The organism is Ruegeria sp. R8_1 (assembly GCF_017743815.1).
Classification (GTDB): Bacteria; Pseudomonadota; Alphaproteobacteria; order Rhodobacterales; family Rhodobacteraceae; genus Ruegeria; species Ruegeria lacuscaerulensis_A.
Genome location: NZ_JAGHRL010000006.1, coordinates 227,291 through 339,629, shown reverse-complemented (window position 1 = coordinate 339,629; position 112,339 = coordinate 227,291). Strand labels below are relative to the sequence as shown.

Here is a 112,339-nt window from a genome sequence, read left to right as displayed (position 1 = left end):
CAAAGCGCTGACCTTGGCGCGCAGTATCGCGCGCCCGTCTACTGTCTATCTGTTCTCCGAGCCTACAAACGGTCTTTCGGACATGCGCCGCGACGGATTTAAAAGATGGGTTTGGGAGCAAAGAGGGCGAAAAACGATACTCATTTCCAGCGCGGATCGTTCGTTCCTCAACATTGCGGACCGTTTCGTTTTTCTGAACGGCGATAGGGTCGTTGTAAACGCAACAGGGGATGCCGGGTTAAAGAAAATCCAAGCTGCTCTGAAAACTGCTGAGGGTCGATCATGACACGTATGGGACACACCAAGACCAAGCCGGGACCGATGGCCAGGGCGGTGGAAAGAAGGCGCAAGAAACCTCCTCGGTTTGCGGCATTTTTAACTTTGGTCTTTTTTTTGATGATTTGTGGCCTCGTGACGGTAGCTGGGCGAACAATGATGCCACAAATCACGCGCGCCCCGGGTACGATCATGCCAATTGGGGACTACCCGCAGATCGAAACTCTACATGGTGGAATCGTGAAAGAGGTCCACGTCCGAAACGGTCAAAGAGTTGAGGCAGGCGATGTACTGGTAGAGTTGGAGCATCCGGATTTGACGCAGGAAGGGGATCTGGCTGCAGAACAGATCGAGGCAATCCAGCGAGATCTGGCAAATGCGATGACCGTACTTGCGATGCTCAACAGGGCTGTGCCTCCAAGCGTGTCCGAGATCAAAGCGCTCGAAGCTCAGGGGCTTGTGACGGCGTCATCCAGATTGCAGCTTTTCTTTGAACGTCAGAGAATCCAACAAACATCATTGGAGCAGCAGAAGGAAACGCTGGATATTTTGCGGCAGGCGGCGGACCTTGCCAATAGGCGTGTGGTCAAGAAAGAGGAGCTTCTGGCGAAGTATGCTCAGCTTCAGGCTCAAGGTCTCAAGTCGCTTAGCGATTATCTCGAAGAGGAAGACGAAGTCGACGCGGTACGCTCAGCCGCATCTGCAGCTTCGGTGCGTCTTGCCGAGGCGCAAAGCGCGCTCATCTTGGCAAGTTCGACATTGCAAGAAGAGACACTGTCTTTGCGTGATGACGTTCTCACCCGGATTTCCGAATTAGAGCAGGAACGAGATCGTCTGCGTGTGTCCCAACAGATCGTAGCCGGTAAACTCGCCGGGCTGCGCATCGTTGCGCCGGCGCGTGGAGTTATTCAATCGGTCGCATTTCCCAACCCAGGCGAAGTGATCGAGCCCGGCGAAACCATCTTTGAGATCCTACCAACCAGACAGGCGCTGATAGTCGAGGCACGTATTCCGAATGCCGAGGTTGGGCATGTCAACGCCGACGATCCGGTATCGATCAGCGTGGACACATTCGACGTGCGCCGTTTTGGCAAAGTCGAGGGGCAATTGAACTCGATTTATCCCTTGCCATTGACGGATGAAAAAACGGGCGAAACCTATTTCCGCGCCTCTTTGGCGTTGACGCAGGCGTCGGTCGGAACTGGGTCTTTCGCTCGACCACTGCAGGCCGGGATGACCGTGGTTGCGGAAATGAAAACCGGAGAACAGACGCTGCTGGCCTATCTTCTCAAGCCGGTCCAGACGACATTGGATCGCGCATTTAAGGAAAGATAGCCGGCTGACGTCGAAATGGAGCTGTAAGGCTGTCGCGATCCATCGCTGCGGTGGGCGCGGCGCAGGGGTCTTGCGCTGCGGTCGCAAAACCCATCATGTTCGAATTTAGGGAATATGAGGCGGGAACTCCTGAATGGCTGATACCATGCTGCAAGAAACGCGGGTTTTGGTCGTCGTCGCGCCCAGTTTCAACATCGCGACAACAATGGGTTTTATCGATCCGCTGAGGGCGGCGAATTACCTCGACGGCGCGGGTCATTTCAAATGGGAATTTGCGTCCGAAGCCGGAGGATCCTGCACGTCCAGCAATGGGGCTGCAATCTGGACCCTTCCTTTGAACGAGGTCGCTGCATCCGAAGTGGACATCGTTGTCGTATCGGCCAGTTGGGCCCCGGAAAAGCATGCGACGGATCGCACCGAAAAGGCGCTTAGGAATTGGGCGCGTCGAGGCGCGAGTATGATCGCGCTGGATACTGGAGCATTCATTCTTGCCCAGGCAGGGTTGCTACGGGGGCGTAAGGCGACAGTGCATTACGAACATATCGACGCGTTCCAAGAACTTTTCCCCGACGTGGAAGTTGTCGAGAACTTGTTTGTTTTGGACGGCAACCGGATCACATGCTGTGGTGGCGGGGCTTCTGTCGATCTGGGGTTGCAAGTGTTACGGGGTCTGCATGGAAGCGCGCTTGCCAATGCGGCGGCCCGTTACGTGTTCCACGACACACTACGGGGCCCGGCCAACAGGCAGCAACCCGACGGCGCCGAGCCGCTGGGGGCAACGGTTCCAGCGAAACTGCGTCTAGCAATTCAGGTTATGGAGGCCAATTTGGAAGACCCATTGCCTGTGCCCGAAATATGCAAAGTCGTCGGTATCTCGCATCGGCAACTCGATCGCTTGTTTGCGGTTCATGTCGGCAAGACACCAGCCTTGTATTACCGGGATATCCGTCTTGATCGGGCGCGGGGCCTTGTGACGCAGACGCGCCTTCCCTTGGCCGAGATTGCCATTGCATCAGGCTTTGCCAGTCAGGTGCATTTCAGCAGGTCATACAAAGACAGGTTCGGCTTGCCACCCAGTGTGGATAGGGTGGAAGGCAGGGTGCCATTTGAATTTCGTGCTTGGCCAATGCACAGAAATCCCAAGGATCGCGATGGCTGAAAAAGAAAAAAATGTGGCGGATAAAGTTAAGAAGAAAGTGTTTTTTCCACGGATCATGAGGCTGATGACCCAATTGGCGGGCCAATTTACGGTCCGATTTCGTGGAGAGAACGATGAGCGAGCTACCCTCAAAAGCGCAATTTGATACGATTTGTGAAGGCTTTAGCCCCGATCCGCTCAACTCAAGCTCGCTCAAAGCTGACGCCTATGTTGATCCTCGTTGGTATCAGGCAGATGTTGTAGCGATTCTTGCGAAGACATGGCAATGGGTGTGTCATGTCGAAAAGCTGCGTCGACCGGGATCTTATTTGACGACTGAGATCGCAGGCCGACCGATTGCGGTGGTTCGGGATCGTCAGGGGGTATTGCGTGCGTTTTATAACGTCTGCAAACACCGGGCGCATCACTTGTTAACCGGCGAAGGCGAAACGACGCGTATCATGTGCCCATATCATGCATGGGTCTATAAACTGGACGGTCAGCTTGTTCGGGCGCCCGAGACCGAGAGCCTGACAGGTTTCGATACTGCGGATATCTGCCTGGACCAGGTTGGAGTGGAGGAGTTCGCCGGTTTTATCTTTGTGAACCTCGACCCCGGGGCGCGCCCGTTATCCGAGGTCTCTGGCGATCTGCAGACTGAAATCCGCCAATGGGCGCCCGATATCGATAATCTGACTTTTGGTCATCGACTTACCTATGACATCAAGTCGAACTGGAAGAATGTCGTCGACAATTTTCTTGAGTGTTATCATTGTCCGACTGCACACAAGGATTTCTGTGACCTGGTCGACATGGACACCTACAAGGTCACGACCTACGGGATCTATTCCAGCCATATGGCAGAGGCGGGCAAGGGCGCAAACTCGGCTTATGACGTGTCCAACGCGACCGTTCGTACGCATGCGGTCTGGTGGTTATGGCCCACGACCTGCCTGATGCGCTATCCGGGAAGATCGTCGATGATTGTCTTGAACGTTATCCCGGTAGGCCCTGATCGCACGCTGGAAACCTATGACTTCTTTTTGGAAACTCCTGAGCCTGACGATATGGAGCTTGAAGCGATCCGCTATCTTGACGAAGTACTGCAGCGCGAAGACATAGATATTGTTGAAAGTGTGCAGCGCGGCATGAATACCCCGGCTTTCACGCAGGGGCGGATCGTTCACGACCCCAGCGGATCGGGTAAATCCGAGCATGCGGTTCACCATTTTCATGGTCTTGTGTTGGACGCTTATGAAAAGGTTGCACCGTGAGGCGGCCCAATATCGTCGTTATCATGGCCGATCAGCTAGCACCGCATTTTTGCGGCGCCTACGGCCATCCGACGGTGAAGACACCTCATATTGATGCGTTGGCGGCTCAGGGGATGCGGTTTGATGCGGCGTATTGCAATTCTCCGCTGTGTGCGCCGTCGCGGTTCGCATTCATGTCGGGACAACTGATCAGCCGGATTGCAGCCTACGACAATGCCAGCGAGTTCAAAGCTTCGGTCCCCACCTTTGCGCATTACCTCAAGGCGCTGGGATATCGGACTTGTTTGTCCGGTAAAATGCACTTTGTCGGCCCTGACCAGAAACACGGGTTCGAGGATCGGGTGACGACCGATATCTATCCGGCTGATTTCGCCTGGACCCCGGATTGGGAGGCGCCGGATGAACGGATCGACAAATGGTACCACAACATGCAAACCGTCAAAGAAAGCGGCGTGGCTATCGCAACCTTCCAGACAGACTATGATGACGAGGTCGAATTCGCAGCTCGTCGATGGCTGATTGATCGGGGCAGGGATCGGGCCGCGGGGGATGCCGCGCCATTTTGCATGGTCGCAAGTTTCATCCACCCACACGATCCCTATGTGGCAAAACCCGAATGGTGGAACTTGTACTCGGACCTGGACGTTCCGATGCCGGATTACACGCTTACACCAGAGGAACAGGATCCGTACTCACGCCGTGTGATGGACGGGATCGAAGCAAGCTATGTGCCGTTGAGTGATGAGGAGGTTCGTCGTGCACGCCGCGCTTATCTGGCAAATGTCAGCTATTTCGACAGCAAAGTCGGTGCCATCGTCCAGGCGCTGGAAGATATCGGAGAACGCGGCAACACAATCGTCATTGTGACCGCAGACCACGGCGACATGCTGGGCGAGCGCGGGCTTTGGTACAAGATGAACTTCTTTGAACACTCGGCACGGGTGCCGCTGATCATGGCGGGGCCAGAGATCGCTTGCGGGGTGGCCGCGAGCGCGTGCTCGCTGGTGGATCTGTTGCCGACCTTCATTGATATTGCCGGTGGAACAGATGCCATTCTGGGCGAACCGATTGATGGCCGATCGTTGATGCCTCTGGCGCGAGGGCAGGTCGACACGGTGGATGAGGCCATCGGCGAGTACTGCGCCGAGATGACGCCCTATCCTGTATTCATGATCCGTCGGGGGGCGCTCAAGTACATTCATTGTGACCCCGATCCGCCGCAGTTGTATGATTTGGAACAGGATCCCGGTGAACGGACGAACGTCGCGAATGACCCTGCCTACATCAAACAAGCCAGGGCTTTTGCGGCCGAGGTCGCCCAACGCTGGGACAGCGAGGCGTTGCGCCAGGATGTGATCGCAACCCAGAAATCACGACGTGCCCTACACGCCGCAATGGAGGCCGGTGCCGGCGAAGCATGGGACTATACGCCCCGGCGCGACGCGACGCAGGAATATGTTCGTAATCATATGGATTGGACTGCGGCCGCCGCAAGATATCGGTACCCGCCCCGAAAGGAGAACAGTGAATGATGCTGAAAGGCAAAACCGCTTTGGTCACCGGTGGACGCGGGGGGATCGGACGCGCCATCGTTTCGCGTTTCCTGCGCGAAGGGGCCCGCGTTTACGCTGCGGATCTTTCACCCGAGGGGTCGCTGGCGGAACATAATGAAGATGGCAGCATCTTCGTAAAACTCGACGTCACGCAAGAGGCTGACGCGGTCGCGGCGATGCAGAAGGTCGGGGCAGAATCTGGCCAGTTGGACATTCTGGTCAACGCGGCAGGGATTGAGATTGAAAAGACGATCGAGGAAACGACACTGGAAGAATGGAACCTGTCGTTTGCGGTCAATGTCACCGGGACATTTTTGACATCGAAACACGCGCTGCCACTGATGCGTAAGGCAGCACAGGGAACCACGGCGTCTATCATCAACTTCGGCAGCTATGACGGCTTTGTCGCCGACCCCGGTCTGGCTGCTTATTGTGCGACCAAAGGCGCGGTTCATGCCTTGACTAGGGCCATGGCCTGCGATCACGGCCCTGAAGGCATTCGCGTGAACGCGATTTGCCCGGGCTATGTCGACACTCCGATGTTGCAGAGCTTTTTCTCGGGTGACGGTTCAGGCGGAGGTGGCAAGTCGATCGACCAGTTGCAGCAGGCGGTTCGCGACGTCCACCCGATGCGGACTTACGGCACACCTGATGATATCGCAAACCTCGTGAATTGGCTGGCCTCGGACGAGGCGCGTTACGCCAGCGGACAGCTTTGGGTCTTGGACGGGGGCTTGAGCGCTCAGGTCCAGCAGATGAAGCTATGACGGCCCCTGATCTTAGGGACAAACCGGGCATGCCGTCGACAAGCGGGGTTGCGGCAGGGATAGACGCCGTCTTGCAAAACAGGTCAGGAGAATAGTGATGCGTTTGGCTGGTAAAAGAGCGCTGGTGACAGGCGGTCGGCAGGGTATCGGGCGCGGGATCGTCGACGCGTTTGGACGCGAAGGCGCAGCTGTCACCACGTGTGGTCGCGGTTCCCGTCCGACAGATCTGGGTAAGGACGTGATCTGGTACACGCTGGACGTAACCGATGCCGCTGCGGTTGCGGAACTGGCCTTCACAACCGACGGTACGGATATTCTGGTCAATAACGCCGGTGTGCAGGTGGAAAAGACTGTAGCGGACAGTACGGACGCGGATTGGGAGGCGGTCATAGGGACAAATTGCCGGGGCGTGTTCAATCTCTGCCGCGCTTATATCCCCCGCATGCCCGAGGGCGGTTCGATTATCAATATTGGTTCTATTTCTGGCCATGTCGCTGATCCGTCTATGGCGCTGTACAATGCGTCGAAGGCATTTGTGCATGCGCTGACCCGGTCCATTGCTGTGGACCACGGCCCGCGTATTCGCTGTAACGCGATTTGCCCGGGGTGGATTGAGACAGGAATGCTCGACGCCGGTTTTGATTTGGCTGGCGATCCGGATGCCGCGCGAAAAGACGCGCTGACCCGCCACGCGATGCGCCGTTTTGGCAAACCCGAAGATATCGCATCCATGGCCCTTTGGCTGGCCTCGGACGAGGCCGGGTTCGCAACAGGGCAATTGTTCACAGTGGACGGCGGCATGACCGCTGCCTCCCCACTCAATCCGGGGCTGTTTTGATGGATGTTAAACATACGGCTTGTCTTGGCGGTGGCGTCATCGGTGCCAGTTGGGCGGCGCTTTTTCTGGCCTCTGGCCGCTCGGTTGCGATCTATGATCCCGCCCCGGATGTCGAAAGCAAGGTACGCGCCTATATCGAAGAGGCGTGGCCGACGCTGGCCGCGCTTGGCTTGACCGAAACCGGCAGGCCTGACGCGATCACCTTTTGCACGGACCCGGCAGCAGCTGTTGAAGGCGCAGATTTTATTCAGGAAAACGTCCCCGAAAGGCTAGAGGTCAAACACGCGACCTTTGCCAGTATTGAACCTTCACTGTCCGCGCATGCAACCGTTGCCAGCTCGGCGTCCGGTTTGACGTTAAGCCAGATGCAATCGGGATGGAGAGACCCCTCTCGGTTTGTTTTGGGGCATCCGTTCAATCCTCCGCACTTGATCCCCCTGGTCGAGGTGCTGGGAAATGACAGAACGACACCGGGCGTGGTCGAAGCCGCCCAGCGGTTTTACGAGAGCTTGGGCAAGACCACCATTCGCCTGAACAAAGAAGTCCCGGGTCACGTCGCCAATCGCCTGCAGGCGGCTTTGTGGCGCGAGGCGATCCATCTAGTGATATCGGGCGTCGCGTCGGTCGAGGATGTGGACAAAGCTGTTTGGGCTGGGCCGGGCCTGCGATGGGCGGCGATGGGGCCGACAATGCTGTTCAACCTTGGCGCAGGTGATGGTGGGTTGGATGCGTTTTGCGATCATTTTTCCCAGACCTTCAACGGGTGGTGGGATGATCTGGGTCAGGTCTATTTGACAGATGAAGTAAGGCACCAACTGACCGCAGGCTTGAAAGCGCAAATACAGGGAATGCCGCCAGCGGCCCTGTCGCGAGAACGCGATGCACTGATCGTGGCATTGCAAAAGTCGGTTTCGGATGTGCGTCGAAATCAGGCTTGACGGCAGGTACACCCACCGGCTTTTTGCCGACGTAAGAACAGTTTTCCCAGATATGCGCGCCGTCCGGAACATCGCCCAATCCGGCGTCGTATTGAAATATTTGAAATTCTGGTGTGTTCCGCCTAGCATTGAGGCCATGTGGCCCTCGGGTGTTTGCTTTACCCGTGCCAGGTCTTCGTAGTGTGAATGAGTTTTCTAGTTTGCGGTGACTGAAATGAGTGTATTTTCCAGCCGTCGGCGTGTCCTTGCAATGCTTCTTTCTGCGGTTGCGGTGGTGCCAGTCGCGCGGATCGGCTTGATGAAACTTAAAGATAATCCCCTTCCAAAAGTGCCAGAGCCGCGATTGACGCTGGTCGACGGATGGTTGCTGGATGAAAGTGACCCCGGCGCAGGAGAAGCGTCGTGATCCTTGATGCGCGTTCCGAAATTCCAAACCTCGACGGGACGTATGATTGCTGTGTCATAGGTTCGGGGCCGGCGGGTTTGTCGCTGGCGTTCAAAATGGCCGAGGCGGGCAAACGGGTGCTTGTACTAGAGGCCGGTGACAGGGACATCGAGTCAGAGTCGCAAGACCTTTACGAAGGTCAGGATCTGGGTGTTGAGTATCGATCGCTGTCCGCGACCCGCATGCGGGCCTTGGGTGGGTCGACGTCTGCATGGTTTGGCCGTTGCCCTATGCTTGATCCCTTTGACTTTCTGCCTCGTGAAGATGTGCCACTGAGTGGTTGGCCCATCCGCTTCGAAGACTTGCAACCTTATCAGGCGGGCGCAGAACGTATTTTGGGCACGGGTAAATTCGGCCCTCGACTTCGCAAACCAGCAGATGAAACCGGACAAATCGACATCGTCGAGCAAAGGTTCAGTTCGGATCGTGAGTTTTATGACGTGCGTGATGACGAAGCAGCCCGCTTTGGAACCAAATACTTGTCGGATCTTGAGGCTTCGGAGAACATTGATCTGGTCCTGAATGCCAACGTCGTGGGGTTCACAGTTGATGGCGACAGCGGCAACGTCACCCAAGCACATGTTCGCAACTATGCTGAAGGTGAAGGAAAGGTTCAGGCGGACACCTTCGTGCTAGCGATGGGTGGCGTTGAAAACAGCCGTATGTTGCTGCATTTGAATGCGCAGGAAAACAACCGGTTTGGCAATCAGAATGACATGGTCGGCCGCTGTTTCATGGAGCACCCGATTGTCGTGTTTGGTGCCTACTTTATCACCAAGCGCCTGTACTCTCATTCAGCGTCATGGGAGTTTGAACGCCTTTTGCGTCGCTCGGTTCCGGAACTGATGTTAAGTCCCAGTCAAGAGACGATGATGGCAAATGGCTGGTTGAATTCCAGCGTCAGGCTGGAGCGTCTGAAACAGCGTCCGATTGCCAAAGCGCTGGTGGGGGATTCTGAATTCATCAAAGGGCTGACCTACGATCAGGATTATTTCTTTACGGGTGATTGTTTCGTTACGGGCGAACAACAGCCCAATATGGCCAGCCGTATCGTTCTAACCGAACAACGTGATCGCTTTGGGCTGAATGTTGTCGGGCTTGATCTGCAATTCACTGACAAAGATATCGAAACCATGCGCGGTTCGGCTGGTGAGGCGGCTAAATTCCTGATCCGTAATGGGTTGGGACGGATGCGGATGGTGCCCGAGCTTTGGAACTTGGCGCCAGTTGAAGAGATCGGGCTGGGTTATTCAAACCATCACATGGGTGGGGCGCGGATGTCTGCGACGGCTGAAACCGGGGTTGTGGATTCTGATTGCAAAGTGCATGGGGCCACTAATCTCTATGTCGCGGGATCTGGAGTGTTTCCGACAGGAGGGCACGCAAACCCCACTTTCACCATTGTGCAGTTATCGCTGCGTCTGGCCGACCATTTGATCGCACGCAATTAGCGGGCACTGTTTTCAGCGGTGCAACGGCCATTTTCGGGTTGCTCAGATCGGTTTTGCGTTGTCTCTGTATGGCAACAAATGGGGGCGGGAAATCCAATGGCAAATCAAGCGTCTGGTCGGGCGGTCTTTTTGACTGGCAGCCTCATGCGGCATGTGACACGCATGTCCTTGACCACAAGTATTGGCTTGATGGCCATTTTCGCCGTCGATTTTGTGGATATGGTTTTCATCGCAATGCTCGGGAATGATGCCTTGGCTGCGGCGGTGGGGTATGCGGGAACGCTGTTGTTTTTCACCAATTCCGTCAACGTGGGCCTGTCCATCGCGGCCGGGGCGCTTGTCGCCCGCGAACTTGGTGGCGGGCGGGGCGATCGTGCCCGCCATTACGCCACCAGCGTCGCCATGTTGGGGGTCGTGTTCGGAATTCTGGTATCCGGGATTGTCCTGTTCAATCTCAGCTTTTTCCTCTCACTGCTGGGGGCAGAGGGCGAGGTTCTACGGCTGGCTGCACGCTATGTTTCGATAATTCTGCCAACGATGTGGGTCATGGCTTTGGCCATGGCGGGTATGGCTGTGCTGCGTGCCCATGGAGATGCGCGTCGTTCCATGATGGCGACGATTTATGGCGGAGTCGCAAATGCCGTGCTGGATCCGATTCTGATCTTTGCGGTCGGGTTGGGACTGGACGGTGCGGCCATCGCATCGGTGATCGCCCGTCTCTGTATGCTGGTCTTTGCGCTTGGGCCGGCGATCAAGGTGCACCGCGCTTTTGCGCGGCCTTCGATGCGGCAAGTCGCCCAGGATTTCCAGGCGGTGCGCGGTATCGCCGTTCCTGCGGTGCTGACCAATATCGCAACACCGGTGGGCAACGCCATTGTCATACGCGAAGTCGCTCAATTCGGAACAGATGCCGTGGCGGGCATGGCAATCATCGCGCGGCTGATGCCGGTTGCGTTTTCAGTCGTGTTTGCGTTGTCAGGGGCCATTGGTCCAATCGTCGGTCAGAATTTCGGGGCCGGGCAGTACGATCGCGTCAAGGAAACTTTTCTGGCAGGGGTGAAATTTACCGGCGTCTACGTCCTGTTGATGGCCGCAGTTTTGTTCGTGCTGCGCGCGCCCATCGCCGATCTGCTTCAAGCGCAAGAAGAGACGCGGTCTTTGATCTACTTGTTTTGTGGGCCGTTGGCGCTGGCGTCGTTTTTCAACGGCGTGATCTTTGTCTCCAATGCCAGCTTCAACAATCTGGGGCACCCCATTTATTCCACGTGGGTGAATTGGGGACGGCATACACTGGGGACGTGGCCGTTTGCAGTCGCGGGCGCATATTTTGCCGGAGCACCAGGAGTGTTGTTGGGCCAAGCCTTTGGTGGGGTCATATTCGCTGTGGTCTGTTGGGTGCTTGTGCGCCGCGTGGTGTCCGGCCTGAAAGCGCCACAGCGTGTTGATCCTTTTGCAGGGCAGAACCGCCTGCAGGCGCTGTTTGGCCGCCGGGGGTGGTAGCCCCCCCGGATCAGTTGCCAGCGTTGCGGGCCTCAAGACGCTCCAGATTGACGACCGAGGACAGCATAAGCCGGTCGTGGCTCCAGTCTTCGGTCTGCTGGACAGAAGCAGCACCCAGGCCAAGAACGGCAGCGAATGTCAGCGTTAAGACAAGGAAAACGACCGGTGCCGTGGATTGTACCGACGGGGCCTCGGTCAGGGCCAATACACGTTGGCGCAGGACTCGCTTGGCTTTTCCACCGGTCACAAGCGCGACGTTCAGAACACGCGGGCTGCCGCGGCTAATCGTTTTGGCGCAGTAGTCCAGTAGGCAGTTCGTATAGTCGCGCGCGTCGATACCCCTGCGGGAAACCACCGACTGGTCACACGCCAATTCGCGCAAGCGGTCGAATTGATATTTCAGCGCAATATACGCCGGGTTCCAGAACAGCAGGGGGCGAAGCAGTTCAAAACCCAATTCCCATTCCACATCGCCGGCGCGCACATGTTGCAGCTCATGCGCAAGGGCAAATCGCAGCTCGCGCGGGGTGTCCAGCAGGTGGCTGGGCAAAACGACATGGCGGCGGAACAGGCCGCGAACCGCAAAGGGCACGGTAATCCGGTCCGACAGACGAATGTCTACTTTGGCCGAGCGACGCCAAAGAAAGCTGTTTTGGATAGCCTGGCGGATCGCTATCCCGTCGCGAACGGCCCGCAATAGATACACAACCGCCATAACCGCCAAAAGGGACAGAGCAGCAGACGCCAAGGGATAGGCGCCCGAGAGCAATATTTCGACCCAGCGTTCACGCGTGTTCAGAAGCGCTTCGAACTGGGTTGCAGGCATTGCGATTTCTCCGCGCAAGTAGGCCGCTACGGCGATATCGCCTATTGCGACTGTCCCGTGAGACGACGTTTGCGCCGCAAGCGCGCCTATACCCACAGCCAACACTGGGCTGATCAAAACGCACAGGCACAACGCTTTGAGCGCCCTCAATTGCGCAACAAATCCATATTGCATCGGAGTTTTGGTCAGAGCCACCCGGGCGGCCATCCAAATCAAGGCCGCAAGACCCAGCACGATGTTTAATTCCAGATATATGTCGAGAACCGGTTTAACCGCTGTCATTTTGCAGTCTCCTCTCTACCAGTGCCCGAATATCCTCCAGATCGGTTTCGCTCAGGCCCGCATCGTCAACCAGACGCGCCACCAGCGAGGCAGGCGTGTCATCGAACAATGTACGCGAGAGGTTCTGCAACGACCGTGCCTGATATTTGTCTTTCTCCAGCAGCGGCGTATAGATCAGCGTCTTGCCGTCCTTGCGGCTTTCGACAAAGCCTTTCTCGTCGAGAATCCGCAGGATGGTTGCGCCAGAGGTATAGGCCAGATTGCGTTCTGGAGGCAGACGATCAAGCACGTCACGGACCGAGCCCTGACCAAGTGCCCAGAGCTCATTCATGAACTCAAGCTCTACCTCAGTCAGAAGGTTTGTTGTCTTTTTCTTTCGCATCGGTCTTTCGTGTCGCATTTTTTAGTATGCCTGACAGACAAGCATCCTTTCGCTGTTTCGCAAAGCTCAAACTTTCCAGAAGACGAAAATCCCCCAGCCGATGGACAGGAATAGCGGTGTCCAGACTGGTTGCCCAACGATCCCAAGCCAGGCGAGGAAGATATAGGCGGATCCCAGCAGGGTGATGAACAGCCGATCCCCCAGCGTAGTGGTCAGGCCCAGAACGCCGCGCCGTTCGATCCCGTCGCGGAACTTGAACCCTTCCAGCACGCCAATCAGGGCGATGGCTGAAAAGATGCCGACGAACAGCGCCAGCGTTGCGGGCGTCCAGGCCATCCAGAAATCGGGCCATAAGGGATCGGTCCAGGAAAACCCTTTTTCCTCTTGCTGGCCGACACTGCCCCAGCCCGCCTGTTGGGCCGCCGCCATCGACGGCAGGAATGGGAGGGTGAGAAGTAGTTTACGCATATCGAACCTCACACACGGCCCATCGCGAATCCACGCGCGATGTAGTTACGGACAAACCAGATGACGATGGCACCGGGGATGATAGTGAGCGTACCGGCGGCTGCCAGCAGGCCCAATTCGTACCCCGCGCTGGAGGCGGTGCGGGTCATTACAGCGGCGATGGGTTTCGCCTCGACCGCTGTGAGCGTTTTAGCCAGCAGCATTTCTACCCACGAGAACATGAAGCAGAAGAACGCCGCCACGCCGACGCCCGCCTTGATGTTGGGCAGGAAGATCGTCACGAAGAAACGCGGGAAGGAATAGCCGTCCACATAAGCGGTTTCGTCCAGTTCCTTGGGGATGCCGCGCATGAAGCCTTCCAGAATCCACACCGCCAGCGGCACGTTGAACAGCGTATGCGCCAGCGCCACGGCCAGATGGGTGTCAAACAGCCCGATCGACGAATAAAGCTGAAAGAACGGCAGAGCGAACACCGCCGCCGGAGCCATCCGGTTGGTTAGCAGCCAAAAGAACAGCTGCTTGTCGCCCAGAAACCGATAGCGCGAGAACGCATAGGCCGCAGGCAGCGCCACGCAGACCGACAGCACGGTGTTCAGCGTCACGTAGATGATCGAGTTGATATAGCCCCAATACCATGTCGGATCGGTGAAGATGGTAATGTAATTTTCCAGCGTAAAGGTTTGGGGAAAAAGGGAAAAGCCCGACAGGATCTCGTTCGTTGTCTTGAAGGACATCGCCACCAGCCAATAGATCGGCAGCATCAGGAACGCGATATAGAGGATCGGGATGATGGAGCGCTTTTTCATTCTGCGTCATCCTTTGTCATCAGAGTGTAGAAGACCCAGCTGACCAGCAGCGTGATGGCGAAATAGATCAGGCTCATCGCGGCTGCAGGGCCAAGGTCGAACTGTCCCAGAGCGATTTTCACAAGGTCAATCGACAGCAAGGTCGTTGAATTTCCGGGGCCTCCGCCTGTTAAAACAAAGGGTTCCGTGTAGATATTAAAGCTGTCCATGAAGCGCAGCAGAACGGCGATGGTCAGGACGGTTTTCATCTTGGGCAGCTGGATGTAGCGGAACACCGACCACGGGCTGGCACCGTCGATCTTGGCGGCTTGGTAATAGGCATCCGGGATCGAGACGAGACCCGCATAGCACAGCAGGACAACCAGCGAGGTCCAGTGCCAGACATCCATGATGATGACGGTGATCCAGGCCGACAGGGGCTGCTGCGTCATGTCATAGTTGATGCCCAGAACGTCATTCAGGAAATACCCCATCAGGCCGATTTTCGGCAGCGTGAAAATGTTCCACATCGACCCAACCACGTTCCATGGGATCAGCATCGGCAGGGCCATCAGCACCAGACAGACCGGCACCCAGAACCCTTTGCGCGGCATCGACAGGGCCACGATGATGCCCAAAGGCACCTCGATCAGCAGGATCAGGAAGGTAAAGAGGAACTGCCGACCGAGGGCCGCTTGGAACCGGTCCGACCGCAGAATCTGTTCGAACCAGCCCAGCCCTTCCCAGAAGAACTGGTTGTTGCCAAAGGTTTCCTGCACCGAGTAGTTGACCACCGTCATCATCGGCACCAGCGCGTTGAACGCGACCAGCGCCAGCACGGGCAACACAAAGAACCACGCTTTTTGGTTTTCCGTTCTCATCAGCTGCGCTCCTCGGTTGCGATCCAGCCATCGCGATAGACGCGGGATTGTTCTGGTTTGAATTGCAGGAAGACCTGTGAACCCGGCTCGGGCACACTGTGTTCGGTCACGGCTTTCAGGGCGGTATTTCCGACCATGGCGCTGACCACGTAGTGGCGGCCTATGTCTGAGACCTTGGTCACATGCGCAGGGATGCCCGTGTCGCCAAAGCCCACATATTCGGGGCGGATGCCCAAGTCGGTGCGGCCTCCGTCGCCGTGGGTGGGGCCTTCGAGCATGACCTCGTGGCCTTCGAACACCGCGCGGTCGCCTTTGGCTTCACAGGGCAGGACATTCATGCCGGGTGAGCCGATGAAGTGGCCAACAAACGTATGCTGAGGCCGCTCGAACAGTTCAACCGGCGTGCCGATCTGCACCACTTCGCCTTCCTGCATCACGACCACTTCGTCCGCGAAGGTCAGGGCCTCTGTCTGGTCATGGGTCACGTAGATCATCGTGGCCTGCACACGCTGGTGCAGCTCTTTCAGCTTGGACCGCAGCTTCCATTTCAGATGCGGGTCGATCACAGTCAGCGGCTCGTCAAACATCACCGCGTTCACGTCATCGCGCACCAGACCGCGCCCCATCGAGATTTTCTGTTTGTTATCGGGGCTCAGGCCGCTGGCGCGGGTGTTCAGCATATCCGTCACGTCCAGCATCTCGGCGATCTCATCGACACGACGCTTGATCGTTGTTGGGTCAACGCCCCGGTTTTTCAGCGGAAAGGCGAGGTTCTCACCCACGGTCATCGTGTCGTAGATCACCGGGAACTGGAACACCTGTGCGATGTTGCGCTGATCAGGGGGCAGGGCGGTTACGTCCTGACCGTCAAATAGAATCTGGCCTTCGGATGGCGTGAGCAAGCCCGAGATGATGTTGAGCAGCGTTGACTTGCCACAACCGGACGGTCCCAGCAGCGCATAGGCCCCGCCATCGCGCCATGTCACGTCGATTTCCTTCAGCGCATAGTCCTCGGGGCCTTTCGGCGCGGGCATATAGCTGTGTCGCAGGTTTGAAAGTTTGATCTGTGCCATGTCAGGCCACCCTTTTGCCGTCTTGGCCGAAATACCGGCAATGGGCCGGGTTCATGTAGAAACTGTGATCTTCGCCGACCTGATAGGGATGCACCCCCGCCGCCAAAGACACCCAGTCATCCGTTCCATGCCGGAAATGTGCGCTGGAATCTGATCCTGACAGCTCGGTCACGATCACGCGGCCCGTCAGTTCCACATCCGCGTCCGATGTGCGGAAGGGGGTTACGCGATGCGGGCGCACGGCGACCATATATTCGCCGTCGGTCATGCCTGAGACCGTCCAGCCGCCTCCACCCGCCAGTTGCGCCTGCGCGCCGGATACGGTGATGCGGGCCACGTTGATCGGCGGGTCCGAGAACACACGCGCGGCGGCGATGTTTTCGGGATTGCGATAGATGTCGGCGGTGGGGCCGAACTGCGTGACGCGGCCATCCTCCATCAGGGCAGTGTGGCCGCCCAACAGCAGCGCCTCTTCGGGTTCTGAGGTCGCATAGACCACGACCGCCCCGCGTCCAGCAAACAGATCAGGCAGTTGTTCGCGCAGTTCTTCGCGCAGTTTGTAGTCGAGGTTCGCCAGCGGCTCGTCCAGAAACACCGCGCGGCTTTCCTTGGCAATCGCCCGGGCCAGCGCCGTGCGCTGTTGCTGCCCACCCGACAGCTCATGCGGGCGGCGGTGCAGCATGGGGCGCAGCTGCAGCAGGTCGGCGGCCTCTTCCACGCGGCCTTCGATCTCGGATTTCGCCATACCAGCCACGCGCAGGGGCGAGGCGATATTGTCGAAAACAGTCATATGCGGGTAGTTCACAAAGAACTGGTGCACCAGGCTGATCTGTCGCTTTTGCGTGTTCAGCCGGGTCACGTCCTGCCCGTCCATCAGAACCTTACCCGACGCGATCGGGTCCAGCCCGGCCATCATCTTGATCAGAGAGGTCTTGCCCGACCCCGTGGCCCCCAGCAACACGTTGAAATGGCCGGTTTTCAGGGTCAGATTGGTTGGCTTGATATGGAGGGTGTTGCCAACCCGTTTGGTGGCGTCTTGAAGTTCGATCATGTCCGTGGGTTCCGGTCCTTCAGTGCGGCGCACTGGTCGTGGGGTGGGGGTGCCGCGCACGGCACCCCCGGTTTCAAACGCTTACTGAGACTGCCAGCGCTGAACCAGTTCGTCATAGTTGACGGTCTGACCCTGCGGCTTTTCGTTCTCAAGCTTGGCCTTGGGCGAACCCGCTTTCTCCAGCCAGAAGGCAGGGTCCTGCGGTTCGTTCAGGCGCGGGCCACAGCCGCCATAGACGTTGGCAGCCTCATCCGCGGCCTGCATGCGGGCCATGGTGATGTCCATTTCCTCGGCCAGACGGTCCATCGCCTCTTGCGGGGTGAAGGCGCCCGAGTTCACGTCACCGATCTGCTGCCACCAGATCTGGGCCAGCTTCGGATAGTCCGGAACATTGATGCCGGTCGGCGACCATGCCACACGATCGGGCGAGCGGTAGAACTCGACCAGACCACCCAGCTTGGGCGCGCGTTCGGTGAACGATTCGTGGTTGACCGAACTGTCGCGGATGAAGGTCAGACCCACGTGGGACTTCTTCACATCAACAGTCTTGGACGTCACGAACTGAGCGTACAGCCACGCGGCCTGGGCACGATCCGAGGGGGTCGACTTGAGGAACGTCCAGGAGCCCACGTCCTGATAACCAACCTTCTGACCTTCTTCCCAGTAGGGGCCGTGCGGGCTGGGCGCCATCCGCCACAGCGGCGTGCCTTCGTCATCCACGGTGTTGTTGCCTTCGGATTTCGGCTTGACCATGTCGGCGGTAAAGGCGGTGTACCAGAAAATCTGCTGGGCCACGTTGCCCTGGCTGAGCGCCGGCAGCGACTGATAGAAGTCATAGGACGCCGCCCCCGGAGGCGCATAGTTGCGCAGCCACTCATCCCATTTGCGGATCGCATAAACCGCAGCCGGGCCGTTGGCCGCACCACCGCGCGACACAGACGCGCCAACGGGGTTACAGGTGCCCGCTTCCATGCGGATGCCCCATTCGTCGACCGGAACACCGTTCGGCTCACCCACGTCACCGGCACCGGCCATCGACAGCCACGCGTCCGTCATACGCCAGCCAAGATCCGGCGCGCGCTTGCCGTAATCCATGTGGCCATAGATTGCGACACCGTCGATTTCTTTCACGTCATTGGTGAAGAACTCGGCGATGTCCTCATAGGCTGACCAGTTGACCGGAACGCCAAGGTCGTAGCCATACTTCTCTTTGAACGCGGCCTTGTTGGCCTCATCGTCGAACCAGTCCTTGCGGAACCAGTAGAGATTCGCGAACTGCTGGTCGGGCAGCTGATACAGGTTTCCGTCCGGGCCGGTGGTGAACTGAATGCCCATGAAATCATCCAGATCCAGCGTCGGCGATGTGGTCGCCGCCCAGTCACCTGCCATCTGTTCGGTCAGGTTATAGGCCAGTTGCAGGCGCGAGTGCGTGCCGATCAGGTCACTGTCGTTGACGTAACCATCGTACAGGTTCCGGCCGGTCTGCATCTGGGTCTGAACAGCTTGAACCACTTCGCCTTCGCCCAGGATCTGGTGGTTGACCTTGATGCCGGTGATTTCCTCGAATGCCTTGGTCAGCACCTCGGATTCATACGAATGCGTGGGGATGCCTTCGGACAGAACGTTGATTTCCATCCCGGCATAGGGTTGTGCAGCTTCGATGAACCACTTCATCTCGCCCATCTGTTCGTCTTTCGACAGGGTCGATGGCTGGAATTCGTCGTCGATCCAACGTGTTGCTGCGGCTTCGTCGGCCCAAGCAGAGCCGTGGCCCGCAATGACGGCCGCCGCCGCCACTGCGCAAAGTAGATGTCTCCGCATCTGTCTCCTCCCAAAGATTATGTGATCCGGTGCGGACCGGATAGCGATAAGCATCAGCGATTTTTCGCATATGTGTCAAACTAAATTTTTAGTAAATGAGATTGGTCACCTTACAGCCTTAAAAACATGCGCTTTTTGGTGATGCAGGGTCTTTGACGGACGGATTCGCGCGTCTTGTCGGGTAACTCATTCGTTGATCGGCATCTATCCTTGCCAAGTTATTGATTCTTAGTAAGCTGCTTCCACGTACAAGCCCCGAAGCGGTGCGCGCCCGGGCGACAAATTTCATTTTGATGACTGAGGATGTTTCATGTCCCAAAGTCTTTTGAAGTACACACGCGTTCTGGAAATTGTCGGTGACACCATCAAGGTTCGGGTGCCGCTGGACGGGTCGGCTGACGCCGCTGTGCGGTTCAACGATCTGGCCGTGATTGAAACGGTTGATGGCCACAAGACGCTGGCGCAGGCGATTTTCATCGACCGGGATGTGGTGACGCTGCAGGTGTTCTCGGGCACCAAGGGGATCTCGACCGAGGCGACCGCCACTTTTCTGGGTCATCCAATGCAGACGCCGTATTCGGCGAATATTCTGGGCCGTGTTTTTGACGGGGCAGGGGTGGCAATCGACGGTGGGCCGGACCTTTCGTCCGAGCCGCGGATTGAGATTGGCGGGCCGACGGTGAACCCCTCGGAACGGGCGGTGCCCAACAAGATGATTCGCACCGATGTCCCGATGATCGACGTGTTCAACACGTTGGTGGAAAGCCAGAAAATCCCGATCTTTTCGGTCTCGGGTGAGCCGTTCAATGCCTTTCTCAGCCGGATCGGCATTCAGGCGGACGCTGATATCGTTGTGTTTGGTGGGCTGGGGCTGATCTTTGACGACTATCACACGTTCCAGACCTCGTTCGAGGATGCGGGCGTGTTCTCGCGTACGGTGATGTTCGTCAATCAGGCGATGGACCCGCTGGTGGAACGGCTACTGGTGCCGGATATGGCGCTGGCGGTGGCTGAAAAATTCGCGGTTGAGGAGGGCAAACGCGTGCTGGTCCTGTTGACCGACATGACCGCCTATGCCGATGCCATGAAAGAGGTGGGGATCAGCCAGGAACGCGTGCCCTCGCAGCGGGGGTATATGGGTGATCTCTATTCCCAGCTGGCGCGGCGGTATGAGAAAGCGTGTGATTACGCCAAGGGCGGCTCGGTCACGGTGCTGACCGTGACCACGATGCCGGGCAATGACGTGACCCACCCAGTGCCGGACAACACGGGCTATATCACCGAGGGGCAGTTTTACCTGCATTCGGGGGTGATCGACCCGTTCGGCAGCCTGTCACGCCTCAAGCAGAATGTGATCGGCAAGACCACGCGTGAAGATCACGGGCAGATCATGAACACGATGATCCGGTTTTACTCCGAAAGCCGCGATGCGGCGCAAAAACAGGCGATGGCCTTTGATCTGTCGGATTACGATCACCAGTTGCTGAAGTTTGGTTCGCTGTTCAGGGTGCGGTTCATGGATATCAACGTCTCGATCCCGCTGGAGGACGCGCTGGATCTGGGGTGGAAGACGCTGGCCGAGTGTTTCCAACCTGAACAGTTGCTGATGAAGCAGGCTTTGGTCGAGAAGTATTTCCCAAAGGACACCGATGGCGCGGTTGCAGCTGAATAAATCGTCGCTGGCGCGCCAGCAGACCCAGCTGAAAAGCTATGAGCGGTTCCTGCCGTCGCTGGACCTCAAACGCCAGCAATTGATGGCGGAACGTGCCAAGGCGCGCGAAGATGTGCAGCGCCTGCAGCAGGAGGTGCATGATCTGGCGCAGCAGGTCGGGGAAAAACTGCCGATGCTTGCGCAGCAGGGGGTCGATCTGGACGGCTTGGTCCAGTTGAAGGACTACCAGTTGAAAGAGGTCAACGTGGTCGGCGTCAAGATGCCCGATCTGGACCGGATCGAAGTTGCGGTGCGGCCTTATTCGTTGCTGGCCAAACCACATTGGGTCGATGCCGCCGCCAACCTGTTGCATGACATGATCGAGGCACGGCTGCGTGTGAAGGTCGCCGAGGAACGGGTACGTATTTTCGACAAGGCCGTTGCCACGATCACGCAGCGGGTGAACCTGTTCGAAAAGGTTCTGATCCCGCGCGCCAAGGCCAATATCAAGAAAATCCGCATCTATCTGAGCGATGAACAGATGCAGGCCGTTGTGCGCTCGAAAATCTCCAAGCGCAAACATGCGCAGGAGGCGCTGACATGAGCGTTGCGCGGCTGAAGAAACTGTCCCTCGTCGGACCGGCCGCACAGAAGGGCGACACGCTGGAGGCGCTGCAAGGGCTGGGCTGTATGCATGTACTGCCACTTGCTCCTCCGCCCGCCGAGCCTGAGAAGATCAGCGAACGTGGTGCGCATGACGCTTATAAGGCGCTGCGCTTTTTGACCGATGTGGCCGACCCGCGCCGCCAGATACAGCGCGATCCGGCCTTTGATATGGACCAGTTCGTGCGCGACGTGCTGGACCTGATGCAGCGCACGCGGGAGGCAACGGACCGGCGGGATTTTCTGGCCCATCGGATTGCACAGGTGCGCCCGTGGGGCGATCTGGATTTTCCACCCAATGATGTGTTGGCGGGCAATCGGCTGTGGTTCTACCAACTGCCGGTGAAACACCGCGAGGCGCTGTCCGAGGTCAAACTGCCCTGGGCCATTTTGGAACAGGATCACCGCTATATCTACGCCGTGCTGATCGCGCCGGACGATCCGGGCGACGATATCCTGCCGGTGCCGCGCACCCATACCGGATCGCTGCCGATCCATGAACTTGAGGCGCAGCTGGAAGAGGCCGAGATCGCCATTGAGGCGCTTGAGGCGGAACGCATCGCCCAGACCCGTTACCTGACCCTGATGCGCCGCAACCTGTCGGCCGCAGAAAGCGCGGCGGAACTGGCCCACGCTACGCAGAAGGTCCGCGACGAGGGCGCGATGTTTGCCCTGCAGGGCTGGGTGCCCGAGGATCGTGTGGATGCCGTGCTGGAGATGGCGCAGGCGCGAGACGCTGCTGTTCTGATCGAGGAACCGGGCTCGGATGACGCCCCTCCGACTTTACTGGAGCAGCCCGAGAACCGCAGCGCAGCCGTCGATCTGGCTCTGTTTTACCAGATACCGGGCTACAGGGATTGGGACCCCAGCATCATCGTTGCGGCCTCGTTTGCGATCTTCTTTGCGATGATCGTGGCGGATGCGGGTTATGGCGTGGTGATCCTGCTGGGCCTGCTGGCCATTTGGAAAAAGATGGACAAGTCCCCGGCGCAGCGGTCGTGGCGGCTCTATGGTGTGATCATCGCGGGCGCGACGGTGATCTACGGAGTCATGGTCGGCAGTTATTTCGGCGCGTCCCCGGCAGAGGGGTCGATCTGGGCGCGGCTCAAGATATTGGATCTGAACAACTTCAACGCGATGATGATGATCTCGATCGTTGTCGGCGTGTTCCATCTGGTGCTGGCCAATGCACTTGCCGCACGCGCGGCGTGGGGGCGGCGCAGGGCGATTGCCAATCTGGGCTGGATCGCCGTTCTGATCGGCGGTTTTGTTCTGTGGCTGGCCTACATGAACGACGGCGCGACCTTGCCCGGAGCGGTGCTGATGGGCGCAGGCTTTCTGGCGATCCTGCTGTTCACCAGCGAGCGTCAGATCACCAAACCGACCGACTGGCTGTGGCGTCTGATCGAGGGGCTACAGGGGCTGGCGGGCGCGATGGGCGCGTTTGGCGATGTGCTGAGTTACATGCGCCTGTTTGCGCTGGGGCTGGCCTCGGCCTCGCTGGCGATCACGTTCAACGATCTGGCGGTCCAAGTGATGCAGGCGCTGAAAGGGCCGGGCATCCTGTTCGGGCTGCTGATTCTGATTGCCGGGCATCTGCTCAATTTCGCCCTCGCGATGATGAGTGGCGTCGTCCACGGGTTACGTCTGAATTACATCGAATTCTTTAAATGGGGTCTGCCGGATGAAGGCATCGTCTTTCGCCCGTTCGCCCGCAAGGAGGTTCAGGAATGAATGAGCTTGTACTGACATTGGGTTGGCTGGGAATCTACGCGCCCATGGCATTAGGGGCGGCGTCCAGCGCCATTGGCTGTGCCATTGCGGGGCAGGCCAGTATCGGCGCGATGACCGAGACCGAGGGCGGCTATGGCCGGTTCATCGGTGTCTCAGCCTTTCCGTCTACAATGGTGATCTACGGCATCGTGATCATGTTCACCCTGAACCGCGATGTGACGCCGGAAAACGCGGGCGGGCTGTTCGGCATCGGCATCCTGTCTGGGATTGCGCTGATGTATTGCGGCATCTGGCAGGGCCGGGCCTGTGCGGCGGCGATCAATGCCACCAAGGAGAAACCGGAAATCTTCGGCCTGTCGCTGGCCCCTGCTGCGATCATCGAAGGCTTTGGTGTCTTCGCCTTTGTCTTTGCGTTGGTCATTAGCGCGGGGATCAGCTGATGGCACAGGACGGGATGATCTCGCACGGGGTCGATGCGCTGATCGACAAGCTGCGCAGCGATGGCGTGGCGGCGGGGCAGGCGGAAGCCGACAAGCTGCGTTCAGAGGCCAAGGCCGAGGCGGCCAGGATCCTCGCCGATGCCAAGCGTGAAGCGGATGAGTATCAGAAAAAGGCCCGTACCGAATCCGACAATTACCGTGCCGCCGGGGAAGAGGCGCTGAACACCGCCATGCGTGATGCGGTGTTGACCATGAAGGCGGGTCTGACCGACCGGTTCCGCGAAGATGTCGAACGCCTTGTCACCAAGGAAATGGCCGACCCCGAGATGCTGAAACAGATGATCCTCGAGGTCGTTGGGCGCGCGGCGGAAGGGGCCAAGCTGGACGGTAAGGTGCAGGTGATCCTGCCCGCCAAGGTGGCCACGCAAGAGGATATCAAGCAGAACGCTGACGATATCCAGTCGGGCAAGCTGACGAAATATGTGCTGGGCCTGACTGCCGACATGCTGCGCGAACAGGTGGAACTGCACGCCGCAGACGGCACGCAGGACGGTATCCGGGTGCGCGCCGAGGATCAGGGCGTGGTGCTGGACCTGACTGACAAGGCCGTGGCCTCTTTGCTGATGGAGCATCTTCAGCCCCGGTTCCGTGCCGTGCTGGAAGGGGTGATCCGCTGACATGTCGGACCCCGACGCCTATATCGCGCTGATCAGCAGCCTGCCGGGCTCGGAAAGGTTGTTTGTTGCCAAACAGCCCCCGATCTCGCGCCTGCGGCTGGACCGGCGGCTGCGTGCGCTGGCGTCTGAGGATGCGCAGGTGCTAAAGGTGTTGGAACACGCCCTGAACTGGGGCGACTACGATATGGACGTGACGGATACACAAGCGGTCGAACGCTGCAAAGGTGCGCTAGGTGATATCCCGCAACAGACCTTGCGGAAGCTGTTTCTGGAGCGGATGGACTTGCGTACCGCCGTAGCCGCCTTGCGCTTGCGCAAACAGGGCGGAAGCCCGCTTACCGGAACCTTCGGCATGGGCCGCTGGGCCCGCCACATACCGGCCAACTGGAGTGATCCGACCTTCAAGCTTGAGACCTCGATGCCGTGGCTCAAGGAAGCGCATCAACTGCTGGAGGCAGAAGATCCTCTGGGGCTTGAGCGGTTACTGCTGCAGGTCAGCCATAAGCAGCTCAAACGCCACGCCGCCCGCCATCTGTTCGATTTCGAGGCCGTGGCGATCTACGTGCTGATCTGGAACATTTTCGACCGCTGGGCGCAAAGCAATGCGCAGGACGCGGCCACGCGATTTGAGAAACTGGCGCAACAGGCAATGGCTGACGTCGCCGATATCGACTTTGAGGGAGCCTACGCATGACCGCCCCAACCCCTGTCACCCAAACCGCCACTGCCCGCGTTGTTGCGGTGCAAGAGGGGCTGGTGCAAATTCAGGCCAACGCAGATGCCTCAGGCGCGCCGGGGCAACTGGTCAAGAACGAGGTGGTCTTTATCCTGCCCACGCGCCCCGGCCCCGGTGGCCGTCAGGAGCGTTTGAAAGCCGAAGTGCTGCGCGTGCGCGGCGACACGGCGGATGTGCAGGTCTATGAAAGCACCGACGGCGTGGCCGTGGGCGACCCGGTGGAGCAATCTGGCCAGTTGTTATCGGTCGAACTGGGGCCGGGTCTGCTGGGTCAGGTGTTTGATGGGCTGCAATCGCCCTTGCCGAAGGTCGCCGCTGAGTTTGGTACTTTCCTGCCACGCGGCGCGGACGTGGCCCCGCTGGATACGCTGGCGAAATGGTCGTTTACGCCCTCGGTCAAGGTGGGCGACACGGTGACAGCGGGCGACAGCATCGGCACTGTGCCCGAGGGGCGGTTCGAGCATAAGATCATGCTGCCGTTCAACTGGGTGGGCGACTACAAGGTCGTCTGGGTGCAGAAAGGCGCGGCCACAATCCACGACATCGTGGCCCGGCTTGAGGATGAACAGGGCGGCGAACACACCCTGACCCTTTCGCAAAAATGGCCGGTCCGCCGCGCGCTGCCGGAAAGCATCCTGAAACGCGCTTTGTCGGAACGTCTTTACCCGACCGAGCCGGTACTGACCTCGCAACGCCTGATCGACACGTTCTTCCCTATCGCGCGCGGCGGGACGGCCTGTATTCCCGGCCCGTTCGGTGCAGGTAAGACGGTCTTGCAGAACCTGATCGCGCGGAACTCCAAGGTCGATATCGTGATCGTCGTAGCCTGCGGCGAGCGCGCGGGCGAGGTGGTGGAGACCATCGCGGAATTCCCCAAAATGACCGACCCGACCTCGGGCGGCAGCCTGATGGATCGGACGATCATCATCTGCAACACTTCGTCCATGCCGGTTGCTGCGCGCGAGGCATCGATCTTCACCGGCATCACGCTGGGAGAATATTATCGCCAGATGGGCTATGACGTGCTGCTGATTGCCGACAGTACCAGTCGCTGGGCGCAGGCCATGCGCGAGACCTCTGGCAAGTTGGAGGAAATTCCGGGTGAGGAGGGCTTCCCTGCATATCTGGAAAGCTCGATCAAGGGATTATACGAGCGCGCGGGTGCGATGAAGACCAATGACGGCGCGTTGGGCAGCCTGACGCTGATTGGCACGGTCTCACCCGCTGGTGGCAATTTTGACGAACCCGTCACGCAGTCGACCTTGTCCACGGTCAAGTGTTTCCTCGGTCTGTCATCCGAACGCGCCTACAAGCGGTTCTATCCTGCAGTGGACCCGATGCTCAGCTGGTCGCGCTATACCGATCAGCTGTCCGACTGGTATGACAAACACGCCGAGCCGGGCTGGACCGGCAAGGTCCGCGATCTGCTGGCGCTTATTGAGAAGGGCGAACAGGTCGACCAGATGATGCAGGTGACAGGCGAGGAAGGCGTCACCATCGAGGACTTTGTCACGCAGCAAAAGGGGCTGTTTGTGGATATGGTCTATCTGCAACAGGATGCCTTTGATAAAGTGGACGCAACCGTCCCGCTGGAGCGGCAGAAGATGACCTTCAAGCTGGTCTACGGCGTGACCCAATCCACCGCCGAGTTCAAAGATAAGGCCGAGGTGCGGCAGGTCTTCACGCAGCTGACGGGTTTGATGAAGAACTTCCACTATGCAGCGGAAAACACGCCCGAATTCAAATCCACATGGGGTCAGATCGAAGACCTGTGCCGCGAGAAATTCGGAGTGTAAGGAAATGGTAGCCCGTAGGGGAATCGAACCCCTCTTTCCAGGTTGAAAACCTGGCGTCCTAACCGATAGACGAACGGGCCATTTAGGCAAAACAAGCACAAGTGGTAGCCCGTAGGGGAATCGAACCCCTCTTTCCAGGTTGAAAACCTGGCGTCCTAACCGATAGACGAACGGGCCACGCTGGCTTGTGGAGGGCCTTTTACGGTTTACCTACCACCCCCGCAAGCCGAAAAATGCAGGGAGGGACAAGTTTTTTGCCGGGGCCTATGACAAGCTCAGTTTGCCTCGGCGGCATCTTCCAGCCGAAGCTGCACGGATTGCCGTCCGCCCCATGTATTGACCTCGAGTCGACCGGCGAAATGGAACCGCGCGCCGCCGTGATTGGACAGCTTTTCGCCCATTGGTCCGTCGAACGCACCGAAGGCGATGGCGTCCAGACCGCCGCCCACGCCATCGGACAGGGACAGTTTCAAATGAGATTCGCCCACACGCTTGGCAAAACGCACCTGTAGATCGGGCAGGGCATAGCGTGGGGCAGGGGCGCTGGCTCCGAAGGGACCTGCTTTTTCGATCTGTTCGATCAGGTCCACTGTGGCCGCACCCGGCATCAATGTGCCGTCAAGTTTCAGATCCGCCGGGCCGCCTTCGCCCGCGCCTTGTTTGGCCAACAACTCCGACAGGCGCGCCATCGCCGGTTCCAGTTGGTCGCGCATCACTGTCAGCCCGGCGGCCATCTTGTGCCCGCCACCTTTGACCAGCAGCCCCTCGGCGGCCAAACGTTGGATCGAAGCCCCAAGATCGACACCTGTCACTGACCGGCCCGAGCCCTTGCCCTCATCCCCGTCAAAGCCGATCACAATGGCGGGGCGGTTTGCGGCTTCTTTCAGGCGCGAGGCGACGATGCCGACTACGCCGGGATGCCAGCCTTCGCCCGCCGCCCAGACCAAGGGCGCGTCCAGTCCACGTTCCTCGGCTTGTTCCATGGCGGCTGCACGCACGGCGTTTTCGATATCGCGGCGCTCGGTGTTCAGTTCGTCCAGCCGTTGCGACAGGGCCTCGGCCTCGTGCATGGAATCGGTGCTTAGCAATCGCGCACCCAGATCGGCTTGACCGATCCGCCCCCCGGCATTCACGCGCGGGCCTAGCAGGAACCCGAGGTGATAGCTGTTGGGAGCCGAATCCATCCGCGCCACGTCTGACAGGGCCACCAGACCGGGTCGCTGCCGTTGAGCCATCACCTTCAACCCCTGACGCACCAGTGCGCGGTTCGCCCCGATCAAAGGGGCGACATCTGCCACGGTCGCCAGCGCCACCAGATCCAGCAGAGAGATCAGGTCTGGCCCCTTGACCCCGGCCTCACGCAGTTGCCGCCCGGCCTCGACCAGCATCAAGAACACGACGCCCGCAGCGCAGAGATAGCCCAGATCGCCGCTTTCATCCTGCCGGTTCGGGTTCACCACGGCCACGCATTCGGGCAGGGTTTCGCCGCCCAAATGGTGATCCAGCACGATCACATCCGCATCTTTGGCCGCTGCGATCGGTTCATGGCTCAGCGTGCCGCAATCGACGCAGATGATCAGGTCGTGACGGGCGGCCAGCTCCTGCATGGCGGGCACATTGGGGCCGTAGCCCTCATCAATCCGGTCGGGCACGTACAGCGTCGCCTGCAGCCCCATCTGCCGCAACCAGACAAGCAACAAAGCGGCTGAGCTACCGCCATCCACGTCATAGTCGGCAAAAACAGCAATCCGCTGCTTGTCCCGCACTGCCGTCAGAAACCGGGTGGTTGCGGTTTCCATATCCTTCATGTCTCGCGGATCGGGCAGCAGTTCTTTCAACTTGGGCTCCAGGAAACCGGGGGCCTCCATTGCGGGAACGCCACGGCGCGCCAGCACCTGGCAGACAGCACGCGGCAGGCCGGCCTGTTGCACCAGCATTTCGGTCGCGCGTTCTACATCCGCCGAGGGGCCGACCCAACGCCGCCCGGACAAAGACTGTTCAACCCCAAGAAAGCTCATGACCCGCCCCTGATATGCCAAGGCCGGATACCTTTCGGACCCGGCCTTTGTTTCTTTATGGTTTACGCCAGACACGTAATTACGCGTTGTCGTGCGACCACATCGGCGTGCGGTAGGACATGCGCCGGACTGATCCGGTTTTCGACCGCATCAGCAGGGTGGTGGTTTCCAGCCAACCCGGCTCGCGCTTGATGCGCGGCAACAGCGACCCGCCGGTCACGCCGGTTGCGGCGAAGATCACGTCGGCTGTCACCATCTCATCGCGCGCATAGACACGGTCCAGATCGGTGATGCCCGCCTTGGCGGCACGGCCACGCTCGTCATCGTTGCGGAACAGCAGGCGGCCAAAGATCTGACCACCCATGCATTTCAATGCAGCCGCCGCCAGCACACCCTCGGGTGCGCCGCCCTGGCCCATATACATGTCGATGCCGGTCTCTTCGCTTTCGGCACAGTGCATGACGCCGGCCACGTCACCGTCGGTGATCAGACGGATCGAGGCGCCGGTCTCGCGGACTTCGGCGATCATCGCCTCGTGCCGGGGGCGTTCCAGAATGCAGACGGTAATGTCAGCGGGTGCGCAACCCTTGGCTTTGGCCAGAGCTTCAACGCGTTCGCGCGGACTCATATCCAGGTTGACGACGCCTTCGGGATAGCCCGGACCCACGGCCAGCTTGTCCATGTAAACGTCGGGCGCGTGCAGCATCGAGCCGCGCGGGCCCATGGCGATCACGGTCAGGGCGTTGGGCATGTCCTTGGCGGTCAGGGTGGTGCCCTCCAGCGGGTCCAGCGCAATGTCCACGCCGGGGCCATTACCTGTACCGACCTCTTCGCCGATATAAAGCATCGGCGCTTCGTCCCGCTCACCTTCACCGATGACCACGACGCCTGCGATATCCAACAGGTTCAACTGTTCGCGCATCGCGTTGACCGCTGCCTGATCGGCCGCCTTCTCGTCACCGCGTCCAACCAGCGAGGCAGAGGCCAGCGCAGCCTGTTCCGCAACCCGCGCCAGGCCCAGCGACAGCAGTCGGTCGTTGAAATCAATCTTGGCAGCACTCATTTTCACTATCCTCAGGTCAGTATAGGCGTTTTCTTGGGCATAGCCTGCGGCCTAGGCAGGCCGCAAGGGTCAAACCTCTTCGATGCGCAGCGCGACCGGTTCGCCCGAGACCACATCGGTGTCGCGGAACCCATCCAATGCCACGTCCAAAGTGGCCCGTGTTGTCTTGTGCGTGACGATCAGAACCGGCGCGGTGCTTTCGGAATGGCCATATTGGCGCATCCGGTCGATTGACACACCGGCATCGCCCAAAATAGCGGCCACTTTCGCCAGCGCGCCGGGTTTATCGAACAGCGCAAGACGCAGGTAATAAGGGGCGGGCAGGCCGGTGATGGCCGGTGCCGCATCCTGCAACGAGGTCGCGGGGCGGCCAAAGGTCGGGATTTGCAACCCGCGTGCCAGATCGCAGACATCGCCCATCACAGCACTTGCCGTCGGGCCTTCGCCTGCGCCGGGGCCGCGCAGAACGACTTGGTCAACTGCGTCGCCCTCGATCACCACCATATTGGTGCCGCCTTCCAACTGTCCCAGCGCCGAGCCGCTTGGCACAAGGCAAGGCTGCATCCGTTGGACCAGCCCACGCGCGGTTTTCTGTGCGACGCCGAGCAGCTTGATGCGATAGCCCATGTCGTCGGCCTGATGGATGTCATCGAGGCTGATCTGCTGAATGCCCTCAATCTCGATCCCGTCAAAGTTCGGCTTGGTGCCGAAGGCAATCGACGACAGCAGCGCCAGTTTATGCGCCGCGTCAATACCGCCTACATCCAGATTGGGATCAGCTTCGAGATACCCCAGTTCGGCACATTCTTCGAACAGGGCGTTGTAGCCCAGCTCCTGCGATTGCATCCGGGTCAGGATATAGTTGCAGGTGCCGTTCATCACGCCCATGACGCGGGTGATTTCATTGCCCGCAAGACCTTCGGTCAGGGATTTGATCACCGGGATACCGCCTGCAACGGCGGCCTCGAACCGGATCACGCGCCCGGCGGCCTCGGCCTTTTCGGCCAGCTCTTGCCCGTGGATCGCCAGCAGGGCCTTGTTTGCGGTGACGACATCCTTGCCACTTGCCAGCGCCGCCTCGACCGACGCTTTGGCGGGGCCGTTCTCACCGCCCATCAGCTCGACATAGACGTCGATATCGTCCCGCTGAGCCAGGGCGACCGGGTCGGTTTCCCACGCATAGCCCGAAAGGTTCACGCCGCGATCCTTGGACGCGTCGCGCGCTGACACGGCGATTATTTCAATGGGACGACCAGTGCGCGCTTGCAGCAAATCCGCATGTTGCCGCACGATCTTGACGACACCCACGCCGACCGTTCCCAAGCCCGCAATTCCAAGCCGCAGCGCCTGTGTCATCCCGTGGGTTCCTTTCGCTCGAATTCATCGCCTTTTTGGGCCTTGCCCATTCCCGGGTGCCTTACCGGGTTCGGCGCATGGGCGCAATGCGTTGCAGGCCGGCCTGAACCGGGAAATGCAGACGGTCAGTTAATTTCTTCGCTTTGTAGCTTGTCCGCCTTTTTCTGCAGCGCTTCTCGTCGGGCAGACAGGTCTTCTTCGACCTCAGCGGCCTCGCTTACCGGGTCGATCGGGGGGCCAAGATTCTCTTGCAGAGGGATCAGTTTTGGAAACCGTGTGGTTTTCAGGCTTTCAGGCTCGCTGCCTTCAAGTTCAGGAAAGTCGACGCAGCTGGCGCAAAGACTCAAAACAATCAGCAATGGCAGGGGTTTCATGCCGAACCCTTTCGATGGCGGTCCTGCCTGTGATGCACCTTTTGAATAGCGCATTCAAGCGGGGTTCTATCTGAACGGACGTTCAGATACATTTGCAATATGGCAAGGACACAAGGTTCACATTCCGATATCACTGGCCCCCGTATTCGCAAGGCGGCCCTGTCGTTGTTTGCGCGCCACGGCTACGCGGCGGTTTCCATGCGCCAGATCGCGGCCGAGGTCGGGGTGCAGGCTGGCGCACTTTACAACTATACGCCGGACAAGCAGAGCTTGCTGTATCGCCTGATGAACGACCACATGCAGGAGCTGCTTTCTACATACGCTAAATTGACGCCTGCGGCCTCGCCAGTCGAAGCCTTGCGGCAGTTCGTGGGCTTTCACATTCGATTTCACATGGAGCGCCCGGACGAAGTCTTCATCGCCTATATGGAACTGCGCAATTTAAGCCCCGAGAATTTTACGGAAATTGAAGCGGTGCGGCGCACATATGAAGACTCGCTAGAGGCCATTTTGAAAGCCGGACAACAGCAAGGGCTGTTTACTGTTGCCGATACCAAAATCGCCACACTTGCGGTGATCGCCATGTTGAATGGCGTGATGACTTGGTATCGCGCAGGGGGGCGTTTATCGCTGGACGCCGTCGAGCAGATCTACTGGGACATGGTTCTGAGATCAGTGACAGCTTGATCAATGCGCGGGGCGAATAAAGGTGCCGTTCCGCAATTCTCGAAACGCCTGTTCCAGTTCAGCGCGGGTGTTCATCACAATAGGGCCGTGCCACGCGACGGGTTCATCAATCGGCGCGCCCGAGATCAACAGGAACCTGACGCCACCGGGACCGGCCTGAACAGTGACCTCATCGCCCGTTCCGAACCGAACCAGAGTTCGATCCCCCGACATGTCACGAATGTTGACCTCTTGCCCTGCAACCTCTTTCTCTAGCAGTACCCCCGTCGGTTGCGAGGCGTCTGCGAAGGCGGCCTGGCCCTGAAAAACATAGGCAAAGGCACGGCGATACGTGTCAATGCGGAATGTCTTTTTCACGCCGGCCGGGATCGAGATATCCAGATATTGCGGATCCGCAGCGATGCCGTCGACTGGGCCGGTCTTGCCCCAGAACTCGCCAACGATGACTCGGACAGTTGTGCCGTCGTCATCGGTTATTTCCGGAATGTCCCTGCTTTGAACATCCTGATAACGCGGTGCTGTCATCTTTTGACTGGACGGCAGGTTGCCCCAAAGCTGGAACCCGTGCATTTGACCGGTCGCGTTTCCTTTTGGCATCTCTTGATGCAAGATGCCGGACCCGGCCGTCATCCATTGGACGTCCCCGGCACCCAACGTGCCAGTATTGCCAAGCGAATCTGCATGTTCGACCGTGCCGGACAGCACATAAGTTATCGTCTCGATGCCTCGATGAGGGTGCCAAGGGAACCCCGCCATATAGTCTTGCGGGCGTTCGTTTCGGAAATCGTCAAACAGCAGGAACGGGTCCAGCTCGGACGGATCCTGAAATCCGAATGCACGATGCAGTTTGACCCCTGCGCCTTCCATTGTCGGGACAGCGTTCCGGGTTTCCAATGTGGGTCTAAGGGACATGAGGGCCTCCTGCTTGCTTGGGACATACTTAGCCGGTGGATGACATGCGTCAATTTGCGGAAAGGCACCGCCTATGTGCAAAAAATTGCAGGTCGCGCCCCTCTGTCTTTCAGCGGGGAAAGGCGCTAAACCCGGACCACATCGAACGGGGAGAGAAGATGCAGGAAGAAGTACTGGCTCGGGTCAAGGCTTCGACACCACGACGGTGGCTGGGTGTCGGAATGTTGACGGTTGTAGGAGCGATGGTTCTGTATGTGGCCATGGCAACGCCGCCCGAGCCTGCGTGGCTTGTGTTTTTGCTGGTCGTTGGCGCTGCGGCATTCTGGCTGGCGCATCGCATGTGGAATGCCACGAGCGACAGCATCGAATTGACCGATACAGTGGTTCGAACCGGGGCAGGGCGTGTGATCGCCCGGGTTCAGGATATCGAAGCCGTAGATCGCGGAGTGTTTGCGTTCAAACCGTCAAACGGTTTCTTGATCCGCACGCGGACCAAGGATGCAAATGCCTGGGCCCCGGGGCTATGGTGGCGCCTCGGTCATCGGGTGGGCATCGGCGGCATGACAGCCGCCGCCGAAACCAAGTTTATGTCGGAAATGCTTTCGGTTAAGCTTGCGAACAGGACTGAGGACCAAGGTTCTGAGCAATCTCATTCGTAAATCGTGGGCGAGTAAACACGAAATTACGGAATGTGTGATCTTCGGAAACCCACGATCCGACCACCCAGTTCGACCCGAAAATAGGCTGATACCTATTGGAGGTCTCGACAATGATCAGCGTGTCCTGATCGGGCATCGGGGGCAGGTTATCCCGCATGTTACCGATATTGTCGTTAGTCCAGGCCTCACAATAGCCGCGGATGGCTGACCATCTCACGTAGTGCCGATCATCTTCGGCATCGTAGACAATCAGCGAAATACGCAGTTGAATATCGTTTCGGCTGTTGACCATTCGATCCAAAAGCTCATGCATGGAGTCGACGTAGGTGTCGGTCACAGTCCCGGTTTCACGCGAGATGAGGTCGCCGACCGTGTAAGCAGCCTTTAGGTTAGCCGCGCTTTGCCGGAAACCATCGAAAAAGGCAAAGGCGCCCGTGATCGTCCAAACCAGCATTGGGAAAATCAGGATTGCTTCGACAGTTAGTATACCGCTTTCATCCCGTTTGACCGAGCGAAAGAGATTTCTGAGTCTATGGATAATAGTCATAGTCTTACGAAGGCTCCTGAACGAAGGCTGTGGTCGCCGTTAGTGCGATCTGTCCGGTGTCATCTACCAGCGCCCGCCCCATGGCCGAAGTCGGAAACAGAGGATCAACCCTGGCGCACGCGCGCAGAATCATGAGCTCATTCGACAGACCGTTCTGGAAGGTACGAACAGGGCGTACTTCTTCAGTGTTGTCGGTGCAGTCTACGGTTTCGGGCAGATTGACACCGGCGAACGCGCTCTGCTGGATCATTTCCAGTCGCAAATTTCGCGAGCAGTTACGGACTAGCAGCGTGTTCTCACAGATCGAGTCCTTGATTGTATCGTGGTCCGGGTTTGTTCCGGTTCCCAGTCGAATCTCGCGAACTGTTATGTCCACCGCGCGTTCCAGCATAGATTGCTGGACCGTAACCACCGCGTATTCCATTGCGCTGAGGATGAAGAACATGAAAACCGGGAAAATGAGGACAAATTCCACAACGACGTTGCCGTCCTCAGATGCCTTGAGTTTTCCTAGATATGTTCGAAGATTTTGGATCATTGGGTCAGCCTCAGCTTCTTGATCGACGATGCGATTGACGCAAATGCGTCTTGCAACGAGATGCCTTCGGGGTCATCGAACTCGTCCACTTCGTAGACGTGGCTGTCCGAACTTGCACAGTTCTTGATGGTCGTCAGGCCCGCATTGGGGGCTTCGAACGCAATTCCATAGATGATCACACCATTATTCTTTGCAGCGCCGCAAATGCTGGTTGTGCGTGAATTCTTTGTTGTTGGTCCGACACTTATTCGAGGGTTCTGAAACCAGTTGAACACGTGATTGTTCTGCCAGAAGTAGTTGTTGGTCGCGTTCCAGTACAACGAGGCCTGATTGAACAACTGAGGGAAAGTCATGCGCGTCGCAGTTCCCGGCTCATTGTTAAAAGAGCTCTCGTTCGGAGGGTTGCCGTAAGGATAGTCGGCAGTAATGAATCCTCTGCCAAACTGCGCGCCGTTTTCGATGCTTTGTTGCATCCACACGTAGCGGTCCGGGTTGCGCCGGAATCGAACGCTATATTCGCCTGTGGACCCATCGTCGCGGACGTATTCCGGGTTGAACCAAATATCCGAAAAGCCTGAGCGGTACTGGTCTTTCAGCATGTATTGAGTGGTGTTCTGTCCGTCGGTCATGACGATAGCGACCTTTAGCACCTCTGAGTCATAGGCTTCGGGTCGATCTTTAAACTTATCCGGAACAATGTTCTCTCTGGCCAGTTCTCCGACAACGTTCTGGAATTTGGGATCCAGCATGCCGACACCCCATTTCATGCCCACGTCGATCGAAGTGTTGCCGTTGGCCGTAAGCGCATCGATGCGGTTGTGCAGAACATCGATGTCGTCGGTCACAGCGGTAATGTCACTGCCTGCGCGGACAGGACAAACAGGGAAGCGGGGGAATTGCTCTGCGTTGTTGGTGTATTGGAAGGGGTCGAACGGAGCGGTGCGGTCATAGGAAATCGTGGGATCCAATGCCGAACTACCAAACTGGGCCGAAGTAAAGTTGATACAGTGAGAAAAATCATGCTCGGACGATACATTGCTGAAGTGCTTCAGTATGTCGTCACCCGCGCTGACCTGGGTTGCATAAGGAATGATGGACATCGAAATTTGACTTTCGCCCGGCTTGTCCAGCATCAGGGTCACGAACTCTTTGGCGGCAGAGCGCAAGACCTCAATTTTCGTTCTTCCTGCTTCCGCAGACGCGCGGTTCATCGATCCGGACATGTCGAGCACGAGCGAGATTTCGACTGATCCAATCGATTCCTCCGCTGTACTTGCCGCTTGTGCAGTCAAGGTCTTGTGACCCGAAAAGCGCATGAAGTTGGTGTTCACGATCGTTTCTGCAGTTGCAGACACGGTCCGGGATCCAAATCCTTCCTGCACGTTGACCGATTTCAGTTTGTCACTGAGGCCAGCTTTGTCCAAGTATGACTCGACCACCTGTCGCGGCGGGAGCGTTTGGTCAAGGTCGGCGGCGGCAAGAACAGCGCGGTCCAAGGTAGACTGCAACGTCGCACGGTCGCGTTCAAAGTTCATGACGTCGACCCCAATACCTGTGGTCGCAAAAATCACCAGCACGCCAAGCAGTACAAAAATGGTGAACGACCCGTCTTCTTCGCGCTGGAAGACCTGGGGTGTTGGTAGTTTTTTAAAGCGTTTAGTTATGCCGCTTTTGAAACCGCGGTTAATCATATTGCCGTCCTCGCTGAACAGTCATCCACTACTGCTAAGGAAAAGTTAACGTTGAGAAATTAACGCTCAAACGTGGCGGGAATTGGGCGAAACCGCCTTGGATCAGGCCCATTTCTTGTCAAACAGGGAATAATATGATCCACGCTTAGGTTCTGTTGTCTTCTTGTCGACAATGCACGCGCGCGTGATCGCGTTCGGCGACTCAGTTTTTCGAAATTTATTTTTGCTTAAATATTGATCGTTTATCCAATGGGTGCGACAAAACGACAGAACGCAAGTCGTTCGTTGGCACGGAGGTATAGATGACGGCCACAAAAGAACCCAGCTTTCGCGAAAGTGTTGACCTGATGTTCAACAGGGCGGCGTCCCTGATGGATCTGCCTCCGGGGTTGGAGGAGAAGATAAGGGTTTGCAACGCCACTTACACGGTGCGGTTCGGTGTTCGCCTGCGCGGTGATATTCATACGTTCACCGGCTACCGGTCGGTTCATTCCGAACACATGGAGCCGGTAAAAGGTGGCATCCGCTACGCTTTGGCCGTCAATCAGGATGAAGTTGAGGCGCTGGCAGCGCTGATGACCTATAAATGTGCGCTGGTTGAAACACCTTTTGGCGGCTCGAAAGGCGGGCTATGTATCGACCCGCGAAAGTATGAGGATCATGAACTGGAGCAGATCACGCGCCGGTTTGCGTATGAACTGGCCAAGCGGGATCTGATCAACCCGTCCCAGAACGTTCCCGCCCCCGACATGGGGACCGGCGAGCGTGAGATGGCGTGGATGGCCGACCAATATGCTCGGATGAACACGACGGACATCAATGCGCGGGCCTGTGTTACCGGCAAGCCGTTGAACGCGGGTGGTATCGCCGGGCGGGTCGAGGCAACCGGTCGTGGTGTTCAATACGCTCTGCGAGAATTCTTTCGCCATCCTGAAGACACTCAGAAAGCCGGGCTTACTGGAAAGTTGGACGGCAAACGCGTGATCGTCCAGGGCTTGGGCAATGTGGGTTATCATGCCGCAAAATTCCTCAGCGAAGAGGATGGCGCGATTGTCACCGGCATCATCGAATGGGATGGCGCGCTGTATAATCCCGAAGGGATCGACGTTGAATCTGTTCGGCAGTGGATCGTCAAGCATGGCGGGGTCAAGGATTACCCGGACGCGACCCATTCCGCCGAGGGGGCGGTGGTGTTGGAAGAGGACTGCGATATCCTCATCCCGGCGGCGCTGGAAGGCGTGATCAACCTGACCAACGCGGATCGCATCAAGGCCCCGCTGATCATCGAGGCTGCGAACGGTCCTGTGACGGCGGGTGCGGATGAAATATTGCGCAAAAAGGGTACCGTGATCATTCCTGACATGTATGCCAATGCCGGCGGTGTGACGGTGTCGTATTTCGAGTGGGTCAAAAACCTGAGCCATATCCGCTTTGGCCGGATGCAGCGCCGTCAGGAAGAAGCACGGCATGAGCTGATCGTCAGCGAGTTGGAGCGTCTGGATCGGTATTTGGGCGATGCATGGTCGATGTCACCGGATTTCAAGGCCAAGTACCTGAAAGGCGCGGATGAGTTGGAACTGGTGCGTTCGGGCCTCGATGACACGATGCGGATTGCATATCAGTCCATGCGTGAGGTTTGGCATAGCCGCGATGATGTCGAAGACCTGCGCACAGCCGCTTATATCGTGGCGATAGACCGGGTCTCGAAAAGCTATCGAGCCAAAGGACTTTGAGAAAAATGCAGGGGCGGAGATTGGTCGCCCCTGCGCAACACGAAGGCGCGAGGTTCAAAACGGCAATGGCCGGTCGGCTTTGCGGCGGATAAGCTGCCGCGACAGAAACGAATCCCGGAGACCCTCATGTTGCGTATCGCCATAGCGGCCATTGTTCTGGCCACTCCTCTGGCCGCTCAAGAAACCAAGGAACAGAGCTGCAAATTCCAGTCAGACGTCGTGGCTGCCGTCCAGCAGGCACGGCTGGACCGGGTAAAGGAACGGGACGTGGCGCAGGCAGTGGCAGAGTCAGGGCCGACATGGCCCGAGAATTACAACGCGGCGATTCCTCTGATCACTCCGTGGGTCTATGAGCAAAAGATGCGCGATGTGAGGAAAAAAGACCTCGGCGCTGCTTGGCTGGAGCTGTGCCTGCAGCAGTAATCCACATCCATTGCATTTCGCTGTGGATAAGCGCAGGCCATCCCCTTGGCCTGCGTTTTCATTTCTGGCAGGTTTGTCCCCATGTCTTTGCCCCCCGGATTTCTTGACGAATTGCGCACGCGCCTCAGCCTGTCTCAGGTCGTCGGCCGCAAGGTCATGTGGGACCCGCGCAAGTCCAATCAGGGCAAGGGTGACATGTGGGCACCGTGCCCGTTTCACCATGAAAAGACCGCCTCGTTCCATGTGGATGATCAAAAGGGGTTCTATTATTGCTTCGGCTGCCACGCCAAAGGCGACGCGATCAGTTTCGTGAAAGAGACCGAGAATGTCTCGTTTATCGAAGCGGTCGAGATTCTGGCGCGCGAAGCAGGGATGCCGATGCCGCAGCGCGATCCCAAGGCGCAGGAAAAGCAGGACCGCAGGGCGCAACTGGCCGAGGTGATGGAGCAGGCAGTGCAGTTCTTCCGCCTGCAGCTCAAAACCGGGGCAGGGGGCGCGGCGCGCGATTACCTTACCGGTCGAGGATTGGACGCGCAGGCGCTGGACCGATGGGAGATCGGATTTGCCCCCGATGGCTGGCAGGCCCTGTGGGATCATCTAACTGGCAAGAATGTGGCCGAGGATCTGATCCTTGGGGCGGGGCTGGCCAAGCCGTCGAACAAAGGCAAAAAGCCCTATGACACGTTTCGAAACCGGATCATGTTCCCGATCCGCGACCCGCGCGGGCGCTGTATTGCGTTTGGCGGGCGGGCGATGGATCCCAATGACAACGCGAAATACCTGAACTCGCCCGAGACCGAGCTTTTTGATAAGGGGCGCAGTCTCTATAACCACGGCCCCGCGCGGCAAGCGGCAGGGAAGGGGCAGCCGCTGATCGTGGCCGAAGGCTATATGGATGTGATCGCTCTGGCCGAGGCCGGGTTTGGCGCTTCGGTGGCGCCGCTGGGTACCGCGATTACCGAGCACCAGCTGCAACTGCTCTGGCGTATATCCGATGAGCCGATCATCGCGTTGGACGGCGACACGGCGGGCTTGCGCGCCGCGATGCGCGCGGTTGACTTGGCCTTGCCACTGCTTGAGGCCGGGAAATCCCTGCGGTTTGCCCTGATGCCCGAGGGCAAGGATCCCGACGACCTTTTGCGCGCCGAGGGGCCGGGGGCTGTGCAAGCCGTACTGGAAGGCGCGATCCCCATGGTCAAACTGCTGTGGAAGCGCGAGACCGAAGGCAAAGTCTTCGACAGTCCCGAGCGCAAAGCGGCGCTGGACAAGGCGCTGCGCGAGAAGATCAAGCTGATCCGTGACCCTTCGATCCGCTCGCATTATGGGCAAGAGATTAAGGATCTGCGCTGGCAGTTGTTCCGCCCGCAGCGCCGACCGCAGAACCGCCAATGGCAGCCGCGCGGCAAGTGGCAACCCCAGCCGACGGCGACGCCCGGCGCACGCGCGTCGTTTCTGGCCTCGTCCGAAGGTGCGGAAATCCAACTGCGCGAAGCTGCGATTCTGGCCATTGCAGCGCTGAACCCGCAGGTGGTTGTGCAATTCGAAATTCAGTTGGAAGAGATGGAGTGCCGTGACCCTGACCACGCTGCCCTGCGCCACGCCATCCTGCGCCATGCGATCGACGACCCCGGGAACCTGAAAGACCACATTGCTGAAACTTTGGGACCCGAAGCCCTTGAAAACCTGCTAGCCCTTCGCCATGTCGCAGTGATCCCTTGTGTGTATAAACCGGGCGATGTCGAAAAGGCCGAAATGACGCTGGCCGAGGAGCTCGCAAAGATCAAAGCTCTCAGGGGGTTGGACGCAGAGATTGCCGAAGCCGAGGAGGAACTGTCTGATCTGGCCGATGAGGCGCTGACATACCGGCTGGCCCAGGCCGCCGAAGAGCGCAATCGCACAAGCCGCAGCCAGAATGAAGACAGGGCGATATTCGACGTGGCCGACAACGGCGCGCGAATCAACCGCGACGAGAAAGACAAGTTCGAGGCAATCATGTCCGGGATCAATTTTGAGCGGAAACGCCGGTAAAGTGGTGTTTTCGTAAGGCACTGGAAAAGAAAAACGGGTAAACGGGTGGTCGAATCACTTCTACGCGCTAATGATTCGGTTCAATCGAATCACCCATCCCTGCAGGAGCATTGAATGGCCGCCAAGGATACCAACGAAGACCGCAAATCCGACGAGCAGGAACAGGAAATCTCGCTGGACATGAGCCAGGCCCAGGTCAAGAAGATGATCGCCGAGGCCCGCGAGAAAGGCTACATCACCTACGACCAGCTTAATCAGGTGCTGCCGCCGGATCAGGTCAGCTCGGAACAGATCGAAGACGTGATGTCGATGCTGTCCGAGATGGGCATCAACATCATCGAAGATGAAGAAGCCGAGGAAGAAGAAAACAAAGGCTCGACCGAACTGACCACGACAGAAAGCAACCGCGAGGTTGCGCTGGCCGGGGCGGGGACCGAAAAGCTGGATCGTACCGACGACCCTGTGCGCATGTATCTGCGCGAGATGGGCAGCGTTGAACTGCTGAGCCGCGAGGGCGAGATTGCCATCGCCAAGCGGATCGAGGCCGGTCGGAACACCATGATTGCCGGTCTGTGCGAAAGCCCGCTGACCTTCCAAGCGATCACCATCTGGCATGACGAATTGCTGTCCGAAGACATTCTGCTGCGCGACGTCATTGATCTGGAGGCCACCTTTGGCAACCAGATGGACGAAGACGGCGATGTCGAGGAACCGGTAGTCGATACCTCGAACGTGCAGGCCGCGAAGCCTGAGAAAGAGGATAAAGGCCCCGAGCTGGATGCTGACGGCAACCCGCTGAACAACGATGACGACGATGACGACGACGATCAGGCCAACATGTCGCTGGCCGCGATGGAAGCCGCGCTGAAGGATCAGGTTCTGACCACGCTTGAGCGGATCTCGACCGACTTCTCGATGCTGTCAGAAATGCAGGACAGCCGGATTTCGGCCACACTGAACGAAGATGGCACCTTCAGCGAAAAAGACGAAGAAACCTATCAGAAGCTGCGCGCCGAGATTGTTGAGCTGGTGAACGGACTGCACCTGCATAACAACCGGATCGAAGCGCTGATCGACCAGCTTTACGGTATCAACCGCCGCATCATGTCGCTGGACAGCTCAATGGTGAAGCTGGCGGATCAGGCGCGGATCAACCGCCGCGAGTTCATCGACGCCTATCGTGGCCGCGAACTTGATCCGAACTGGCTGGCCGATATGGCTGAAAAGCCGGGTCGTGGCTGGCAGATGTTCATTGAACGTTCGACCGCCAAGGTTGAGGAACTGCGCAACGATATGGCTCAGGTCGGTCAGTATGTCGGTCTGGATATCTCTGAATTCCGCCGCATCGTGCAGCAGGTTCAGAAGGGTGAGAAAGAGGCGCGTCAGGCCAAGAAGGAAATGGTCGAGGCCAACCTGCGTCTGGTGATCTCGATTGCCAAGAAATACACCAATCGTGGCCTGCAATTCCTTGATCTTATTCAGGAAGGCAACATCGGCCTGATGAAGGCGGTGGACAAGTTTGAATACCGCCGCGGCTATAAGTTTTCGACTTATGCGACCTGGTGGATCCGTCAGGCGATCACGCGGTCCATCGCGGATCAGGCGCGTACGATCCGTATCCCGGTTCACATGATCGAGACGATCAACAAGCTGGTGCGGACCGGCCGCCAGATGCTGCACGAGATCGGGCGCGAGCCGACGCCGGAAGAACTGGCCGAAAAGCTGCAAATGCCGCTGGAGAAGGTGCGCAAGGTGATGAAAATCGCCAAAGAGCCGATCAGCCTTGAAACGCCAATCGGCGACGAGGAAGACAGCCAGCTGGGCGATTTCATCGAGGACAAGAATGCGGTTCTGCCGCTGGACAGCGCTATTCAGGAAAACCTCAAGGAAACGACGACACGGGTTCTGGCCTCGCTCACCCCGCGTGAGGAACGGGTTCTGCGGATGCGGTTTGGCATCGGCATGAACACTGACCACACGCTGGAAGAGGTTGGCCAGCAGTTCAGCGTGACCCGCGAACGTATTCGCCAGATTGAGGCGAAGGCGCTAAGGAAGCTGAAACACCCAAGCCGGTCGCGCAAGTTGCGGTCGTTCTTGGATCAATAGACAAATAGGCGCCTCATCTGAGGCGCTTATTTTTTGCGCGGGTCGTGAAAGTGGCCGGTCCAAAATTCAAATTGGCAGAAAGTCACAAGTGTCATCTGGCTTGGTCGCCTATTTCCGTTTTGTCCACTCATGGGACGGGCCGGGGAGAGGCGACGGTGCCGATGACCCCCGGTCTCAGGCCCCGGAAGTAAAGTCCAGCCTGCTGCGGAATGTGCTGGGTGCCTGACCTGTCCAGCGTTTGAATGCTGTCGAGAACGCTGGTTGATCAGCGTAACCAAGTGAAAATGCGATCTCTGACAAGGGCATGCCGTTTGTGATAAATGTTTGCGCCAGATCGCAACGCAGGTCATCGACTATCTCGCGATAGCTGGTTCCTTCGTCTTTAAGACGACGTGCAAAGGTGCGCGCGCTGAGGCCAAGGTTGGCGGCAGCGTCATCCGCCTGAATGATCGCTCCGGGCAGAGAGCGGGTGATCAAGCCTTCAACCCGAGCACGTAGTTTTTGCTTGGGCTGTCGGTGTTCTGCGATGACTCGGTCTCCGTATTCCAACAAATGCGCGCGCAGCTTGGGGTCATAAGTTGGGACAGGTAGATCAAGCGATGATAGTGCCAGCACGATTTCAATTCGTTCCGCCCCAAAGAGGACTGGAAAACCCGCAAGCTTTTGGTACGCGGTTCGGTTGCCTCCTGTTTCATGTTGAAAACGTATTTCCATTGGGAAGAAATCAATCTGAGTCAGGTTTCGCATCCGTGCCAGACCTGCAAATACCAAAAACTCTGTGCGTCTGTGGTATCGAGCAAAGCTGGCATCTTTCCATTCAGCCTCGATCGATGCGAAATTCCCTGCGACGCGCAAACTGAACATCAGAGCCGGGTCAATGATCCCGTGAAAACGAGACGTATTTTCTAGAACTTGTTTCAAATCTCGCGAGTATTTGCTGATGTATGCGGTAAGGCTTGAGGAAGATCGGTATTCTAACCCGGCCGCTGCGGCAAAAGTCGGGTCCTCAAGAATATCGCAGGCATATCTGGCAAAGAGGGCTTCTGTGTGGGCGCTACAAGTCCCCGCAGAAACCGTGATGTCATCGCGCTGTATGTTACATTTTTCCAAAACCCGATCTGTGACAGCAGGATTCTGTGTCTTGTGATCAAGCATGCGCGTCAAAAGCTGAATACGTGAGATATCGACGTCCATGCTGTATCTTATCGCGATATCAGTTTATTTGCACCCTTGCTGAGAGGTGTGGAACGCATCCGCCGTGACTTAAATCCGTAAAACGTTGGCAAAAAGTCACATGCGTTTTGGGCGGCAAACCCGTATTTCTGTCACGTTGCCGGGTCAGCGCCTTTTTGGGGATGGGGCCAGAGCCCAGACGATAATTCGAGCAGGCATACTGTGGCTCCCCGGCACGCCCATTCCTGCTGTTGCCTGTGTCGCATTGTGGCGTCGTGTTTGCGGTGCCACTTTGGTGGAAATTACGGCAAAGGCGATTTTAAGATGCACGACATTGCATTGGACGAATTGGTTAAGAGCCAAGATTTTATTGTGTTTGACGGCGAATGCGTGCTGTGCACCGGCTTTTTTCGTTTCATGCTGAAACGGGATAGGGCGCAAAGGTTCAAGTTTGTAACTGCGCAATCCGAGCTTGGGCGAAATCTCTATTCAGATCTTAAATTACCGACACAGGATTTTGAAACGAACCTGGTCGTGTTGAACGGTCAAGTTTATCAACGGTTGGATGCATTTGCTGCAGCTATGCAGGCTCTGCCGGGGATGTGGCCCGTCGTGTCCCTGTGCAAATATCTGCCTGGGGTGGTTAAGGACCCGATATATCACGTTTTGGCGCGCAATAGATATGCCGTGTTTGGTCGGGCTGATACCTGCTTGGTTCCGGACCAAGATCTGATGTCGCGCTTTCTTCCCAAAGGGTACTAGATGCAACCTGATCCGTTTTGGCAGGCGTTGCCGGCGCAGTCAGTTTTGCCCGACGCCTTGCGGCAACTGCACGGCAGTCAGGGAATCTATTCGGGTTTCTGTGATATTGAGCGTGGCCGCGGCCTGTTGGTGCATATGGCTTTGTGGCTTGGAAGGTTCCCCACTGGTGGCCGCAATGTTCCTGTCTCTTTATACGTAACAAAACGGGACAGGGCATGGATATGGGTCAGGAATTTCAACGGCCAGACGACCAGGTCGCGGATCGACTACAGATCAGGCTACGTACTCGAGCGGATGGGCCCATTGACCTTGTGGCTGAAACCCGTGCTTTTCGATGGGCAGTTGTCCATTCATCTTCACCGGTTACGCTTGTGGGGAATCCCGTGCCCAAAGCTCATAGTACCAAGGTCCAATACGTTTGAGTGGCAGGATGACGAAGGGCGCTTTCGGTTTGATGTGTCCGCTCGGATGCCTGTTTTGGGATTGCTGATCCGATATCACGGATGGCTAACGGCTGATCACGCAAAACAGGACGTGGGCTGAATTGATCGTGAACCCGCTTTGTCGTTGGGCAGGTTATACTATTTCCAATCTTACCTCGAAACAGGAAAGAGTATGATTATGAAACAGGTTATGACTTACGCTGCGCTTGCCGCAGTTGTTCTGACTACACCGCTTTCGGCCGCTGGCTTTGCGCGATTTGGGTTTCAGACGGTCTCGGTCAATGCCAACGTCTACGAAGTGATCCCGCGTGGGCGCAACGATGTTGATGGGTATTGGTGTGCCGCTGCCGATTATGCCCGCAGAACTTTGGGCGCAGGTTGGAAACAGCCGATCTATGTAGTGCGCGGTTATGGACCCAGTGAAGCAACTGGACGCCGGACTGCTGTGCAGTTTTCCGTCAGTCCTCCGCCTGGTGTTGATTTGAACGTCAAGTCAATCAACGTCGGCTTTGTTGCTGGTCAAAGCAGATCGGTTCAGAGTGCGAACGCGCTGTGCTATCGTCGGCAAATCTTTGACGACTAAGCGAGAATGAGCACCTGTTGCAGACCGAGTTTATTATTTCGACACGCGGACCGGGGTTATATGAATTCACCCCGGACGTAGGTAACTGGCTAAACTCGGTCGAACGCGACGGGCTGCTGACGTTGTTTGTGCGCCATACGTCCTGTTCTCTGGTGATACAAGAGAACGCAGATCCCGAGGTGCAAACTGACCTGAGTGCTTTCTTTGAGAGGCTGGTTCCGCCCTCGGATCATCCATCGATGTCCTATTTACGGCACACTTATGAAGGCCCAGATGACATGCCAGCACACATAAAGGCTGCTTTGCTGCCGGTATCATTGACGATCCCAGTGGCAAGTGGCCGTCCGGCTCTGGGTACATGGCAAGGGATCTATTTGTTTGAACATCGTTCAGCGCCCCACCATCGAAAGGTCGCTGCGCATTTCGCGTGACCCCTTTATCTTGCGGTGAAAAATTCCGACTACCCAAATCCTAGCGGCTGCCCTATAGTTGTGGATAAGTAAGCCACAGCGCTTACAATTAGAGGCGGAATTAGGGACGAGGAGACGGCGGATGCGCTGCCCGTTTTGCGGAAATATTGACACTCAGGTGAAAGATTCACGCCCCGCAGAGGATCACGTCGCGATCCGCAGGCGCCGGTTCTGTCCTGCGTGTGGCGGACGTTTCACAACCTATGAACGGGTGCAGCTGCGCGATCTGGTTGTCATCAAAACCAATGGCAAACGGGAAGACTTTGACCGCGACAAACTGGAACGGTCTATCCGTATCTCAATGCAGAAACGTCCAATCGACCCCGAACGTATTGATCAGATGATCTCGGGGATTGTGCGCCGTCTGGAAAGCATGGGTGAGACCGATATCCCGTCGAACAAAATTGGCGAGATCGTCATGGAAGCGTTGGCGCGCATTGACACGGTTGCTTATGTGCGCTTTGCAAGCGTGTACAAGAATTTCCAGGCGGCCGATGATTTCGAGGAGTTTGTCCACGAACTGCGCCCGCCGCAGCCTTCGTCTGACGAGTGAAAGACACAGATAAACGATACATGGCGTTGGCCTTATCTTTGGGGCAACGCGGTCAAGGCACGTGCTGGCCAAACCCCTCGGTGGGTTGTGTTATCGTGCGCGATGGGCGGATTATTGGTCGAGGTTGGACACAACCCGGCGGACGACCGCATGCGGAAACCGTTGCGTTGGCACAGGCTGGTGAAACGGCCAAAGGCGCGACGGCCTATGTCTCGCTGGAGCCCTGCGCACATCATGGGAAAACCCCTCCTTGCACGGATGCGTTGATCGCAGCGGGGATTGCGCGCGTGGTTTCACCGGTCGAGGACAGTGATCCGCGTGTTGCAGGGCAGGGCTTCGCCAAATTGCGCGAAGCCGGCATCGAAGTCACGACAGGTGTTTTGGCCGCGCAGGCCGAACGTGACCACGCAGGGTTTTTCTTGCGGATGGAGCAGGGGCGCCCGTTCATAACTCTTAAATTGGCGAACAGTTTCGATGGCCGGATCGCGACGGCCAGTGGTCACAGCCAGTGGATCACCGGTCCGCAGGCGCGGCGAGAAGTCCACGCGATGCGCGCGCGTCACGACGCGGTTATGGTTGGCGCAGGTACTGCGCGGGCCGATGACCCTTCACTGACCGTCCGTGATCTTGGTGTGGCGCAGCAACCTGTCCGTATCGTTGTCTCGCGCCATCTTGATATCCCATTGATGAGCCAACTCGCCCGATCCGCCAAGCAAATCCCGGTTTGGCTGTGCCACGGCCATGCCCCCGATGCCGAGCGGGCCCGGGCATGGGAGGGGCTAGGGGCCACATTGATCCCTTGCGCATTGCAAGATCACCAGATTGATGCTGCGGATATGTTGCAACAACTGGGGCAGGCGGGGCTGACACGTGTTTTCTGCGAAGGCGGCTCGGCGTTGGCGGCGTCTTTGTTGGCGCAGGATCTGGTTGACGAACTGGTCGGATTTAGCGCGGGTCTGACCATAGGTGCAGAAGGTTTACCGGGGATCGGAGCATTGGGACTGGAGACGCTGGAAGCAGCCCCCCGGTTTGAATTGATGGAAACGCGCGCTGTTGGCCCCGACGTCATGCATCGCTGGCGGCGGTCACTGCGCTAGCGTCGCCATAGATGCGCATGTGTCGCAAAGGCGCCCTGCAGCTTAGATAGCAACCGTAACATCGGCGGCCCTTTGATTCCTTCACGATCGGTCAGGCGCTGCAGCGCGACCTCGACCGGGCAGGGGTTGCCTGTGATCGGGTCCAGATACCGCGGGTAGTCGATCAACGCGGCATGGACCAAACCCAACATTGTGGGACGTGCGCCACGCCGAGCCGGGACGGTGCCGAGGTCCTGCGTCAACCCCCAACCCGCATAGAAGGGGGCGCCGACAGTGGTCACAGGCACGTTACGGATCAGCGCCTCGAACCCCAGTAAAGACGTCATTGTCCAGACTTCATTGACCTGCGGCAATAGCTGGGCCGGATCCGTATCACGTATGATGGCATCAGCGAGGCCGTCGGCATCTATCGCACCGTCACGTAAACTGGCCTCGACATCCGGGTGGGGCTTATAGATCAGGACAGCATCCGGGTTCTTGTCCCGTACCATCTGTAACAGTTCAAGGTTGGTTCGGATCGTTCCGGTCCCTAACAGGATCGAGGCGTCGTCCTCCACTTGTCCGGGTACTAGAATGCGATGACCCTTGGGCAAGTCGGGTACTTGGCCGCCGATATTGTATTTGCTGATCTGCCCCGAGGTGATTTTCTCAACCAACCTGTCTGCGCGCAGCTCCTGATCCGGGCGCAGAGTTTCCCGTTGGGCGATCAGCTGTTCAAGCCGACTAGCTCGCGTCGGGTCGTAATATATTCCCAGATCATCGGCGACCAGCGAGACGGGCGGAACCAAGGCAGCGCCCAAACCACGGGACCGCAGGAAACCATCCTCGATCCTAACAACACTCTCTTGCCCTTCGGCTCGGCTGGCCCAAACCATATGTGGTTTTTCGGAAGACGCAGGAGCGCTTTTGGTAAAGCGAATTTTGGTCTCGTGCCCGAACATCCTTTGAAGATGACCACGTTTCCACAAACGCATCCCCGAGGCCGTCCAGCCCGCGTGATCCTGACGCCATGCGCGTGTCTGCGCCTCTAACGTATCCAGAACCATTTCCAATTCGCAAAGTTGATCCCGATAGGGGTCATACCAAGTGGGATAAAGGATCATGGCGACCGCAAACAGCTGGGCTGGCGTCAGGCTGCGCTGACGGCGGGGCAGGTATTCTTCGTCCTGCGTCAGGCCCCAGCCCGCATAGAAGGGTTGACCAAAGACGCGGGGCTTGTGGCCTGCCAAGATGGCCTCGAACCCGAATTGCGAAGACAGGGTGTATACGCCCACTGCACCTTCAAGCAAGTCCCACGGGCTGATCGGGTCTTCAAACAAGGTGACACGACCTGATTGGTCCAGGTCAGAGAAATACCCACTGCGATGGCCACTAATGGTTTCGGGGTGGGTTTTGATCAACACGCGCGCGCCTGGGTGCTCTTCTTGCGCCATGACCAACATTTCGCGGAACCGGGCCGCGTTGCCTTTGCTGGCAGTAACCGATGCATCGTCCTGGGCTTGATCGACAACCAACACATACCCCGGCGCCGGCAGAGACTTAGTGATTTCAAACCCCGAATACTTGCTAAGATGCAGTTCCTTCATCCGCGCAATCGCACCGCGCGCCCGGTTCAGCAGGGCCGTATCATCCAAAGGGTGCGTCGCCAGCAAAGTCTCAAGATCGGATGGGCGCGTAGGGTCGAAGTGTAGACCGGACCGGTCCAGCAATAGGCCTAGCGGCGGTTCGCCATCCCGGCCAGGATGCAAAGATCGCAGAAAAGCATCTTCGACACGCAAGACAGGGGATTTGTGTTTTTCTGCGATATTCAAGCCGCGGTGGGCAGTTGGACTGTTGCCCCATATGGCAACGGTGTCTCCGTCTTTGGGTAGACCCAGCCGAATGTCGTAGCCCGCTAAGTTCAGAATGCGGCGAATACGGCGATTGGTTAGGAAGCCGCCATTGTAGACACGCAGGCGGGTACGCTGTTCCTCGGCCATCGCCGCAGCCGACATCACCCGCCTGTCAGTGTCGTGACGTTGGCCAACGGTGTAAGCCCGCCCGCGATCAGCGATATCGACTTGCTCCACTGCGCATAGGGCGCTTCGGTAACGTAGATCGTGTCGTCGTCGCGGATGACGAAATCACGGGCTACGAACAGGCCGTTTGGTGCAGTAAGGTTAAGCAGGTAAATCACCCGCTGTTCGCCCTGCAAGTCCGAGCGCCCCATGACCGAACGGGCAATGTCCTGTCGTTCGTTCCGCAGCACGAAGATGCCGGTAGGGTCCGAGGACAGGGACTGTAGCCCTCCGACTTGGGCTAAAGCTTCGAGTGCAGTCAAATCTTGACTGTCGAACGCAACACGTGACTGTCCGGTAGCCCCCAAGGCAACATAAGACCGACTGTCGGCCTCAACCAATATGCGGTCACCGGCGCGCAGTGCGATATCCAGCTTTGGATTGGTGAACAGGTCATTGTACCAGACCGTTCCCCGTTGATTGCCCCGAATAACGGTAACAAGCGCGATGTCAGACCCGACTGAAACGCCTCCGGCTTGGGACAACATGCCAGCCAGAGTGCGGGTCGGGCTTTCGATGGGGTATATACCTGGCGAGCCAATCTCACCGTTCAGCGTAACGGTTGAACCGTTTCCGGCTGTCCGCCGGACCTCGACCTGTGGATCTGGTGTTTGGTCCTGCAGTTTGCTGGTGATCAGTTGGCGCAGCTGTTCGGGGGTATTCCCAGAGGCCCTGACACGACCGGCATAAGGAACAAAGATAAACCCTTCACTGTCCACTTGAATTTGATCCAGCGTCGTCGCGCCGCCGATATCTGAAGAAAGCAGCCCGTCATCGACGTTCTCCCAGACCGACAGGCTCAGAGAGTCACCGGGGCGCACTGTATCGGCGGTCAGGTTTGGCGCGCTGAGGAAAGACTGCGAAAACCCGAATTGGGGAACAGCGGACGTGACCTCGGTGATACGATCATCCACTTCGACTATGAACGCATTGCCACCATTCTGAACTGAGCCAGCCAAAATTTCATTCTTGCTTGGGCCAGATTTGGGAAGCTGACACCCGGCCAAAAAGCCAAAAACGGCAACAAGGAAAAATCCCCGTGCCCATTGGAGCGGAAAGCACTGCACTGCCGAATATCCTCAGTCTTCTTTTGTTTGTCTTAAGTTAGCTTGTCATTGCGTTGACTTCCAGCATCAAGCTGTTTGTTTCCTTCAACGATCTTCAACTGTGGCGTCTGCGCCGCGTTCCTCGACAGCAGTGTCTCATAGGGGTCGCATTGGGCAAGCAACATATCCGTTACACGCCGCAGCAACTGCCGCCGACCGCGTCTGGAGTAAAACCCTCCGGGCACCTGACAGGTTTTAAGCAAGAACTGGCGATAAGCCTGATACGCGGCCGTGTCAGGAGGGGTGGGGTTGCCAAAAAACTGGGCAAATGTCTGTCCCGAGATGAACTCGGGCTTGTTGTAGACGGACCGCCCGAAACTGCGCAACGGAATTCCACGCCACAAAACTTGCTGTCCGGCGGTCGAGTTGATGGTGACGGCGGAATTCGCCTCGTTCAACAGCCGCGCAAGTTTTCCACCCGGCACATAGTGGACACGGTCGCCGACACCGTGGGCGTTGGCGATTTGACGGGTTCTGCGGTTCAGGGGTTCTCGGTGGTTTTCAAGCGGATGTTCCTTGATGACAAGCTGGTGGTGACGCGGCGCCCCATCAGCAAAGCCTTTGATGGCCTGTTCCAGAAACTCTGACATGTTGGAATAGTCGGAATGCGATTGAACAGAACTGTCATGCCCCAATTGCAGCAGCACAAGATGATATGGCATACCACTGCCGCGCGCGCGAAACGTCGCCCAGCGTCGTTGCAAGCGATGAAAGGGCATCAGCATAAGCCGTTTGAAATACAGCGTAAATTCCTTGGAAACTGGCAGCTCTCTGTGCCGTTGGAAGTTGCGATACCTCTGATTGAGGAACAACAAAAACCAATGATAAAGCGCACCATAAAAGATGTGCTGTCGCATGTCGCCCCAATGCGAGGGCGGCGGGGGATCCTGAGTGTCCGAGCGTTCGAGAGCCTGTTCCATCTGCGGGATCGTCAGCGACATCAGGCGAGAGTTCCCGTTCGATCCCATGCGTTCATAAGTGACCCACCACGGACGCAGATAACCTTCTTCGAACACATGCACGGTTATGTTTCGTTCGCTGGCAATCTTGATTGCTTGGGCATGTATGGGACGTGCGTCGCCGTATAAGACGAGGTCGGTCACACCAAGCGTCTCAGTCAGCCCGCAGAAACTGTCAGGCCATTGCTCAGGCCGGTCGGTAAAGGGAATATAGCTTGCACGGTCGAACCAGAACGCGCGGTCACCGGCATTGAAACCCACACGCCGAACCTCGGCACCTGTTTTGCGCAGCACGCGTGCGAGTGCATTGAAAAAGGGTCCGTGCGGTCCCTGTAGAAACAGGAAAACACGGCGCTCAGAGCCTTTTGTGAGTGGTGGCATTGGGGCTGCTCTTGCTCGTTGGTGCGAAATTTATGCCTTTTTGTGCTGCGTCCGGCAAGGCGGGCCTTGCCCGGAACCGCCGATACGCTTACCTCGACAAGTAGACTGGATGGAATATTAGGAACCGAAGGGTAAAGGAAATGTTCACAGGTATCGTCACCGATGTTGGCACCATTGCCGAACTTGACCAACAGGGCGACCTGCGGGCGCGGATCAAGACCGCCTATAAGACATCCGGCATTGATATAGGTGCCTCAATCGCAAGCGATGGGGTGTGCCTGACCGTCATCGCCTTGGGGGACGACTGGTATGATGTTCAGATCAGTGCCGAGACGGTATCCAAGACGAACCTGTCTAACTGGTCGGTCGGCAAACATGTCAATCTGGAACGCGCCCTTAAAGTCGGGGATGAGTTGGGCGGTCATATCGTGTCTGGACACGTGGACGGTGTCGCCGAGGTCGTTGCTATCGAGGATGAAGGCGACAGTACCCGTGTGACCTTGCGCGCGCCCAAGGACCTTGCGCGCTTTATCGCCCCCAAGGGTTCGGTTGCGCTGAACGGGACGTCTCTGACCGTCAATGATGTGGACGGCAGTGACTTTGGTATCAACTTCATCCCTCATACCAAAGAGGTGACGACATGGGGCGAAGTTGGGATTGGAGACAAAGTCAACCTCGAGATCGACACCCTGGCCCGCTACGTTGCCCGCTTGGCCGAAATGTCCTGAGTTAAACGCCGCGTTCTAACCGGTTCGGGACGTTTGCAGACTGGTCTTTGCGCGCGGGGTGGTCTATCCACCCGTGCAAACATGCTCTGCGAAAGGCTGCCCAATGAGCTTTGAAACCCCCGGACCCGTCGAGGCGCAACTGCGCGACGCGATCAGCCCGATTGAAGAGATCATCGAAGAGGCGCGCAAAGGCCGGATGTATATTCTGGTCGATCACGAAGACCGTGAGAATGAAGGCGATCTGGTCATCGCCGCCGAGTTTGCGGATGCCGAGGCGATCAACTTCATGGCCACCCATGGGCGCGGCCTGATCTGCCTGCCGATGACCGCGGAACGGGTGGATGCGCTGGGCCTGCCGATGATGGCTGTTAACAATTCCTCGCGTCATGAAACCGCGTTCACCGTTTCGATCGAGGCGCGCGAAGGTGTGTCGACCGGGATTTCCACCGCTGACCGCGCCCTGACTGTTGCGACTGCCATCAATGAACAAAACACGATGGCCGCCATCGCAACCCCCGGCCATGTCTTCCCCTTACGCGCAAAGCGGGGCGGGGTGCTGGTGCGCGCGGGCCATACCGAGGCTGCGGTTGATATCTCGCGCCTGGCCGGGCTGAACCCTTCGGGCGTGATCTGCGAGATCATGAAGCCCGACGGCACAATGGCGCGTCTGCCCGATCTGGTGGAATTCGCACAAACCCATGACATGAAAATCGGTACGATCAGCGACCTGATCACCTACCGATCCCGCAATGACAATCTGGTGGTTGAGACGTCGCGTGAAACCGTCAATTCGGAATATGGTGGCGAATGGGAGATGCGGCTGTTCACTGACCAGCTTCATGGCATCGAACATGTGGTCATGATCAAAGGCGACATCACCACGCCCGAACCCGTTCTGACCCGCACCCATGCTTTGCACGAAGCGCCGGATATCTTGGGCCTCGGGCCTAAATCTTCGCGCGAACTGCCGCGTGCGATGGAGAAGATCGCCGAAGAGGGGCGCGGCGTCGTCTGTCTGTTCCGCCAACCACGCAACTCGCTTTATGCGGTCGAGGATGAAGGCCCTCGGACCATCAAACAAACAGGACTGGGGTCTCAGATCCTGTCCAAATTGGGAATCCACGAGCTGGTGCTGCTGACCGACTCGCCCGAAACCGTATATCTGGGGCTCGACGCGTTTGGCCTGTCCATCGTCGGCACCCGTTCCATCCTCAAGGAAGACTGATCGTGGCTGAACAAGACAAACACGGCGTCCTGCCGACCCCGACATTCGACAAGCCGGTGAAACTGCTGCTGGTGGTGGCCCCGTTCTATCGCGCCATTGCTGACAATATGGTTGCCGGTGCCACGGCCGAGATCGAGGCGGCGGGCGGCACTTGTGACGTGGTCGAGGTTCCCGGCGCGCTGGAAATCCCGACCGCCATCGCCATGGCCGACCGGCAGTGCAACTATGATGGCTATGTCGCGCTGGGTTGCGTTATTCGCGGCGAGACCACGCATTATGAAACGGTGTGCAACGATTCCAGTCGCGCCATTCAGTTGATGGGCTTGCAGGGCCTGCTGATCGGCAATGGCATCCTGACAGTCGAGAATGACGAACAGGCCGAGGTTCGCGCCAATCCCGAAAAGATGAATAAAGGGGGCGGGGCAGCCGCTGCGGCCTTGCATCTGATCGCGCTCAGCCGTAAGTGGGGCTCTTCCAAAAAGGGCGTGGGCTTCAAGCCGCCGTCCGAGTCCATCCTTGTGGCGGGCGACAGCAACGGATCCACGACAGCATGACCCAGACAGACGCGCCGAAACCGGCAAACCAGAAACGCCTGATGAAATCCGCCGCCCGGCTTTACGCCGTGCAGGCGCTGTTCCAGATGGAGCAGTCGGGCCAGACGACCGAAGCAGTCGTGACCGAGTTTCTGGATCACCGGTTCGGTGCCGTCTATGAGGGCGAAGAAATGTTGGACGGCGATATCCGCCTGTTCCGCAAACTGGTCGAGGACGCCGTAAACTATCAGGCCCCGATCGACCAGATGACCGACCGTGCGTTGGTGGCCAAATGGCCCATCGCGCGCATCGACCCGACCCTGCGCGCTGCGTTCCGCGCCGCAGGCGCCGAACTGACCCAAAGCGACACGCCGCCCAAGGTCGTCATAACAGAGTTCGTCGACGTGGCCCGCGCCTTCTTTCCCGAAGGCAAAGAGCCGAAATTCGTCAACGCGGTACTGGACCACATGGCGCGCGAGGCCCAGCCCGAGGCGTTCTGACGCCTTTACTCCGAGCCGTTGCAGGCTAACCTTGTGTCCAAACAAGGAGTGCCGCTATGCCCAAGCTCATCCGTCTTTATATCACTCAGGTTATCTGGGGATTCGTAATCTCGGCCGTGTTTGTCGGCGTGCTGTTGGCGGTGAACGTAGCCAATCTGCGCGGGCTGATCTGGGGTTCGGACGTTGGGCTGGTGGCGTTGGTCATGATCTGGTTCATGAACGGGATTGTCTTTGCAGGCGTCCAGTTCGCTTACAAGATCATGAGCATGGCAGAGAAACCCGGTGGTCCGCGTCGTGGAACGCCAGTTTTCCACGGTGTTCAGGCTGCCGTGGCCGTGCAGGAAATCAAGAATAAAAGCCAAACTCAGAGGACCTTCCAAGAGACTGTCAGAAAACGGAGCTGAACCTTTCAGGGATGACGAACGTACTCTGACCGCTGAATTTCGCGTGCTTCCAGATCTGGCGCTTTTCTTCGAATCTCCATTTTTTCTTTATTTGCTTGCGCAAGTGCTCGAACGAAAAGTCATTCGTTTCTGGAGGCCCATAGTCGGCGAAGCTCTGTAGTTCCGCGCTCACCTGCTCGACCGATTGCGCCCAACCGGCTCCGGCAACACCCTGCACAATATCCGAGTTATCATTCGTAATGTGGAGATAGCGTTGTTTCTGACGTTCTAACAAAGTGTCGCGATCAAAAAAACGAAGGTGAAACAGAAACAGATCAGAGGACAAATTCAGGCGTGGGTGGTTTGAATAGTGTTGCCCAAGGCTCCAACTTATTGGCGCGCGGGTGATGCAGGGCTTGCAATAAAACGCGTTGGTCCGGCCGTACCTGCGTTGTTCCAGAATGGGGCGTTGAGCGTCCAGAGCGGGTTCGAGGTCGACGCGTTGCACAACTTCTATCGCGAACGGGGAAATTACCTGTGCGTTTGTCTGCTGCAAAATGTACTGGACAGGATCGTTGCCCACCAAAGGGTCAAGGACGATCAACTCATCGACGTCGCCGCCTATCACCACATCAAATCGGTAAGTCAGGGAGCTTGCGAACTGAGATAAAAAGTTCCAACGTTTTCGGTCCCACCCTCGGCTGGGTTGGTTTTGGGGAAATGTAATAACCTGGCAGCCTTGCAGAGTATCGGGTAAGGCACTGTCATCGCCGTCGACCAAGATGTACAGGTTTTGGCGCGGCACGAAGCGCGCGTAGTAATCGACCCACAGCTTCAGAAAGAACTCGTCGTTTCGGACCATTGTCCAGATAGCTACGTTTTGGGACATGATAGTTCGTTCAACTTAAAAACCATTTCAAAACCGCGGTTTTAAACAGGATGGGTAACCACAGGTCTATTGGAGCCGACTTGTTCGGGCTAAAAGGCAATCTGAAATGTGGCGGGACCACCAGTCAACCGTGCGGTGTGATTCCCGAGGACCTGTATGTACAGGTGGGCGCCAGGTAATCAGGCCAGGACCTGAACAGAGCCAGCCCCCTCGGAATTGCTTAAGGCCACCAGAATGCTACCAGTCACAAGAAGGGCAGAACCCGCCAAGCGCTTAGTTAGGGGGTCTGACGGGCTGGCACAAGGGGTTAAGCGTCAACAGTTTCGTGCAGCGCCTTGCGCATCTTGCCGAAATGCTCGTCCCAACCGTTGTCCAGGGCCAGGATCAGGCCGAAAGCCTCTGCGCCTTGTGGCAGGCCTTCGTGCTCCAACGACAATCGCGTTCCGCCGTCTATGGGTTCTAACGTCCATTTGACCACGCTGACAGCGTCCCCCATCGGTTTCACCGTGAAGGTATATTCAAGATACTGTGGCTTGCGCGCCTCACGCACCTCTCCCCAGATCAACAGATCGCCGCTTGTGGTCCCGAACATCTCAAGCTTTTGTCCTGCGGCCAGTGGGCGTTCGGGCTTGTGAAACCATTCGGCAAGATGTTCCGGTTCGGTCAGATAGGCCCAGACAGTGCCCGGTTCGGCGCGCAGGAAGATGGTCTTTTGCAAAACTGCTTTGGTCATGTCTCTTTCCTCTCAATGGCTTCTTTCAAGTTACGCAGGCGCTCGTCCCAGAACTGATCAAAGAAGCTCAACCAATCCAGAACAGGGGCCATTCCCTCGGGTTCAAGACGGTTGATGCGTTCTCGCCCCCGAGCTTCGACCTGGATGAGGCCTCCGTCCGACAACACGGTCAGGTGTTTCTTGACCGCCGCTCGGGTCATGTCGAAGCAATCTGTCAGTTGCGCGATTGTCATATCCTGCGATGCAAGCATCTGAACGATGTCCCGGCGCGTGGGGTCCGCAAGCGCGCGAAACGCGTTTTGGATTTGGTCAGGCATCCGTTTCCTCATATACGATACCATTTGGTTTTATATTTATTCAATACCATATGGTATCATGTCAACGGTAATCTCACCCTTGCAATTTGTTCACGAATTGTTCACATTTTCCCAATGACATTGGATTTACAACCCGGCCAGAAGCTAGCACGCGGCGTGGCGCGCCATCTCAGCGCGCACGGTTTTGTTTCTGTTGAGGAATTCGTGCCGGCGCGCGGGTTGCGTGTGGACGTTATGGGGTTGGGCCCCAAGGGTGAATTGTGGGTAGTGGAATGCAAATCCAGTCGGGCCGATTACCAATCGGATTCCAAGTGGCAGGGCTATTTGGAGTGGTGTGATCGGTTTTTCTGGGCCGTGGATACAGATTTTCCGACCGAGCTGTTGCCGCCTGAGACGGGGCTGATTATCGCCGATGCCTACGATGCTGAAATAATTCGAATGGCACCCGAGGATAAACTGGTACCAGCACGTCGCAAAAAGATGATCCAGAAATTCGCCACAGATGCGGCCCGGAGACTACACGCGTTGCGCGATCCAAGGCTTTGATACTTCAGCCTTTAACAGCCTGAGCAGCCTGAGCAGCAGCACGGATTTCTTCTGCAATCTCTTCGGCTTCGTCCGGTTCAAAGTCCATCGGAATCTCGACGCCATCCGCCTCAATGAACAGGCGTACCATACCTTGATCGGTTGGGCCGATCTGCAGATTTGCCTGAATGTCACGTTCGGTGTTGATGCTCATTTGCGCCTCCGGGGATGAGGGTCTGTGCTAGCGCGCAAAGACTTGAGAATCAAGACAGAGATGCGCTCAGATACAGTATGAACGATGTAGAAATCAGACCCTTTCGCGCGTCAGATGTGCCTTGGTTGGTCGAGCAGCACGCAATCCTATACGAGCGCGATGAAGGGTTCGACAAAAGCTTTGCCCGGTTGGTGCACCAGATACTTGACGAGTTCGTGGCCAGTCATGATCCCAAATGCGAACGCGGTTGGGTGGCCGAGCAGGCAGGTGATCGCCTTGGGAGTATTTTTTGTGTCCGGCTAGATGAGGACACAGCAAAACTGCGGCTTTTTTTCCTGGTGCCAGAGGCGAGGGGGAAGGGGCTTGGCAAACGCTTGTTGCGCACCTGTATGAACCACGCGCGTGCTGTTGGTTTCACACAGATGTCGCTATGGACCCATGAAAGCCATAGGGCGGCTTGCGCGCTTTACAAAGCTGAAGGGTGGCATTTGACGGACAGCAAACCAGTGCATTCCTTTGGGGTCGATCTTGTCGAACAAAGCTGGAAAATTCGGCTTTAATCCTCTTGCATTCCCCCGGCGCGTTCGGTAAATCGCCCCTCACGAGTGCCGCCTTAGCTCAGTTGGTTAGAGCGCTGGATTGTGGATCCAGAGGTCCCCTGTTCAAGCCAGGGAGGCGGTACCATTTCCTCAAAAAAACGCGAAAAAAGAAACGCACAGGACAGAGCCGTGCGCATGTTGTGTTGCGAAAAGGTGCGCCGGGGTCAGCGCACCAGATTCAGCCTGAGCTTCATTTTACTGCGTTTGGCAACCGGCAGATGCCGGTTCAGACGCTTGTTGACCATTCCAAATCCCCAGATCACGGCCAGAGTCAGCAAGATGAAATAAAAGGCCAGAATCGGGTAGGGGACAAACGGGTTGAACGTCTTGTCCGCGAAATATCCGGCGTAGTACAGAGCGTCCCCGCGCTGCTGCCAGACCGGGAAGGCCGAGAAGAAGACCAGCGTGGTTGCGTGGAACAGAAAAATCGCCTCGTTGGTGTAGGCGGGCCAGGCCAGCCGCAGCATGGTGGGCCAGATGATGCGGCGGAACCGCGGCCAGCCGGTCATGCCATAGGCGTCTGCGGCCTCGATATCGCCCTTGGGGATCGAGCGCAGCGCGCCATAGAAGATCTCGCCCGAATAGGCTGCCGTGTTGAAGAACAGCACGATCAGCGCGCCCAACCAAGCGGATGTCAGGGCGTCAAGGAAGGGAAAATTCTGTTTGAGCGAGAGGAAGAAGAAATAGGCAAAGAAAAACTGGATAAACAGTGGCGAGCCTCGGAACAGGAAGATGAACCATTCCGAAGGTTTGCGCAGCCATTTCTTTGTCGACGCTTTTCCCACCGCCAATGCCGTGGCCAGAAAGAACCCGGTGATCAGCGCCATGATGCCGAAATAGATATTCCAGATCATGCCCGAGCCGATCAGGGTGAAGTGTTCGCATAGGGTGAAACCATCGCGTGGCAGCAACCGCTCACCAATCCCGATCGAACGCAGGCCGTAATCCTGAATAGTCTGAAGACAACTCATGCCGTCGTCTCCTTACGCAGCAACTCTCCGCCCGAGGTGGCCTGACCGTGCGACAGTCGGCGCATCAGGCGTTCCAGGCCAATCTCGGACACACGGGTCATTCCAAGGTAGAAAACCAGCAAAGCAAGGAAGTACCACATTCGCCAGTCACCATGGGGGTATTGGGTGAATTTCGGGTTCTTGATCGCGCCCAGCTCACGTGCCCAGTACACGATATCTTCGATGCCCAGCAGAAACAGAAGCGGCGTGGCCTTTATCAACACCATCCAAAGGTTGGATAAGCCGGGCAGGGCATAAACCCACATCTGAGGAACCAGAACGCGCCAAAAGGTCTGGCGATTTGTCATGCCATAAGCCGCGGCCGTCTCTAGTTGTGCATGGGGAACCGCGCGCATACCGCCAAACAAGACGTTCGCTGCAAAGGCACCAAAAACGATCGAAAAGGTAATAACGGCCAGAAAGAACCCATAGGTTTCGTGGACCCATTCAGGGGATGTGCCCAGCGGCAATTTCGCAGCCTGACAGACGATAAAATCATTGCCTTGCCTGATCGGGTCCGTCCATTCGGGGCACAGAACTTTGTGTCGCGTCCATTCGAACGCCTGATCCAAAGCAATTACGAAGAACATGAAAAAGGCAATGTCAGGGACACCGCGCACGACGGCGATGTAACCTTTGCCAAGCCATGCCAGCGGCAAAAAATGAGATCGGGCCGCCATCGCCCCAAGAAAGCCAAACCCCAATGCCACAGGCGCGGTGATCGCCAGCAGCAGCAGAACCTTGAAGAAGGACAGGTAGAACAGCCAATGGACACCGTTGGTCAGGTAGCAAGAGAACCAACGGACCGTGCCGAGCGTTTCGGGGTCAGTGCAGAACGAGAAAATGGCGGGCCTCTTTGACTTGCAAGGGCTCAGATGCGGCGCGCCCTGCGATGGGGCGCTCCGCCGAGGTTTGGATTAGAAGGTCGAAGACACTTCCCATTTGGTGATAAGAGCGTTCAGGCTGCCGTCATCCTTCATGGATTGGATCGCCGTGTTGAACTTTTCTTTCAGCTCACCGTCGGATTCGCGGATGCCCATACCGACACCGCCGCCCAGCGGTACTTCGTCACCAACGAAAACCATGCCCGAGCCGTCTTCGGTGAAGGGCGCCAGGAAGGATTTATCCGCCAGGACTGCATCCGCCTCACCGTTCTGAACGGCTGCGATTGTTTCTTCGGGGCTTGCGAACTCGACCAGAGTCGCGCCGGAATCGGCGACATAGCCCGCCTGAATGGTGCCGGTCTGCGCAGCGATCACGCCACCGGCAAGATCAACGCCATCGGACATCGCAACATAAGCAGACGGATCCGGCGGCGTGTAGTTTTGGGTGAAGTCGATGACTTCGTCACGTTCGTCGGTGATCGACATACCGGCGATGATGGCATCGTAGTTGCCCGACACCAGATTCGGAATGATCGAATCCCAATCGTTCTTGACCCATTCACATTCCAGGTTGGCGCGTTTGCACAGCTCGTCGCCCAGCTCACGCTCAAACCCGTCGATTTCGCCGGCATCGTTGACGAAGTTCCACGGAGCATAGGCGCCTTCCGTGCCAAGACGGACGGTGTCCGCCATTGCCATACCAGCGCCGAGCGCCAGGGCTGCTGTGGTCAGAATCAGTTTTTTCATTGGTTACTCCCCAGTTTGGTCCTGTCCGTTTATTAGGCCGCCTGTGTGGCGGATAGAAAGCCCTGAAGCCTCTTGGATTCAGGGGTGGTGAAGATGTCCTCCGGCAGACCTTCTTCTTCGATGAGGCCCTGATGCAGAAAGACGACATGGCTTGAGATATCAGCCGCCATCTTCATGTCGTGGGTCACAATGATCATAGTACGCCCCTCGGCGGCCAGATCCTTGATCACCTTGATCACTTCTTGTTCCAACTCGGGGTCCAGCGCCGATGTTGGTTCGTCAAACAACAGGGCTTCAGGCTCCATGCATAGCCCGCGCGCGATAGCAGCGCGCTGTTGTTGGCCGCCAGAAAGCTGGGCCGGGTAGACGTCGCACTTGTCGCCAATGCCCACTTTTTCCAGATATTTGCGGGCGCTGTCCTCAACCTCGGCCTTGTCACGTCCCAAAACGGTAACAGGGGCTTCCATCACGTTTTGCAGGATGGTCATGTGAGACCACAGGTTGAACTGCTGGAAAACCATCGACAGGTTCGTGCGGATACGCAGCACCTGCTTGGGGTCAGCGGGTCGGCGGTGATGGTCGCTACTTGTCCAGCGCACGGGCTCGCCCTTGAACAGAATCTCACCCTGCTGACTGTCTTCCAACAGGTTGCAGCAGCGCAGCAAGGTTGACTTCCCGGACCCAGACGAGCCGATCAGCGATACGACATCGCCCCGTCTTGCCGTAATATCCACCCCTTTCAGCACCTCAAGATTGCCGAAACTCTTGTGTAGGTTTTTGATCTCGATGACCGGAGTGGAATCTGTCACGGGCGACCTGAGTGTTGTTGGTGTTGGTGCGGTACTAGGGCTTAAATTTCAGCTCAATGCAATGCGCAAATGACACGATTGGGGGGCGAAACCGTCAAATTGACCAGACGTTCTGGTCAAATCGGTCAGGGAATAAGCTGCTTGACCATGTTCGGAGAGGGGTTTGGAGTAGCAAGATAGTCTTGCGCAGGTATGGTGATCAGGTCCAGCAGATGCAGAGCATTGCGGTCGCGGGGCGGCAGAGCGTTGATTGCGTGTCGGACAGCTTTGGCGACAGCGGTCGCGTCCTGTGTGCCCGAGGTGACATAGGGCAGGGCAGGGGTAGGTTCTGTCGCGTCGACATCACGCAGTTCCGTTCCCAATTTTGTATGTTCTTTCAGCATCAACCAAGTGAGCGCATCCAGTGCCGCAAAATCGGCATCGCCTTCAGCCACTGCGCGGGCCGACATGGCGTGAGATCCGGTTTCCAGACCGGACAGGGGACACAATCCCATTCTTTCAAGATGAACTAAGGGGCCTGCCCAACCGGACTGAGACGTCGCCTCGTTATAGGCGAAGGTGCCTCGGGAAAGGTCAGCAAGCCCGCGTGAATCCCGGGCGCGTGCCACAAATACCGATCGATAATGACCCGGCGGACAGCCAGACAGCCCATAATCGGGCGTACCAACCAACTGAACGTGACCATATAGCCGCGTGCGAAAAGGCATCCCGCAGGTCTGCGCGAACAACAAGTCAGGGTTTAGCCAGATATCCCATGGTTCCGCAACGCGTGTAAGTTCAACCGGGCCGTAACCCAAAGCTGAGCGAATCAACGACCAGTAGCGGTCGTTGGCAGGCCGCAAGCTGGGCAAGTCGTACATGCCCAGCGCAGCGATCACGACTTGGCGGCCTTCTGTCGGGCCAGTGCCGAGTCTACGTCACTGACGCCCAAAAGACTTACCACAAGCCGCAAGAGCGAATCTTCTTCACCCGTCCGGTGTCCATCCGCCAAAGCAACCGACCACAGGGCCTGAACGACCGCGAGCCGGTCATCATAGGCAACGGCTTCTTTAATGGCACGTGTAAAACGCACAGTGTCCGGTGCCTCGGCTTCAAGATCTTCGGCACGGGCGCGCAAACCGGCGGCCTCGAAAGGGGACAGGCCATAGCGTTCCATGGATATCCGGTCGATACGGGACATCTCGCTGTCGGCATAATCATTGTCAGAACGTGCGATCCGCACCAAAAGGGCCGTAAGCGCCAGGCGCGCGTCATGATCGGGCAGCGGATCGGGCTGCGGGTTTGTCAGGCGGGACAGAAAATCACTAAACATGCGCCAGATATAAAGCGCCGTCAGGTCTCTTCCAAGCGTCTTTGCACGCGGCCACGGGCGGCTTGGCTGTCATTATAACTTAGACCCATCGCAATTCGGGCCTCTTCGACGATTTTCATTTCGCCCTCATCCGAGCTGCCATCGGCCAACACGACTTCCCATAATGCGTCCAAGGCGGCGAGACGTTCATGCAGATCGGTGGTCTCACGGATCAGCTTGCCGAAAGTGTCCGTCTCAGGGGCGGCGGCGTGCAGTTTCTCGCAGGTTGCGCGAACCTTGGCGGCCTCGATCGCGTTGTGCTGATATAGCCGCGCCAGAATGCGGTCGATCAGGCTGATTTCTTCCAGCTTATAGTCCCTATCCGCCTGCGCCACGCGCACCATCAGCGCCCCGAGCGCAAGCTCTGCATCAGGGTCAGGCAGATTGTCGTGTTGTGGCGGTCGGAACGCCTGAAAAAACTTTTTCAACATATCGCGAGGTTATTCTATATTTGGTAGCCCGCCAAGCACGGACTACCTGTCATAGCCATCCGTGATCATCAAGCCACCATTGACGAAAACAATACGCGAAAAAGCGCCAACAAAGCTCGGTTTTCAACCGCCTTGCTGTAATGCCGCGCCTGCTTGTTCCTGCAACCAGCCCAGCATTTGGCGATAGGGTACGGGGCCATAGCTGATACGTGCCACACCCAGCGAGGCCAGAGTCGCCGTATCAGGCGTTCCGGGCAATGCGATAATGTTCACCGGCAGTTCGGTCGATTCGCAAAGTCGGGCGATCAATCCTTCGTCCTTAAGACCCGGTGCGAAGAACCCGTTTGCCCCTGCATCTGCAAAGGCACTGGCCCGTGCAATGGCTTCATCCAACATCGCATTATCGTGCGCCTCTGGCTTGGCCTTCAAAAACAAATCTGTGCGGGCGTTGATGAAAGCCGGAACGCCTGCCACGTCGCTTCCTTCACGCATTGCAGTCACCCGCGCGGCCTGGGTTTCAATGTCATAAAGATCATTGGTTCCAACAATTTGATCTTCGAAGTTAAAGCCGACGATCCCAGTCTCCAATGCACGCTGGACGTTGGCCGCAATTGCTACAGGGCTTTCGGCATAGGCACCTTCGAAGTCCAAGGTCACAGGCAAATCGACCGCTGAGACGATGCGACGGACGTTATCCAGCGCAAAGTCCATCGGGATATTCTGACCATCGCCGAACCCTTGAGCCATTGCGACCGGTGCACTTCCTGTCGCGATTGCCTTGGCACCGGCATCGCGCACGGCACCGGCGCTACCCGCGTCCCAGATATTGTAAAGGATCACCGGTGTGCCTTTTTGGTGCAGGGCAGCGAAACGTTCCGCTTGTTTGATCTGATCGGTCATGGCCGGTCTCCTGTCTCGTGGTTCACGGACAGTTAACCCTGTAAACAGGTGTTTCGAACAGAAAAATCCGAAACACCCGTCACGTTAAGGTGACTTAGACCAAGCGCGAAGTGTCCTTTGCGGCGCGGACGAAATCGCGAAACAAAGGGTGCGGATCAAACGGTTTTGACTTGAGTTCGGGGTGGTACTGAACGCCGATGAACCATGGGTGATCGGACCATTCGACAATCTCAGGCAGACGGCCATCGGGCGACATGCCCGAGAATTTCAGGCCCGCTTTTTCAAGCTTGTCGCGGTATTTGATGTCGACCTCATAGCGGTGACGGTGGCGTTCTTCGATATTTGAGCCGCCATAAACCTCGGCCACCTTGGACCCATCTGCCAGAACCGCATCATAAGCGCCCAGACGCATGGTGCCGCCCTTGTCATCGCCGACTTTGCGTTCGACCTTGTGGTTGCCCTGCACCCATTCTTTCAGGTGATAGACAACTGGCTCAAAACGCTTTTTCCCGGCCTCGTGGTCGAATTCTTCGGACCCTGCCTCGGTGATGCCTGCCGCGTTACGGGCGGCCTCGATTACCGCCATCTGCATGCCCAGACATATGCCCAGATAGGGCACCTTATGTTCACGCGCATATTGCGCCGCTTTGATCTTGCCCTCGGTCCCACGTTCGCCAAATCCACCGGGTACGAGGATCGCGTGGAAGCCCTCAAGATGCGGGGCGGCGTCTTCAGTATCGAAGACCTCGGCATCGACCCATTCGACCTTGACCTTGACGCGGTTGGCCATGCCGCCGTGGGTCAGCGCCTCGGCGATTGACTTATAGGCGTCTTCCAATTGGGTGTATTTGCCGACGATAGCCACCTTCACTTCACCCTCGGCGTTGTGGATGCGGTCGCTGACATCTTCCCATTTCGCCAGATCGGGCTTGGGGGCAGGGCTGATCTGGAACGCATCAAGAACCGCCTGATCCAAACCTTCGCGGTGATAGGCCAGCGGGGCGTCATAGATGGTGCTGAGGTCTTGCGCCGCGATCACGCTGTCAGGACGCACATTGCAGAACAGGGCCAGTTTCTCACGTTCTTTCTTCGGAATCGGCCCTTCCGAGCGGCAGACCAGAATATCCGGTGCCAGACCGATGGAGCGCAGTTCCTTGACCGAGTGCTGGGTCGGCTTGGTTTTCAACTCGCCCGACGCCTTGATATAGGGCAGCAGCGTCAGGTGCATGAACATGCACTGACCACGCGGCTTATCCTGACTGAACTGGCGGATGGCCTCGAAGAAGGGCAGGCCCTCGATATCGCCTACGGTGCCGCCGATCTCACACAGCATGAAATCGACCTCATCCTCGCCAATGGCGATGAAATCCTTGATCTCATTGGTGACGTGAGGGATCACCTGAATGGTCTTGCCCAGATAATCGCCACGGCGTTCTTTCTCGAGCACATTCGAATAAATCCGGCCCGAGCTGACCGAGTCGGTCTTGCGCGCCGCCACACCGGTAAAGCGTTCATAGTGGCCAAGGTCCAGATCGGTCTCGGCCCCATCATCGGTGACGAACACTTCGCCATGTTCAAACGGCGACATCGTGCCGGGATCGACGTTCAGATAAGGGTCCAGCTTACGCAGGCGAACCGAGTAGCCCCGTGCCTGCAACAAAGCGCCCAAAGCCGCCGAAGCCAGCCCTTTGCCCAAGGACGAAACCACACCACCGGTGATGAAAATAAAACGCGCCATGTTGTTCGGCTAGCTCCCGTGAGACGTCAAAATCAGCTGCCCGACGGTTTACGAAAAACCGCTGCATCACGGGACTTCACACATAAAGGATTCGCGCCCAAAGCGCAAGAGAACCGCAAGATGCTGTTGCAGTTCTCTTTCAGATTTCTAGGTTTTGTGGATCAGTTCGCTTGCGGGATCAGCGGCGCGTTGTCGCCCTGCGCCGGAGGCAGCAGATCATCCGCCGACGGAACTGCCGGTGTGCTTTCCTCGGCCGGAGCCGGGGCCGGAACGCCCAGACGGTCGATGACCGAGCTGCCCGAGGATTTTTGCGCGGCCAGAATGGTCAGCGTGATCGAGGTGACGATAAAGCACGCCGCCAGAATCCATGTGACCTTGCCCAACGCAGTCGCTGCCGCGCGGCCGGTCATGGCGCCGCCACCGCCGCCACCCATACCCAGGCCACCGCCTTCGGACCGCTGCATCAGAACAACGGCGATCAGGCCCAGAGCCAGAAGAAGATGGATGATGAGAACGACGTTTTCCATGGTAGTCCTGTACAGCGTGGCGTGTATCGCGTGGTACTTATGCAAGTTTGGTTCCGGGGGCAAGTCAGGACTTTGCATCACACCCCATGATGTGTCTTATCACAGCAAAGGGACTGGACAGATCGACGAAAGCTGGCGCACCCTGCCGCCATGCCTCATGACGATCACGACCACCCGCACGCCCTTTTGCCACCCGAACCCGCTCTGCGCGTCAAGGCGCTTGAGACGATTCTGACCCGCAAAGGGTTGATCGACCCGGCGTCGCTGGATGAGATCATTGATACCTACCAGAATAAGATTGGCCCTCAGAACGGGGCGCGGGTTGTTGCAAAGGCTTGGCTGGACCCGGATTTCAAACGTGCTTTGATTGAAGACGCCACGCCCGTTGTCGCCGATCTGGGGTTCTATGGCCGTCAGGGCGAGCATATCGTGGTGGTCGAAAACACGCCCGAACAGCACAACATGGTCGTTTGCACGCTTTGCAGTTGCTACCCTTGGCCGCTGCTGGGAATCCCTCCGGGCTGGTACAAGTCTGACGCATACCGTGCCCGCGCTGTGCGCGAACCGCGTAAGGTGCTGGCCGAGTTTGGCGTCACCCTGTCGGCTGAGACAGCAGTGCGGGTCTGGGATTCAACGGCCGAGATTCGCTATCTGGTCCTGCCGATGCGCCCCGACGGCACCGAGGGGCTGGACGAGGACGCCCTTGCCGCGCTCGTGACCCGTGACAGTATGATCGGCACCGGCTTGCCCAAGGTGTCCGCATGACCCGCGTACATGACATGGGGGGCCGCTTTGGAGATGGCCCGATCAACCCCGAGCCTAACGACGCCCCGGTTTTTGCCGAGGATTGGCACGGTCGCGCGTTGGCGGTGACGCTGGCCGCCGGGTTTCTGGGGCAGTGGAACATTGATACATCGCGGCACGCCCGAGAGAGGTTGTCGCCCAAGGATTATGCTCGGTTCTCCTACTATGAAAAGTGGGTCTCCGGCCTTGCCGATCTGTTGGTGGAAAAGGGCGTTCTGACTCGCGAGGATTTGTCAGAGGCGGGCTCAGACGATCCACATCCGTTGGCCGCGCGGATGCTAAGGGCTGAGGCAGTGGCAGCCGCGCTTGCCAAAGGCGGTCCGGCAGATCGCCCATCGGACGTGCCGGTCGCGTTCGGGATCGGGCAACAGGTGCGCACCGCCCACCCTGCGGCCAATCGCAAGGTCGATGGCGGGCACACGCGCCTACCGATTTATGCCTCTGGCGCAACAGGGCGCATTCTGCGTCTGCACGGCACCCATGTGCTGCCCGATTCCAGCGCGCATGGTTTGGGCGAAGCGCCCGAGCCGCTTTATGCGGTGGTTTTCCCGGCATCAGAATTATGGGCGGACCCTGAGAACCCAAAGGACGAAGTCGTGCTGGACCTTTGGCAAAGCTATCTGGAGCCGGCATGACCGCTTGCCCAACCCTCAGCGCCCCTGAACCCGCTTTCTCAGCGCCATGGCACGCACAGGTTTTTGCCGTGACCGTGGCCCTGAACGAGGCCGGACGATTCGACTGGCCCGATTGGGCAGATCGGTTTTCGCGCACCCTCAAACAACATGGCCTCGATCGAGAGCTGGACGGGGGCGATGACTATTTCAACGCGTGGTTGGAGACTCTTGAGCACTTGCTCGCCGAACAGGGCGCGGCGGCGTCCGAAGAGGTGTCGAGCCTGCAGTCCGCATGGGAAGAGGCGTATCTGACGACGCCGCACGGGCAACCGGTGCATTTACGGCATCCCGGGTAGGGGGCTCTGCCCCCGCCGCCCGTTCCGGGCGACTCCCCCGGGATATTTTTCGGACAGGTGAAGCGGGGAGCCGCTCTTCATCTGTCTATAAATATCCCCGCCGGAGGCAGCGCGCGCAGCGCGGTTCAAAACTGCGGCGAATTATCGGTTTCCCTGCCGCGTTCTCCTCGCTATACGAGCGAGGTTTGATAATTCAGCGCAAAAGGACCGGGTATGGCCAATGTGGTTGTTGTCGGCGCCCAGTGGGGTGACGAAGGAAAAGGCAAGATCGTCGACTGGCTCAGCGAGCGGGCAGATGTGATCGCGCGTTTTCAGGGCGGGCACAATGCCGGGCATACTCTGGTCATCGAAAGCGAGGTTTATAAGCTGCACGCGCTGCCCTCGGGCGTTGTGCGGGGCGGCAAGCTGAGCGTGATCGGCAATGGCGTGGTGCTGGACCCGTGGCATCTGCTCAAGGAAATTGGCACCATTCGCGCGCAAGGTGTCGAGATTTCGCCCGACACTTTGATGATTGCCGAGAATACCCCGCTGATTCTGCCGATTCATGGCGAGCTGGACCGGGCGCGCGAAGAAGCCGCCAGCAAAGGTACCAAGATCGGCACCACCGGCCGTGGTATCGGCCCGGCCTATGAAGACAAGGTGGGTCGCCGCTCTGTCCGTGTTGCTGATCTGGCCGATGAGGCGACACTGGAGGCGCGGGTGGACCGCGCGCTTCAGCATCATGATCCGTTGCGCAAAGGACTGGGGATCGAACCTGTGGACCGTGACGCGCTGATTGCGCAGTTGAAAGAGATCGCGGCGGAAATCCTGCCCTTTGCGGCTCCGGTCTGGAAGGTACTGAATGAAAAGCGCAAAGCCGGTAAGCGCATTCTATTCGAAGGTGCGCAGGGAGCCCTGCTGGATATCGACTTTGGCACCTATCCGTTTGTGACCTCGTCCAACGTGATTGCAGGGCAGGCCGCCACGGGTGTTGGAATCGGGCCGGGCTCGATCGACTTTGTTCTGGGCATCGTCAAAGCCTATACGACCCGCGTGGGCGAAGGCCCGTTCCCGACCGAGTTGGACGACGCAGATGGGCAGCGTCTGGGTGAGCGTGGACATGAATTCGGCACCACCACCGGGCGTAAGCGCCGGTGCGGCTGGTTTGACGCCTGTCTGGTCCGCCAGACCTGCGCGACCAGCGGTGTGAACGGCATCTCGCTGACCAAGCTGGATGTTCTGGACGGGTTCGAGACGCTGAAAATCTGCGTCGGCTACGATCTGGATGGCGAACGTCTGGACTATCTACCCACCGCCGCGGATCAGCAGGCACGCTGCACACCGATTTACGAAGAAATGCCGGGTTGGAGCGAATCCACCGAGGGCGCGCGCAGCTGGGCTGATCTGCCGGCCAACGCGATCAAATATGTGCGTCGGGTCGAAGAACTGATCGAATGCCCGGTTGCCCTTTTGTCCACCAGCCCGGAGCGGGATGACACCATTCTGGTGACCGACCCGTTTGCCGACTGATGAGCGGTAACGAGAAAACCGGCCTTAGCTATAAAGCCCGGCGGCGGTGGTCGCTGGTGCTTTTGCTGGTTGGGCTGCCACTGTACATCGTCGCAGTTGTGACTGTGGTCAACTGGTTGGACCGCCCACCGATTTGGCTGGAATTCCTGATCTACGTGGTGCTCGGTATTCTTTGGGCGTTGCCATTCAAATTCGTATTTAAGGGCGTCGGAAAAGAGGATCCGGATAATCCGTCTGAATAGGGCGGTTCTAACGACCGCCCCTGACCTCAATTCTGGGCCAAGTCAGGATGGCCCGAGCGAGGGCGTGGTATTCGCCCGAGATTTCTTCGACCAGGCTGAAAGGCGTGGGCCATGGGGGGGTCAGGGTCGCCTCGACCTGACCCGTGACCAGTTTTAGATCGGCTTTGTGTTTAGACGCCAAGCGGCGCATTCTTTGGTTGGTCGCCAAACACATCATGTGAACTTCGCGAAACCCGCGATTTCGGGCGGCGGCAATGATCCGGGATAAAAGCGCGTCGCCGATGCCTCGGTCCTGCCAGGCGGTTTCTACGGTAAAGGCCAGCTCAGCCACCTGATTTTGGCGGTCTGGTACTGTTCGCAATTCCCCAACGCCGCGCAAACAGGAATCGGGAAACGCACCGTATACCAAAGCACCGTCATCAAAGATCCGGCTCAGGTAAGCGTCAAGGAAGGTGCGGCTAACCGGAGCACCAAATCGCGACGCCAGTGCATCGGTGTCCAGGCTGTTGAAATGGCTTGTAACTTTCGGCGTGTCGTAAATTCTTAGTCGTCGAATTGGTAGTTCATACATGGCTTAGCCTCTGCTTGAACAGTGTCTATAGGACTAGTTTCTACGGTTTCGATACTATCATTTTTCTGCACTGCAGCATAGCTGACGTTTCGTCATTCCCGCATTAATCCGCCGAGGATTGGAAAAGGCATAAAAAAGAGGCCCGAGAAAACTCGGACCTCTTTAACCTGGGTGTTTACTGGCCGTCAGCCGGCAGCGCGCTCGTCATCATCGGGACGGAACCCGATCTGAGTAGAGGCCGCGAACCGACCACCCCCGGCTTTTTCGATTTTGCCGTCGCGCAAAAGCTGCCCAAACGAGCGTAGGCTCTCTTCTCGATTGAACTCATCCTGCTTCAATGAGCGGATTTTGTTCATAAGCTGCGGACGCGAGAATTGTTCCTGACCTTCGACAAAGGACAAGTAGGACGCTGCGGCCTCTAGAAGGTCCGGCAGGGATTGGGCACCCTGTTCCTGAGCATAAAGAGCAAATCCGCCTTCTTCGGTCGCGTTGTCTTGTTCCTGCGCTCGGACGCGGCGCGGGGTTACAGGGTCGTCAGATGATTCTTGTGTATCAACGCGCTGTTCAGCCACCAGTTTCAGCGGGGCCAGTGCCTCGGGCTGCGGACGCGTGCTTGTTACCTCAACCTCAGGGCGGCGGGGGCTGATGGACGAGGTCATATCCCGGTACTCGTCCTCATCGGAGTCCGCCAGAGTTCTTTCAGGTGCTTTGCCACTGCGTTCGGCTTCAGTGGCCGCGACGGCAGCGCGCAAATGCGAATAGGTCTCGCGTTGGTCGCTGGCTGCGGGGTCGTCCATTTGGACGTCGGCTTTGTCCATCAACCGCGACACGTCCTGGTCCATGCCGGATACGCCTGCGCCAGTGTCTGCAGCGCGCCGGGCCAGGAACTCTTCAACGTTCGAAATTTCGCTCAGTAGGTCTTCTTCGTCGTTTGCCGTCAGGAAACCATCGGGAAGTACCTCTTCGTCTTCATCCTCGGTCGCGGCCTCGTCATCCATGGCGTAATCGCTGAGGATATTCACGATTTCTTCGTCTTCCTCAGGTGCATTGTCTTGAGAGGACGGTTCTTCGTCTTGAGAGGACGATTCGTCGCGAAGATCGGTTTGTTCGAATCCGACGGCTAGTTCGGCCTCTTCTTGTGCCTCCAGCGGTTCCTGCGCTACGGGCGGTTCGTTCACCCTAGCGGGTTCGTCCATCGCAGGTTTCTGGTCTGGTTCCGCATGGTCTCCGAAGCCCGGTTCTTGCTGGAAAGCGGTGGGGTCTTCCTGTTTGGGTTCCTCCACGATTTCCTCGAAATCGGCGCCTTGAAAATCAGGGGCTTCAGTATCAAGGTTCGGGGTGTCTTGAACCTCTTCTTCGAAATCCGAAGAGCTTAGGGTTCCAGCCGCAAACGCGGCCGCGACAGCGTCGCTGGGGCCGGCATCGGCATTCATCAGCGACGTTTCTTCGTCCTCGGCGTAGATGACTGTGTTTTCGTCGGTATGAGAAACCACGGCCCGAATGCGCTGAAGCTTGGCGGCAATACTGTCTGCTGCGAGTGGCTCTGCATTTGGTGACGGGTCAGTTTCGGGCACGGTTGGTTCTTCCGCCTGCGCCGTCGGCGTTGGGAGCGGGGCAGAAGCGACAGGTGCGGGCGCGGGTTGGTCAGTCGCCCGCAAAACAAGTCCGTGATCGTTTTCGCTGGCTTCGATCCGCCGCGCGGCATCACGCTGCGCAATGCGCGCTAGCATTTCCGCATCCGGCTGAGGGGGCTCCGATCCGAAATAGCGATCTTCCGCAGCCAGATCGCGGAAGTACTCTGCAATCGCCTTCATCGTCTCGAAAGAGTCGTCGAAGCCTTCCAATGTGCATGAGAAGGTGCCGTAGGAAACGGTCAATACCTTGTTATTCTGTACCATCAGACGCACGTCCTTTACAAACTACGAGAGCCAACCCACCCGACAGAAGGTATAGTTGTTGACCCAGAACTATGCCCATGAACCTATCATTTTGTGGTCTCAATGTGTCCAAATCCGGGAAAAATGATCAATCTAGGAAAAAATATACCGATTGTGCGTACAAACGAGCCAGTTTTGTTGGTCGGCGGTGGACAAATCGGGCCGGAGGATCTGAATCAGACGCTGATTCGCGCCAAATGCGTCGTCGCTGCTGACGGCGGGGCAAATCACTTGATGCGATCTGGGCTGGTTCCCGATGCCGTAGTCGGGGATTTTGATTCGCTTGAAGCCGTTGCAGAGGCTCGGATTCCACCAGATCGACTGTTTCGGATTTGTGAACAGGATAGCACGGATTTCGATAAGGCCCTTTGTAGCATAGATACGCCATTGGCGCTGGGCGTCGGCTTTCTGGGAGGGCGACTGGATCACCAGCTAGCAGTGCTCAACACTTTGTCTGTCAGACAAGATCGGCCTTGTATTTTGATCGGATCGCATGAAGTCGTATTTCATGCGCCGCCTCAGATCTCGCTCAATTTAGGATCGGGCGATGTGGTTTCATTGTTTCCATTTCGGCATGTAACCGGGCGGAGTCAGGGGTTGGAATGGCCCATAGACGGTTTGCAATTTGCCCCGGATGGGCAGATTGGGACGTCCAATCGTGTGGTGTCTGATGTGGAGCTGCAGATGGACGGGCCGGGTATGCTTGTGATGCTGCCGCGCGACGCTTTGGATCAGGTCATGCAGGCGTTTCTGTCGGGGCAGACCGGGCGCTGGCCCGCTCTCTTAGAATGACGTAAAGCCCCGAAGCGATCGTTATGGAGATGCCCACGGCGGCGATGCCGTTGGGCAGGTCACGGAAGATAAACCAGCCGAACAGGGTGGCGACCGGTATCTCAAGATATTGCATTGGGGCCAGTGTGGCCGAGGGCGCATAGCGCAGCGACCACGTCATGAACAGATGTGCCGCCGTACCCAGCAGTCCAATGGCCCAAAGCAACACATAGGTGTTGCCGGTCGGTGCGATCAAAGACAGTTCCCATGCACCCGCGGCGGTTCCGATCAGAAGAAACGGTAACATGATCACCGAGGCCATTACGCCAGACACCGCTTGCAGGGAAATCGGATCGGACTGTTTGACGATTTGCCGGGTGACCAGCATGAACAAGGCGAAGACAACGGCAACCACAAGCGGTAGCAAAGCCGCTGCACCGACTTGTGCAAAGCTTGGCTGGATGACCAGCAAAGTACCAATGAAACCTACGATACACGCGATCAGGCGGCGCAGGCCCACTTCCTCTCCCAGCACGTATTTACCCAGCAAAAGCATGATGAAAGGCATAACAAAGACAATGGCGACCGCGTCCGCCAAAGGCAGGTATTGCAGAGATGTAAACATCGCGCTGATGCCGATGATGTGCAGAATTGTCCGCACAACCGTCAGCCGCAGCGCGCGGCCTTGCATCTTCCAAGTACGTCCAGTCAACGCAACCAGAGGTGCCAGTACCAGCGCCTGAACGGCAAACCGGACGAAGACCAACATGGCGACCGGTGTTGTCTCGCCCAGCAGTTTGGCCATCGCGTCGCCTGCGGGGGCGAGGATGCAAAAGCCAAGCATCAGCATTATGCCAAGAACGGGGCGATCGACTGTCATATCGATTACGCTAAGCCGTTTAAACGGCCGATGAAAGCCGAAGCGTCAGCAGTTCGGTACGTTCACGGCAAGACCGCCCAACGAGGTCTCTTTGTATTTCTCGTGCATGTCATGGCCGGTTTGGCGCATGGTCTCGATCACCGCATCCAAGGGCACAAAGTGATGACCATCCCCGCGCAGCGCCAGTGAAGCTGCCGAGACGGCCTTGATCGCCCCAAGCCCGTTACGTTCGATGCACGGCACCTGCACCAATCCTGCAACCGGGTCACAGGTCATGCCCAAATGGTGCTCCAGTGCGATCTCGGCGGCGTTTTCTACCTGTTCGGGCGTTCCGCCCATGACCGCGCACAACCCTGCAGCGGCCATGGCAGACGCACTGCCCACCTCGGCTTGGCATCCGGCTTCAGCCCCAGAAATCGAAGCGTTGAACTTGACCAGCCCTCCGATGGCCGCAGCAGTCAGAAGAAAGTCTTCGATGCGGCTTTCCGAGGCGCCCGGCACGTGGTCCAGGTAATACCGCAACACGGCAGGCAGAACTCCGGCAGCGCCGTTGGTTGGGGCGGTGACCACCTGACCTCCGGCGGCGTTTTCCTCATTCACGGCCATGGCGTAAACGCTCATCCAATCGTTGATTGTATGAGGCGCGTTCAGGTTCATACCGCGTTCGGCCTGCAGCGCATCGTGGATACCCTTGGCCCGGCGACGCACATGAAGACCGCCGGGCAGAATGCCGTCGGTGGTCAGGCCGCGCTCGATGCAGTCATTCATCACTTGCCACAACCGCGCAGTGCCTTTGGCAAAACTGTCTGCACAGCCGCGCGAGATTTCGTTGGCACGCTTCATTTCGGCGATGCTTTTGCCGCTGGCCTTGGCCATGTCCAGCATCTCGACCGCCGACTTGAACGGGAAGGGCACAGGAGCACCTTCGTCTGTCGCTTTGCCCTCGGCCAGTTCTTCTTCGGTCAGAACAAAGCCGCCACCGATCGAGTAGAAAACCTGGCGCAGGATGACGTCGCCCTGTGCATCGGTGGCCATCAGGATCATGCCGTTTGCATGGCCCGAAAGGTGGTGTTCATAGTCAAAGACCAAGTCAGTCTTGGGATTGAACTCAAGCGTGGGCAGACCCTCGGGAGAAACGCTGTGCGTCGCATGGATCTCGGTCAGCGCGGCCTCGGCCATGTCTTGGTCGTAGGTATCGGGCACAAATCCAGCGAGGCCCAGAATGGTTGCCCGGTCAGTTGCGTGTCCGACGCCGGTGAACGCCAACGAACCATGCAAAGACCCACGCAGCCCCGTAAATTCGAAGGGCGACGCCCGCATCTGGTCTAGAAACCGCGCAGCGGCGACCATCGGCCCCATTGTGTGCGACGAAGACGGGCCGATGCCCACTTTGAACATATCGAAGACTGACAGGAACATATCAGATAGCAGAGCCTTCCGGAGGGTTAGCGTATGTGGGTGAGGTAAAGGGTGTGACCCCCAACCCCTCGGCCGCGATTGCGGCGCGCGTTGCAGGGCGGGTTTCCAAATTCATCAGGATGTGTTGCAGGTGCGGTGTATCTGCCAGTTGGTACCAACTGTGATCCGAGCCCGTAGGATACAGCGCCATCCATCTCATCATACACGCAATGTAATAGGTCAGGGCAGATGGTGCGTCTGCCCGAAACCACTCGGGCGCGCCTGCGGCCACGGATTCAAGCAATTTCAGGTGGTGGCGCAGGCGAGGACGGATGCCTTCGCGCAGTGTTTCGGCCTGATCGGCATCAATGTACTTGTCCGCGTAGAACAGAATCCGCATGTCGGCATGCAAGGTGTTCGAAGCGAAGAATAGCCATTTCAGAAACGCGGTGCGGTCCGGACTGTCGGGGGCGGGGGCCATCTGTTTGTGCGTGTCAGTTAACCAAAGCAGAATGGCGGCGGTTTCAAAAACCGGCCCTTGGGGCGTTTCAAGAACAGGGATCAACCCGTTGGGATTAAGCGCAAGATATGCGCTGCTGGCTTGCTGATTTCGGGCGCGGTCAACCAATACGGTATCGTAGGGCAAGCGCATCTCCTCCAGCACCAGCCGGATCACCAGCGAGGCGTTGTCAGGGGCGTAGTGAAGGCGATATCGCGTGTCCATGAAACCTATCTATACCGTACATCAATTCCCGAAAGTCTCGATTGCGACGTTTCCCATAGGAAACGCGTATTTTGGCATTGGATAACTGAGGAATTGGCGGATTCGGTCTCGCAGTTGGCGCAGTCCTTCCGTATAAGTTTCGGCAGCAAAACAGGGGGATGCTGCAATGACCGTAGGGATGTCACCCATCGACACGGCAAAATACGTCGCCGCGCGCCGTGCAGCCGACATGGTTCAGGACGGCATGCGGGTTGGGTTGGGCACCGGGTCGACAGCTGAATGGATGGTCCGCCGGTTGGGCGACAGGGTGCAGAAAGTGGGGTTGAAGATCAAAGGAGTTCCAACTTCGACCCGGACAGCCCAACTGGCGCGCGAGGTCGGGATCGAGGTTGTCTCGCTGGATCAGGCTGGATGGCTGGATATGACGATCGACGGTGCCGATGAGTTTGATCGGGAATTAAACCTCATAAAAGGCGGCGGTGGCGCGCATTTGCAGGAAAAGATCGTGGCGACCGCCAGCGACCAGATGGTGGTTATTGCGGATGCGGGCAAAGAGGTTGAAACGCTGGGCGCTTTTCCTTTGCCCTTGGAAGTTATCCCCTTCGGCTGGCAAACGACCCGAACTTTGGTGGAGGAGGTTTTGGACACGATGGACGTCCTTGGAACCTCGACGACCCTGCGTCTCAATGGTGAAGCTCCGTTTGTTACAGATGAAGGCAACCATATTCTTGATCTGCACCTGCAACGTATCGGAAACGCCCGACAGTTGGCGTTGGTTCTGAACCAGGTGCCGGGCGTCGTCGAGAACGGGTTGTTTATTGATATCTGCGACAAGGTTGTAGTCGGGCATGGAAATGGCCGAGTGGAAATCCGGGATATCAATGAAGGAACGGTCGAGACCGAGCATTCGCCAGACAACAGCGAGAACCTGTTTCTGGATATAGCGGACTAAACTTGGCCCGATGATGGATTTTTTGGGCGACCAAGGGTTGGCAGTGCGGTATTCGACCCCAGATACTCAACGAATTTTGGCCTGACAAAAAGGAACTCAGGATGAGCTTTGACTATGATCTTTTCGTCATCGGAGGCGGCTCGGGCGGGGTACGCGCAGCGCGTGTGGCGGCGGGCGAAAACGGGGCCAAAGTGGCCTTGGCTGAAGAAGATCGCTATGGCGGCACCTGTGTCATTCGGGGCTGTGTGCCAAAAAAGCTGATGGTCTTCGCCAGCGAGTTTTCAAGCATGGTCGGTGACGCGCAGGCCTATGGTTGGGATATCCAGCCCGGCGGGTTTGACTGGGATACGTTCCACGGCAAGCTGGTGACGGAACTGGACCGGCTGGAAGGTATCTACCGCAATATCCTGAAAAACAACGGCGTCGAAAGCTTTGACCAGCGCGCACATATCGTTGATGCGCATACGGTCGAACTGGCCGACGGTACCCGCAAGACCGCCAAGCACATCCTGATCGCCACCGGCGGTCGCCCGGTTGTGCCGGACTTCCCTGGGTCGGAATTGGCGATCACCTCGAACGAGATTTTCCACCTTCCGAAACTACCCGAAAGCATCCTGATCGTAGGCGGGGGGTATATCGCCAGCGAATTTGCCGGGATCATGAACGGGCTGGGCGTAAAGACCACGCAGTTCTATCGCGGCGCGCAAATCCTGCGCGGTTTCGACGAAGAGGCGCGCGGTCTGATCTGTGAAGAGATGCGCCAGAACGGCATCGACGTGCGTCTGGGCACCAACGTGCTTGAGATGACGAAAGAGGGCGACAAGATCCGCGTTAAGGCCACTGACGGCACCGAGGATCAATTTGACGTGGTTATGTACGCCACTGGTCGTGCGCCCAATGCGGATAACCTGGGGCTTGAGGCCGTGGGTGTTGAGCGTGGCCGTAAGGGTGAGATCATCGTTGATGAATACAGCCAGACCGGCGTGCCCTCGATTTATGCCATCGGGGATGTGACTGATCGTGTAAACCTGACCCCGGTTGCGATCCGCGAAGGCATGGCTTTTGTGGAAACCGTGTTCAAGGGCAACCCGACGCCCGTGGATCATGACCTCATCCCCACCGCCATTTTCACCCAGCCTGAAATGGGCACAGTGGGCCTGAGCGAGGAAGAGGCCGCCGCGCAGGAGCCGATCGAGGTCTATGCGACTTCGTTCAAACCGATGCAAAAGGCGTTTGCGGGGGGCACTCAGCGTGTACTGATGAAGCTGATCGTGTCTCAGGCCACGCGCAAGGTTCTGGGCTGTCACATCGTCGCGCCCGGCGCGGGTGAGATGATCCAGCTGGCGGGCATTGCCGTAAAAATGGGCGCAACCAAAGAAGATTTCGACCGCACGGTCGCCGTTCACCCGGTCATGGCCGAAGAGCTGGTGACAATGCGGCAACCTGTGCGCACTGCTTGATTTGCAACCGCGCGCACACAAGTTACAAGGGAACCCGTGATCACACGGTCCAACACAAGGGAATAGATACACATGGCGGGCAACAGCGGTGGCCCCTGGGGGGGCGGAGGCTCTTCTGGCGGCGGAGGAAATCGGGGTAACAACGGGAACGGGCAACGCCCGCCCGAAGGCGATGGCCCGCAGATCCCCGAGATCGACGAGCTGATGAAAAAAGGGCAAGAGCAACTGCGCGTTCTGATGGGCGGTCGTGGTGGCTCGGGCCGTGGCGGCAATGGTCAGGGCAGCGGGGGCGGCGGTCCCATCTTTACCAAAGGGACCATAGCAATTGGCGCGCTGGTCGCGGCCGGACTATGGGCGGCTGCTAGTTTGTACACAGTGAAACCAGAAGAGCAGTCGGTAGAGCTTTTCCTGGGCGAGTTCTCCTCTGTCGGGAACCCCGGTCTTAACTTTGCCCCGTGGCCCTTTGTAACTGCCGAAGTCATCCCGGTTACGCGAGAACAGACCGAGGTTATGGGCGGTGCACGCGGTAGCGATGATGGTCTTATGCTGACCGGCGACGAAAACGTTGTAGACATCGACTATCAGGTTGTCTGGAACATCAACGATCCGGCGAAATACCTGTTCAACCTGCGTGATCCCCGCCAAACCATCCAGGCTGTGTCGGAATCGGCGATGCGTGAGATTATTGCTCAAAGCGAGCTGGCGCCGATCCTGAACCGGGATCGTGGTATCATCGGTGAACGCCTGCAAGAGTTGATCCAGTCGACGATGGACAGCTACGATTCGGGCGTAAACATCATCCGTGTGAACTTTGACAAAGCCGACCCGCCGCAAGACGTGATCGCCGCCTTCCGTGACGTTCAGGCCGCCGCGCAAGAGCGGGATCGATTGCAGAACGTTGCTGACGCCTATGCCAACCAAGTTTTGGCGGAAGCCCGTGGTGAGGCTGCGCAGGTTCTGGAACAGGCCGAGGCGTATCGCGCTCAACAGATCAACAGCGCACAGGGTGAGGCCAGCCGTTTCAGCGCAGTTCTGGAAGAATACAGCAAGGCGCCTGAAGTGACGCGCAAGCGCCTGTATCTGGAACGGATGGAGCAGGTTTTGGGAGATGTCGACAAGATCATCCTTGATGAGAACTCGACCGGTTCGGGGCAGGGGGTTGTACCTTACCTGCCGTTGAACGAACTGCGCCGCAATTCTGGGCAGGAGAGCAACTGATGCGTAAATCACCCATTATCCTCATCATCCTTGTAATTATCGGCGTCCTTGGACTGTCTTCGATCTTTATCGTCGATGAGCGCGAACGTGCTCTGGTTCTGCGGTTCGGCCGAGTTGTCGATGTCAAGGAAACGCCGGGCCTTGCCTTTAAACTGCCGATCTTTGATGAGGTCGTGCGCTATGATGACCGCATTCTGTCGATCGACGTACAACCGCTTGAGGTCACGCCTCTGGATGATCGACGTCTGGTGGTCGATGCCTTTGCCCGGTACCGGATCGCGGACCTGAACCAGTTCCGTCAGGCTGTTGGTACCGGTGGCATCCCGGTTGCCGAAAATCGTCTGGATAGCATCCTTCGTGCCGAGACCCGTGAGGTTCTGGGTTCGGTGTCGTCCCGCGATATTCTTAGTTCGGACCGGGCCGCACTGATGCTGCGCATTCGCAACAGCGCGATTGCCGAAGCACGCGCGCTGGGTGTGACTGTTATCGACGTACGTCTGAAAGCAACAGATCTGCCGCAGGCCAACCTTCAGGCGACCTTTGACCGGATGAAAGCCGAGCGGGAGCGTGAGGCCACCGATGAGCGCGCCCGTGGTAACGAGGCGGCGCAGCGTGTGCGGGCGCAGGCTGATCGTACTGTGGTTGAACTGGTCTCGGATGCAAACCGCGAGGCCGAGATCATTCGTGGTGAAGCCGACGCCGAACGCAACGCGATCTTTGCCGAAGCCTATGGCGCGGATCCTGAGTTCTTTGAGTTTTACCGTTCCCTGTCGGCCTATGAACAGGCGCTGCAGGGGGGCAACAGCTCGCTAGTTCTGAGTCCGGACTCTGAGTTCTTTAACTATCTGAAATCGCCTTCCGGCCAAGGCGGTCGGTAATGGGCATGATCCTTCTGGCCTTCGGGCTGGTGTTGATTGTCGAGGGGCTGGCCTATGCGCTGGCCCCTTCGCTTATTGAGCGTATGCTCGAGGCGCTGCGTGCGCTGCCCGAACAAGCACGGCGACTGGCGGGGCTGCTCTGTGTGGTCAGTGGATTGGTGCTGCTGTGGGGCGCGTATCAGGTCGGGTTTTAACACAGGGTTTTCACTTGCCGGTGATTTCTCCGCGATCCTCAGTTGCGGGCTTGGCCAAACCGACTACATTGGTTGCCAAGGAGGAACGCCCAAGGGCGATCCAGTTAGAGTTGACGACAAGGAGTTCCCAAGTGCAGGCACAAGCGCGCAGTATTTCCGTCCGGCGGGACGAAGTTGTTGGTTTCACGCGGCTGATGTGGTTGGCCTTTGTCGGGATGCTGTTGGTGCTGGCGCAGGCCGTCGCAGCGCAGGCGCGGGGCGAAAGCCTTGCTCCTCTGGCCGAAAAGATCAGCCCGGCGGTGGTCAACATCACAACGTCAACTCTGATCGAAGGCCAATCCGGTCCTCAGGGGATCGTACCCGAAGGGTCTCCGTTTGAGGATTTTTTCCGCGAATTTCAGGACCGCGGGAACAATGGTCAGAACGCCCCGCGCCGCAGTAATGCGCTGGGCTCGGGATTTGTGATTTCTGAAGATGGGTTCATCGTAACCAACAATCACGTCATCGCAGAAGCCGATGAAATCCTGATCGAGTTTTTCCCCGGCGATGGTCAGCCCGTAAAAGAGCTACCTGCTAAGGTGATTGGCACCGATGAGAAAACCGATATCGCGCTTCTTAAGGTCGAGGCGTCGGGGCCGCTGCAATATGTGCAGTTCGGTGACAGCGATGTGGCCCGCGTGGGCGATTGGGTGATTGCAATGGGTAACCCGTTGGGTCAGGGATTCTCGGTCTCGGCCGGTATCGTATCTGCGCGCAACCGGGCGCTCAGCGGATCGTATGATGACTACATTCAGACGGATGCCGCAATCAACCGGGGTAACTCGGGCGGTCCGCTTTTCAACATGGAGGGCGAGGTCATCGGAGTGAACACCGCGATCCTGTCCCCCAATGGCGGCTCGATCGGGATTGGGTTTTCGATGGCGTCAAACGTCGTGATCAAGGTCGTGGACCAGCTGCGCGAGTTCGGTGAAACGCGCCGTGGTTGGCTGGGTGTGCGCATTCAGGACGTGACCGAGGATATGGCCGAGGCAATGGGTCTGGACAAACCGGGCGGTGCGCTGATCAGTGACGTGCCGGATGGTCCGGCCAAGGACGCCGGGCTGCTGGCAGGCGACGTGATCCTCAGCTTTGATGGGGTCGAGGTCGAAGATACCCGTGGTCTGGTCCGTCAGGTTGGAGAGACCACAGTTGGCAAAGCAGTCCGTGTTGTGGTGCATCGCGACGGCGGAACGCAGACCGTTCTGGTGACGTTGGGCCGCCGCGAAGACGCTGAGCGGTCTGAGAGCAGTGAAGAAGATGCGCCTGAAGCGCCGGTTGAAGAAAACGCCGATATTCTGGGCCTGACCATCTCACCACTGACGGATGAGCTGCGGTCAGATTTGGCCTTGGATGCAGAGGCCGAAGGTCTTGTGGTGACCGAAGTTGATGAAGCCTCGGAAGCCTATGCCAAAGGTTTGCGCGCTGGTGACCTGATCACTGAGGCCGGGCAGCAAAAAGTGACATCGATCGAAGATTTCGAAACGCGCATGGTGGAAGCAGGCGAAGCAGGGCGCAAATCGTTGCTTCTGCTGGTACGTCGGGGCGGTGACCCTCGCTTTGTCGCGCTGAGTCTGGAACAGTAATCAACTTGCAAAAAACAGTGGAAGGCCAGAGTAAACGCTCTGGCCTTTTGTTTTCCGCACTTTTTTGGGACTGGCCAATAGAAAGAGCCACGCACCGGGGAAGGCACGTGGCTCTGATACAGGGAGAGGTCAGTGGACAGATATCGGGGATGATTCTCTGACCTCCTACGGTAACAGTTATTAACATAGTCTTAACGACTGGGAGAGTATGTGAAGCAGGTCACAGCCCGTCAGATCAAATCAGAATCTGCAAGTTCCCGTAGCGCGTCAAAGTCGTGGATCTTAAGGCCGCCGCGCGATGCCTCGACCACTTTGTCCCGCTTCCAGGTCGAGATCGTCTTTGACACCGCCTCTCGCGTTGCGCCAACGAATTCAGCCAGTTCGCTTTGCGACAGGGTGATGCGATTGCTTGCGTCGCCTTGCAGGTCAGACAGGTGCAGCAATTTACGTGCCAGACGGATCGGCATCGGCAAAAAGACTTGTTCGTTCAACTGAGAGCCCATCCAACGCATCCGCAATCCGGCCAGCCTGATCATATCAACGGCAAGGTCGGGGTGCTGACGAATCTGGTTCATGACGTCCTTGCGTCGGACGCGAAGAACCCGAGACGGTTCGGCGGCGGCAATGGTGGCGGTGCGTGGGCCGTTGTCGAATAGACCGATCTCACCAAACACTTCTCCGGGTTTCATAAGGGTCAGAGACAGCTTGCGGCCGCTCATCGCCAGAAAGGAGACTTCAAGCGTTCCTTCAAGGATCGCATAGAGAGCGTCGCCCTCGTCCCCCTGTTCAAAAAGTACATCTCCTTGGGTCAAGGAGATCTCGGTCGCCTGAGCCGATAGCATGGTTCTCAGCCGGTCAGATGCCTCGGCCAGAAAGCCGGTGTTTGGAAAGGGCGTCATATTGGTGGTTTAACCCGAGGGATTGTGAGTGGTCCCACAACTTTTCACAGCAAACGCCTTTAGCCAAGGTTTTTGTGCATTTATTTTGTATCAGAGCGACGTCCGTGACCTTCTGAACCTTCAGCCGTCCTGATTTTCATTTTGGTCGGGTTCTTCCATGTAAGACTGCAACATGCTGAATTGCAGCATTAAAAACGCCATCAGCGCGATTGGAAACGCGAAGGTTTCGATTTTCACCCATAGATCAGTCGATAGGGTCCGCCACACCAGTTCATTCGCCACAGCAAGAACTGCGAAGCACCCGCACAGCCGGCGGGTCAGTATCATCCACCCTTCGTGCCGCATCGGCAGCATCTCGTCCAGCACATAGGCCAAGTAGGATTTGCCCTGAAGCAGGCCTATGCCAAGGATCGCGGAGAAGAACCCATAGACCAGCGTGGTTTTCATTTTGAAAAACCGCTCGTCGTTGAACCATGCTGTCAAACCACCGAAGAAGATCACCATGAACGCGGTGAATATTTGCATTCGGCTGAGTTTCCCGGTCAGCGCCCACAGAACAGCCATTGCCCCTAACATAAGCGGGACGAAGATAATGGTGGCCACGATGAACCCCGAGTATTCGGTTCCCGCGAATTCAAAGCTGTCGTCGCGCAGACGCAGGTAGATGAAAAAAAAGGCCAGCGGGGGCCCAAGCTCCAGCGCCTGTTTCAGGAAAGGGTTGATCTCTTTTTTGCCTGTCATCACGGATTCCTGCTGCTTACCCGCCCATTTCAACTATTACGGCGCCAAGTGCAATCAATGCCATCAACGCAATCCGTCTGGGGCCGACGGTTTCCTTGAGGATCAACCAACCGATCAGTGCAGCGAATACTGTTGAGGTTTCACGCAGCACAGCTGCTTCGCCAACCTTGTCCAGTCGGGTGGCCAGCATGATCGAGCCAAAAGACAACGGCGCGATGATACCTCCGGCGAGTCCGCGCAGCATCAAAGGTCCAAGAGCCGGACGATGGATCATGGCCCGCCATCTGAGAAATGCGTAGAAGGGCATCGCAGCCCCGTCGATCATGAAGAACCACGCCAGAAACGTGAAAGGATCCGCCGTGGCGCGGATGCCGTAGGCGTCATAGGTTGTATAGAGCGCCACGAACAGTCCCGTCGCGATGGCCAGCGCAAGGGCAATGCCCAACGTCTCACGATTTGTTTCGAGAAATCTGAAGTTGTAGGCGGCCAGACCGAAGATACCGGCAAGAAGGACGGCGACTCCGAACCATTGGGTTCCGGTGAAGGTTTCACCGAACAAAAGATAAGCGCCGATGACGGTGAACAGTGGGCCGGTGCCACGGACTACGGGGTAGACGACCGTGTACGATCCCTTGGTATAGGCCAACGCCTGCAGCGTTTTGTACAAGATGTGGATCACCCACACGACGGCAAAGATGGGCCACATGTAGGGTTCAGGCCAGGGCACCACAAAAAGCGCAAAGGGGGCAGCCATCAGGCAATAGCAGGCGTCGATAGCCCCGCGCGACATCCAGGGGTCGTGGCGCCCCTTTTGTAACGCCCCGAACGCCGCATGCAGGAAGGCCGCCGTAAGCGCCAGGGCGAGTGCCAACTGGTGACCTGCTTCGGTGCCTTCCAGTGATATCAGCCAGTCGCTCAATACAAGTGCTCTTTCACGGGTGGTGAAGCCGGGGGTTTTCCACCCCCGGACCCCCGAAGGATATTTTTAGCCAGATGAAGGGGCGGATCAGATTTCCAGCCCAGTCAGGGCTGCGGCAAACTCTTCGGGATCGAAAGGCGCGAGGTCGTCGATCTGTTCACCAACTCCGATTGCGTGGATGGGAAGACCGAACTTGTCGGCCAGCGCGACCAAAACCCCGCCCTTGGCCGTTCCGTCGAGTTTCGTCATCACAAGCCCCGACACATCCGCCAGCTTGCGGAAGGTCTCAACTTGGCTGAGTGCGTTTTGCCCGGTGGTGGCATCCAGTACCAGAAGGGTGTTATGCGGAGCGGTTTCGTCGACCTTGCGGATGACACGGACGATTTTGGCGAGTTCTTCCATCAGGTCTGTGCGGTTTTGCAAGCGACCCGCCGTGTCGATCATAAGAAGATCCGCGCCTTCCTCTTGTGCTTTGGTGAGTGCGTCAAAGGCAAGAGAAGCAGGGTCCGAGCCTTCCGGAGCAGTCAGGACCGGCACTCCGGCGCGATCCCCCCAGACCTGCAGCTGTTCAACTGCGGCAGCGCGGAAGGTGTCTCCGGCGGCAATGACGACCTTTTTCCCGGCGGTTTTGAACTGGCTTGCGAGCTTGCCGATGGTGGTGGTCTTGCCGGATCCGTTAACGCCCACGACCAGCACCACCTGCGGGCGTTTTGGGTAAATAGGAAGGGGTTTCGCCACCGGCTCCATGACGCGGGCGACTTCCTGCGCCAGAAGCTGTTTGATTTCTTGCGTCGAGAGTTTGCGACCGTACCGCCCCTCGGCCATGTTCGAGGTCACGCGCAGGGCAGTGTCGACACCCATATCTGAGGCGATCAGCAGTTCCTCGAGCTGTTCCAGCATGTCGTCATCCAGCGCACGGCGGACAACGGTCTTTGGCTCACTTCGGCCGAACAGACGCCCCAGCACGCCTTTGGAAGACGTAGCTTCGGGAGGGGGTGGCGCGGGTTGTGGATCGGCAGGCGACGGGTCGGGCGTTTCGACCGGCTGCGGCGTGGGTACAGGGGTGGGTGTTGGTTGTGGCGCGGTTACTGGTTCCGGCGTTGGTTGAGGTACTTCCGGAACAGGTTCAGGCTGCGGTTCGGGCTCTGGTATGATCGGGTCCGGGGTTGTTGTTTCCTCGCCGCCATCCTCGACGATTGCGTCCAGCCCCTGTTCAAGGCGGGACGAGGATTTGAAAAGCTTGTTCTTTAGCTTTGAGAAAAACGCCATTTTTGGTCTCCGCAGGTGTTCCCCTCACCTAATGCGGATTCGCAGCGGTTGCAAAGGGTCAGGCAAACGCCAGAAGTAACCCCACCTGCGCCCCCCAGTACAATATCCAAATCTGATAGGGTGTAAGTTTCCGAGATGGATGATTAGGGGGCAAAAGGAATTTCTCGGTGGCCAGGATCAGGTCTGAGGCGATGAAGGCAAGGGCAGCGGGCAGGGCCAACCACAGCGCGTCTGTATCCGGTAGGGACAAAACCGCGATCCCCATTCCCAAAATGATCGGGATATAGGCAAGCACCGGGCCTTTCAGGTCGCCTGCGCGCGGGGTCAGCAATGTGGCGGCAACAATACCCAAAACGATCAACGACCAGAACATGGCAGGTCGGTCCCAAATCAGGGCCGGGTCGCTGGACGGATGCGTGAGAAACAACGCAATATAGGCCAGATGCCCGGCGGCAAACGCTCCGATACCGGCCATGAAGGTCTGGTCCGTTTCGCGTGACAGTAACGCATCCCCGATTGCGCAAAGGGCAAGTGCCGTCGACAAGAGCAATGGCGCACCGCTGAAAACCGCAATGACGGCCAGTGTGCCAACTGAAGCGGTCTTAAAAAACGTTCTCGCCGTGCTGACAGGTTTTGGGGCCATTGGCATGTAAGCCAGCGCACAGGCGGATGCGAAAATCAGCAGAACAGTGGTCACGCGTTGGTCTCCGGGTTGGTGATGAAACCAGAACGCCATGATCATGCGGTCAATTCAACGGGTTACGTCAGGGCAGGGTGGTCTGACGCAATGGTAATTGGCCTTGTCTTCCGGCTTCTGACAGAATGAGTGCATGCTGAGACACTTCGCGATTCTTTTAGCCCTTTCCGCTCAGGCGGTGGTTGCCCAAACGGCCCTGTCCGGGTCCGAGTTCGATGACTATACGCGCGGTAAAACCCTGTTTTACGGGTTTCAGGGCGAGGTTTATGGTGTCGAACGGTACCTGCCGAACCGTCGGGTGATTTGGTCCTTTTTGGATGGCGACTGCAAAGAGGGCGTCTGGTATGAGCAGGAGGATCAGATCTGTTTCCTCTATGAAGACAGGCTTGATCCACAATGTTGGCGCTTTACCCGGTCTGGCGCTGGGTTGATTGCTCAATTTGAAGGAAATCCCGACCAGACCGAATTGTATGAGGCCGAGGACATCGACGAAGAGATGATATGCCTCGGGCCAGAGGTCGGAGTTTAACTGCCACTTAGAACAATGAGCCTTGATCCGGTGCGTCTTTTTTAGGCGATTTTTTTGGCGCAGGTCGCGGCACCTTAGACTGCCCTGTGTTGAGCATGCCATCGGCAAATTCAATCTCTAGCGCGTCGTGTTTTGCAGCCTGTTTCTTCGTGGTTATCACTTGATCGTCGGCTCGTACCACGGCGTAACCACGTTGCAACGTCGCCTTGTAGCTGAGCGTTTCGCGCAGGCGGTCCGTTGCCTCAAGCTGTTGCCGCATTCGGTCTAGACGCAAGGTGTGGGCCGCACTCATCCGTTCGCTTAACCTCGAGAGAGTTTGGCGCTGCACCTCGATCTCACGCTGGATGGGGCGCAGTGACAGGCGCGAGGACAGGTTGCGCACCGCCTCTTGTCGGCTGCTTACAAGATTGCGCAGGGTTGAGGGCCGCAGATGGGCAGAGAGCCGCACCACTTGCAACTGGCGGTTTTGCACGCCGCGCTCCAGCGCTGGGGTAAGGCGATCTGCAATCAAATCAAGTCGTTGGCGTGGAGAGTTCAACAAACTGTCCGGGCGCGGCAGGGCGCGGGACAAGTCGCGCAGTCGTTGGCTGCGGCGTTGCACGGCATCGGTCGCGGCGCGGGACAGGCGCGCGCCTTGCTCGCCGGTCCAGGCCAGTAGCTCCATTCGAACGGGCACGGCCAGTTCGGCGGCTGCAGTGGGTGTGGGGGCACGACGGTCCGAGACGAAGTCGATCAGCGTTGTATCAGTTTCATGCCCCACAGCCGAGATTAGCGGGATCTCCGAGGCCGCAACCGCCCGCGCGACCGCTTCTTCGTTGAAACCCCACAGGTCTTCGATCGACCCGCCGCCCCGTGCGACGATGATCAGATCGGGGCGGGGCAGCGCACCTCCGGGTGTCAGTTGATTGAAACCGTTGATCGCATTGGCAACCTCGGGGGCGCAGTTCGATCCTTGCACGGCCACTGGCCAGATCAGCACCTTGCGCGGAAACCGGTCGCGCAGGCGGTGCAGGATATCGCGGATCACTGCGCCAGACGGGGATGTCACCACGCCGATGATCTGCGGCAGATAGGGCAGGGGTTTCTTACGCTCGGGCGCGAACAGCCCTTCGGCCTCAAGCTGTTTCTTGCGCTTTTCCAGCAGCGCCATCAGTGCGCCTTGGCCTGCGACGGCGACCTCATCGACATTCAGGTTGTATTTCGATTGCGCGCCAAAAGCGGTGAGACGTCCGGTGACGACGACCTCCAACCCTTCCTCGGGGACCACGGACAGGCCCGAAATCTGACCCTTCCACGTGGTGCAGGCGAGTACGTTCTTGTCGTCTTTGATGTCGTAATACAGATGACCCGAGCGTGCTTTGAATACGCGCCCAACCTCGCCACGCACACGGATTCGGCCAAACGTGCCTTCAAGCGTGCGCTTCACCTCGCCCGAGATGTCAGAAACGGTATATTCCGGGGTGTTTTGGCCGGGAATGGGGTCGTCAAGCAGGTCGGACATTTCAGCGCCTTGTGTCAAATGCCTGCCCAGCTTAGAACGCGCGGAAGGCGAGGCCAAGCAGATCGGAGAGCAGTCATGAATATCCTCATTCTCGGAAGTGGTGGACGCGAACACAGCCTGGCCTGGGCGGTGATGCAGAACCCCAAATGTGACCGTCTGATCGTGGCGCCGGGCAATGCCGGGATCGCGCAGATCGCCGAGTGCGCGGCGCTGGATATCGAAAATGGCGGCGCGGTTGTCAGCTTTGCCGAGGAAAACGCGATTGATTTCGTGATTGTCGGCCCCGAGGCCCCTTTGGCCGCCGGTGTCGCGGACCGTCTCCGCGAAGCGGGTGTGCTGGTCTTTGGCCCCTCGGCAGATGCGGCGCAGCTGGAAGCGTCGAAAAGCTTTACCAAGGAAATCTGTGACGCCTCGGGCGCGCCGACCGCCGCCTATGGGCACTTTACCGAGGCCGAGCCCGCCAAGGCCTATATCCGCGAACAGGGCGCGCCGATTGTGGTCAAGGCAGATGGTCTGGCCGCCGGCAAGGGCGTGATCGTGGCGATGGACGAGGCGACCGCGCTGGAGGCCATTGACGACATGTTCGGCGGCGCTTTTGGCGGGGCCGGGGCCGAGGTGGTGATCGAAGAATTCATGGAGGGTGAAGAAGCCTCGCTGTTTGTTCTGTGTGATGGTGAGGATATCCTGTCCGTCGGCACCGCGCAGGATCACAAGCGTGTAGGCGAGGGGGATACCGGGCTGAACACGGGCGGGATGGGGGCCTATTCTCCGGCCCCGGTCCTGAGCGCCGAGGTCGAGGCCCGTGCGATGGAAGAGATCATCAAGCCGACCGTGGCCGAGATGAACAAGCGCGGGATGCCGTTTCAGGGGGTTCTCTATGCGGGATTGATGATCAAGGACGGGCAGCCGCGACTGGTGGAATATAATGTGCGCTTCGGTGATCCCGAATGTCAGGTGCTGATGATGCGCCTGGGCGCGCAGGCGATGGATCTGATGCACGCCGCAGCCGAGGGCCGTTTGGGCGAGGCGCAGGTGAACTGGGCCGATGATCACGCGTTGACGGTTGTGATGGCGGCCAACGGCTATCCCGGTTCTTATGAGAAGGGCAGTGTGATTGGCGGCCTGGACGCGTTGCCCGAGGACAGCAAGAACATGGTCTTTCATGCCGGGACCAAGGTCGAAGACGGGCGGGTATTGGCCACGGGTGGCCGGGTTCTGAACGTCACGGCCCGGGGCGAGACATTGCAGGACGCGCGCGACCGGGCATATGCGATGGTGGACGGGGTCGACTGGCCCGGCGGGTTCTTTCGCCGCGATATCGGCTGGCGCGCTTTGTGATCTGATCGCCGGGCTGCGCCCGTCTCTATTTTTCACGGAAGGGGGCTTTGCCCCCTCGGCCTTGCGGCCTCACCCCCAAGATATTTATGGCCAGATGAAGGGCGGATCAGCAGTTTAACGCGTCGGTCAGGTCGCTGCGTCCTCTGAGCGGGCCAAGGTCGGTGGTTTTCCAACCATCTTGGAAATAGACGCCTTTGACGCGAGACCAGTCTGCACTGGCCACAACGAGTGCCGAGCGGGAACCGCAGCTGCGGATGCCGCCTGAGATGAAGTCTTCTCCGATTTTGTGGTTTGTCAGGCCGGGAAGCGCGGCAATTTCAGTAAGAGCACCATCCTTGAATCGCCAGATGCGCAGGGTTTTGGCCAGATGAGGGCGGTCGATATAGGCGATTTCGACATGGCCGTCGCCGTCCAGATCAGCTGCGCCGATTGGTGCGAGCCAGCGGAAACGGGTGCCTATATGCGGGGTGGCGGCTACCTTTTCTCCGCGCGCGTTATAGATGGCGAGTTGTGCGCCTTCGTGAACGCTGGATTCGACAACGATCACCTCGTTCGTACCGTCAAGATCAACATCGGCAAGTCGAGGCTCGAGGTCTTCGAATACGCGGTCCGGGGGAAGCTTGATGGAGTGTGTTGTCCATTCGTATATCGGTTGCAAGCGGAGTGGGGCTTGCGATGAGGCGTCTTCGATCCGCATCTCCAATCCGCCATATTCGACGAAATCGCCCAGGACACCATGGGCATAGCGAGTGGTTGGATCGGTGAAATGGGCCCTTGTAACCGTGTCTGCTGCTGTAAGAGGCATTGTCCCTGCCAGCCACAAGCACACCGTCAGCAGCGCGCCGCGAGACCTGCCTTGCCAGAGGCGAGAGGGCCGGCGCGGCGCTTTGGAGATCATCAGATTTGTTTCTCAGGCATCTGAACGACCAGACCGTCCAATGCGTCGGTGACTTTGATCTGGCAGGTCAGGCGGGACCGCGCTGGGTCGGGCTCAAACGCAAAGTCCAGCATGTCCTCTTCCATGTCGTCCTTGGCAGGCACTTTCTCGACCCAGTCGGGGTGGATGTAGACATGGCAGGTCGAGCAGGCGCAGGCGCCGCCACAATCGGCCTCGATGCCGGGGATGTTGTTGTCACGGGCCCCTTCCATGACGGTCAGTCCGTTGGCGACCTCGACGGTGTGCTCGGTACCGCCATGCTCGACATAGGTGATCTTTGCCATTGCGTGCGTCTTCCTTTTACGATGTTCGAAACCTTCCTTAGTCAAGCCATTTAGGTCTTTCCACCCTCATTTGCGACTCGGGATGCCGCGACTGGACATTCCTGTTATGTGTTCTATTTTTGTTCTCATGCTTGTTGCCCCTGTTCGCCGTGCAGTTCCAAACCGAGACTGGCCGCGCCCTCCGGCCTGCCTGCCAGCCAATCGGCTGGACGATCCCCCCGATAACGCCCGTGTGACCGTGGCCGGGCTGGTGATCTTGCGGCAGAGACCAGGAACTGCCAAGGGCGTGATCTTTCTGACGCTTGAGGACGAGACCGGCATCGTGAACGTGGTGGTCTGGCGCGCGATGTACGAGGCGTTCCGTCGCGCGGTGATCTCGGGGCGGTTGTTGCGGGTTACAGGGCGGATGCAACGGGCGCATTCCGTGACCCATGTGATCGCGGAAGAGATCGAGGATATCTCGGGGATGTTGGACGTGTTGGTACGGGGGGAGGGAGCCTAGGCGCTGCCATACACTCCTGCCTTGTCCAAACGCCAGCGCTGATGCACAATTTCATCATTAGATGTTGGGCGCGCCGACAGACCACCACGCCACGCTTTGGGAGGAACGTGTCATGCCATCCAAAACCGCAGATTCCACACCGCCAGAGGACCTGACGCCCCAGCAGCAGGACAGGGCCGACGTCAACACAATCACTGTCGACGATATAACCGCCTCGTTAAAAGCCGGCTTCTCTGACTTTCTGGCGCGCCCTGTCATGAGCGGTTTTTTCGGTCTGTTCTATGCGGTGTTCGGAATTCTTCTGGTTTGGGTCATGGTCTGGCTGGGCAAGATCTGGATGATCATTCCGGCCATTGTCGGCTTTCCGTTGATTGCACCATTTGCAGCCGCTGGGCTGTACGAAATGTCACGCCGGTTGCAAAACAGAGAGGACTTCGGATGGTCTGAAATCCTGACCGTCATGGCCAATCAGCGAAAGCGTGAGATGGGCTGGATGGCCTTTGTTACCCTTTTCATATTCTGGGTGTGGGTTTACCAGATTCGGCTATGGCTGGCGATTATCCTACAGGACGCCTCTTTTTCGGACTTGGACGGGTTTCTGAACACCGTATTTTTCACTCCGCAGGGCTGGACGTTTCTTGCTGTCGGCACGGCCATAGGGGCATTTCTGTCAGCGGTCCTGTTCTCGACAACTGTCGTTGCCATGCCCATGCTGCTGGATCGCGAGACCAATTTCGTCTCTGCCATGCTCACATCAATCCGGGTTGTCACCGAGAACCCCGTGGTGATGCTGAGCTGGGCTGCGATCATCTCGGTCACGATGCTGCTGTCGCTGGTTCCGGCGTTTTTGGGCCTGATTTTTACACTACCGATTCTGGGGCACACGACGTGGCATCTGTACCAGCGGGCTGTCCCGCCGGTGGCGGATAATTCGCCTGCTGTCAGTACAAACCACGCATCATCCGCAGGTTAGCAAGGCTTTTGACCTAATTTACCGCTTGAACAAATTGCTCTGCGACTGCTTGTCTCGATGGTCCCCGCGCAATTCGGCATGTAGCGCCCGACCGGCCTGAACACCGGGGCGGGCACCGACGGTTTCCAGCCAGCGGGTGAAATGTGGCTTGTCCTCCAGCACCTGTTGCTGGCCTTCCCACAGGCTGGCCCAGCCCCAGATCGACATGTCTGCAATGGAGTAGAAATCGCCCGCGACATATTCGTTCTCGGCCAGCCGCCGGTCGAGCACGCCGTAAAGCCGGCCAACCTCGGTGCGATAACGATCCTTGGCATAGGGCAGGTCTTGAGGCGGGTCCAGTTGCGGGGCGTATTTCAAAAAGTGGTGCGCCTGACCGGCCATGGGTCCGACCCCGCCCATTTGCCACATCAGCCATTCCTCAACAGCGATCCGTTCACGCTCGGTCTTGCCGTAGAACCGCCCTGTCTTGCGTGCCAGATACATCAGGATGGCACCGCTTTCGAAAACCGAGATCGGCCTTCCATCCGGGCCGTCGGGGTCAACGATGGCGGGCATCCGGTTGTTGGGCGCGATTTTCAGGAATTCTGGGTCGAACTGGTCACCTTTGCCGATATTGATCAGGTGGGTGGTGTAGGGCAGGTCCATTTCTTCCAGCGCTATGGACGCCTTCCAGCCATTCGGCGTCGGCCAGAAATACAGATCGATCATAATGTCTCCTCAGCTTGAGGGGATCATGAGGCTTTCTGCGCAAAGGGCAAGAGGGCGTGTGGCCGGGGGAGCGCAAACAACCGTGACCAGCGTGGCGCTGGCAGGTCGGGCAGGCCAGTTCGCAGACTATTGAGGCACAAGCGATCATGGTTGCGCAGCAACGCGTTATACAACCGCAAAACGCCCGGTCGAGTATAGCTTGACCAATGACAGATGCGACGCTGGGGCATGCCGACTGGCTGTACGACGCGGGACAGATGGGCCAAAGTTTGCGGACAATCCAGTTGTAGCGTGACTGCGTTTGGGGCTTGCAGCCCTGTTCCTATGCTACGGTCTCCACCTCGGGGTGGCTGGATCAGCCATTCATAAGCCATGTCAAACAGATCGTTTTCCCGGCTGGTCACATTGACGAATTCCGCGGATCGACCGGCCGGTGTGTCCAACGCACAAAGCGCTCGGCTTTGGTAGGCTGCCCCCGTCAACGAGATAATGCGGTTCAACGCCCCGGATCCAGAGTGGTGCAAAGCCTCAAGCGCCAGTTCGACACCCATGGAATGGCCGATGAAATGTATCGGTCTTCCCGGGTTCAACCGACGCAAATCGCGGATCAGCCCGGCCAATGCGCGACCGGCCTCGACGGCGCGACGACGCGCTGCCCATACTGGCCCCTGGGCGTTCCAGCCAAATGCGATCCCCAGCCCTTCATCAGCGAACCCCGCGCCGAACCCAAGCTGCTGTGGCCAGCTTGGACAACCAAAGGACGTACCATCCGGATTCAGGGCCAAAATATGTCGATGTGGGCAGGCTTTGGCGTCGTTGGGACTGTATTTATACCCGTGGGTCATGATGACGACAGGGCCCGATACATCCCTTGTACGCCGCAGCACACTATAGACGGGACGGGGGCTGCGATGGAGGGAAATCTGGTCGTCTTCGACGTTGATCCTGACTATTGGCATCTGCTCAGCCTCACACAAGATGTAGTGGTGCTCGTCTGTCATGACGCTATGACGATTGGGTGAAAGACAAGTTACAGAACCGTGACGTTGCACCGGTCAGGGTTGACGCCTTTGCAACTGCGGCGTAATGGCATCAAGACCACGTGGCGATTTGATACCGGATTGCGGGCCACGCTAAACAACACCGCTAAAAGGTCAGGATGAAGGGCCCCTTTCGCTTGACCGCGTCTGGGGTTTTTTATTTGCGCGCCCAAACCGGGCCGGAAGGAATGACATGAGCGAGAACTGGAACAAACGCACCCAAGCCGTACATGGTGGCATCCGCCGAAGTCAGTATAACGAGGTGTCCGAGGCGATCTTTCTGACGCAGGGCTTTGTCTATGATACCGCCGAGCAGGCCGAGGCCCGTTTTATCGAGACCGGGCCGGATGAGTTCATCTATGCCCGCTACGGCAACCCGACCGTGTCCATGTTTGAACAGCGTATTGCCGCTCTGGAAGGGGGCGAGGACGCCTTTGCCACCGCATCGGGCATGGCGGCTGTGAATGCGGCGCTGACCTCGATGCTGAAGGCGGGCGATCATGTGGTGTCGGCCAAGGCGCTGTTCGGCTCATGCCTTTATATTCTGGAAAACATCCTGACCCGTTTCGGAGTCGAGGTGAGTTTTGTAGACGGCACCGATCTGGACGCGTGGCAGGCTGCGATCCGTCCCGATACCAAGGCGGTGTTTTTCGAATCTATGTCGAACCCGACGCTTGAGGTGATCGACATCGAGGCCGTCGCCAAGCTGGCACATGCGGTTGGCGCAACAGTCATCGTGGACAATGTGTTCTCGACACCCGTGTTCTCGCGCGCGATCCAACAGGGTGCGGATGTGGTGGTCTATTCCGCGACCAAACATATCGACGGGCAAGGCCGGGCGCTGGGCGGCGTTATCATCGGCACCAAGGACTTCATCCGCGGCACCGTTGAACCTTATTTAAAACACACTGGCGGGGCGCTTAGCCCGTTTAACGCTTGGGTGATGCTGAAAGGGCTTGAGACGATGGCGCTGCGCGTCAACGCGCAGGCTGAATCCGCTCAGATCATCGCCGAGGCGCTTGAGGGGCATCCGGCGCTGGAACGCACTTTGTACCCTGGTTTGAAAACCCACGCGCAGAATGCGCTGGTGCAGACGCAACTGGGGGGCAAGGGCGGCACGGTTCTGTCGCTGGATATCAAGGGCGGCAAGGACGCGGCTTTCAAGTTCCTGAACGCGCTGACGATCCCGGTGATCTCGAACAATCTGGGTGATGCAAAATCAATTGCCACGCACCCGGCGACGACCACGCATCAGCGTCTGAGCGATACGCAAAAGGACGAGTTGGGCATCACACCGGGTCTGATCCGTTTTTCGGTCGGGCTTGAGGATGCAGATGACCTGCTTGCCGATATCGGGCGCGCATTGGACGTTTCTCAACAATAGCGGTGCGTCAAATCAGGTATTCCCGGGTCAAAGAAATGTGTGCGGGGTAGTAAATCGCTCATTCCGCACCAAAATTCGATCCGGGCTGTGTTTTCCGGCGTATACGGATAAACTGGAAAACGCGCCGAGCCCGTATATACTCCGGCGACCAACCCCGAGGAACTCTGATCGATGAACGTGCATCCCCGTGACATTGACGACGCCCCAAACCATGATCAGGCCGAAGCCGCGCTGAAAGTGCTGCGCAAGTGGGCCGAAAGCGCGACAGAGGCCGAAATCAGCCAGCTTGATCCGGCAATCGCACGTCTGGTGCCGGGCCTGGTGCCTGTGAATTACCCGTCGCTGTCACGTGAGTATCCCGAAGGGTTCGAGGTGGATGCTGCATATCGCGCCACGCTGCCCGACCTGCAAAACGGCCCCTCTAGTCTGATCCGGGGGGCAAAGCAGCAAATTCAGCATGTGGGCATTTCCAATTTCCGCCTGCCGATCCGCTTTCATCGCAAAGAGGGCGAGGATCTGACCCTTGAGACCTCGGTCACCGGGTCAGTCAGCCTCGAGGCGGAAAAGAAGGGCATCAACATGTCCCGCATCATGCGGTCCTTCTACAAACACGCCGAGCGCACCTTCAGCTTTGAGGTGATGGAAGCCGCGCTGGATGATTACATGACCGATCTGGACAGCTTTGATGCACGTATCCAGATGCGGTTTTCCTTCCCTGATAAGGTGCAAAGCCTGCGCTCGGGTTTGGAAGGTTATCAATACTACGACATCGCGCTGGAACTGGTCGAACAGAACGGCGTTCGCCAGAAGATCATGCATCTGGACTATGTCTATTCCTCGACCTGCCCGTGTTCGCTGGAGCTCAGCGAACATGCGCGTGCGACGCGGGGGCAGTTGGCGACACCTCATTCACAGCGTTCGGTCGCGCGAATTTCGGTCGTGGTGGACTGCGACGCCGATTGTCTTTGGTTCGAGGACCTGATCGCTCTGTGCCGTCGCGCAGTGCCCACGGAAACGCAGGTCATGGTCAAGCGCGAGGATGAACAGGCTTTTGCCGAGCTGAACGCCGCCAACCCGATCTTTGTCGAGGACGCCGCGCGTTTGTTCTGTGCCGAATTGCTGGCCGATCATCACGTCGGTGATTTCCGCGTGGTCGCCAGCCATCAGGAAAGCCTTCACAGCCACGATGCGGTTTCGGTCCTGACTGAAGGCCCGACCTTCGTATCCGCCAGCATTGACCCGAAATTGTTTGCGACCCTTTTCCACGTAGGGTGAGGTCAAAAAGTCTCAACTTCAAACTTACGGCACGTTTTTGCCGCAGCGCAGCAAAAAATGCTGCAAGCGCACGGTCTTTCAAGTAGACTGAGGCCGAATGCAGCCGTGACTGCGCCGTTTGATTGCGGCAAGGGTCACTTCTGAAGGAAGCCGACACGTGCAACGCCTGAAACAGAGCGACACCGAAGGGTGCCCGAAACATCGCGGCGTCTCTGGCTTCTTACCGTCATGCAGGCTGCGTCGTTTTCAGAGGAGTAACTACGTATGAATCCGATTACCCAGCCGCTGGAATTTCAGGCTGCCGCCATTCGAATGGCGGGCTATGCGGTCAGCAACCAGATGAAAATCATGCACATTCTGGCGTGCTCGGCGATGGAGCTGCCTTTCGTTCCCGTTCAAGCTTTGCATGCGTCTTCATCATTGCCCGCACCTGTTGCGCCGAAACCTGCGACCAAGACCACAGCACCAGCTTCCAAGGCAACTGCAGCTCCGGTTACTAAGCCGAAACCGGCTGCAAAGGCCAAACCCGCAGCGAAGGCAGCGACCGAATCACCGAAACGTGTTGTCACAAAACCGGCCCCGGCCAAGGCGGTGAAACCCGCTCAAACACCGGCTAAGCCTGCGGTGGCGAAAACAGCTGCAGCTAAGGCTCCTTCCGCCGCCAGACCTGTGACGAAATCTGTTGCGCCGAAACCTGCGACAGCGAAACCGGCACCGAAACCGGCGGCTACCAAGCCTGCGGCATCCAAGCCGACCGCGCCGAAAACAACAGCCAAAGCAGCACCGGCCAAATCGACTCCGGTTAAAGCCCCGGCGCCCAAAACGGCCCCGACCAAAGCGACGTCAGGCAAGCCGACTCCGGCCAAAGTGGGCCCCAAAGCTGCGGCGCCGAAATCCACGGCCGCAAAACCGGCTGCAGAGAAACCGGCGTCTGCGCCTGCTGCACGCCGTCGTGCCCCTTCGAAGCCGCCTGCGATGCCGGCTGCTGCCAATAAATCCGATAAGTAAATCGGGGCATCCGCTTGACACAGTCGTGCAGGCGCGCCAACGCTGCGCCTCATGACGGATATACGCCCGGTTGGATATGTGATTGGCCTATTAGTCGCCATTCTTGGGGCGACCATGGTGCTGCCTTTGATCGCGGACCTGATTGAAGGGCGCGACGAATGGCATGTTTTCCTTGAAAGTGGGATCATTACGGTCCTGACCGGCGTTATTCTGGCGATGAGTTGCTCGAACGGTGTGGGCGAAGGTCTGACGATCCGTCAGACCTTTTTGCTGACAACAGGGGTTTGGGTCGCGCTGCCGTTCTTTGGTGCCATCCCATTTTTGTTTGGGGCGACCGAGCTTCGTTTCGTCGATGCTTATTTTGAGGCGATGTCGGGGCTGACGACCACCGGCTCGACCGTGATCACGGGGTTGGATGATCTGCCGCAGGGATTGCTTTTGTGGCGCGGCGTCCTGCAATGGCTGGGTGGCATCGGGATTATCGTTGTGGCCATGGTGTTTTTGCCCGAACTCCGGGTGGGCGGGATGCAGATTTTCCGCTCGGAAGGATTTGAAACCATGGGGAAAATCCTGCCTCGCGCGCAAGAAATCGCAGGGCAGATATCACTGATTTATGTGTTTCTGACCTTTGTCTGCGTTTTGGTCTACGCCGGTTTTGGAATGAGTTTTTTTGACGCCGTTGTGCATTCGATGACAACGATCGCAACCGGCGGGTTCTCGAACTATGATGCGTCCTTTGCAACGTTTTCCGGGCCTACCGAATACGCAGCATCGGTATTCATGATTTTGGCAGCACTGCCGTTTGTGCGCTATGTCCAGCTGGCGAACGGCAATACAAGCTCATTGTGGAAAGACAGCCAGATCCGCACGTTTCTGGCGACCATTCTGGTGCTGGTCGCCGTGATGACGGTCTTTCTGCTTTTGGTCTTTCCGCATCATTGGGAACAGGCATTTCGCGAGTCCTTGTTCAACATCACCTCCATTATCTCGGGAACCGGATACGCCAGCGTCAACTACATGACATGGGGCAGCTTTCCGGTGATGGTGTTCTTTCTGATCGGTCTGATCGGGGGCTGCGCGGGCTCGACAGCCTGTTCGATCAAAGTCTTCCGCTATCAGTTGCTATTTGCATCCATCAAAACGCAGATTCGTCGGATCCGGTCTCCGCACGGGGTCTTTATGCCTTTATATGATGGGCGCCCCATCAGTACCGATGTTCTGACCTCGGTCATGAGCTTTTTCATGTTTTTTGTGCTGTCGATGGGCGTTCTGGCTTGGGCCCTTGCATTGACCGGGTTGGACTTTATCACCTCGGTTTCAGGAGCTGCGACCGCATTGGCGAATGTTGGACCGGGTTTGGGGGATCAAATCGGCCCGGCGGGTAATTTTGCTGGGCTCAGCGATACGGCCAAGTGGCTGCTGTCCATCGGGATGTTGGTTGGGCGGCTTGAGCTGCTGGCTGTTTACGCCCTGTTCACCGTTCAATTCTGGAGAAGCTGATGAAAAGACCCCTCGGCGCACAAATCTCGCATATGCTTCGGGATCGCGGTGTGGATGTGATTTTCGGCATCCCCGGCGTGCATAATCAGGAGATGTACCGCGGGATCGAAGAGGCGGGCATAACTCATATTCTGGCCCGGCACGAGCAAGGCGCGGGCTTTATGGCTGACGGATATGCCCGTGCAACAGGCAAACCGGGGGTGGCTTATGTGATTACCGGGCCGGGCCTGTGCAACATCATGACACCGATGGGGCAGGGATATTCGGATTCGGTACCGATGCTGGTTCTGTCCTCATGTCTGGACGAGACCGAGGCGTCAAAGGGCCAGTTGCATCAGATGAAGGACCAGCGCGGGGCCGCTGAAACGGTTGCGGATTGGTCGGTGCAGGCAAATTCGGCCCAAGCCGCCTACGGGCTGGTCGAGCGCGCCTTTGAGGAATTCGAACTGTCGCGCCCGCGTCCCAAGCATATTCAGGTGCCGATCAAGCAGCTTGAGGCCGAAGCAGATCCGGCCCCGTTTCCCAACCAACCGGGGCTGCGCACCAAAGCCGCGCCGCCGGACGTCGCGTCGGTTATGTCGATGCTGAATATCGCCCGCAGGCCCTTGTTCATCCTTGGGGGCGGGACGCGGTCCAACCTGTGGCGGCAGATCCTGACCCAACTGGGGGCAGCCTGTTTCACCACCTATGCGGGGCGTGGCATGGCCGGGTTGAACTATGCGCTTGATTTTGGTGCCTATCTGCCCCGACCCAGCAGCGCCGAGGTCATTGCCTCGGCCGATCTGGTTGTCGTGGTTGGGGCCGAACTGGGCGAGGTTGATCTGTGGCGCGACGATCTGGGGCATTCCGGCAACCTAATCCGGGTCGATCTGGATCCGGCTGTACTGTCGGACCGCCACCGTGCAGCGGTCAAACTGCAGGTGGATGGGGAAAGTTTTGCCCATGCGCTTTGGGCGGCGATCGACCATGTGAAACCGGCAACTGGCTGGACCGAGGATGAAGTGGCGCAAGCCCGCGCGAAATGGCGGATTGAAGTGGACGCCGAACGCCCCGGCATTGTCCCCGTGCTGGACGCGCTGCGCGAGGCGATGCCGGCCGAGACAATGGTCTATTCGGACATGACCCAGCTTGCCTATGTGGGCAAAGAGGTCTGGGACATGACCTTCCCTTACCATTGGCATCATCCCACCGGGTTTGGGACGCTAGGCTATGCCCTTCCCGCCGGGATCGGAGGCGCAGTGGCACGGCGCGGCAAACCTACGGCTGTATTCGCAGGAGACTACGGGTTCCATTACACGATGATGGAGCTGGGCGTTGCAGTCGAACTTGGCCTGTCTCTTCCCATTATCCTTTGGGACAATGGCAAGCTGAGAGAGATCGAAGACAGCATGGTCCGCAGCCAGATCGCGCCGAACGCGGTTGTGGCGCGGAACCCCGACTTTTGCAAGCTGGCCGAAGCCTTCGGTGCCCGGTCCGCAGAGCCAGTCAGTCTTGAAGACATGCAGGTTGCCGTCCGCGCCGCTTTTGATGCGCAAGGCCCTACGCTCATCCGGATCACGCCAGATATTTTGTAACTAAAAACGCCGCCTCTGAAGGCGGCGTTGAATTGATTGAGGCGGGATCAGTCCCAACAGTGGACCAGCACCGTCATTCCGGTTGCCCGACGGTTCAGCTCGTTAGGTGAGATCTGAGAGGACGGTTGACCGGATACGCCGGATACGCCCGCTTTGTCCAAAATCTGGTTCAGGCTGGATACCGTCGCCGCCAGACTGACCGAAGCGGGCAGGGTGCGACCGTCGGATGGGGTCGGCAACAACATACCAACCACTTGACCGTTCCCGTCGAATACAGGGCCTCCGGCGTCACCGGGCTGAGCCGCGAGGGCTAGGCGCTTCACGCCTTCTTCCCCGTTCAGCCCGCGCACATCGGCGATCTGGCCGAAAGTCAGCGTGGGCGCGCCCAATGCGCCTTGGTACGAAAAGCCAGACACTGCTACTTCAGCCTGAATACGGGGGGCGTCTGCGCTGAATTCAGCAACGCCTAGCGGGGCCAATGCGCTGCGCGGTTGCAGAACTGCGATACCTAGGTCGGAATCCCGCCAGGCGACCTGAAGTTCCTGATCTCCGTCCAGAGTCACACGGGCGCAGCTGTCTGCCGCCTCGGCCACAGTAAGTACGGTGCCGTTGGTGTCGGCAAAGAACCCGGACCGTGACAGGCGAGGCTTGCGTATCTGAAGGCCAGACACAAGATCGATCCGCTGTTCAGCATCTTCGCCAGCCGCGGCGTCGAGAACGGCGTTGTTCGTTGCAAAGCTGGCTTTCATCGCGGCCAGTACCCGCATCCGCCGGGCGTCATCTCCATCAGGCCAAATCAGCGTGAAGCCCTTGATCTGCCCATTGTCCAGACGCGCCTCGGTATAGGAAACGATATCGTTTCCACGTCCTTCAAGGGTAAAGCTATTGCCACTTAGTTGACGCGGCCCTTCCAATGGGACGATCTCTAGCGACTGCATGACTTCGTACAAAGCGCGCAGCGTGTTCTTGTCACCGGTCTGGCTGATCAGCAGCGCCTTTGCGCCCAGATCGGTACTGTTCGTGAAGTGCACGAATGGCGCCTCGTAACGGTCAAACGAGACCACGCCCAACGGCAGATCCAAATCAATCCCCGCCTTCATATCCGAATGGCGCGCCATCCCGACGTTGATCAAAGGTGCGTTATAGGCGTCCATCAGGGCTGCGCGCTGTGCCGTGGTCAGAACGCCCGTCGCCTCGAAACCATTGAAACGCTGCCAATCGGCCATCGAACGCCGGGTGCCTTGCCCGAATGCGCCGTCGATTGTTGCGTTGTAGAAACCGGCGGCTTGCAAAGCGGTCTGCAGATTCCTGCGTTCCTGAGCCGTCAGACGGCGCTCTGATTGCAATGCCTGTGACCGGGTTTCGTCCGAGGCTTGCGGTGTCAGCCCGGCCACGGGCTGATCGGGCTGTTGTTCGACCGGTGGCGCTACAGCTTCCGGTTCTGACAGGGCCGCATCGGTGGGCCAGAACTGCTGCCCCAGAACGTTCGAGAACGTGATGTAGCTGTCCGCGGGGATTTGCCCTTCGGAGCGGTAAACACTCAGAACTTGCTCGGCGTCGCCGCGTAAATAAGGTCCAATAACAATGGCATACCATCCAGAATTCAAGCGAAAGCCGTTCACATCAGGCAATACTTCTGCGTACGCCCGCGCGCGCTCTTGTGCTGCGGCCAAAGTCGGGCGGGCTTCAACCTGAACCCAGACCCCTGTGTCTTGTTGCGCATACGAGGCGCGAAGGCCGAAGAGAATTAGAAACAGAATTGCCGTAAATATGCGTGTCATTGTCTGCCCATGTCCGCAGTGTTTTTCTGCGGCGCAGACTACGCGATCCGGGGTGTGGATTGCCATGCCCCGAATACGGGGAATTTACAGTGTGGCCGCTCAGTGACAGGCGAGACCACTTGTGCCGTTGACGCCCCTTGGCCCCTTGCTTAGGAAAGGAAAAACCCACCGGAACCGGCGCCCAAGCGTCCAAAGGGAATGTCATGACCGATCAGTCCAGTACACCTCGTTCTTTTCAAGAGATTATTCTGCGGCTTCAGACCTATTGGGCCTCGAAAGGCTGCGCGATCCTGCAGCCCTACGACATGGAGGTCGGTGCGGGCACCTTCCATCCGGCGACGACTTTGCGCGCCCTTGGGTCTAAGGCATGGGCTGCGGCCTATGTTCAACCTTCGCGCCGCCCGACCGACGGGCGATATGGCGAGAACCCGAACCGATTGCAGCACTACTATCAGTATCAGGTGTTGATCAAACCTAGCCCACCGGACCTGCAAGAGCTGTATCTGGGTTCGCTTGAGGCGATCGGTATCGACATGGAGCTGCACGACATCCGTTTTGTCGAGGATGACTGGGAAAGTCCCACCCTTGGGGCCTGGGGTCTGGGCTGGGAGGTTTGGTGCGACGGTATGGAAGTCAGCCAGTTCACCTATTTCCAACAGGTCGGCGGCCATGATTGCGCGCCTGTCTCGGGTGAGCTGACCTATGGGTTGGAGCGTCTGGCAATGTACGTGTTAGGCATCGACCATGTAATGGACATGCCGTTCAACGATCCGCAGTCGCCCAGTCCGTTGAAATATGGCGATATCTTCAAACAGACCGAAGAAGAATACGCCCGCTGGAATTTTGACGTGGCCAATACCGAGGTCCTGCTGCGCCACTTTGAAGAGGCCGAGGCAGAATGCGCCACTATTCTGGCGCAAGAGCATGATGATCCAAAGACCGGCAAGCGCATCGTGATGGCGCACCCAGCCTACGATCAGTGCATCAAGGCCAGCCATATCTTCAACCTGCTGGACGCGCGCGGGGTGATTTCGGTCACGGAGCGGCAGGCCTATATCGGGCGCGTCCGGGCACTGGCCAAGCAATGCGCCGATGCGTTTGTCATGACCGAGGCTGCTGGGTTCGAGGCCTGATGCCGGGCTCAGGCCAGCCCGGGCAGCAACACCTTCAAGCCATCTGCGATCATGCTGATGGCGATGGCCGACAGGATCATACCCATAAAGCGGCTCATGATGACGCGCGCATTTGCGGACAAGCGTTTGGCCAGCGCCGATGCGTTCCAGAAGGTGACGAACAACAGAAACACCACCACCAGAAAGACACCCGAATAGATCATTGCATCCACGGGTTTCGCGATGTGATGGGCATAGAGGATAAGCGTGGTGATCGTGCCCGGCCCGACCAGAATGGGGAAGGCCAGCGGGTAGAACGCCACGGTGTCGGGTTCGGGATAGGATTGTTGTTCATCATCGGTTCCGTGATGGGTGGTGCTTTGATTGCCGCTCAGCATGTTGAGGCCGATCATCAGAACGACCAGCCCGCCCGCGACGCGCAGGTCATCGACCGAAATGCCAAACAATCCCAACGCCTGATTGCCGATGGCAGCAAAAGCCCCGCCCAGGATCAGGCAATAGACCGCGACCTTCGCGGCCACTTTGCGTTGGTCAGAGGGCGTCAACCCTTCGGTCACACTCAGAAAAACGGGCAGGTTGGTGATCGGGTTCATAATTGCGAACAATGCGCCGAAGAATCCGACGGCAAGGGTGGAGTCCATGCGATAAGCCTCGTATCAACCTGTTGTGGTTCGGACCCTGTCCGATTTCCTGAGCGTTTGAAAGAGGCTGCGTAAGCGATGACCGGAAAACTGCTTGCTCTTCTGTTGCTTGGCTCGGCCGTTTTGGCCGGGGCGGGGATGTACTACCTTCAGGTTTACGGGTTTTATTACTCGGTCGAGCCCAAGCCCGGCCAGGATGTCAGTCTGGTAGCTGAGGGCTCTGATCAGGCCGAACCCATCGCGTATTCTGCGTTTCAGGCGATTGATGCCGATAGCTCACCAATCCGGTATCGCGCCTGCTTTGAAACCAGCCTGACCTTCGCGGACTTGGCGGCATTTGCGCCAGTGGACAACGCAGAGCCCTTGACCGCGCCGGGTTGGTTCGACTGCTATGACGCCGTCGCCATCGCCGAGGCGCTGGAGGCCGGGCAGGCGCAGGCATTTATGGGGCAGAAGAACATTCATTATGGCGTGGACCGGATCGTCGCTGTCACGCAGGACGGTAAGGGGTATGTCTGGCACGCGCTGAACAATTGTGGCGAAAAAGCTTATGACGGGACGGTTGTGGGTGAGGAATGCCCACCGCGCCCGCAGGAGTAAGCCATGGTTGAGGAGATGCTGCAAATCCCCGACTTCCTGACCGCGACCATGGGGTTTGCCGTCTACCTGATCGGCGCCGAGATCAATGCGCGTATCGCAGTGCTACGGCAGTTTAACATCCCGGAACCTGTCACAGGTGGTTTGCTGGCCTCGGTTTTTTTCCTGGTGCTGTATCTGTTCTTCGGCCTCGAAATGAGTTTTGGACTGGCCGCACGGGATTTCCTGTTGGTGGTGTTTTTTGCCGGGATCGGTCTGAATGCCCGCCTGTCTGATTTAATCTCCGGTGGTAAGCCGTTGTTCTTGCTTTTGGTTCTCACCCTGGCGACGATCATCTTGCAAAACGGCATTGGTGCATTCGGCGCTGTGTTGTTTGGCTATCCGGCCCAGTCGGGTGTGCTTTTTGGCTCGGCCGCACTGATCGGGGGACACGGAACCGCGATTGCCTGGGCTCCGGAAGTGGGCGCTGTGACCGGGTTGCAGGGCGCGACTGAGCTGGGCGTTGCCGTTGCAACCTTGGGCTTGGTTTTGGCTGCGTTGGTTGGCGGCCCAATCGCGCGCTTCCTGATCGAAGGAAAAAACCTGACACCTGAGCGGCCGGAAGAAGAACATACGGTCGGATTGCCTGAAAACCCCTCCGAGGGTGCCGCGAAGGTAGATCACCTGACGATTATGCGGGTGATGCTTTATCTGAATATCGCAATCGTTGCCGGATATTTCCTGCATCAAGCCATCAGCGCAGCAGGGTTGAAGCTGCCCTTGTTCGTGCCCTGCCTGATCATGGGTATCGTGATCGCCAACGTCCGCTCAGCTTTGTTTCCCAAGGCGCCGCCTGTTGCCCGCACGCCATCATTGGCGTTGATCTCGGAATTTTCGTTGGGTGCATTTCTGGCTATGTCTCTGATGAGCTTGCAGCTTTGGACCATTGCCGAGTTGGGAATGGCGATTGTCGTCATCATGGCCGCACAAACTCTGCTGGCCGTAGCTTTCGTGATCTGGGTTCTGTTCCCAGTGATGGGGGCGAATTACCGGGCCGCTGTTCTGGCCGCCGGGTTCGGCGGGTTTGCCCTGGGTGCGACCCCCACCGCTATCGCGAATATGACCGCTGTCACCAAGCGATATGGCCCTTCGCCTATTGCCTTTATCGTGCTGCCCCTTGTATCCGCCTTCTTTGTGGATATTGCCAATGCCATCGTCATCCAGACGATCGTGAACTTCTAAGGACCGACCATGCCTGACCTGCTGATCGAACTGTTTTCCGAGGAAATCCCCGCCCGCATGCAAACCCGTGCCGGCGAAGACCTGAAAAAGCGGATCACCGATGGTCTGGTCGAGGCCGGTCTGACCTATGCCGGGGCTGCCGCTCTGACCACGCCGCGCCGCTTGACGCTGGCGATCGAGGGCTTGCTGGCGGAAAGCCCCACCATCCGCGAAGAACGCAAAGGTCCCAAGGTCGGCGCGCCCGACAAGGCCATCGAAGGTTTCCTGCGCGGTGCGGGTCTGACCCGCGATCAGTTAGAAGAGCGCGAAACGCCAAAAGGCTCGGTTTATTTCGCCACCATCGAAAAAGCGGGCCGTCCAGCGTCCGAGATCGTGGCCGACGTGCTGGAGGCCACCATCCGCAATTTCCCATGGCCCAAGTCGATGCGTTGGGGCAGCGGTCCGCTGCGCTGGGTGCGCCCTTTGCATTCAATCCTGTGCATCCTGTCGGATGAGGCGGGCGCTCAGGTCGTACCGCTTGAGGTCGAGGGGATCAAATCCGGGGATACCACGGGGGGGCACCGTTTCATGGCCCCGGATCGCTTTTCGGTCACGTCTTTCGAAGACTACGCTGCCAAGCTGAAAGCAGCTTTTGTAGACCTGAACCCTGTGGACCGGGCCGAGCATATCTGGAACGACGCGCAGAACATGGCGTTTGCCGCTGGTCTGGAAGTGGTCGAGGACAAAGGCCTGCTGGCTGAGGTTGCCGGTCTGGTCGAATGGCCGGTGGTGCTAATGGGCAAGATCGACGACGAATTCCTGGACCTGCCGCCCGAGGTGCTTCAAACCTCGATGAAAGAACATCAGAAGTTTTTTTCGGTGAAGAACCCCAAGACCGGTCGGATCGAACAATTCGTAACCGTCGCCAACCGCGAAACCGCCGACAACGGCGCGACCATTCTGGCAGGGAACCAAAAGGTGCTGTCCGCCCGGCTGGCGGATGCGAAGTTCTTCTGGGAGAACGACCTGCGCATTGTCAAATCCGACGGGTTCGAGCCGTGGGTCGAGAAACTGAACTCGGTGACCTTCCACGCTGAACTGGGCTCGCAGGGCGAGCGGGTTCTGCGCATCGCCGCGCTGGCGCATGAACTTGCTGCAGCAACGGGTGCGACACCGGCGCTGGCGATGATGGCGGCACAAGCGTGCAAGGCCGATCTGTCGTCCGAGATGGTGTTCGAATTCCCCGAGCTGCAGGGCCTGATGGGCCGCTACTATGCCGATGCCGCCGAACTGCCTGCGGAAGTAGGGCAGGCAAGTCAGGAACATTACTCGCCGCTGGGCCCGTCGGATGATGTGCCGACCGCGCCGGTTTCCGTGGCTGTGGCGCTGGCCGACAAGCTGGACACCCTGACCGGTTTCTGGGCGATTGACGAAAAGCCCACTGGCTCGAAAGACCCGTTTGCGCTGCGCCGTGCGGCGCTTGGGGTGATCCGGTTGATCCTGACCAACAATCTGCGCCTGTCGCTGAATGACACCTTCGCGTCGGCGTTGGGAAGCTTGCTGAAACTGCCCGAATGGCAGGCGGCCTTGCTAGAGGCCAAGGCGAAACAAGCCAAGGCCGAGGATGCCGAGGCCGCCGCGCAAGAGGTTCACGGGCTGGCACATCAGGTCGAAGCCGCGACTGCGATTGTCACAAACGCCCCGGCGGACCTGCTGTCCTTCTTCCATGACCGCCTTAAGGTGTTCCTGCGTGATGAAGGCATCCGCCACGACATCATCGACGCCTGTATCGTGATGGACGGCAATGATGACCTCAACCTGCTGGTTAAACGCGCCCGTGCTCTGAACGCAGTGATCGCGACCGAGGATGGTGAGAACCTTGTTCAGGGCTTCAAGCGCGCCAACAACATTCTGACTCAGGCCGAGGAAAAAGATGGGGTAGAATATTCCTACGGTGCGGATGTGAAGTTTGCCGAGACCGACAGCGAAAAGGCGCTGTTTGCGGCGCTGGAAAACGCGCAGGGCCAGATCGAAGCCGCGCAGAAGGCCGAGGATTTCCCCGCTGCCATGACCGCCATGGCCGCACTGCGCGGTCCGGTGGATGCGTTCTTCGAAGATGTTCAGGTCAATACCGACAACGACATCCTGCGGCGCAACCGCCTGAACCTGCTCAGCCAGATCCGTCAGGTTTGCGCGCGCGTGGCGGACCTCAGCAAGATCGAAGGTTAAGCCAGATCGCCCTTGCGCCATTGGTGCAGGGGCTTATGCTGCGGTCAAACCAAAAGGTGCCGCAGTGCAGAATAACCCGCATACCACGCTGATCACATCCACCGCGCCTGTCACCACGGCGTCGCATGGTGGCCGCGCGAAATGTCTCCAACGGCTTGTCCGTCTGGATTTACCGGTGCCGCGAACAGTGGCGTTATCCTTTGATGCTGTTCAGGCAATCGCCAAGGGACAGGTCCCTGACATCGACGCTATTCTTGAGCAGTTCGACCAATCGACGCTGTTGTGCGTGCGACCCAGCTCCGAGGACCCTGATTGGGGTGGTCCAGGTGCGATCCTGAATATCGGAATGAATGATGCGCGATATGTGGACCTGTCGGATTCGATGGGCGTCGAGGCTGCGGCCGCCCTGTATCTGCGTTTCGTGCAAAGCTACGCGGTTCACGTCGCGCGGTTGGATGCAGACGTGTTCGACGATATCGACGCCGATGGGCGCGAAGGTCTGCAACAATCGCTGCGTGCCTACGAAGATGAAACGGACGAAACCTTTCCGCAGGATCGCGGCGAGCAACTTGTCGCCGTTTTGCGATCGATGGCTCGGGCATGGGATGGGACTTCGGCGCGCCTTTTGCGACAGGCCAAGGGCGCGCCGGTGGATGCCGGATTGGGCCTCGTCATTCAGGAGATGATACCGGGTGTCGGTCAGGGCGAGTGTGGCTCGGGTGTTTTGCAATTGGTGGAGCCTACGACCGGGATGCCTCAGCTGACCGGGCGATACCTGAGCCAGAGCCAGGGCCGTGATGCGTTGGGCGAGGGTGTTGCTGCGCTCTATCTGGAAAAGGATCCGCGCGGTAAGTCGCTCGAGGAAGTGGCACCCGAAGCCTTTGCGGAGCTCAAGGCGCATGCCGCGCTGATGCGGATCAAGCTGCGCGAGGAAATGCAGGTCGAATTCGTGATCGAAAACGGCCATGTCCACATTTTGGACGGTGTTCGCGTGCAACGCAGCGCGCGGGCCGCGATGCGGATTGCGGTGCGACTGGCGGAAGACGGTATCATTCCACCGCAAGAGGCGGTGATGCGGGTTGATCCGCATTCGCTGAATGAATTACTGCACCGTCAGGTCCACCCCGAGGCGAGGCGAGATGTTCTGACGACCGGAATCGCCGCCAGCCCCGGTGCCGCAACTGGCAAGATAGTGTTTACCGCCGCCGAAGCGCAGGCCAGCGCTGCTCGTGGAGAGCCGTGTATTCTGGTGCGACGTGAAACCGCGCCCGAGGATGTGCGCGGGATGCACGCGGCCGTCGCGGTTCTGACTGAAAAAGGCGGGATGACCAGCCACGCCGCCGTAATTGGTCGGGGTCTCGGTCTGCCTTGTATTGTCGGTGCGTCCGAGATGCGCTTTCAAACCAAGAAACGGATGCTGACCGCACCTGACGGACGTGTGTTCAAAACCGGAGACACGCTGACTATCGATGGCAGTTCGGGGCAAGTCCTTGCCGGGAAACCTGCGATGCTGGAAGCCGCGTTGGATGATTGTTTTCAGACACTTATGGCCTGGGCTGATGCTGAACGCGACATTGCCATTCGCGCGAACGCCGATACGCCTGCCGACGCGCAGACAGCGCGGAACTTTTTGGCGCAGGGCATTGGGCTGTGCCGGACCGAGCATATGTTCTTTGATCCCGGCCGCCTGATTGTCATGCGCGAGATGATCTTTGCGCAAACCTCATCGGGTCGCGAGGCGGTTTTGGAACGTCTGCTGCCGATGCAGCGCGAGGATTTTGTCGAACTGTTCCGCATTATGGAAGGGCAGCCCGTCTGTATCCGCCTGTTCGACCCGCCTTTGCATGAATTCCTGCCCACCACACGCAGCGGTCAACGCGAATTGGCCGAAGCGCTGGACCTCCCGGTCTCGGACGTTGAACGTCGCGTGGCGGCGATGACGGAATACAACCCCATGTTGGGGCTGCGCGGTGTGCGCTTGGGTGTCACTGTGCCCGAGATTTACGA

At 58.1% G+C, this 112,339-nt stretch carries 114 protein-coding genes, 3 tRNA genes and 1 riboswitch (2 of these 118 cut by a window edge); of the genes, 62 read left to right on the top strand and 55 right to left on the bottom strand.

The genetic code is table 11. From position 1 onward, the window contains the following. The 10 genes from J7380_RS15680 to J7380_RS15635 form a co-directional block, all read left to right on the top strand. On the top strand, positions 1-286 hold the end of the coding sequence (locus tag J7380_RS15680; protein ID WP_209196679.1) for an ABC transporter transmembrane domain-containing protein. 1,385 nt of this gene lie to the left of the window's left edge; 286 of the gene's 1,671 nt are visible here — the last part of the coding sequence; its start codon lies off the left edge, out of view; the stop codon is at positions 284-286. Beyond that, the gene (locus J7380_RS15675) at positions 283-1,611 is read left to right on the top strand and encodes an HlyD family type I secretion periplasmic adaptor subunit (protein WP_348539116.1); all 1,329 of its coding nucleotides are present in this window, start codon (positions 283-285) and stop codon (positions 1,609-1,611) included. Before J7380_RS15680 ends, J7380_RS15675 begins: the two co-directional genes overlap by 4 nt. Positions 1,612-1,744: 133 nt before the next feature. Continuing rightward, a complete protein-coding gene (locus J7380_RS15670) occupies positions 1,745-2,770 on the top strand; it encodes a GlxA family transcriptional regulator (protein ID WP_247742581.1) in 1,026 nt (341 codons plus the stop codon). Between the two features lie 113 nt (positions 2,771-2,883). After that, positions 2,884-4,023, top strand: a complete 1,140-nt coding sequence (locus tag J7380_RS15665) for a ring-hydroxylating oxygenase subunit alpha (RefSeq protein WP_209196677.1) — start codon at positions 2,884-2,886, stop codon at positions 4,021-4,023. Continuing rightward, entirely contained in the window at positions 4,020-5,555 is a 1,536-nt protein-coding gene (betC, locus tag J7380_RS15660; protein ID WP_209196676.1) for a choline-sulfatase, read from the top strand. Before J7380_RS15665 ends, betC begins: the two co-directional genes overlap by 4 nt. After that, positions 5,552-6,343 carry an SDR family oxidoreductase gene (locus tag J7380_RS15655; RefSeq protein WP_209196675.1) on the top strand — a complete coding sequence of 264 codons (792 nt, stop codon included), beginning with the start codon at positions 5,552-5,554 and terminating at the stop codon, positions 6,341-6,343. The genes betC and J7380_RS15655 overlap by 4 nt, the downstream gene beginning before the upstream one ends. A 97-nt stretch (positions 6,344-6,440) precedes the next feature. Then, positions 6,441-7,181, top strand: a complete 741-nt coding sequence (locus tag J7380_RS15650) for an SDR family oxidoreductase (RefSeq protein ID WP_209196674.1) — start codon at positions 6,441-6,443, stop codon at positions 7,179-7,181. After that, entirely contained in the window at positions 7,181-8,119 is a 939-nt protein-coding gene (locus J7380_RS15645; protein WP_209196673.1) for a 3-hydroxyacyl-CoA dehydrogenase NAD-binding domain-containing protein, read from the top strand. Before J7380_RS15650 ends, J7380_RS15645 begins: the two co-directional genes overlap by 1 nt. 402 nt (positions 8,120-8,521) lie before the next feature. Continuing rightward, positions 8,522-10,015, top strand: coding sequence for a GMC family oxidoreductase (locus tag J7380_RS20595; RefSeq protein WP_209196672.1), 1,494 nt, complete (start codon positions 8,522-8,524; stop codon positions 10,013-10,015). Positions 10,016-10,177: 162 nt separating this feature from the next. Beyond that, on the top strand, positions 10,178-11,515 hold the full coding sequence (locus tag J7380_RS15635; protein ID WP_247742580.1) for an MATE family efflux transporter: 1,338 nt from the start codon (positions 10,178-10,180) through the stop codon (positions 11,513-11,515). 10 nt (positions 11,516-11,525) lie between these two features. Here the strand turns inward: J7380_RS15635 and J7380_RS15630 are convergent, their stop codons facing one another. The 8 genes from J7380_RS15630 to J7380_RS15595 all read right to left on the bottom strand — a co-directional run bounded on the left by J7380_RS15630 (position 11,526) and on the right by J7380_RS15595 (position 19,084). Further along, the gene (locus tag J7380_RS15630) at positions 11,526-12,623 is read right to left on the bottom strand and encodes a M56 family metallopeptidase (RefSeq protein ID WP_209196671.1); all 1,098 of its coding nucleotides are present in this window, start codon (positions 12,621-12,623) and stop codon (positions 11,526-11,528) included. Further along, entirely contained in the window at positions 12,610-13,005 is a 396-nt protein-coding gene (locus J7380_RS15625; protein WP_209196670.1) for a BlaI/MecI/CopY family transcriptional regulator, read from the bottom strand. The genes J7380_RS15630 and J7380_RS15625 overlap by 14 nt, the downstream gene beginning before the upstream one ends. A gap of 66 nt (positions 13,006-13,071) precedes the next feature. Beyond that, positions 13,072-13,473, bottom strand: coding sequence for a DUF2160 domain-containing protein (locus J7380_RS15620; protein WP_170352712.1), 402 nt, complete (start codon positions 13,471-13,473; stop codon positions 13,072-13,074). 8 nt (positions 13,474-13,481) lie between these two features. Beyond that, positions 13,482-14,279 carry a carbohydrate ABC transporter permease gene (locus J7380_RS15615; RefSeq protein ID WP_170352713.1) on the bottom strand — a complete coding sequence of 266 codons (798 nt, stop codon included), beginning with the start codon at positions 14,277-14,279 and terminating at the stop codon, positions 13,482-13,484. Then, a complete protein-coding gene (locus J7380_RS15610) occupies positions 14,276-15,139 on the bottom strand; it encodes a sugar ABC transporter permease (protein ID WP_209196669.1) in 864 nt (287 codons plus the stop codon). Before J7380_RS15610 ends, J7380_RS15615 begins: the two co-directional genes overlap by 4 nt. Next, positions 15,139-16,212, bottom strand: a complete 1,074-nt coding sequence (locus tag J7380_RS15605) for an ABC transporter ATP-binding protein (protein ID WP_209196668.1) — start codon at positions 16,210-16,212, stop codon at positions 15,139-15,141. The genes J7380_RS15610 and J7380_RS15605 overlap by 1 nt, the downstream gene beginning before the upstream one ends. A gap of 1 nt (position 16,213) precedes the next feature. Next, positions 16,214-17,263 (bottom strand): ABC transporter ATP-binding protein, encoded by a 1,050-nt coding sequence (locus J7380_RS15600; protein WP_209196667.1) that lies wholly within the window; start codon positions 17,261-17,263, stop codon positions 16,214-16,216. An 81-nt stretch (positions 17,264-17,344) separates the two neighbouring features. Then, the gene (locus tag J7380_RS15595) at positions 17,345-19,084 is read right to left on the bottom strand and encodes an ABC transporter substrate-binding protein (protein WP_209196666.1); all 1,740 of its coding nucleotides are present in this window, start codon (positions 19,082-19,084) and stop codon (positions 17,345-17,347) included. A 310-nt stretch (positions 19,085-19,394) separates the two neighbouring features. Between J7380_RS15595 and J7380_RS15590 the strand changes: the two genes are divergently transcribed. From J7380_RS15590 to J7380_RS15560, 7 genes are read left to right on the top strand one after another with little or no spacing between them, the layout of a single operon-like run. Next, positions 19,395-20,756 carry a V-type ATP synthase subunit B gene (locus J7380_RS15590; protein WP_209196665.1) on the top strand — a complete coding sequence of 454 codons (1,362 nt, stop codon included), beginning with the start codon at positions 19,395-19,397 and terminating at the stop codon, positions 20,754-20,756. Next, positions 20,734-21,339 (top strand): V-type ATP synthase subunit D, encoded by a 606-nt coding sequence (locus J7380_RS15585; RefSeq protein WP_170785691.1) that lies wholly within the window; start codon positions 20,734-20,736, stop codon positions 21,337-21,339. The genes J7380_RS15590 and J7380_RS15585 overlap by 23 nt, the downstream gene beginning before the upstream one ends. Continuing rightward, positions 21,336-23,132, top strand: a complete 1,797-nt coding sequence (locus tag J7380_RS15580) for a V-type ATP synthase subunit I (protein ID WP_209196664.1) — start codon at positions 21,336-21,338, stop codon at positions 23,130-23,132. The genes J7380_RS15585 and J7380_RS15580 overlap by 4 nt, the downstream gene beginning before the upstream one ends. After that, positions 23,129-23,572, top strand: a complete 444-nt coding sequence (locus tag J7380_RS15575) for an ATP synthase subunit C (RefSeq protein ID WP_170352721.1) — start codon at positions 23,129-23,131, stop codon at positions 23,570-23,572. Before J7380_RS15580 ends, J7380_RS15575 begins: the two co-directional genes overlap by 4 nt. Continuing rightward, positions 23,572-24,249 (top strand): hypothetical protein, encoded by a 678-nt coding sequence (locus tag J7380_RS15570; protein ID WP_209196663.1) that lies wholly within the window; start codon positions 23,572-23,574, stop codon positions 24,247-24,249. The genes J7380_RS15575 and J7380_RS15570 overlap by 1 nt, the downstream gene beginning before the upstream one ends. A gap of 1 nt (position 24,250) precedes the next feature. Then, positions 24,251-24,943: a hypothetical protein gene (locus J7380_RS15565; protein ID WP_209196662.1), complete on the top strand. Its 693-nt coding sequence runs from the start codon at positions 24,251-24,253 to the stop codon at positions 24,941-24,943. Further along, the gene (locus tag J7380_RS15560; protein WP_209196661.1) at positions 24,940-26,781 is read left to right on the top strand and encodes a V-type ATP synthase subunit A; all 1,842 of its coding nucleotides are present in this window, start codon (positions 24,940-24,942) and stop codon (positions 26,779-26,781) included. Before J7380_RS15565 ends, J7380_RS15560 begins: the two co-directional genes overlap by 4 nt. Before the next feature lie 5 nt (positions 26,782-26,786). On the opposite strand, the gene J7380_RS15555 is transcribed toward J7380_RS15560, so the two are convergent. From J7380_RS15555 to J7380_RS15530, 6 genes are all read right to left on the bottom strand, one after another. Next, positions 26,787-26,861, bottom strand: a tRNA-Glu gene (locus J7380_RS15555). A gap of 22 nt (positions 26,862-26,883) precedes the next feature. Beyond that, a tRNA-Glu gene (locus J7380_RS15550) sits at positions 26,884-26,958 on the bottom strand. A 98-nt stretch (positions 26,959-27,056) separates the two neighbouring features. Next, complete coding sequence (gene recJ / locus J7380_RS15545; RefSeq protein ID WP_209196660.1) at positions 27,057-28,799, bottom strand: single-stranded-DNA-specific exonuclease RecJ; 1,743 nt, start codon at positions 28,797-28,799, stop codon at positions 27,057-27,059. Between the two features lie 79 nt (positions 28,800-28,878). Further along, positions 28,879-29,862: a class II fructose-bisphosphatase gene (gene glpX / locus J7380_RS15540; RefSeq protein ID WP_209196659.1), complete on the bottom strand. Its 984-nt coding sequence runs from the start codon at positions 29,860-29,862 to the stop codon at positions 28,879-28,881. A 69-nt stretch (positions 29,863-29,931) separates the two neighbouring features. Further along, entirely contained in the window at positions 29,932-31,218 is a 1,287-nt protein-coding gene (locus tag J7380_RS15535; RefSeq protein WP_209196658.1) for a homoserine dehydrogenase, read from the bottom strand. A gap of 125 nt (positions 31,219-31,343) precedes the next feature. Further along, complete coding sequence (locus J7380_RS15530) at positions 31,344-31,592, bottom strand: hypothetical protein (RefSeq protein ID WP_209196657.1); 249 nt, start codon at positions 31,590-31,592, stop codon at positions 31,344-31,346. A gap of 99 nt (positions 31,593-31,691) precedes the next feature. On the opposite strand from J7380_RS15530, the gene J7380_RS15525 reads away from it, so the two are divergent. Next, positions 31,692-32,279 (top strand): TetR/AcrR family transcriptional regulator, encoded by a 588-nt coding sequence (locus tag J7380_RS15525; protein ID WP_209196656.1) that lies wholly within the window; start codon positions 31,692-31,694, stop codon positions 32,277-32,279. Here the strand turns inward: J7380_RS15525 and J7380_RS15520 are convergent, their stop codons facing one another. Next, positions 32,280-33,191 (bottom strand): pirin family protein, encoded by a 912-nt coding sequence (locus J7380_RS15520; protein ID WP_209196655.1) that lies wholly within the window; start codon positions 33,189-33,191, stop codon positions 32,280-32,282. It abuts the gene before it with no gap. A 158-nt stretch (positions 33,192-33,349) separates the two neighbouring features. Here J7380_RS15520 and J7380_RS15515 point away from each other — a divergent pair, with 158 nt between their 5' ends. Beyond that, positions 33,350-33,850, top strand: a complete 501-nt coding sequence (locus tag J7380_RS15515) for a hypothetical protein (protein ID WP_209196654.1) — start codon at positions 33,350-33,352, stop codon at positions 33,848-33,850. Here the strand turns inward: J7380_RS15515 and J7380_RS15510 are convergent. Genes J7380_RS15510 through J7380_RS15500 form a run of 3 tightly spaced genes read right to left on the bottom strand, consistent with a single transcriptional unit; the run spans position 33,798 to position 36,626 of the window. Next, positions 33,798-34,397, bottom strand: coding sequence for a hypothetical protein (locus J7380_RS15510; protein WP_170352731.1), 600 nt, complete (start codon positions 34,395-34,397; stop codon positions 33,798-33,800). The genes J7380_RS15515 and J7380_RS15510 overlap by 53 nt on opposite strands. A 4-nt stretch (positions 34,398-34,401) precedes the next feature. Beyond that, the gene (locus tag J7380_RS15505; RefSeq protein WP_170352732.1) at positions 34,402-34,935 is read right to left on the bottom strand and encodes a TadE family protein; all 534 of its coding nucleotides are present in this window, start codon (positions 34,933-34,935) and stop codon (positions 34,402-34,404) included. Next, on the bottom strand, positions 34,932-36,626 hold the full coding sequence (locus J7380_RS15500; RefSeq protein WP_209196653.1) for a TadE/TadG family type IV pilus assembly protein: 1,695 nt from the start codon (positions 36,624-36,626) through the stop codon (positions 34,932-34,934). The genes J7380_RS15505 and J7380_RS15500 overlap by 4 nt, the downstream gene beginning before the upstream one ends. Positions 36,627-36,928: 302 nt before the next feature. Here J7380_RS15500 and J7380_RS15495 point away from each other — a divergent pair, with 302 nt between their 5' ends. The 4 genes from J7380_RS15495 (at position 36,929) to rpoD (ending at position 42,916) form a co-directional block, all read left to right on the top strand. Further along, positions 36,929-38,359: a Glu/Leu/Phe/Val dehydrogenase gene (locus tag J7380_RS15495; protein ID WP_209196652.1), complete on the top strand. Its 1,431-nt coding sequence runs from the start codon at positions 36,929-36,931 to the stop codon at positions 38,357-38,359. A gap of 126 nt (positions 38,360-38,485) precedes the next feature. Next, positions 38,486-38,782 carry a hypothetical protein gene (locus J7380_RS15490; RefSeq protein ID WP_170352735.1) on the top strand — a complete coding sequence of 99 codons (297 nt, stop codon included), beginning with the start codon at positions 38,486-38,488 and terminating at the stop codon, positions 38,780-38,782. Between the two features lie 81 nt (positions 38,783-38,863). Then, entirely contained in the window at positions 38,864-40,810 is a 1,947-nt protein-coding gene (dnaG, locus tag J7380_RS15485; protein WP_209196651.1) for a DNA primase, read from the top strand. Positions 40,811-40,924: 114 nt separating this feature from the next. Continuing rightward, complete coding sequence (gene rpoD / locus J7380_RS15480; RefSeq protein WP_209196650.1) at positions 40,925-42,916, top strand: RNA polymerase sigma factor RpoD; 1,992 nt, start codon at positions 40,925-40,927, stop codon at positions 42,914-42,916. A gap of 174 nt (positions 42,917-43,090) precedes the next feature. Here rpoD and J7380_RS20515 read toward each other — a convergent pair whose 3' ends face one another. After that, positions 43,091-44,071 (bottom strand): AraC family transcriptional regulator, encoded by a 981-nt coding sequence (locus J7380_RS20515; protein ID WP_280638538.1) that lies wholly within the window; start codon positions 44,069-44,071, stop codon positions 43,091-43,093. 342 nt (positions 44,072-44,413) lie between these two features. Here J7380_RS20515 and J7380_RS15470 point away from each other — a divergent pair, with 342 nt between their 5' ends. From J7380_RS15470 to ribD, 6 genes are all read left to right on the top strand, one after another. Beyond that, the gene (locus tag J7380_RS15470; protein WP_209196648.1) at positions 44,414-44,851 is read left to right on the top strand and encodes a DCC1-like thiol-disulfide oxidoreductase family protein; all 438 of its coding nucleotides are present in this window, start codon (positions 44,414-44,416) and stop codon (positions 44,849-44,851) included. After that, complete coding sequence (locus tag J7380_RS15465) at positions 44,852-45,394, top strand: DUF4166 domain-containing protein (RefSeq protein ID WP_209196647.1); 543 nt, start codon at positions 44,852-44,854, stop codon at positions 45,392-45,394. Between the two features lie 78 nt (positions 45,395-45,472). Further along, positions 45,473-45,877: a hypothetical protein gene (locus tag J7380_RS15460; RefSeq protein ID WP_170352741.1), complete on the top strand. Its 405-nt coding sequence runs from the start codon at positions 45,473-45,475 to the stop codon at positions 45,875-45,877. 17 nt (positions 45,878-45,894) lie between these two features. After that, a complete protein-coding gene (locus J7380_RS15455) occupies positions 45,895-46,308 on the top strand; it encodes a secondary thiamine-phosphate synthase enzyme YjbQ (protein ID WP_209196646.1) in 414 nt (137 codons plus the stop codon). A gap of 121 nt (positions 46,309-46,429) precedes the next feature. Further along, entirely contained in the window at positions 46,430-46,900 is a 471-nt protein-coding gene (nrdR, locus tag J7380_RS15450; protein ID WP_170352743.1) for a transcriptional regulator NrdR, read from the top strand. Next, positions 46,897-47,997 (top strand): bifunctional diaminohydroxyphosphoribosylaminopyrimidine deaminase/5-amino-6-(5-phosphoribosylamino)uracil reductase RibD, encoded by a 1,101-nt coding sequence (gene ribD, locus J7380_RS15445; protein ID WP_348539115.1) that lies wholly within the window; start codon positions 46,897-46,899, stop codon positions 47,995-47,997. The genes nrdR and ribD overlap by 4 nt, the downstream gene beginning before the upstream one ends. Here the strand turns inward: ribD and J7380_RS15440 are convergent. Genes J7380_RS15440 through J7380_RS15430 form a run of 3 tightly spaced genes read right to left on the bottom strand, consistent with a single transcriptional unit; the run spans position 47,994 to position 52,500 of the window. Beyond that, the gene (locus tag J7380_RS15440) at positions 47,994-49,991 is read right to left on the bottom strand and encodes a capsular polysaccharide biosynthesis protein (RefSeq protein ID WP_209196701.1); all 1,998 of its coding nucleotides are present in this window, start codon (positions 49,989-49,991) and stop codon (positions 47,994-47,996) included. The two genes, ribD and J7380_RS15440, sit on opposite strands and share 4 nt — an antisense overlap. Beyond that, complete coding sequence (locus tag J7380_RS15435; RefSeq protein WP_209196644.1) at positions 49,991-51,121, bottom strand: polysaccharide biosynthesis/export family protein; 1,131 nt, start codon at positions 51,119-51,121, stop codon at positions 49,991-49,993. The genes J7380_RS15440 and J7380_RS15435 overlap by 1 nt, the downstream gene beginning before the upstream one ends. A 32-nt stretch (positions 51,122-51,153) precedes the next feature. Continuing rightward, complete coding sequence (locus tag J7380_RS15430; RefSeq protein ID WP_209196643.1) at positions 51,154-52,500, bottom strand: capsular biosynthesis protein; 1,347 nt, start codon at positions 52,498-52,500, stop codon at positions 51,154-51,156. Between the two features lie 140 nt (positions 52,501-52,640). Here J7380_RS15430 and J7380_RS15425 point away from each other — a divergent pair, with 140 nt between their 5' ends. The 5 genes from J7380_RS15425 (at position 52,641) to J7380_RS15405 (ending at position 55,890) form a co-directional block, all read left to right on the top strand. Continuing rightward, positions 52,641-53,228 (top strand): riboflavin synthase, encoded by a 588-nt coding sequence (locus J7380_RS15425; protein ID WP_209196642.1) that lies wholly within the window; start codon positions 52,641-52,643, stop codon positions 53,226-53,228. Between the two features lie 103 nt (positions 53,229-53,331). Then, a complete protein-coding gene (gene ribB / locus J7380_RS15420; RefSeq protein ID WP_209196641.1) occupies positions 53,332-54,453 on the top strand; it encodes a 3,4-dihydroxy-2-butanone-4-phosphate synthase in 1,122 nt (373 codons plus the stop codon). A gap of 2 nt (positions 54,454-54,455) precedes the next feature. Then, on the top strand, positions 54,456-55,007 hold the full coding sequence (locus tag J7380_RS15415; RefSeq protein WP_209196640.1) for a 6,7-dimethyl-8-ribityllumazine synthase: 552 nt from the start codon (positions 54,456-54,458) through the stop codon (positions 55,005-55,007). Next, a complete protein-coding gene (gene nusB / locus J7380_RS15410; RefSeq protein WP_170784329.1) occupies positions 55,004-55,486 on the top strand; it encodes a transcription antitermination factor NusB in 483 nt (160 codons plus the stop codon). The genes J7380_RS15415 and nusB overlap by 4 nt, the downstream gene beginning before the upstream one ends. 56 nt (positions 55,487-55,542) lie before the next feature. Then, positions 55,543-55,890 carry a hypothetical protein gene (locus tag J7380_RS15405; RefSeq protein WP_209196639.1) on the top strand — a complete coding sequence of 116 codons (348 nt, stop codon included), beginning with the start codon at positions 55,543-55,545 and terminating at the stop codon, positions 55,888-55,890. On the opposite strand, the gene J7380_RS15400 is transcribed toward J7380_RS15405, so the two are convergent. From J7380_RS15400 to J7380_RS15390, 3 genes are all read right to left on the bottom strand, one after another. Then, entirely contained in the window at positions 55,874-56,731 is an 858-nt protein-coding gene (locus tag J7380_RS15400; protein WP_348539118.1) for a glycosyltransferase family 2 protein, read from the bottom strand. The genes J7380_RS15405 and J7380_RS15400 overlap by 17 nt on opposite strands. Before the next feature lie 334 nt (positions 56,732-57,065). Then, the gene (locus J7380_RS15395; protein WP_209196637.1) at positions 57,066-57,491 is read right to left on the bottom strand and encodes an SRPBCC domain-containing protein; all 426 of its coding nucleotides are present in this window, start codon (positions 57,489-57,491) and stop codon (positions 57,066-57,068) included. Continuing rightward, entirely contained in the window at positions 57,488-57,808 is a 321-nt protein-coding gene (locus J7380_RS15390; protein WP_209196636.1) for a metalloregulator ArsR/SmtB family transcription factor, read from the bottom strand. Before J7380_RS15390 ends, J7380_RS15395 begins: the two co-directional genes overlap by 4 nt. Positions 57,809-57,922: 114 nt before the next feature. Here J7380_RS15390 and J7380_RS15385 point away from each other — a divergent pair, with 114 nt between their 5' ends. Then, positions 57,923-58,354, top strand: a complete 432-nt coding sequence (locus tag J7380_RS15385) for an MmcB family DNA repair protein (RefSeq protein WP_209196635.1) — start codon at positions 57,923-57,925, stop codon at positions 58,352-58,354. A 4-nt stretch (positions 58,355-58,358) separates the two neighbouring features. Here J7380_RS15385 and J7380_RS15380 read toward each other — a convergent pair whose 3' ends face one another. Beyond that, complete coding sequence (locus tag J7380_RS15380; RefSeq protein ID WP_209196634.1) at positions 58,359-58,547, bottom strand: DUF6324 family protein; 189 nt, start codon at positions 58,545-58,547, stop codon at positions 58,359-58,361. Between the two features lie 77 nt (positions 58,548-58,624). On the opposite strand from J7380_RS15380, the gene J7380_RS15375 reads away from it, so the two are divergent. Both J7380_RS15375 and J7380_RS15370 read left to right on the top strand, forming a co-directional pair. Beyond that, positions 58,625-59,107 (top strand): GNAT family N-acetyltransferase, encoded by a 483-nt coding sequence (locus J7380_RS15375; RefSeq protein ID WP_209196633.1) that lies wholly within the window; start codon positions 58,625-58,627, stop codon positions 59,105-59,107. A 47-nt stretch (positions 59,108-59,154) separates the two neighbouring features. Further along, positions 59,155-59,231 (top strand) — tRNA-His (locus J7380_RS15370). Positions 59,232-59,310: 79 nt separating this feature from the next. On the opposite strand, the gene J7380_RS15365 is transcribed toward J7380_RS15370, so the two are convergent. The 10 genes from J7380_RS15365 to secG all read right to left on the bottom strand — a co-directional run bounded on the left by J7380_RS15365 (position 59,311) and on the right by secG (position 67,543). After that, positions 59,311-60,117 (bottom strand): ABC transporter permease subunit, encoded by an 807-nt coding sequence (locus J7380_RS15365; RefSeq protein ID WP_209196632.1) that lies wholly within the window; start codon positions 60,115-60,117, stop codon positions 59,311-59,313. Then, positions 60,114-61,001: an ABC transporter permease subunit gene (locus J7380_RS15360; protein WP_209196700.1), complete on the bottom strand. Its 888-nt coding sequence runs from the start codon at positions 60,999-61,001 to the stop codon at positions 60,114-60,116. The genes J7380_RS15365 and J7380_RS15360 overlap by 4 nt, the downstream gene beginning before the upstream one ends. A 72-nt stretch (positions 61,002-61,073) precedes the next feature. After that, complete coding sequence (locus J7380_RS15355; RefSeq protein ID WP_170352757.1) at positions 61,074-61,787, bottom strand: transporter substrate-binding domain-containing protein; 714 nt, start codon at positions 61,785-61,787, stop codon at positions 61,074-61,076. A gap of 32 nt (positions 61,788-61,819) precedes the next feature. Then, entirely contained in the window at positions 61,820-62,596 is a 777-nt protein-coding gene (locus tag J7380_RS15350) for an ATP-binding cassette domain-containing protein (RefSeq protein ID WP_209196631.1), read from the bottom strand. A gap of 125 nt (positions 62,597-62,721) precedes the next feature. Then, positions 62,722-63,474: a PhnD/SsuA/transferrin family substrate-binding protein gene (locus J7380_RS15345; RefSeq protein ID WP_348539114.1), complete on the bottom strand. Its 753-nt coding sequence runs from the start codon at positions 63,472-63,474 to the stop codon at positions 62,722-62,724. Continuing rightward, the gene (locus J7380_RS15340; protein WP_170352759.1) at positions 63,471-63,908 is read right to left on the bottom strand and encodes a TerB family tellurite resistance protein; all 438 of its coding nucleotides are present in this window, start codon (positions 63,906-63,908) and stop codon (positions 63,471-63,473) included. The genes J7380_RS15345 and J7380_RS15340 overlap by 4 nt, the downstream gene beginning before the upstream one ends. A 20-nt stretch (positions 63,909-63,928) precedes the next feature. Next, positions 63,929-64,378, bottom strand: coding sequence for a TerB family tellurite resistance protein (locus J7380_RS15335; protein WP_170352760.1), 450 nt, complete (start codon positions 64,376-64,378; stop codon positions 63,929-63,931). A 123-nt stretch (positions 64,379-64,501) separates the two neighbouring features. After that, entirely contained in the window at positions 64,502-65,278 is a 777-nt protein-coding gene (locus J7380_RS15330; RefSeq protein WP_209196630.1) for an isocitrate lyase/phosphoenolpyruvate mutase family protein, read from the bottom strand. A 94-nt stretch (positions 65,279-65,372) separates the two neighbouring features. Beyond that, positions 65,373-67,016 (bottom strand): CTP synthase, encoded by a 1,644-nt coding sequence (locus J7380_RS15325; RefSeq protein WP_209196629.1) that lies wholly within the window; start codon positions 67,014-67,016, stop codon positions 65,373-65,375. A gap of 161 nt (positions 67,017-67,177) precedes the next feature. Continuing rightward, positions 67,178-67,543, bottom strand: a complete 366-nt coding sequence (gene secG / locus J7380_RS15320) for a preprotein translocase subunit SecG (protein WP_209196628.1) — start codon at positions 67,541-67,543, stop codon at positions 67,178-67,180. Between the two features lie 150 nt (positions 67,544-67,693). On the opposite strand from secG, the gene nthA reads away from it, so the two are divergent. The 5 genes from nthA to J7380_RS15295 all read left to right on the top strand — a co-directional run bounded on the left by nthA (position 67,694) and on the right by J7380_RS15295 (position 71,068). After that, the gene (nthA, locus tag J7380_RS15315; protein ID WP_209196627.1) at positions 67,694-68,308 is read left to right on the top strand and encodes a nitrile hydratase subunit alpha; all 615 of its coding nucleotides are present in this window, start codon (positions 67,694-67,696) and stop codon (positions 68,306-68,308) included. Further along, positions 68,305-68,982 carry a nitrile hydratase subunit beta gene (nthB, locus tag J7380_RS15310; RefSeq protein WP_209196626.1) on the top strand — a complete coding sequence of 226 codons (678 nt, stop codon included), beginning with the start codon at positions 68,305-68,307 and terminating at the stop codon, positions 68,980-68,982. The genes nthA and nthB overlap by 4 nt, the downstream gene beginning before the upstream one ends. Next, entirely contained in the window at positions 68,979-69,317 is a 339-nt protein-coding gene (locus J7380_RS15305; RefSeq protein WP_209196625.1) for a nitrile hydratase accessory protein, read from the top strand. The genes nthB and J7380_RS15305 overlap by 4 nt, the downstream gene beginning before the upstream one ends. Before the next feature lie 213 nt (positions 69,318-69,530). After that, entirely contained in the window at positions 69,531-70,826 is a 1,296-nt protein-coding gene (locus tag J7380_RS15300) for an adenylosuccinate synthase (protein ID WP_209196624.1), read from the top strand. Next, entirely contained in the window at positions 70,826-71,068 is a 243-nt protein-coding gene (locus J7380_RS15295) for a DUF2842 domain-containing protein (RefSeq protein ID WP_209196623.1), read from the top strand. Before J7380_RS15300 ends, J7380_RS15295 begins: the two co-directional genes overlap by 1 nt. A 7-nt stretch (positions 71,069-71,075) precedes the next feature. On the opposite strand, the gene J7380_RS15290 is transcribed toward J7380_RS15295, so the two are convergent. Beyond that, entirely contained in the window at positions 71,076-71,639 is a 564-nt protein-coding gene (locus J7380_RS15290) for a GNAT family N-acetyltransferase (protein ID WP_170750590.1), read from the bottom strand. A gap of 185 nt (positions 71,640-71,824) precedes the next feature. Continuing rightward, the gene (locus tag J7380_RS15285) at positions 71,825-73,537 is read right to left on the bottom strand and encodes a hypothetical protein (RefSeq protein ID WP_209196622.1); all 1,713 of its coding nucleotides are present in this window, start codon (positions 73,535-73,537) and stop codon (positions 71,825-71,827) included. 153 nt (positions 73,538-73,690) lie between these two features. Between J7380_RS15285 and J7380_RS15280 the strand changes: the two genes are divergently transcribed. Then, positions 73,691-74,368, top strand: a complete 678-nt coding sequence (locus J7380_RS15280) for a thiamine diphosphokinase (RefSeq protein ID WP_348539113.1) — start codon at positions 73,691-73,693, stop codon at positions 74,366-74,368. On the opposite strand, the gene J7380_RS15275 is transcribed toward J7380_RS15280, so the two are convergent. Genes J7380_RS15275 through J7380_RS15265 form a run of 3 tightly spaced genes read right to left on the bottom strand, consistent with a single transcriptional unit; the run spans position 74,313 to position 77,349 of the window. Continuing rightward, positions 74,313-75,227, bottom strand: a complete 915-nt coding sequence (locus J7380_RS15275) for a DMT family transporter (RefSeq protein ID WP_209196620.1) — start codon at positions 75,225-75,227, stop codon at positions 74,313-74,315. The genes J7380_RS15280 and J7380_RS15275 overlap by 56 nt on opposite strands. Before the next feature lie 45 nt (positions 75,228-75,272). After that, on the bottom strand, positions 75,273-76,646 hold the full coding sequence (locus tag J7380_RS15270; RefSeq protein WP_209196619.1) for an L-serine ammonia-lyase: 1,374 nt from the start codon (positions 76,644-76,646) through the stop codon (positions 75,273-75,275). 1 nt (position 76,647) lies between these two features. Then, positions 76,648-77,349 (bottom strand): glutathione S-transferase family protein, encoded by a 702-nt coding sequence (locus tag J7380_RS15265; protein WP_209196618.1) that lies wholly within the window; start codon positions 77,347-77,349, stop codon positions 76,648-76,650. A gap of 166 nt (positions 77,350-77,515) precedes the next feature. Here J7380_RS15265 and rpiA point away from each other — a divergent pair, with 166 nt between their 5' ends. From rpiA to J7380_RS15235, 6 genes are all read left to right on the top strand, one after another. Further along, positions 77,516-78,301, top strand: a complete 786-nt coding sequence (rpiA, locus tag J7380_RS15260) for a ribose-5-phosphate isomerase RpiA (RefSeq protein ID WP_209196617.1) — start codon at positions 77,516-77,518, stop codon at positions 78,299-78,301. 101 nt (positions 78,302-78,402) lie between these two features. Then, positions 78,403-79,761, top strand: coding sequence for a glutathione-disulfide reductase (gene gor / locus J7380_RS15255; protein ID WP_209196616.1), 1,359 nt, complete (start codon positions 78,403-78,405; stop codon positions 79,759-79,761). Positions 79,762-79,833: 72 nt separating this feature from the next. Beyond that, positions 79,834-80,979 carry an FtsH protease activity modulator HflK gene (hflK, locus tag J7380_RS15250; RefSeq protein WP_209196615.1) on the top strand — a complete coding sequence of 382 codons (1,146 nt, stop codon included), beginning with the start codon at positions 79,834-79,836 and terminating at the stop codon, positions 80,977-80,979. After that, positions 80,979-81,857 (top strand): protease modulator HflC, encoded by an 879-nt coding sequence (locus tag J7380_RS15245; RefSeq protein WP_170352777.1) that lies wholly within the window; start codon positions 80,979-80,981, stop codon positions 81,855-81,857. The genes hflK and J7380_RS15245 overlap by 1 nt, the downstream gene beginning before the upstream one ends. Further along, positions 81,857-82,051, top strand: a complete 195-nt coding sequence (locus J7380_RS15240; RefSeq protein WP_209196614.1) for a DUF2065 domain-containing protein — start codon at positions 81,857-81,859, stop codon at positions 82,049-82,051. The genes J7380_RS15245 and J7380_RS15240 overlap by 1 nt, the downstream gene beginning before the upstream one ends. A 131-nt stretch (positions 82,052-82,182) precedes the next feature. Then, positions 82,183-83,673 (top strand): Do family serine endopeptidase, encoded by a 1,491-nt coding sequence (locus tag J7380_RS15235; RefSeq protein WP_348539112.1) that lies wholly within the window; start codon positions 82,183-82,185, stop codon positions 83,671-83,673. Positions 83,674-83,903: 230 nt separating this feature from the next. Here J7380_RS15235 and J7380_RS15230 read toward each other — a convergent pair whose 3' ends face one another. From J7380_RS15230 to J7380_RS15210, 5 genes are all read right to left on the bottom strand, one after another. Further along, positions 83,904-84,572 carry a Crp/Fnr family transcriptional regulator gene (locus J7380_RS15230; protein WP_170750606.1) on the bottom strand — a complete coding sequence of 223 codons (669 nt, stop codon included), beginning with the start codon at positions 84,570-84,572 and terminating at the stop codon, positions 83,904-83,906. 120 nt (positions 84,573-84,692) lie between these two features. Continuing rightward, positions 84,693-85,313, bottom strand: coding sequence for an inner membrane-spanning protein YciB (locus J7380_RS15225; RefSeq protein ID WP_209196613.1), 621 nt, complete (start codon positions 85,311-85,313; stop codon positions 84,693-84,695). 16 nt (positions 85,314-85,329) lie between these two features. Then, on the bottom strand, positions 85,330-86,232 hold the full coding sequence (locus tag J7380_RS15220) for an EamA family transporter (RefSeq protein ID WP_209196612.1): 903 nt from the start codon (positions 86,230-86,232) through the stop codon (positions 85,330-85,332). Positions 86,233-86,319: 87 nt separating this feature from the next. Continuing rightward, positions 86,320-87,501 carry a signal recognition particle-docking protein FtsY gene (gene ftsY / locus J7380_RS15215; RefSeq protein WP_209196611.1) on the bottom strand — a complete coding sequence of 394 codons (1,182 nt, stop codon included), beginning with the start codon at positions 87,499-87,501 and terminating at the stop codon, positions 86,320-86,322. A gap of 58 nt (positions 87,502-87,559) precedes the next feature. Further along, positions 87,560-88,198 (bottom strand): lysoplasmalogenase, encoded by a 639-nt coding sequence (locus J7380_RS15210; RefSeq protein WP_348539111.1) that lies wholly within the window; start codon positions 88,196-88,198, stop codon positions 87,560-87,562. 133 nt (positions 88,199-88,331) lie between these two features. Between J7380_RS15210 and J7380_RS15205 the strand changes: the two genes are divergently transcribed. Next, positions 88,332-88,727: a hypothetical protein gene (locus J7380_RS15205; protein WP_209196609.1), complete on the top strand. Its 396-nt coding sequence runs from the start codon at positions 88,332-88,334 to the stop codon at positions 88,725-88,727. Between the two features lie 7 nt (positions 88,728-88,734). Here J7380_RS15205 and xseA read toward each other — a convergent pair whose 3' ends face one another. Next, a complete protein-coding gene (xseA, locus tag J7380_RS15200) occupies positions 88,735-90,228 on the bottom strand; it encodes an exodeoxyribonuclease VII large subunit (RefSeq protein ID WP_209196608.1) in 1,494 nt (497 codons plus the stop codon). Between the two features lie 75 nt (positions 90,229-90,303). Here xseA and purD point away from each other — a divergent pair, with 75 nt between their 5' ends. After that, positions 90,304-91,566, top strand: coding sequence for a phosphoribosylamine--glycine ligase (purD, locus tag J7380_RS15195; RefSeq protein WP_209196607.1), 1,263 nt, complete (start codon positions 90,304-90,306; stop codon positions 91,564-91,566). Positions 91,567-91,672: 106 nt separating this feature from the next. Here purD and J7380_RS15190 read toward each other — a convergent pair whose 3' ends face one another. Both J7380_RS15190 and J7380_RS15185 read right to left on the bottom strand, forming a co-directional pair. Continuing rightward, positions 91,673-92,371, bottom strand: coding sequence for a VCBS repeat-containing protein (locus tag J7380_RS15190; protein WP_247742579.1), 699 nt, complete (start codon positions 92,369-92,371; stop codon positions 91,673-91,675). A gap of 92 nt (positions 92,372-92,463) precedes the next feature. Next, positions 92,464-92,787, bottom strand: coding sequence for a 2Fe-2S iron-sulfur cluster-binding protein (locus tag J7380_RS15185; RefSeq protein ID WP_170482635.1), 324 nt, complete (start codon positions 92,785-92,787; stop codon positions 92,464-92,466). Between the two features lie 127 nt (positions 92,788-92,914). On the opposite strand from J7380_RS15185, the gene J7380_RS15180 reads away from it, so the two are divergent. Continuing rightward, positions 92,915-93,289 (top strand): OB-fold nucleic acid binding domain-containing protein, encoded by a 375-nt coding sequence (locus J7380_RS15180; RefSeq protein ID WP_234899408.1) that lies wholly within the window; start codon positions 92,915-92,917, stop codon positions 93,287-93,289. Positions 93,290-93,401: 112 nt separating this feature from the next. After that, positions 93,402-94,262, top strand: a complete 861-nt coding sequence (locus J7380_RS15175; protein ID WP_209196604.1) for a DUF2189 domain-containing protein — start codon at positions 93,402-93,404, stop codon at positions 94,260-94,262. A gap of 18 nt (positions 94,263-94,280) precedes the next feature. Here the strand turns inward: J7380_RS15175 and J7380_RS15170 are convergent, their stop codons facing one another. Together J7380_RS15170 and J7380_RS15165 are read right to left on the bottom strand one after the other, a co-directional pair. Further along, positions 94,281-94,970, bottom strand: a complete 690-nt coding sequence (locus J7380_RS15170; RefSeq protein ID WP_209196603.1) for a glutathione S-transferase N-terminal domain-containing protein — start codon at positions 94,968-94,970, stop codon at positions 94,281-94,283. Between the two features lie 23 nt (positions 94,971-94,993). Next, on the bottom strand, positions 94,994-95,971 hold the full coding sequence (locus J7380_RS15165) for an alpha/beta hydrolase (protein WP_247742578.1): 978 nt from the start codon (positions 95,969-95,971) through the stop codon (positions 94,994-94,996). Between the two features lie 91 nt (positions 95,972-96,062). Further along, positions 96,063-96,140, top strand: a riboswitch (SAM riboswitch). Between the two features lie 63 nt (positions 96,141-96,203). Between J7380_RS15165 and metZ the strand changes: the two genes are divergently transcribed. Both metZ and folE2 read left to right on the top strand, forming a co-directional pair. Then, on the top strand, positions 96,204-97,394 hold the full coding sequence (gene metZ, locus J7380_RS15160; RefSeq protein WP_209196602.1) for an O-succinylhomoserine sulfhydrylase: 1,191 nt from the start codon (positions 96,204-96,206) through the stop codon (positions 97,392-97,394). Positions 97,395-97,565: 171 nt separating this feature from the next. Beyond that, entirely contained in the window at positions 97,566-98,669 is a 1,104-nt protein-coding gene (folE2, locus tag J7380_RS15155) for a GTP cyclohydrolase FolE2 (protein WP_209196601.1), read from the top strand. A 395-nt stretch (positions 98,670-99,064) separates the two neighbouring features. On the opposite strand, the gene J7380_RS15150 is transcribed toward folE2, so the two are convergent. Together J7380_RS15150 and J7380_RS15145 are read right to left on the bottom strand one after the other, a co-directional pair. After that, positions 99,065-99,238 (bottom strand): hypothetical protein, encoded by a 174-nt coding sequence (locus tag J7380_RS15150; RefSeq protein ID WP_209196600.1) that lies wholly within the window; start codon positions 99,236-99,238, stop codon positions 99,065-99,067. Between the two features lie 33 nt (positions 99,239-99,271). Beyond that, a complete protein-coding gene (locus J7380_RS15145; RefSeq protein WP_209196599.1) occupies positions 99,272-99,730 on the bottom strand; it encodes a hypothetical protein in 459 nt (152 codons plus the stop codon). On the opposite strand from J7380_RS15145, the gene J7380_RS15140 reads away from it, so the two are divergent. Together J7380_RS15140 and J7380_RS15135 are read left to right on the top strand one after the other, a co-directional pair. Further along, positions 99,729-101,177 (top strand): TrkH family potassium uptake protein, encoded by a 1,449-nt coding sequence (locus J7380_RS15140; protein WP_209196598.1) that lies wholly within the window; start codon positions 99,729-99,731, stop codon positions 101,175-101,177. The two genes, J7380_RS15145 and J7380_RS15140, sit on opposite strands and share 2 nt — an antisense overlap. Beyond that, positions 101,177-102,751, top strand: coding sequence for a thiamine pyrophosphate-binding protein (locus J7380_RS15135; protein ID WP_209196597.1), 1,575 nt, complete (start codon positions 101,177-101,179; stop codon positions 102,749-102,751). Before J7380_RS15140 ends, J7380_RS15135 begins: the two co-directional genes overlap by 1 nt. Before the next feature lie 47 nt (positions 102,752-102,798). Here J7380_RS15135 and J7380_RS15130 read toward each other — a convergent pair whose 3' ends face one another. Beyond that, on the bottom strand, positions 102,799-104,532 hold the full coding sequence (locus tag J7380_RS15130) for a serine protease (RefSeq protein ID WP_209196596.1): 1,734 nt from the start codon (positions 104,530-104,532) through the stop codon (positions 102,799-102,801). Between the two features lie 203 nt (positions 104,533-104,735). Here J7380_RS15130 and J7380_RS15125 point away from each other — a divergent pair, with 203 nt between their 5' ends. Then, the gene (locus J7380_RS15125) at positions 104,736-105,665 is read left to right on the top strand and encodes a glycine--tRNA ligase subunit alpha (RefSeq protein WP_209196595.1); all 930 of its coding nucleotides are present in this window, start codon (positions 104,736-104,738) and stop codon (positions 105,663-105,665) included. Positions 105,666-105,673: 8 nt separating this feature from the next. On the opposite strand, the gene J7380_RS15120 is transcribed toward J7380_RS15125, so the two are convergent. After that, a complete protein-coding gene (locus J7380_RS15120) occupies positions 105,674-106,306 on the bottom strand; it encodes a MarC family protein (RefSeq protein ID WP_209196594.1) in 633 nt (210 codons plus the stop codon). Between the two features lie 78 nt (positions 106,307-106,384). Between J7380_RS15120 and J7380_RS15115 the strand changes: the two genes are divergently transcribed. The 4 genes from J7380_RS15115 to J7380_RS15100 all read left to right on the top strand — a co-directional run. Then, on the top strand, positions 106,385-106,906 hold the full coding sequence (locus J7380_RS15115; protein ID WP_209196593.1) for a DUF6446 family protein: 522 nt from the start codon (positions 106,385-106,387) through the stop codon (positions 106,904-106,906). A gap of 3 nt (positions 106,907-106,909) precedes the next feature. Beyond that, a complete protein-coding gene (gene gltS, locus J7380_RS15110; protein WP_209196592.1) occupies positions 106,910-108,124 on the top strand; it encodes a sodium/glutamate symporter in 1,215 nt (404 codons plus the stop codon). A gap of 9 nt (positions 108,125-108,133) precedes the next feature. Then, the gene (gene glyS, locus J7380_RS15105) at positions 108,134-110,332 is read left to right on the top strand and encodes a glycine--tRNA ligase subunit beta (RefSeq protein ID WP_209196591.1); all 2,199 of its coding nucleotides are present in this window, start codon (positions 108,134-108,136) and stop codon (positions 110,330-110,332) included. A gap of 64 nt (positions 110,333-110,396) precedes the next feature. Continuing rightward, on the top strand, positions 110,397-112,339 hold the 5' portion of the coding sequence (locus tag J7380_RS15100; protein WP_348539110.1) for a putative PEP-binding protein. Its footprint extends 598 nt past the window's final position; only the first 1,943 of its 2,541 coding nucleotides appear in the window; its start codon is at positions 110,397-110,399; the stop codon falls past the right edge of the window.

Excerpts from the sequence above, each read along its gene's own strand:
- J7380_RS15600 (WP_209196667.1), bottom strand. The coding sequence starts at position 17,263 with ATGATCGAACTTCAAGACGCCACCAAACGGGTTGGCAACACCCTCCAT.
- J7380_RS15205 (WP_209196609.1), top strand. The coding sequence starts at position 88,332 with ATGCTGAGACACTTCGCGATTCTTTTAGCCCTTTCCGCTCAGGCGGTG.
- J7380_RS15355 (WP_170352757.1), bottom strand. The coding sequence starts at position 61,787 with ATGAAAAAACTGATTCTGACCACAGCAGCCCTGGCGCTCGGCGCTGGT.
- J7380_RS15130 (WP_209196596.1), bottom strand. The coding sequence starts at position 104,532 with ATGACACGCATATTTACGGCAATTCTGTTTCTAATTCTCTTCGGCCTT.
- J7380_RS15440 (WP_209196701.1), bottom strand. The coding sequence starts at position 49,991 with ATGTCGGCTGCGGCGATGGCCGAGGAACAGCGTACCCGCCTGCGTGTC.
- ribB (WP_209196641.1), top strand. The coding sequence starts at position 53,332 with ATGAGCTTTGAAACCCCCGGACCCGTCGAGGCGCAACTGCGCGACGCG.
- J7380_RS15390 (WP_209196636.1), bottom strand. The coding sequence starts at position 57,808 with ATGCCTGACCAAATCCAAAACGCGTTTCGCGCGCTTGCGGACCCCACG.
- J7380_RS15245 (WP_170352777.1), top strand. The coding sequence starts at position 80,979 with ATGCGTAAATCACCCATTATCCTCATCATCCTTGTAATTATCGGCGTC.
- gltS (WP_209196592.1), top strand. The coding sequence starts at position 106,910 with ATGGTTGAGGAGATGCTGCAAATCCCCGACTTCCTGACCGCGACCATG.
- J7380_RS15535 (WP_209196658.1), bottom strand. The coding sequence starts at position 31,218 with ATGACACAGGCGCTGCGGCTTGGAATTGCGGGCTTGGGAACGGTCGGC.
- J7380_RS15575 (WP_170352721.1), top strand. The coding sequence starts at position 23,129 with ATGAATGAGCTTGTACTGACATTGGGTTGGCTGGGAATCTACGCGCCC.
- J7380_RS15290 (WP_170750590.1), bottom strand. The coding sequence starts at position 71,639 with ATGTATGAACTACCAATTCGACGACTAAGAATTTACGACACGCCGAAA.
- J7380_RS15335 (WP_170352760.1), bottom strand. The coding sequence starts at position 64,378 with ATGTTGAAAAAGTTTTTTCAGGCGTTCCGACCGCCACAACACGACAAT.
- J7380_RS15635 (WP_247742580.1), top strand. The coding sequence starts at position 10,178 with ATGTCCTTGACCACAAGTATTGGCTTGATGGCCATTTTCGCCGTCGAT.
- nusB (WP_170784329.1), top strand. The coding sequence starts at position 55,004 with ATGACCCAGACAGACGCGCCGAAACCGGCAAACCAGAAACGCCTGATG.
- nthB (WP_209196626.1), top strand. The coding sequence starts at position 68,305 with ATGACCCGCGTACATGACATGGGGGGCCGCTTTGGAGATGGCCCGATC.
- J7380_RS15630 (WP_209196671.1), bottom strand. The coding sequence starts at position 12,623 with ATGACAGCGGTTAAACCGGTTCTCGACATATATCTGGAATTAAACATC.
- J7380_RS15430 (WP_209196643.1), bottom strand. The coding sequence starts at position 52,500 with ATGCCACCACTCACAAAAGGCTCTGAGCGCCGTGTTTTCCTGTTTCTA.
- ftsY (WP_209196611.1), bottom strand. The coding sequence starts at position 87,501 with ATGGCGTTTTTCTCAAAGCTAAAGAACAAGCTTTTCAAATCCTCGTCC.
- rpiA (WP_209196617.1), top strand. The coding sequence starts at position 77,516 with ATGACCGTAGGGATGTCACCCATCGACACGGCAAAATACGTCGCCGCG.
- J7380_RS20515 (WP_280638538.1), bottom strand. The coding sequence starts at position 44,071 with ATGCTTGATCACAAGACACAGAATCCTGCTGTCACAGATCGGGTTTTG.
- J7380_RS15560 (WP_209196661.1), top strand. The coding sequence starts at position 24,940 with ATGACCGCCCCAACCCCTGTCACCCAAACCGCCACTGCCCGCGTTGTT.
- J7380_RS15620 (WP_170352712.1), bottom strand. The coding sequence starts at position 13,473 with ATGCGTAAACTACTTCTCACCCTCCCATTCCTGCCGTCGATGGCGGCG.
- J7380_RS15340 (WP_170352759.1), bottom strand. The coding sequence starts at position 63,908 with ATGTTTAGTGATTTTCTGTCCCGCCTGACAAACCCGCAGCCCGATCCG.
- J7380_RS15405 (WP_209196639.1), top strand. The coding sequence starts at position 55,543 with ATGCCCAAGCTCATCCGTCTTTATATCACTCAGGTTATCTGGGGATTC.
- J7380_RS15265 (WP_209196618.1), bottom strand. The coding sequence starts at position 77,349 with ATGGACACGCGATATCGCCTTCACTACGCCCCTGACAACGCCTCGCTG.
- nthA (WP_209196627.1), top strand. The coding sequence starts at position 67,694 with ATGCCTCATGACGATCACGACCACCCGCACGCCCTTTTGCCACCCGAA.
- dnaG (WP_209196651.1), top strand. The coding sequence starts at position 38,864 with ATGTCTTTGCCCCCCGGATTTCTTGACGAATTGCGCACGCGCCTCAGC.
- J7380_RS15140 (WP_209196598.1), top strand. The coding sequence starts at position 99,729 with ATGACGGATATACGCCCGGTTGGATATGTGATTGGCCTATTAGTCGCC.
- J7380_RS15670 (WP_247742581.1), top strand. The coding sequence starts at position 1,745 with ATGGCTGATACCATGCTGCAAGAAACGCGGGTTTTGGTCGTCGTCGCG.
- J7380_RS15115 (WP_209196593.1), top strand. The coding sequence starts at position 106,385 with ATGACCGGAAAACTGCTTGCTCTTCTGTTGCTTGGCTCGGCCGTTTTG.
- J7380_RS15275 (WP_209196620.1), bottom strand. The coding sequence starts at position 75,227 with ATGACAGTCGATCGCCCCGTTCTTGGCATAATGCTGATGCTTGGCTTT.
- J7380_RS15165 (WP_247742578.1), bottom strand. The coding sequence starts at position 95,971 with ATGACAGACGAGCACCACTACATCTTGTGTGAGGCTGAGCAGATGCCA.
- J7380_RS15425 (WP_209196642.1), top strand. The coding sequence starts at position 52,641 with ATGTTCACAGGTATCGTCACCGATGTTGGCACCATTGCCGAACTTGAC.
- J7380_RS15465 (WP_209196647.1), top strand. The coding sequence starts at position 44,852 with ATGCAACCTGATCCGTTTTGGCAGGCGTTGCCGGCGCAGTCAGTTTTG.
- J7380_RS15145 (WP_209196599.1), bottom strand. The coding sequence starts at position 99,730 with ATGAGGCGCAGCGTTGGCGCGCCTGCACGACTGTGTCAAGCGGATGCC.
- J7380_RS15515 (WP_209196654.1), top strand. The coding sequence starts at position 33,350 with ATGCAGGAAGAAGTACTGGCTCGGGTCAAGGCTTCGACACCACGACGG.
- glpX (WP_209196659.1), bottom strand. The coding sequence starts at position 29,862 with ATGAGTGCTGCCAAGATTGATTTCAACGACCGACTGCTGTCGCTGGGC.
- J7380_RS15675 (WP_348539116.1), top strand. The coding sequence starts at position 283 with ATGACACGTATGGGACACACCAAGACCAAGCCGGGACCGATGGCCAGG.
- J7380_RS15615 (WP_170352713.1), bottom strand. The coding sequence starts at position 14,279 with ATGAAAAAGCGCTCCATCATCCCGATCCTCTATATCGCGTTCCTGATG.
- J7380_RS15240 (WP_209196614.1), top strand. The coding sequence starts at position 81,857 with ATGGGCATGATCCTTCTGGCCTTCGGGCTGGTGTTGATTGTCGAGGGG.
- xseA (WP_209196608.1), bottom strand. The coding sequence starts at position 90,228 with ATGTCCGACCTGCTTGACGACCCCATTCCCGGCCAAAACACCCCGGAA.
- J7380_RS15400 (WP_348539118.1), bottom strand. The coding sequence starts at position 56,731 with ATGGTCCGAAACGACGAGTTCTTTCTGAAGCTGTGGGTCGATTACTAC.
- J7380_RS15170 (WP_209196603.1), bottom strand. The coding sequence starts at position 94,970 with ATGATCGATCTGTATTTCTGGCCGACGCCGAATGGCTGGAAGGCGTCC.
- recJ (WP_209196660.1), bottom strand. The coding sequence starts at position 28,799 with ATGAGCTTTCTTGGGGTTGAACAGTCTTTGTCCGGGCGGCGTTGGGTC.
- J7380_RS15180 (WP_234899408.1), top strand. The coding sequence starts at position 92,915 with ATGCTTGTTGCCCCTGTTCGCCGTGCAGTTCCAAACCGAGACTGGCCG.
- hflK (WP_209196615.1), top strand. The coding sequence starts at position 79,834 with ATGGCGGGCAACAGCGGTGGCCCCTGGGGGGGCGGAGGCTCTTCTGGC.
- purD (WP_209196607.1), top strand. The coding sequence starts at position 90,304 with ATGAATATCCTCATTCTCGGAAGTGGTGGACGCGAACACAGCCTGGCC.
- J7380_RS15305 (WP_209196625.1), top strand. The coding sequence starts at position 68,979 with ATGACCGCTTGCCCAACCCTCAGCGCCCCTGAACCCGCTTTCTCAGCG.
- glyS (WP_209196591.1), top strand. The coding sequence starts at position 108,134 with ATGCCTGACCTGCTGATCGAACTGTTTTCCGAGGAAATCCCCGCCCGC.
- J7380_RS15135 (WP_209196597.1), top strand. The coding sequence starts at position 101,177 with ATGAAAAGACCCCTCGGCGCACAAATCTCGCATATGCTTCGGGATCGC.
- metZ (WP_209196602.1), top strand. The coding sequence starts at position 96,204 with ATGAGCGAGAACTGGAACAAACGCACCCAAGCCGTACATGGTGGCATC.
- J7380_RS15460 (WP_170352741.1), top strand. The coding sequence starts at position 45,473 with ATGAAACAGGTTATGACTTACGCTGCGCTTGCCGCAGTTGTTCTGACT.
- J7380_RS15530 (WP_209196657.1), bottom strand. The coding sequence starts at position 31,592 with ATGAAACCCCTGCCATTGCTGATTGTTTTGAGTCTTTGCGCCAGCTGC.
- J7380_RS15330 (WP_209196630.1), bottom strand. The coding sequence starts at position 65,278 with ATGACCGATCAGATCAAACAAGCGGAACGTTTCGCTGCCCTGCACCAA.
- J7380_RS15395 (WP_209196637.1), bottom strand. The coding sequence starts at position 57,491 with ATGACCAAAGCAGTTTTGCAAAAGACCATCTTCCTGCGCGCCGAACCG.
- J7380_RS15500 (WP_209196653.1), bottom strand. The coding sequence starts at position 36,626 with ATGATTAACCGCGGTTTCAAAAGCGGCATAACTAAACGCTTTAAAAAA.
- rpoD (WP_209196650.1), top strand. The coding sequence starts at position 40,925 with ATGGCCGCCAAGGATACCAACGAAGACCGCAAATCCGACGAGCAGGAA.
- J7380_RS15375 (WP_209196633.1), top strand. The coding sequence starts at position 58,625 with ATGAACGATGTAGAAATCAGACCCTTTCGCGCGTCAGATGTGCCTTGG.
- J7380_RS15605 (WP_209196668.1), bottom strand. The coding sequence starts at position 16,212 with ATGGCACAGATCAAACTTTCAAACCTGCGACACAGCTATATGCCCGCG.
- J7380_RS15295 (WP_209196623.1), top strand. The coding sequence starts at position 70,826 with ATGAGCGGTAACGAGAAAACCGGCCTTAGCTATAAAGCCCGGCGGCGG.
- J7380_RS15125 (WP_209196595.1), top strand. The coding sequence starts at position 104,736 with ATGACCGATCAGTCCAGTACACCTCGTTCTTTTCAAGAGATTATTCTG.
- J7380_RS15385 (WP_209196635.1), top strand. The coding sequence starts at position 57,923 with ATGACATTGGATTTACAACCCGGCCAGAAGCTAGCACGCGGCGTGGCG.
- J7380_RS15505 (WP_170352732.1), bottom strand. The coding sequence starts at position 34,935 with ATGATCCAAAATCTTCGAACATATCTAGGAAAACTCAAGGCATCTGAG.
- J7380_RS15565 (WP_209196662.1), top strand. The coding sequence starts at position 24,251 with ATGTCGGACCCCGACGCCTATATCGCGCTGATCAGCAGCCTGCCGGGC.
- J7380_RS15655 (WP_209196675.1), top strand. The coding sequence starts at position 5,552 with ATGATGCTGAAAGGCAAAACCGCTTTGGTCACCGGTGGACGCGGGGGG.
- J7380_RS15495 (WP_209196652.1), top strand. The coding sequence starts at position 36,929 with ATGACGGCCACAAAAGAACCCAGCTTTCGCGAAAGTGTTGACCTGATG.
- J7380_RS15625 (WP_209196670.1), bottom strand. The coding sequence starts at position 13,005 with ATGCGAAAGAAAAAGACAACAAACCTTCTGACTGAGGTAGAGCTTGAG.
- secG (WP_209196628.1), bottom strand. The coding sequence starts at position 67,543 with ATGGAAAACGTCGTTCTCATCATCCATCTTCTTCTGGCTCTGGGCCTG.
- J7380_RS15645 (WP_209196673.1), top strand. The coding sequence starts at position 7,181 with ATGGATGTTAAACATACGGCTTGTCTTGGCGGTGGCGTCATCGGTGCC.
- J7380_RS15580 (WP_209196664.1), top strand. The coding sequence starts at position 21,336 with ATGAGCGTTGCGCGGCTGAAGAAACTGTCCCTCGTCGGACCGGCCGCA.
- J7380_RS15225 (WP_209196613.1), bottom strand. The coding sequence starts at position 85,313 with ATGACAGGCAAAAAAGAGATCAACCCTTTCCTGAAACAGGCGCTGGAG.
- J7380_RS15175 (WP_209196604.1), top strand. The coding sequence starts at position 93,402 with ATGCCATCCAAAACCGCAGATTCCACACCGCCAGAGGACCTGACGCCC.
- J7380_RS15300 (WP_209196624.1), top strand. The coding sequence starts at position 69,531 with ATGGCCAATGTGGTTGTTGTCGGCGCCCAGTGGGGTGACGAAGGAAAA.
- J7380_RS15520 (WP_209196655.1), bottom strand. The coding sequence starts at position 33,191 with ATGTCCCTTAGACCCACATTGGAAACCCGGAACGCTGTCCCGACAATG.
- J7380_RS15270 (WP_209196619.1), bottom strand. The coding sequence starts at position 76,646 with ATGTTCCTGTCAGTCTTCGATATGTTCAAAGTGGGCATCGGCCCGTCT.
- J7380_RS15190 (WP_247742579.1), bottom strand. The coding sequence starts at position 92,371 with ATGCCTCTTACAGCAGCAGACACGGTTACAAGGGCCCATTTCACCGAT.
- J7380_RS15490 (WP_170352735.1), top strand. The coding sequence starts at position 38,486 with ATGTTGCGTATCGCCATAGCGGCCATTGTTCTGGCCACTCCTCTGGCC.
- J7380_RS15470 (WP_209196648.1), top strand. The coding sequence starts at position 44,414 with ATGCACGACATTGCATTGGACGAATTGGTTAAGAGCCAAGATTTTATT.
- J7380_RS15610 (WP_209196669.1), bottom strand. The coding sequence starts at position 15,139 with ATGAGAACGGAAAACCAAAAAGCGTGGTTCTTTGTGTTGCCCGTGCTG.
- folE2 (WP_209196601.1), top strand. The coding sequence starts at position 97,566 with ATGAACGTGCATCCCCGTGACATTGACGACGCCCCAAACCATGATCAG.
- J7380_RS15585 (WP_170785691.1), top strand. The coding sequence starts at position 20,734 with ATGGCGCGGTTGCAGCTGAATAAATCGTCGCTGGCGCGCCAGCAGACC.
- J7380_RS15525 (WP_209196656.1), top strand. The coding sequence starts at position 31,692 with ATGGCAAGGACACAAGGTTCACATTCCGATATCACTGGCCCCCGTATT.
- J7380_RS15325 (WP_209196629.1), bottom strand. The coding sequence starts at position 67,016 with ATGGCGCGTTTTATTTTCATCACCGGTGGTGTGGTTTCGTCCTTGGGC.
- J7380_RS15510 (WP_170352731.1), bottom strand. The coding sequence starts at position 34,397 with ATGACTATTATCCATAGACTCAGAAATCTCTTTCGCTCGGTCAAACGG.
- J7380_RS15595 (WP_209196666.1), bottom strand. The coding sequence starts at position 19,084 with ATGCGGAGACATCTACTTTGCGCAGTGGCGGCGGCGGCCGTCATTGCG.
- gor (WP_209196616.1), top strand. The coding sequence starts at position 78,403 with ATGAGCTTTGACTATGATCTTTTCGTCATCGGAGGCGGCTCGGGCGGG.
- J7380_RS15285 (WP_209196622.1), bottom strand. The coding sequence starts at position 73,537 with ATGGTACAGAATAACAAGGTATTGACCGTTTCCTACGGCACCTTCTCA.
- J7380_RS15230 (WP_170750606.1), bottom strand. The coding sequence starts at position 84,572 with ATGACGCCCTTTCCAAACACCGGCTTTCTGGCCGAGGCATCTGACCGG.
- nrdR (WP_170352743.1), top strand. The coding sequence starts at position 46,430 with ATGCGCTGCCCGTTTTGCGGAAATATTGACACTCAGGTGAAAGATTCA.
- J7380_RS15570 (WP_209196663.1), top strand. The coding sequence starts at position 23,572 with ATGGCACAGGACGGGATGATCTCGCACGGGGTCGATGCGCTGATCGAC.
- J7380_RS15120 (WP_209196594.1), bottom strand. The coding sequence starts at position 106,306 with ATGGACTCCACCCTTGCCGTCGGATTCTTCGGCGCATTGTTCGCAATT.
- J7380_RS15380 (WP_209196634.1), bottom strand. The coding sequence starts at position 58,547 with ATGAGCATCAACACCGAACGTGACATTCAGGCAAATCTGCAGATCGGC.
- J7380_RS15365 (WP_209196632.1), bottom strand. The coding sequence starts at position 60,117 with ATGAGTTGTCTTCAGACTATTCAGGATTACGGCCTGCGTTCGATCGGG.
- J7380_RS15650 (WP_209196674.1), top strand. The coding sequence starts at position 6,441 with ATGCGTTTGGCTGGTAAAAGAGCGCTGGTGACAGGCGGTCGGCAGGGT.
- J7380_RS15185 (WP_170482635.1), bottom strand. The coding sequence starts at position 92,787 with ATGGCAAAGATCACCTATGTCGAGCATGGCGGTACCGAGCACACCGTC.
- J7380_RS15590 (WP_209196665.1), top strand. The coding sequence starts at position 19,395 with ATGTCCCAAAGTCTTTTGAAGTACACACGCGTTCTGGAAATTGTCGGT.
- J7380_RS15665 (WP_209196677.1), top strand. The coding sequence starts at position 2,884 with ATGAGCGAGCTACCCTCAAAAGCGCAATTTGATACGATTTGTGAAGGC.